The sequence below is a fragment of the Actinoplanes flavus genome, assembly GCF_017592555.1.
GTDB lineage: Bacteria > Actinomycetota > Actinomycetes > Mycobacteriales > Micromonosporaceae > Actinoplanes > Actinoplanes flavus.
Map to the genome: position 1 here is coordinate 269,242 of NZ_JAGFNS010000001.1, position 113,412 is coordinate 382,653.

Below are 113,412 nucleotides of genomic sequence, written 5' to 3' on the forward strand. Positions count from 1 at the left end.
TCGGCATGGTCAGGAAGTGCGAGAAGTAGACCAGGGAGACGACCACCTCCCACCACTGGACCACGCCCGGCTGCCAGAGGTGCGCCTGGAGCCACTCGGTCGGCACGACCCCGCCGAACAGCCACCTGTCGAACCCGACCAGCTCGGTCACGTGCGGCTCGAACAGCCGGTCGGCGTAGCCCCGGGACACGTTGTAGACCACCAGGAGCAGGCAGATCGGCAGCCAGTCGCGCAGGAACCGCAGGTGGGTGCGCCACGGCTCGTGGTTGCGCCAGGCGATGGTGGCCAGCCACAGCCAGCCGAAGGCGATCAGCGGGTCACTGGTCGGGACACCGACGAAATACACCCCGACGGCGAAGACCACCGCCCAGATCAGCATCCCCAGGGCCCGCCGCCTCCGGAGATCCGGTGGTGGCGGGGAGGTGGGGGTATCGGGCGGGGTCTCCAGCGTCGTCACGGGGACCAAGGGTAGAGCGGAGGGTTACCAGCCTGGTAATTCATCTTCGTCGAAGGGACCCACCACGGCCAGCGACATGGGCTGGGCGAGCAGGTCCGTGGCGACCGCGCCGACCTCCTCGACGGTGACCCCGTCCACCCGGGCCAGCAGCTCGTCGACGCCCATCAGGTCGCCGTGCAGCAGCTCCGACTTGGCCAGCCGGCTCATCCGGGAGCCGGTGTCCTCCAGGCCCAGCACGTACGAGCCCTTCGCCATGCCCTTGCCGCGGACCAGTTCCTCCGGGGTGATGCCGTGCGCCGCGACCCGGTCCAGCTCGGCACGGATCAGGTCGAGCACCTCCCGGGCCTTGGCCGGGGCGCAGCCCGCGTAGACGCCGACCAGGCCACTGTCGGCGTACTGGCCGGAGTAGGAGTAGACCGAGTAGGCAAGGCCGCGCTTCTCCCGGATCTCCTGGAAGAGACGGCTGGACATGCCGCCGCCGAGCACGTTGTTGAGCACACCGAGGGCGAACCGCCGCTCGTCGTGCCGGCCCACCCCGGGGCCGCCCAGCACGATGTGCGCCTGCTCGGTGTCGCGATGCAGGATGAGGTTGCGCGCCTTGCGTACGCGTACCCTCTTGTCGGCCGCACGCGGCTGAGCCGGCGCGCCCGGCCCGGTGTCCAGCGGGGTGCCCGCCAGGGCCTTGCGCACCAGCCGGACCACCGTCGCGTGGTCGAGGTTCCCGGCGGCGGCGATCACGATCTCCGGCGCCGTGTAGTGGCGCCGGTAGAACCGGTTGATCTGGTCCCGCGTCATCGGGCTGATCGAGTCCGGGGTGCCGGAGATCAGCCGGCCGAGCGGGTGGTCGCCGTAGATCGCCTCGGCGAAGACGTCGTGCACCTCGTCACCGGGCTCGTCCTCGTGCATGGCGATCTCCTCGAGGATCACGCCACGTTCGGTCTCCACGTCCGCCGGATCGAGGATCGAGTCGGCCACCGCGTCGGCCAGCACGTCCACCGCGAGCGGCAGATCGGCGTCGAGCACCCGCGCGTAGTAGCAGGTGTACTCCTTCGTGGTGAAGGCGTTGGTCTCGCCGCCGACCGCCTCGATCTGCGCGGAGATCTCCAGGGCGGTGCGCTTGTGGGTGCCCTTGAAGAGCAGGTGCTCCAGGAAGTGCGAGGCGCCGTGCAGGGCGGGCGTCTCGTCACGGGACCCGATCCCGACCCAGATGCCGAGCGCGGCGCTGCGGGTGGTCGGGATCGCCTCGGTGATGATGCGCAGGCCACTGGGCAGGACGGTCTTCTTGACCCCGTCCTGCAGGGTGCGGGTAGAGACGCGGGCCGGCCTAGTGGCCGGCCCGTGTCCGTCGTTCGCTGTCACCTAGTCGCGGCGCTCGCCGCGGTCGCCGGACGGGCGCGAACGGCGACGGCGGGGCTCGCCGCCACCCTCGCCGCGGGGCGCGCGGTCCTCACGCGGCGCCCGCTCGGGACGGCCACCCTCGGAACCCTCGGCGGCCGCCGGGGCCTCCTCGCCCTCCGGGCGCACCTTGTCCAGGTAGATCTTGCCGCGGGCGTCGATGTCCGCGATGGACACCTCGACCTTGTCGCCGACGTTGAGGAAGTCCTCGACCTTCTCGACGCGCTTGCCGTCGCCCACCTTGGAGATGTGCAGCAGGCCGTCACGGCCGGGCAGCAGCGAGATGAACGCGCCGAACGCGGCCGTCTTCACCACGGTGCCGAGGAACTTGTCGCCCACCTTCGGCAGGGTCGGGTTGGCGATCGCGTTGATCCGCTCGACCGCGGCCTCGGCGGCCGGGCCGTTGGTCGCGCCGACGTAGATGGTGCCGTCGTCCTCGATGGAGATGTCGGCGCCGGTCTCGTCCTGGATCGCGTTGATGGTCTGGCCCTTGGGGCCGATCACCATACCGATCTTGTCGACCGGGATCTTCACGGTGGTGACCCGCGGGGCGTGCTCGCTCATCGCGGCCGGGCCCTCGATCGCGGCGGTCATCACCGCGAGGATCGTGGCACGGGCCTCGTGCGCCTGCTGCAGAGCGCCGGCCAGCACGTCCGACGGGATGCCGTCGAGCTTGGTGTCCAGCTGCAGGGCGGTGACGAACTCGGACGTGCCGGCGACCTTGAAGTCCATGTCACCGAACGCGTCCTCGGCGCCCAGGATGTCGGTCAGTGCGACGTACTCGGTCTTGCCGTCGACCTCGTCCGAGATCAGGCCCATGGCGATGCCGGCGACCGGGGCCTTCAGCGGCACACCCGCGCTGAGCAGGGCCAGCGTCGAAGCGCAGACCGAACCCATCGAGGTGGAGCCGTTGGAGCCGAGGGCCTCGGAGACCTGGCGGATCGCGTACGGGAACTCCTCGCGCGACGGCAGCACCGGCACGAGGGCCCGCTCGGCCAGCGCGCCGTGACCGATCTCCCGGCGCTTCGGCGAGCCCACCCGGCCGGTCTCACCGGTCGAGTACGGCGGGAAGTTGTAGTTGTGCATGTAGCGCTTGGTCTTCTCGGGAGCGAGAGTGTCCAGCGACTGCTCCAGGCGCAGCATGTTCAGCGTGGTGACACCCAGGATCTGGGTCTCGCCGCGCTCGAACAGCGCCGAGCCGTGCACGCGGGGCAGCACGCCCGTGAGAGCGGTCAGCGGGCGGATGTCACGCGGGCCACGGCCGTCGATACGGACCTGCTCGCGCAGCACGCGCTGGCGCACCTCGGACTTGGTGACCGAGCGGAACGCCGCGCTGATCTCCTTCTCCCGGCCCTCGAACCGCTCGTCGAGCAGCTCGTGCGCCTTCGCCTTGACCAGGTCGAGGGACTCCTCGCGCTCCTGCTTGCCGGCGATCTTCAGCGCCTCGGCGACCTCGGCGCGAACCGCGTCGGAGACCGCGGAGTACACGTCGTCCTGGTAGTCCAGGAAGACCGGGAACTCGGCGACCGGCTTCGCGGCGATCGCGGCCAGCTCGCTCTGCGCGCGGCACAGCTCACGGATGGCCGGCTTGGCGGCCTCGAGACCGCTCGCCACGACCTCCTCGGTCGGCGCGGTGGCGCCGGCCGAGATCAGCTTGATCGCGTGCGGGGTGGCCTCGGCCTCGACCATCATGATCGCGACGTCGCCCTCGGCGGTGACGCGACCGGCCACGACCATGTCGAACGTGGCGCGCTCGAGCTCCTCGAGGGTCGGGAAGGCGACCCACTGGCCCTCGACGTGAGCGACCCGGGTCGAGCCGACCGGGCCGCTGAACGGCAGGCCGGAGAGCTTGGTCGACATCGAGGCCGCGTTCATGGCGACGACGTCGTACGGGTGGGCCGGGTCGAGCGCGAGGACGGTCTCGACGACCTGGACCTCGTTGCGGAGGCCCTTGGTGAACGACGGGCGCAGCGGCCGGTCGATCAGCCGGCAGGTGAGGATGGCGTCCTCGGACGGACGGCCCTCACGGCGGAAGAACGAACCCGGGATGCGGCCCGCGGCGTACATCCGCTCCTCGACGTCGACGGTCAGCGGGAAGAAGTCGAAGTGGTCCTTCGGCTGCTTGCTGGCGGTGGTCGCGGAGAGGACGGTGGTGTCGCCCAGCTGGACGATCACCGAGCCGGCGGCCTGCTGAGCGAGGCGGCCGGTGGAGAAGACGATCTCGCGGGTGCCGAACGATCCGTTGTCGATGACGGCGGTGCGGGATTCGTTGCCGAGAGCGTTGTTCTGCTCGGTCATGAAGAGTGGTACTCCTTCGTCGAGGACCCGGCGGTCAACAGCGCGTTTCAGTCGAGCCGGTCTTCGATCGAAGTGCCCAGGGACGTCACCTGGGAACCACTACCGAGGACCGGTGCTGACGGAGTGATCCGCGCGGGTCCGTGGGGTGGAAATCGAGGGAGCGACCAGCCGGCCGCTCCCTCGGGTCAAGCTATCGGCGCAGGCCGAGACGCTCGATGAGCGTCCGGTAGCGGGCGATGTCCTTCTTCTGAACGTAGTTCAGCAGGCGGCGGCGCTGACCGACCAGGAGCAGCAGGCCACGACGGCTGTGGTGGTCGTGCTTGTGCGCCTTGAGGTGCTCGGTCAGGTCGGCGATCCGCTTGGTCAGCATGGCGACCTGAACCTCGGGCGAACCGGTGTCGCCCTCCTTGGTCGCGTACTCACCCATGATCTTGTTCTTGGTCTCTTGATCGAGCGCCATGTTCTCCGGACTTCTGTGTTGCCGATTTCACGGTTACCCCGCGACCCGCGGCGTCGGGCAGGCAGGCGGGACCGGTGTCGGATATTCCAACGACGTTTCCACCCTACCAGGGGGTCAACTCAACAACATTCGGGTCTCTTCGACATCGGCCCGGATCTGCGCGATCAACGGCTCGATCCCGTCGTATTTGCGCTGCTCACGAAGGTGCGCCACGAAATCGAGGCTCACCCGCTCGCCGTACAGATCACCCTCGAAGTCGAGAACGTACGCCTCCACGCGGCGCTCCCGCCCGGAGAAGGTGGGATTGGTGCCGATCGAAACGCTGGCCGGCCGCCGGACGCCCGGCTCGCCGCCATGGGTGAGCCAGGCCGCGTAGATGCCGTCGGCGGGCACCGCGGCATACCGGTGGGCCATCAGGTTGGCGGTCGGGAAGCCCAGCTCGCGCCCGCGCTGGTCGCCGCGGACCACCACGCCGGCCAGGCGGTGCGGCCGGCCGAGCGCGGCCGCCGCGGCCCGCACGTCCCCGGCGTCGACACAACTGCGGATGTACGTCGAGGAGAACACCAGCCCGTCCTCGGAGACCAGCGGCGCGTCCTCCACGGTGAACCCGAACGTGCGGCCCAGCGACTCGAGCAACGCCGCGTCCCCGGCGGCCCGGTGCCCGAACCGGAAGTTGTCGCCGACCACCACGCCCGCGGTGTGCAGCGACTCGACCAGCACGTCGTGCACGAACGCGTTCGGCGAGAGCTGGGAGAAGGCCGGGGTGAACGGCACCACGCAGAGCGCGTCGACGCCGAGCGCCTCGATCAGCTCGGCCTTGCGGACCGGCTCGGTGAGCACGGCCGGGTGCGACCCGGGCCGCACCACCTCGGCCGGGTGCGGGTCGAACGTCATCACCACCGACTGGAGGCCGGCGTCGCGGGCCCGCTTCACGGCGTGCCCGATGATCGCCTGGTGGCCGCGGTGCACCCCGTCGAAGACCCCGATCGTCACGATCGAACGGCCCCACCCGGAGGGAACCGCCTCCAACCCCCGCCATCGCTGCATGGCCCTAGCGTATCGATCGTTCAGCAGTCCGGTGTGGCCCCTCCTCCCCGCCCGCATCGGTACGATAAATCGTGAAATGAGCCTGGAGTGGACCCGCGCCGTCCTCCTCGCCGCGGAAATCACCTTCGCGGTGTTGTTCCTGCGCGCGCTGCTCGCCTGGCGGCGCCGCCAGGATCCGTTGCGACGTGACGTGGCCCTGGTCTTCGCCCCGTTCATGGTGGCGCTCTGCGTGGACCTGCTGCGCCTCCTGCTCGGGCCCCTGCCCACGGCGGTGAACGCGCTCAACGCCGCGGTGCTGCTGGCCCAGCCGTACCTCACGTTGCGCCTGGCCGGGCGGCTGCGCTCGGTCCCCCGGCTGCTGACCGCCGCGATACTGGTGGGCTACGTCGTGGTCCTCGCCCTGGTCGCGACCGTGCCCCGCCCGCTGCCGCCGGGTGCCCGCATCGTGTTCGTCGTCTACTTCCTCGGGGCGGAACTGGTCGCCGCCGGGCTGCTCTACGGCGAGGCGCGTGGCCGCACCGGGGCGAACCGGGCACGGCTGATGATCGCAGCCGGCGCCACCGTCGTCTTCGGCCTGGTGATCGTGCTGCGGGTGGGCACCAGGGAATCGCCGCTGCGGGCGTTCGGCGTGGTGCTGGCGCTGGTCAGCGCGCTCGGCTACCTCATCGCCCTCCAGCCGCCCCGCCGGCTGCGGCGGCACTTCGCGGCGCTCGCCGCCCAATCGGTCACCGAGCGGCTGCTGCGGGCGCCGGCCGACTCGCCGGAACAGGTGTGGCAGACCTACGCCGAGATCATGCGGGTGCAGACCGGCGCCGACGCGGTCGCGGTCCTGCTGCACGCGGCGGACCGGGCGTACCACCGGATCGCCTACGCCGGCCCCGACCTGCCCGCCGCCGGGCCGCCGATCACCGGCACGCTGACCCGCAGCAACGTCCCGTTACGGGTCGGCGAACAGGCCCCGGCCCTGGTCGCCCACTTCGGCGCCGAACTGGCCGGCGACTACGTCCGGGTCCTGCCGATGCGGGTGCCGCCGGACGTCGAGGGCGTGGTCCTGCTGTTCAACCGGCACCGCAACCTGTTCAGCGAGGACGACCTCGGACTGCTCGCCGACCTGGGCGGACAGGCCGGGGTGCTGGCCGAACGGCAGGCGATCACCGCCGAGCTGAGCGCCTCGGTGGCCGCGCTCACCCGGGCCGGCCAGGCCAAGAGCGACTTCCTGGCGAACATGAGCCACGAACTGCGTACCCCGCTCAACGCGATCATCGGGTTCAGCGACCTGATGCGGATGGAGGAGCCGGACGGCGACCGCCGCCGGGTGCCCGCCGACTGGGTGGATCACGTCCACGGCAGCGGCCGCCACCTGCTCGGTCTGATCAACGACATCCTCGATCTCAGCAAGGTGGAGGCCGGCCGGCTGGAGTTGCGGCTCACCCCGGTACGGGTCGACACCGCCATCGAGGACCTGCTCACCGCGCTGACCCCGCTCTTCACCGGCAAACGGCTCACGGTCCGCACCGAACTGGCGCCGGTCACCGCGTACGCCGACCGGCTGCGGTTCCGCCAGATCGTCGAGAACCTGCTGTCCAACGCGGTGAAGTTCACCCCCGAGGAGGGCGTCGTCACGGTCACCGCGGGGCCCGCCGGCGACCGGGTGCGGGTCACCGTGGCCGACACCGGGGTCGGCATCGCCACCGACGACCTGGAACGCGTCTTCGAGGAGTTCCAGCAGGCCGGCGACCCGAACCAGCGGCACTCCGGCACCGGCCTGGGGCTGGCCCTGACCCGCCGGCTGGTCGCCGCCCACCACGGCGAGATCCTTCTCACCTCCGAGCCGGGCCAGGGCAGCGAGTTCGCCGTGGTCCTGCCCGCCGCGCCGGTGGCCGCCTCCTCGGCGGGCGCCGGCCCCGGACCGTACGTGCTGCTGATCGAGGACGACCCGCAGTCCGCCGAGCTGATGCGCACCCAGCTCGGCAACGCCGGCTACCGGGTCGAGGTGGCCGGCACCGGGGAGAGCGGCCTGGCGCTGGCCCGCGAGCACCGGCCGGACGCCGTGGTGCTGGACGTCACCCTGCCCGGCATCGACGGCTGGGAGGTGATCCGCCGGTTCAAGGCGGACGCGCGGCTCAACGCGATCCCGGTCTTCTTCGCCAGCATCCTCGACGAGGCGCCGGCCGGGCTGGCCCTCGGCGCGCACGACTACTTCGTCAAGCCGGTCGATCAGCCGGCCCTGCTCAGCGCCCTGGCGAACGCCATCGCGGCCCGCCCGGCGCCGCGCGTGCTGGTGGTCGACCACGACGACACGGTCCGGCAGGCGATCGAGGACGGCCTGCGGGCCGGCGGCGCCGACGTGGTCGCCTGCGCCGACGGGTGGGACGGGCTGGCCCGCAGCCGCAGTGAGAACTTCGACCTCATCGTCTGCGACATGCAGTCGCCGGAGGAGGACGGTTTCAGCCTGCTCGCCGCCATCGAGCAGGACCCGTCCGGCCGGCACACACCGGTGCTCGGTCTGAGCGCCGCCGCGCTGGCGTCCGGCGACACCACGCCGCTGATCGCCACGGCGATGGCCGGCAACGCGGTCGCCGAGGCGATGACCGGCAGCGGCTGGGAGGGCCTGCCCCCGCTGGTGCACGCCCCTGCTCCGGCCGGCCGTCGGCACTCGCGCGGCCACGTCGCGATCAAGCTGCGCGACGCCGTCCCACCATCCGGCTCCCAACCGTGAGGAATCATTCGTGAGCGCACCCCACCGCATCCTCCTGGTCGAGGACGAAGAGCTGAACCGCATGCTGGTCAAGGCGGTCCTCGCCCGGGCCGACATCGCCACGGTCCGCGAGGCCGAACTGGTCGACGCGGAGTCCCTGGCCGCCGCCCGGAGCCGTCTCGCCACCGGCCGGTTCGACCTGATCCTGCTGGACCTCAACCTGCCCGACGGCAACGGCCTCAGCCTGGCCCGCGAACTCGCCGGCCACAGCCCGCCCAAACCCCATGTGGTCGCGGTCACCGCGAGCGTCCTGCCCCAGGACCAGAAGGCCGCCCTCGACGCCGGCTGCGACGACTTCCTCGACAAGCCCTACGCCGCGGCCGACCTGGTCGCGACGGTCGCCCGCCATCTCCCCTCGTAAACCCCTTCATCGGTACGGGCTACACCGCCCCCAGCACACTCGGACCGCTCCGCCGGCTCCACGCGAGCGGCTGCCGGGTCGAGCCGGTGCCGCGCCCGCCGGGCGGAGATCGGTGGTCCCTCGGCGGAACGGTCCGGGTGCGGTCGGGGCGGCGTGGCCCGTACCGGAAAATAGGGGCCGCTCAGGCCGGGGCGAGGACGATCTCGGCGCGCGCCCGGCCCGCCCGCTCCCGGACGATGGCCAGGACCTCGCCGGACGGGTCGAAGACCGCGTAGGGCCCCTCGATGCCGGCCGCCGCGAGCGGGCCGCCGTGCCGGAGGACGCGGGTCTCCTCCTCGTCGGCGGTGCGCTGCGGGAAGGACCGGCGGGCCGCCTCGGCGAGCGTGAGGCCGATCACGTCGGGGGCGCGTTCCTCGAGTTCGGTGAGGGTGGCGGCGGCGTCCAGGGTCATGCCGCCGACGGCGGTCCGGCGCAGCGCGGTGAGGTGCCCGCCGACGCCGAGCGTGGCGCCGAGGTCGCGGGCGATGGCCCGGATGTAGGTGCCGGAGGAGCAGGTCACGTCGATGTCCACATCGATCACGTCACGCCCCTCGGGTCGCCGGACGTCGAGGACGTCGAGCCGGTGGACGGTGATCCGGCGGGCCGGGATCTCCACCGCCTCGCCCTCGCGGACCCGCTTGTACGCCCGCTGCCCATTGATCTTGATAGCGCTGACCGCGCTGGGCACCTGGTCGATCTCGCCGGTCTGGGCGGCCAGCCCGGCCCGGATGGCGTCGTCGGTGACCGCCGACGTGGAAGCGGTCGCGGTGACCTCACCCTCGGCGTCGTCGGTGACCGTGGACTCCCCCAGCCGGATCGTCGCGGCGTAGCTCTTCTCCGAACCGATCACATAGGTCAGCAGGCGGGTCGCCCGGTTCACCCCGATGATCAGGACACCGGTGGCCATCGGGTCCAGCGTGCCCCCGTGCCCCACCCTCCGGGTCTTCGCCAGCCGCCGGATCCGGGCGACGACGTCGTGCGACGTCATCCCGGCCGGCTTGTCCACCACGATCAGTCCGTCCGTGTTCACCCGACCACCCTATTTGCCGGCTCACCGGGTGACGCCGGTGACCACCCAGTACGGTGACCGCCACCGCCACATCAGCGAGACGAACCGGCCCAGGGTGAACAGCCCGAGCCCGGCCCAGACACCGCCCAGCCCCAGGTCGAACGCATACGCCAGCCAGATCGCCGGCAGGAAGCCGAGCAGCGCGGACAGCACCGTGACGGTCCGCAGGAAGGCCACGTCCCCGGCCCCGATGAACACCCCGTCGAGGGCGTAGACCACTCCGGCGAACGGCAGCAGCGCCACGAACCACGGCCAGATCACGGCGGCCTGCTCGTGGACCGCCGGGTCGTCGCTGAACCACCCGGGCACCACCGTGGCGCCGGCCGCCGCGAGTGCCGCGAAGGCCAGGGCGGACACTCCGCCGGCCAGGGTGACCCGGCGGGCCACGTCCCGGGCCTCGCGTTCGTCGCCGGCCCCGAGCGACGCCCCGACCAGCGACTGCGCGGCGATGGCGACCGCGTCCAGGGCGAGCGCCGCGAAGAACCAGAGTTGCAGCACGATCTGGTGGGCGCCGACCGCCGCCACGCCGAACCGGGCCGCCACCGCGGTCGCCGACAGGAAGCAGGCCTGGAACGCCGCGCCACGGATCAGCAGGTCACGGCCGAGCACCAGCTGGCTCACGATGATCGACGGCACCGGCCGCAGCGCCCGGGTCTCGCGGACCAGCGCGGCCAGGAAGAGGGCGCCGCCGAGGCTCTGCGCCGTGACGTTGGCGATGGCCGAGCCGGTCAGGCCGAGGCCAGCCGGATAGACCAGGACCGGGCAGAGGATCGCGGACAGCACGTTGGCGCCGAGGACGATCCACAGTGGGCGTCGGGTGTCCTGGACGCCGCGCATCCAGCCGTTCCCGGCGGCGGCCAGCAGCAGGCCGGGCGCACCCAGGGCGGCGATCCGCAGCCAGCCGGCGGCCGCCTCGGCGGTCTCCGGGTCACCGGCCAGCAGGCTGGTGAGCGGGCCGGCGCCGGCCAGGCCGAGCAGGGCCAGCAGGACGCCGGCGGCGAGGGCCATCCAGGAGGCCTGGACTCCTTCGGCGATGGCGGCGGACCGGTCTCCGGCGCCGAAGCGGCGGGCCGCGCGGCCGGTGGTCCCGTACGCCATGAGCGTGCCGAACCAGGCGGCCACCGACATGACCGTGCCGCCGATGGCGACGGCGGCCAGGGGGACGGCGCCGAGATGCCCGACGACCGCGGTGTCCACCAGGACGTAGAGCGGCTCGGCGGCCAGCACCACGAGGGCGGGCAGCGCCAGGCCGGCGATCCGGCGGGCGGTCGCGGTGCGCTGCGGAGGGGCGGGCGCATCGGCAGGCGGGCTCATGGTTCCCCATGATGCCCGCCTGAGGTAAGGGCCGCAACGCGGCTTTGTTGCTTACCCCTACCGACTCGCGACGGACCCCTACTGGCGCGTGTCCAGGGAGGTCTGGAGGGCGCGGCGGGCCTGCTCGCGGGAGTCGTCGGCGGGCTGGGGCTTCGGCTTGGCGGCCATGAGAGGGCAATCCTTCCAACGGGTGCGGGCGCGCCGTGAGACGGAGCGCCCCTGCGGTCGAGCGGAGCGTCACTCGCCGGCCCCGGGATCGCCGGAACCACTGGCACTGGTGACGCGGCCCGGGGCGGTGGACCCGGGTGGCTCGAGGCCTCGCGGAAGGCGGTGGTGGCAGCCGCGCGAAACCAAATCACCGTTCAGGCCCCAAACTAACGTTCAGTCACCTCTCCGCAGGCCTGGTTCCCGGGATCCGGGACGACGAAAGCGGGGGCCACCCTTTCGGGTGACCCCCGCTCAGCAGGGCGAACACTGCTCAGTTCAGGTATTCGTCCAAAAGCCGACGCACGGTGTCCACCACCTGGGCGGCCTCGCCGTACCCGGTGAAGCCGGCCGCCAAGCGGTGACCGCCGCCGCCCTGCGACACCGCCACGCCGCTCACGTCGACCGCGCCCTTGCTGCGCAGCGACACCGACCACTCGCCGGCCGCGACCTCCCGGACCACCACCGACACGTCCGCCTCGGCCACCGAGCGCACCGGGTCGATCAGGGTGTCCAGCACGTACGGCTGCTGCGCGTGCCGCTCCAGGTCGGCCAGCGTGGCATAGGTCCACACCATGCCCCGCCCGCCGGCCGCGCCCGGCTCGAGCACCGCCCGGCCGATCACCTCACCGGTCAGCTTCATGGCCCCGAAGGGCTTACTGTCGAAGATCCGCCGGGAGATCTCCCCCGGCCGGATCCCGGTGGCGATCAGCCGCGCGGCCAGCTCGTGAACCGCTACCGTGGTCATGTCGAACTTGAACGACCCGGTGTCGGTCGCCAGCGCCACGTAGAGGCACTCGGCGATCTCCGCGTCCAGCCGCACCCCGAGCCGGGCCAGCAGCTGCTCGGCCACCACCGAGGTGGCCGCGGCCGCCGGGTCGACCAGGCGCACCGTGCCGAAACCGGTGTTCGACGCGTGGTGGTCGAGCACCACGCTGACCGGCGCCGCGGTGAGACGGCCGGCCAGCCCGCCGAGACGGGACTCGCTGGCCACGTCGAAGACCGCCACCAGCCGGGGGTCCGTCCAGGCCTCCGCCTCCGGCACGAGCAGGGCCGAACCGGGCAGGGCGGAATAGGGGCCGGGAACGGCGAATTCCCCGGGGAACGTCGCCCGCACCCGGGTGTACCCCAGCCGGGTCAGACCGAGCCCGAAACCGAGCATGCTGCCGAGCGCGTCACCGTCCGGGTTCACGTGACAGATCAGCTGGATCTCGTCGTCGGCGCCGAGGGAGCGGACCGCCGCGACCGCGGCGGCCCACTGCTCGGGGGTGGGCCCGGACAGGGTCACCCGTGATCCTCGCGGGCGCCGACCCGCTCGGCCTCGTCGTCCTCGATCTCGTCGTCGTCACTCTTGTACGGGTCCGGGTCACCGGCGTACTTCGCTCCGGCGGCCAGCCGCTGCACCTCCTGGTCGCGGTGCTTCGCCTGAGCCAGGAGGTCGTCGATCTCCTTGACGTGGGTCTGCACGTTGTCCAGCACGAACGTCAGGCTCGGCGAGTGCCGCAGCCCGAGCGCGTGACCGACCCGGCTGCGCAGCATGCCCTTGGCGCTCTCCAGGGCCGCGGCGGTCGACGCCTGCTCCGTCGGATCGCCCAGGACCGTGTAGAAGACCGTCGCCTCACGCAGGTCGCCGGTGATCCGGGCATCCGTGACCGTCAGCATGCCGAGACGGGGATCCTTGATCTCCCGCACCAGCGAAGCCACCAGCTCCCGGACGCGCTCCGCGTGCCGGCGTGTCTTGGCTGGGTCCGACATTTCGCCCACCTCCGACTATGTATCCCGCGGGTCCGACAGCCCCCGCCCAACTGATGAAGCGTACCCAGGTCAATCGTCGTCGCCGTAGACCCGTCGTTTGACCGAGAGCAGCTCGATCTCGGGGCGGCCGGCCACCTGGTTCTCGCACGTGTCGATCACGGCACGGGCCTGCGCCGGGTCCGCCGCTACCACGGCTACCCCGAGCAGAGCCCGCGCATGCAGATCGTGGAAGCCCACCTCGGCGGCACTGACCTCGAATTTCTTCAGCATCGCCAGAATCGGGCGGACATAGGAGCGCTTCTGCTTCAGCGAGCGGGAGTCACCGGGCAGAAGCAGATCGAAGACTGCGGTCTCGGTATACATCAGCGAGCAGGGTACTCACGATCGGCCTGCTCAGCGCGGGTTTTTCCGCGCCACCACCACATCCCGCTCGATGCCCTGGTCCACCCGGTGCACCAGGGGCAGGTGCTCGACCAGCTCCAGCCCACCGGCCAGCAGGATGTCCTCGGCCAACTCCCGCTTGGCCACCTTGGTGTTCCAGGACAGGCCGATCGCGCCACCGGGGCGCAACAACGGCAGCCACTGCGGCACGGCCCGCTCCAGCAGATCCAGCGGGCGCCGGGACAGGCCGCCCTCGTCGTCGTAGCTGCCGTGCGCGATCCCGTACGGCAGATCGGCCACCAGCACGTCCGCCACGTTGCCGCGGATCAGGCCGTCCAGCGAAGTGGTGTCGGCGTTCAGCACGGTGACCTTCTGCACCGCGCCGGCCTTGTGATCATCCTTACTGGCCGCCATGGTCACCTCCAGGCGGCGTGCGGCCCGGCGGCCCTGCCGGCGCACCTGCACCAGCTCGGCGGTGTGCTTGAGCCGCTTGCGCTTCAGCCAGGTCTGCAGGAACAGCTTGTAGGCCTCGACGTCCTTGCCGTCGATCTCCACGCCGATGGCGTCGTAGCCGTACATCAGCGCCTGGTTCAGCGTGGTGCCACGGCCGCAGACCGGGTCGAGGACGGTCAGGCCGCCGTCCAGCATCCGGCCGGCCGAGCCGGAGGCCAGCACCGTGAGGTTCAGCACCAGCTTGGTGAACTGCTCGTTGGTCTTCCCCGCGTACTTCGGGATGGTGATCAGGTCGCTGTCGTAACGCGCCAGCGGCGCGAGCGCCAGGGGGCGCAACAGGCCGTCGTCCACCCGCTCGAAGAGGGCATGGGCGGAGGAGAGATTCGAGACGTACGCGATATCGCGCTCGCTGAGATCGGCGGAGAACGTCAGGTACTCCACCCCGCCCAGCACCGTCACGCCGATGTCGTCCAGCCCCGACGACAGCACCGGCCCGAACGCGGCCAGCTCCGCCTGGGACATGCGCGACGCCTGGTCGGCGTAGACGCGGTTGGCGGAGGGCGCGAGCAGCATGGCATAGCGGGACATCCCGCCATCCTCCCAGCCTCCGATGACCCCCACGAACGGGAGTACCCGCAAAACGCCGCCAGGCGTTTTGCCGCGGAGCGAAGCGGAACAGTCGAGCACGGCCGACGGCCCGGCGCAGAAACGCCGGGCCGTCGGGAGTCGCGGAGCTTACGCCCGCGGCTTCTCACGCATCTCGAAGGTCTCGATCACGTCGCCCACCTGCGGCGAACCGTAACCGCTCAGCGTCAGACCACACTCGAAGCCCTCGCGGACCTCGGTCGCGTCGTCCTTGAACCGCTTGAGCGAGCTGATCGTGACGTTGTCCGCCACCACGGTGCCCTCGCGGATGACGCGGGCCTTGGTGTTGCGGCGGATGAGACCGGACCGGACGATACAGCCGGCGATGAGACCGATCTTGGACGAGCGGAACACCTCGCGGATCTCCGCCGTGCCGAGCTCGACCTCCTCGTACTCCGGCTTGAGCAGGCCCTTGAGCTCGGCCTCGATCTCCTCGATGGCCTGGTAGATCACGCTGTAGTAGCGGATCTCCACGCCGGAGCGGTCGGCCAGTTCCTTGACCTTGTTCGACGCACGGACGTTGAAGCCGATGATCGTCGCACTCTGGTCGGAGGACGCGGACGCCAGGTTGACGTCGCTCTCGGTGATCGCACCGACGCCGCGGTGGATGACCTTGAGCTGCACCTCCTCCGGAATGTCGATCTTGAACAGCGCGTCCTCGAGAGCCTCGACCGAACCGGACCCGTCACCCTTGATGATCAGGGTGAGCGAAGCCTTCTCGCCCTCCTTGATCTCCTTGACGATCTCGTCGATCGTCTTCGGGCGGGTCGAGTTGGCGAAGGTCGCCGCACGACGGCGGGCCTGCCGCTGCTCGGCGATCTGCCGCACGGTGCGGTCGTCCTCAGCCGCGAGGAACGTGTCACCCGCGCTCGGCACCGAGGTCAGACCCAGGACCAGGACCGGACGCGCCGGACCCGCCTCGGCCACCTGCTGGCCGTTCTCGTCGAGCATGGCCCGGACGCGACCGTGCGCGCCACCGGCGACGATCGAGTCACCGGCCCGCAGCGTGCCCTTCTGCACCAGGACGGTGGCCACGGCGCCGCGACCCTTGTCCAGGTGGGCCTCGACCGCGACACCCTGGGCGGGGCCGTCGATCGGGGCGGTCAGCTCGAGCGCCGCGTCGGCGGTCAGCAGGACGGCCTCGAGGAGGTCGTCGATGCCGATGCCGGGCTTGGCCGCGACGTTGACGAACATCGTCTCGCCGCCGTACTCCTCGGCGAGCAGGCCGTAGTCGGTCAGCTGCTGCCGGACCTTGTCCGGGTTGGCGTCCGGCTTGTCGACCTTGTTCACCGCGACGACGATCGGCACGTCGGCCGCCTTCGCGTGGTTGAGCGCCTCGACCGTCTGCGGCATGACGCCGTCGTCGGCCGCGACCACCAGGATCACGATGTCGGTCACCTTGGCACCACGCGCACGCATGGCGGTGAACGCCTCGTGACCCGGGGTGTCGATGAAGGTGATCGCCCGCTCCTCCCCCTGGTGAGGGACGACGACCTGGTAGGCGCCGATGTGCTGGGTGATGCCACCCGCCTCGCCGGCGACCACGTTGGTCTTGCGGATCGCGTCGAGCAGCTTGGTCTTACCGTGGTCGACGTGGCCCATGACGGTCACCACCGGCGGACGGGTGACCAGACGGTCCTCCGCCACCTCGGCGTCGAGGTCGATGTCGAACTGTGCGAGCAGCTCGCGGTCCTCGTCCTCGGGGCTGACGATCTTCACGGCGAAGCCCAGGTGCTCGCCGAGCAGCAGCAGGGTGTCGTCGGACACCGACTGCGTGGCGGTCACCATCTCACCCAGGTTGAACATCTCCTGGACGAGCGAGCCCGGGTTGGCGTTGATCTTGTCGGCGAAGTCGGAGAGCGACGCGCCGCGCGAGAGCCGGATCTCCTGGCCGTTACCGCGCGGAGCACCGGAGCTCATCTGCGGAGCGGACAGGTTGTCGAACTCTTGACGCCGCTGCTTCTTCGACTTGCGGCCACGGGTCGGCCGGCCGCCGGGACGCCCGAAGGCACCCGCCGCACCGCCGCCACGGCCACGGCCACCGGCGCCACCGGGACGGCCGGGCGCACCCGCGCCGACCGGACCGCCGCCGCCACCGCCGGGACCACCCGGACGGAAGCCGCCACCGCCGCCGCCACCGCCGCCGGGACGGAAGCCGCCACCGGCGCCGCCGCCGCCACCGGGACGGAAACCGCCACCGGCACCGCCGCCGCCACCGCGGTAGCCACCGCCGCCGCCACCGGGGCCGCCACGGCCGCCGCCGGGACCACCCGGACGACCGGCGCCACCGGTGCCGGGACCACCCGGACGACCGGGACGCTGCGCGGGCATCGAGGCGGGGCTGGGCCGCGGCGGCATCGAGGCGGGGCTCGGCCGCGGCGGCATGCCCGCCGGGTTCGGACGCGGCATCGAGGCCGGCGACGGGCGCGTCGCGCCGCCACCGGAGACACCGAACGGGTTGTTACCCGGACCGCGCGCGGGCGGGCGCGGAGCGCCGCCGGCCGGGCCGGGACGAGGACCACCGGGGGCGCCGGGGGTCGCGGTACGGTTCGCGGCCGGCGACCCCGGACGCGGCGGGACACTGCCCGGGCCGGGACGCGGGCCACGCTGGCCACCGCCCTCGGACGGGCCGCCCTGACGGCGCTCGGCGTCCCGGGTACGGGCTGCCTGCGCGGCCTTGACCGCGGCCTCCTGCTCGGCCTTCAGCGCCGAGGCGCGGGCCTCGGCGGCCGCCACCTCGATGTCGTGCGCGCTGGCCGGCTTGGCGACCGGGCCGGGCGTCGGGCCCGGACGGCCGGCCGGCGGCTTGGGCCGCACGAACGGGCCGGGCGTGGGCGCCGGAGAGGTGGGCTGGTTGGTGGGCGCGCCACCGGGCGTCGGACCCGGACGGCGCGGCGGCTGCGGCCGCCCCATCGGCGGGCCCGGGCGCGGCGCCGCGGAGGCACCGGAGCCACCGGACGCGGCGGTGGGCGCCGGGGACGACGGGGACGCCGGAATGGCGCCACCCTGCTCAAGGGCGCCACGGAGCCGCCGGGCCACGGGGGCCTCGACGGTGCTGGACGCGGACTTAACGAACTCGCCCATTTCCTTCAACGTGGCGAGAACGGTCTTGCTGTCGACCCCGAGCTCCTTGGCGAGCTCGTGTACGCGGGCCTTGCCTGGCACTGCACTCCTCACTTCGAGGTCGTGCGAGCAGCACCCGCACAGACCTCACTCGTGCACTAGAAGCCTGTTCATTTCAGGGACTTCATCGTGTGCTCATCTGGGTCGTCCTACCTTGCTGGGTCGTGACGAAGCGACGACGCCTCGTCATCGGTGGATCCGGACGGCACGGAGACCGTACGGATGTGCTCCGCGAGCAGCTCTGGGTCAGCAAATCCAGTGAGACGCAACGCACGCCCGAAGGCGCGGCGCCGCTCTGCCTGCGAGAAGCAGGCCGGATCGGGATGCAGATGTGCTCCCCGCCCCGGCAGTCGGCGACTCGGATCGGGCAGAAGCCGAAGGTTTCCCTCCGATTCTGCCGCGACGAACCGCAGCAATGAAGCGGCCGGCGCGCGATTGCGGCAGCCGACGCAGGTTCGCGTCGGGCCGACCGAGGCCAAGTCTACCCCTCGATCGCGCCGACCGCGTATCCGGTCAGTTCCCCGCCTCGGCCGCATCACGGTCCGAGACTCCGGCCGGCTCGCTGTCCGGACGGATGTCGATGCGCCATCCGGTGAGACGGGCGGCGAGACGGGCGTTCTGTCCCTCCCGGCCGATGGCCAGGGAGAGCTGGAAATCGGGCACGGTCACCCGGGCCGTTCGGCTGGCCGCGTCGACCACCTCGACCCGCAGGGCCTTGGCCGGTGAGAGCGCGTTGCCGACGAACTGGGCCGGGTCGTCCGACCAGTCGATGATGTCGATCTTCTCGCCGTGCAGCTCGCTCATCACCGCGCGGACCCGCTGGCCCATCGGGCCGATACAGGCACCCTTCGCGTTGACGCCCGCGACGGTCGAGCGCACCGCGATCTTCGTACGGTGACCTGCCTCACGTGCGATGGCGGCGATCTCCACGGTCCCGTCGGCGATCTCCGGCACTTCGAGGGCGAACAGCTTCTTCACCAGGGCCGGGTGCGAGCGGGACAGGGTGATCTGCGGGCCGCGGAAGCCCTTGGCCACGTGCACCACGATGCAGCGGATCCGGGCGCCGTGCGGGTAGGTCTCCCCCGGCACCTGCTCGGACTGCGGCAGCACCGCCTCCAGCTTGCCGAGGTCCACCGTGACGATGTTCTTCTCGGCGCGGGCCGCGTCCGCCTGCACCACGCCGGTGACCAGGTCGCCGTCGCGTCCCGCGTACTCCCCGAAGTGCTGCTCGTCGGTGGCCTCCCGGAGACGCTGGAGGATCACCTGCTTGGCGGTCATCGCCGCGATCCGGCCGAAGTCGTGCGGGGTGTCGTCCCACTCCCGGACCAACGTGCCGTCCGCGTCCAGCTCCTGCGCCAGGACGGAGGCGACGCCGCTGCGGCGGTCGATCTCCACCCGGGCGTGGCTCTCCGCGCCCTCGGTGTGCCGGTAGGCGGTCAGCAGAGCGGTCTCGATGGCCGCCAGGATGGTCTCGAACGGGATCTCCCGCTCGCGCTCCAGGGCGCGCAGCGCCGCGAGGTCGATGTTCACTCCTCGCCCTCCCCTTCGTCGTCGTCTTCTTCGCCGTCCTCGTCACCGAAGTCGGCCTCGTCCATGCGCTTGAACTCGATCTGGACCCGGCCGGCCCCGAGATCGGCCCACGCCAGCTCCCGGGTGGTCCCGTCCACGTCCAGCGCCACACCCGTGTCGTCGACCGAGAGCACCCGGCCGGTGAGGTCGCCGACCGCCACCAGGCGGCCGATGTTGCGGCGCCAGTGCCGTGGCTGGGTCAGCGGCCGGTCCACGCCCGGGGAGCCGACCTCCAGTTGGTACTCCCCGGCGAGCACCTCGCCGCCGGACTCCTCGGCCTGGTCGAGCGCCTCGGAGATCTCCCGGGAGACCACCGCCACGTCGTCCAGCCCGATGCCGCCGTCGGTGTCGATCAGCACCCGCACCACGAACCGGCGGCCGGCCCGGGACAGGGTCAGGTCCTCCAGGTCGTAGCCGGCCTTGGCGACCACCGGCTCGATCACCTCGCGGATCCGGGCGCGGGCGGCGCTCAGATCGACACGGGGCAGGGACGGGGTACTACGTGTCTCCGGCTCCGGCCGGGAACGGCGGTTGCCGGGGCGCCCACCGGGCCGGGACCCGGCGCGACCACGCTGCGTCATCGGGCTCGACCTCTCGCTAGCTTTCTCGCAGGAACGACTATATGCCGCCGGGCCCGATGCGGCCCCGCGGCTGACGCTGAGCGTAACGCGCCGGTGGGCGGGTCGGAGCAGCGCCGCACCGAATGGTGTTGACTGGCCGGGTGCTATCGACTTCACGGCGGCTGCTCCTGGGGACGGCGCTGAGCTCCGCCGCCCTGGCCGGGTGCGGGCTCCTGGACTCCGAACCCGAGCCCGAACCGCAGCCGGACCCGCTGCAACCCCTGCTGAACGAGGCTCTGGCGCTGGCCGCGGCGTACGACCGGGCGATCCTCGCCGACGCCTCGCTGGCCGCCCGGCTGACCCCGCTGGCCGATGACCACCGGGCACACGCCGCCGAACTGACCCGGGTGATCGGCCCGGCCGCGCCCTCGGTCGCGCCGTCCTCCTCGGCCCCGGCCGGCCCGGCCGAAACCACGGCCACGCTGCGTAAGGCCGAGCAGGCCGCGCAGCGCACGGCGGTGGCGGCGTGCAAGACGGCCACCCCGGAACGGGCCGGGCTGACCGGATCGATCGCGGCCTGCCGGGCCACGCATGCCGAAGCGCTGCGCTGACGGGTTACTGTCCACGGCGTGACGGAACAACTCGCCGCCGCCCTCGCCGCCGAGGAGGCGGCCATCTATGCGTACGGCGTGATCGGGGTGCACCTGGACGACGCCGACGAGGTGTCCCGGGCCCGCGCCTGTGAACTGGAACACCGGCGCCGGCGCGACGAGCTGGTGGACCGGCTGGACAGGGTCCGGGCCAGCACCGCACCCGCGCCCCCGGCGTACCAGCTGCCCTTCGAGGTGACCGACCGGGAGAGCGCCCTGAGACTGGCGGTGCACGTGGAGGACGGCGTGGCCCAGTCCTGGCGCGCCCTGCTTCCGGTGACCGAGGGTGCCGACCGCGTCGACTCGCTGTCGTATTTGACCGACTCCGCAGTTCGTGCGACACGGTGGCGCCGGATCGCCGAGGTCACGCCGCTGACGATGCCCTTCCCCGGCAAACCGGGCTGAGGATCGGGCCACTCCGGAAACGTGAATGGCCGACAATGGGGGCGTGATCGACGAGCTCGACGCCTCCTCACCCCGCGGGTCGCTCGCGATCCGGTTGCGTGACGCCGTCCAGGAGCGATGGTCCGCCGAGGTGCAGGCGATCGGGCTGTCCGGCTCGATGGCGCACGGCGACGACACCGAGAGCAGCGACGTCAACGTCCTGGTGGTCACCTACCGCCCCCGGACCGGCCCCAGGCCGGCGCTGCGCAAGGTCGACGGCATCCCGGTCGACCTGCGGGTGGTCACCGCGGAGGAGGGGCTGGGGCAGGCCCGTCAGCTCACCCCGAGATGGCCGCTGCTGGCCGACGGCTACCTCACCACGTTCCCGCTCCACGACCCGCAGAACTGGTTCGCCGACCGGCGGGAGGCCCACCTGTCGCTGCTCGCCGAGGCCCGGCCGATGGAGTTCACCGGCCTGGCCCGGCAGGACTGGGCGGTCGCCAACGGCGCGCACACCCGGGCGGCGCGCCTGGCCCAGTGGTACGACACCGACGCCGCCCTGATCCTGATGGCCGAGGCCCGGCTGCACGCCGCCCTGGTCGCCGGTCTGCTCACCCGCACCCACTTCCGCAACACGGCGGACGCGGTCAAGCGCACCGGCGTGGCCGCGGCCGACATGCAGGAGCTGGGCGCGATCCTCAAATACCAGGCCGAGGAGCTGACCGCCCGCGGCCGCCCGGTGGACGGCCGGCTCGGCGCGCTCTTCGACTGAGGACGCCGGTCAGGGCAGGGTCAGGATCTCGTGACCGTCCTCGGTGACCACCAGCGTGTGCTCGAACTGGGCGGTCCACTTCCGGTCCTTCGTGACGACCGTCCAGCCGTCGCGCCAGATGTCGTACTCATGGGTGCCCAGGGTGATCATCGGCTCGACGGTGAACGTCATGCCCGGCTCCATCACCGTGGTGAGCTGCGGGTTGTCGTAGTGCGGGACGTACAGCCCGGAGTGGAACGCCTCACCGATGCCGTGGCCGGTGAAGTCACGGACCACGCCGTAGCCGAACCGCCGCGCGTACGCCTCGATGACCCGCCCGATGGCGTTGATCGGGCGGCCCGGGGCGACCGCCCGGATGCCCCGCATCATCGCCTCGTGGGTGCGCTCGACCAGCAGCCGCGCCTCCTCGCCGACGTCGCCCACGCAGAAGGTGGCGTCGGTGTCGCCGTGCACCCCGTCGAGGTACGCCGTGACGTCCACGTTGATGATGTCGCCGTCCTCCAGCACCGTGGAGTCCGGGATGCCGTGGCAGATCACCTCGTTCAGCGAGGTGCAGCAGGACTTCGGGAAGCCCTTGTAGCCCAGCGTCGACGGATAGGCGCCGTGGTCGAGCAGGAACTCGTGCACCACCCGGTCGATCTCGTCGGTCGTCACGCCCGGTTTGCAGTGCTCACCGGCCAGCTGCGTGGCCTGCGCCGCGATCCGGCCGGCGACCCGCATCTTCTCGATGATCTCGGGCGTCTGGACATGCGAGCCGCTCCACTCACGCGGGCGCTTCTTGCCCACGTACTCGGGGCGGACGATGTGCGCGGGGACCGACCGCCAGGGCGACTGCTTTCCCGGCACGAGAGGGGCACGTACGGTCATGACCACAGCCTAACCGGCCACCCCGGAGCCGATCGGACCTGTCCTTGCCGCCTCCGGGACCCTGTGAAATCGTATTCGGCGTGGATCAAGAGGGCCTGGACCCGAACTTCTCGGCGGTCGGTGAGGTGACCGGTGACCGGGTCGCCGTCACGGTGACCGGTGAGGTCGACATGGCCACCGCCGACGCGCTGTTCCGGGCCGCCACCCCGGACTCGGTCACCTCCGCCTCCCTCGACCTGCGGGCCGTGACCTTCTTCGACTCGGCGGCCATCCACACGCTGATCCGTCTGGCCGACCACTATCCGGGGGCCCTCGAGGTCTACCCCTCCGACCGGGTGCGCCGGGTGCTGGACATCTCCGGGCTCGGCGACCAGCCCTGGGTCAAGACGATGTGAGCGACGGGGTGAGCGGCCGCCGGAGCCGCACCTCGGTGCCGTCCACGCCACGATGCACCGACAGTTCGGTGAGGGCGCCGATCAGGGCCAGGCCACGGCCACGGAAGCCGGGGTCGGCGGCCGGCCGCCAGCCTCCGGTGTCGCGGACCGTCACGGTCACCGCGCCGTCGTCGAGCGACGCGGTCACGGTGATCACCGGTTCGGCCGGGTCGACCGGATGCTCGATGGCGTTCGCGGCCGCCTCGGAGACCGCCACCACCAGGTCGAAGGCGTCCGCCTCGGGCACCCGGTGTGCGGCCAGGAAGTCCTCCAGGCGCCGGCGCAGCACGGTCAGCCGGCCCGGTTCGGCGGGCAGCCGCAGCACGAACTCGCGCGGCTCGGTCACCTCCAGGGCGACCAGGGCGATGTCGTCGTGCCGGGTGTGCCGGGCCGCCTCGGCGAGCAGCGCGTCCAGCAGGTCGTCGATGTGGTCGGCCGGTTCGGCCGCGTCCACGGTCAGCTCGGCCATGCCGCTGTCGATGCCCTCCCGGCGGTCCTCGATCAGGCCGTCGGTGTAGAGCAGCAGGCGCGCGCCGGCGGTCAGCGACGTCTCCCGGGTGGGGTAGGTGACCGAGCCGAGCGCCCCGATCGGCGGGCCCAGCGCCGCGCCGTACAGGAAGGTGCCCGGCTCGCCCGGGGCGACCACCACCGGTGACGGGTGGCCGGCCGACGAGTAGCGCACCCGGCGGGTCCGCGGGTCGAAGCCGACACAGAGGACGGTCGCGAACTGCCGCCGGCCCAGCGTGTCGACCAGCCGGTTGAGCCGGGTCAGCGCGGTGCCGCAGTCGAAGCCCTCCAGCAGGTACGCCCGCAGCGCGTTACGCAGCTGCCCCATGCCGGCGGCCGCCTGCACGCCCTTGCCGACCACGTCGCCGATCACCAGGAACAGCTCGCCGTCGGGGCCGGGGATCACGTCGTACCAGTCGCCGCCGACCCGGGCCTCGCTGCTGCCCGGCACGTACCGGCCGGCCACCAGGGCGCCCGGCACCCGGGGCAGCGACTGCGGCAGCAGGCTGTGCTGGAGGGTCGAGGCGATCCGGTGCTCGGCCTCGTAGAGCCGCGCGTTGGCCAGCCGCAGCCCGACCAGCCGGGCCAGCTGGGTGAGCACGGCCGGCTCGGGGGACCCGTCCGGCCCGGCCCAGACCCGCAGCTCGCCCAGGGGCGGCCCGGCGGTGTCCGGCAGCGGCAGCACCACGTCCGCCGGCGCGCCCGCCGCGGCGCCGCCGTCGCGCTCGGCCCGGGCGCCCGGCGCGGTCAGCACCACCCGCCCGGCCGCGGTCATGGTGAGCACGTGCCGGGCCGCGACGTCGAGGACCTCGGCGGTGGTCGGCACCGCGTTGAGCGCGGCGGCCGCGTCGACCAGCCCGCGCAGCCGGCTGACGGTCCGCCGGCGCAGCTGGCCGAGTTCCAGGTTGGCCCGGACCCGGGCGATCAGCTCCCGGGTGGAGAACGGCTTGGCCAGGTAGTCGTCGGCGCCGGCGGCCAGCCCTTCGACGGCCGCCTCCTCGCCGGCGCGGGCGGACAGCACCACGATCGGCACGTCCCGGGTGCGCTCGTCGGCGCGCAGCCGGGCGATCAGGCCGAAGCCGTCCAGCCGGGGCATCATGACATCGGTCAGCACCAGGTCGAACTGGTCCCCGGCGGCCAGCTCCAGCGCGTCCGCGCCGTCCACCGCGGTGACCACCTCCCAGTACGGCCCGAGCAGTCGCGAGACGTGTTCGCGCAGGTCGGCGTTGTCGTCGACGAGCAGGATCCGGCCGCCCACGCCACGTCCCACCGGCTGCGGCGCCTCCGGGCCGTCCCCCGCCCACCAGGTCACCTCGTCCACCCAGAGCAGCGGCCCGGCCGTCTCGCCGGGCGCCGCCGGGTCGTCGGTGATCCGGTCCGGCGGCAGGTGGGCCGTGCCGAACGGGATCCGCACGGTGAACTCGCTGCCCACCCCGGCCTCGCTGGTCACGCCGACCGATCCGCCGTGCAGTTCGGCCAGCTCGCGGACCAGCGCCAGCCCGATGCCGGTGCCCTCGTGGCTGCGGGACCAGGCTCCGGTGACCCGGTGGAACCGGTCGAAGAGCAGCGGCCGCTGGTCGGCCGGGATGCCGACCCCGGAGTCCCGGACGGCGAGCACGGCGTGCCCGTCCACGGCCCGGACCCGGACCTCGACGCCGCCCTCGCGGGTGAACTTGACCGCGTTGGAGAGCAGATTGAAGACGATCTTCTCCCACAGCTCGTGGTCGACGTGGACCGGTTCGCCGAGCGGCGGCGCGTCGACGGTGAGCGTCAGCCCGGCCCGCTCGACGGCGGGCCGGAACGTGCCGGCCAGCCGGGCGGTGTGCCCGGCCAGGTCGGTCGGCCGGTAGACGGCCCGCATCCGCCCGGACTCCATCCGGGAGAAGTCGAGCACCGTGTTGACCAGCTTCAGGAGGCGCAGCCCGTTGCGGTGCACCGGGGTGAGCCGGTCACGTAGCGGCCCGTCCAGCGCCGGGTCGTCGAGCAGGTCCTCGATCGGGCCGAGGATCAACGTCAACGGGGTACGGAACTCGTGGCTCACGTTCGAGAAGAAGTTGGTCTTGGCCTGGTCCAGGGCGGCCAGCTCGGCGCCGCGGCGGCGCTCCTGCTCGTACGCCCGCGCGCTGGCCACCGCCCGGGAGATCTGCGCGGCGGCCAGGTCGAGGAAGTCCCGGTAGTCGCCGTCCAGCGCGAGGAACCGGCTCACCCCGACGACCAGCGCGCCGACCGTGTCCGCCGCCACGCCGATCGGCAGCACCAGCGCCTCCGCGGCGGCCGACGGGCCGGGCTCGGTGAGGTCGGCGAGCGGGACGAGGCCGGGGCGCCCGCTCTCCCGGACCGCCCGGATCGCCGGGTGCGGGTCCGGATCGTCCAGGATCAGCGCGGCGAACGGCACGTCGTCGCCGTTCTCGGTGAGGACCGCGGCGGCCTCGGCGGCGAGCGCCCCCTGGTCCGGCGAGTCGGCCAGGCGGCGGCCCAGGGCGCTGAGGGTCCGGACGCGCCGCTCACCGAGCACCCGGCCGGTGGTCTCGGTGACGATGCACATCACCCCGCCCGGTGTGCCGTCGTCGGCCCGGATCGGGTCGTACGAGATGTCGAAGTACGTCTCCTCGAGGAACCCGTACCGTTCCAGCATGAACGGGTGGTCGCGGGCGTAGAACGACTGGTCGTCGGCGAGCACCCCGTCGAACAGCTGGTGCAGCAGCTCCCACGCCTCGGCCCACAGCTCGCCGCCGGGACGGCCGAGGAACCCGGGGTGCTTGCCGCCCATGGTCACGGTGTAGGCGTCGTTGTAGAGGGCGACGTACTCCGGCCCCCAGAAGATGACCATCTGCGCCCGGGAGGCGAGCATCGTGGACACCGCGCCGACCAGCTCGGGCGGCCAGGTGGACGGGTGCCCGATCGGGCTGGTGGACCAGTCCAGGGCGGACATCCGGGCGCCCATCTCGCCGCCCCGCTCGAAGGCGTTGCGCAGCCGCCTCGGCAGGGCACCCATGCATGCCTCCCACGGATCACCGGACGCGGGCGGCACACCCGGTCCCGTGGCACGTTAACACCGGAGCGGCCGGTCCGCTCATCAGGCGGCGACGGCCCGTCCGCGTACCGCCGCCTCGACGAGTGCCTCGAAGGGCCGCAGGTCGTTGGTCCGCTCGGGGTGCCACTGCACGCCGAGCGCGAACGGCTGCCCGGGGTGTTCGACGATCTCGATGACCCGGTCGTCGGGGCACCAGCCGACCGGGAGGAAGGCGCCCGGATCGGCGACCGCCTGGTGGTGGAACGAGTTCACCGTGAGGCTGCGGCCGAACAGGCGGTGCGCGAGGGTCTCGTCCTCGATCACCACGTCGTGCCGGCCGTAGTCGGAGGCGTTGGCGGCCAGCGGGTCGGTGCCCGGGGCGGCCCGGTGCCGCTCGTGACCGACCAGGTCCGGCAGGTGCTGGTGCAGCGAGCCGCCGGTGGACACGGCCATCATCTGCATGCCGCGGCAGACGCCCAGCATCGGCAGGCCGGCGTCCAGCGCGGCGCCCATCAGCATCAGCTCGGATCGGTCGCGGACCTTGTCGACCTCGGTGGCCGGGTGCGGCGGGGCGCCCCAGTTCGCCGGGTCGATGTCGCCGCCGCCGCAGAACACGATGCCGTCCAGGGCCTCCAGCACGTCGGTGCCGGGATCGTCGGGGGTGATCAGGACGGCCCGGCCGCCGGTGGCGTGCACCGCCTTCACGTAGGTCATCGGCAGCATTCCGGCCATCAGGTCGTTCCGGCCGTACTGCACCTGCTCGGCGTAGGCGGTGAGGCCGATCAGCGGTCTGCGCATGTTCCGGTGCTCTCCTTCGTGGCCGCCGCCACCAGGGCGCCGAAGAGACGCCGGTCCCGGCCGGTCTCCGGATGCCACTGGACACCGAGGACGAAACTCCGGTCCGGATCCTCGACCGCCTCGGGCAGACCGTCGGGGGCCCAGCCGGTGACGGTCAGCGCTCCGGGGTCGGCGACCCCCTGATGGTGGAAGCAGTTGATGGTCGGGTCATCGCCCATCAGCGCGGCGATCCGGCTGCCCGGAGCGAACCGCGCGGACTGCGAGCCGTAGATCCCCGGGCCCGGGCGGTGCTTCTCGTGGCCCAGCACGTCCGGCAGATGCTGGTGCAGGCTGCCGCCGGCCGCCACGGTGAGCAGCTGCATGCCCCGGCAGACGCCGAGCAGCGGCAGGTCCCGGTCCAGAGCCGCGTGGAGCAGCGCCAGCTCGGCGGCGTCGCGTTCCGGGTGGGTGACGGTGGCCGGGTGCGGCTCCTGGCCGTACCGGTCCGGCTGCACGTCCGGGCCACCGGCCAGCACCAGGCCGTCGAGGCGGTCGAGCACGTCGGTGTCGAGGTCGTCGGGCGGCAGCAGCACCGCACGGCCACCGGCCAGCCGGATCGCCTCGACGTAGTCGTGCGGCACCAGCGCGGACTCGAGATCGACCCAGACGCCCCACGTCGCGGGCAGCACATAGGACGTTATGCCGATGATCGGACGCATCGCACCACCGTAGTCACAGGCGCGCGGCGCCGGTGAACCGGCGCCGCGTCACGGGCCCTCTGTCCCACCCCCACGGGGATCTGACCCGTACGGGCGGGGATTCGACCCCTCACACCTTTTTGAACTGGGTGTCTTGGGGCTTCCTTATCCACCGTAGCGGGTCGGTAAACCTCACAGCGGCGTTACGTACGCCCCGGTGATCCCGCCGTCGACGACGAACTGCGACGCCGTCATGAACGACGCGTCGTCGCTGGCCAGGAACGCCACCGCGGCGGCGATCTCGGTGGGCTCGGCGAACCGGCCCATCGGCACGTGCACCAGCCGCCGGGCGGCCCGCTCCGGGTCCTTGGCGAACAGCTCCATGAGCAGCGGCGTGGCCACCGGCCCGGGGCAGAGCGCGTTGATCCGGATGCCCTCGCGGGCGAACTGCACGCCCAGCTCGCGGGTCATCGCCAGCACGCCGCCCTTGCTGGCGGTGTAGGCGATCTGCGAGGTGGCCGCCCCTAGCAGGGCCACGAACGAGGCGGTGTTGATGATCGAGCCCTTGCCCTGCCGCTGCATGTGCGGGATCGCGTACTTGCAGCAGAGGAAGACGCTCGTGGTGTTCACCTTGAGCACGCGCTCCCAGGCGTCCAGGCCGGTCACCAGGATCGAGTCGTCGTCGGGCGGCGAGATGCCGGCGTTGTTGAAGGCGATGTCGACCCGGCCGTGCCGCTGCACCACCCCGTCGAAGAGCGCCTTGACCTGCTCCTCGTCGCTGACGTCACAGGCCACGAACTCGCCGCCGACCTCTTCGGCCGCCGCCTTGCCGGCCTTCTCCGAGATGTCGACGCAGACGACGAATGCCCCTTCGGCGGCGAACCGCCGGGCGGTGGCCAGCCCGATCCCACTTCCGGCGCCGGTGATCACGGCGACCCGGCTCAACAGACGTTCCACTCAGTCTCCCGTCGAGATGAACACGTTCTTCACATCCGTGAAGGACAGGGGTGCGTCCGGGCCCAGCTCACGCCCGAGACCGGACTGTTTCATGCCACCGAACGGGGTCCAGTAGCGCACCGAGGAGTTGCTGTTGACGCTCAGCGCGCCGGTCTCCACGGCCCGTGAGACCCGCAGCGCCCGGCCCACGTCCCGGGTCCAGAGCGAGCCGGACAGCCCGTACTCGGTGTCGTTGGCCAGCCGGATCGCCTCCTCCTCGTCCCGGAACGGCAACACGCTCACCACCGGGCCGAAGATCTCCTCGCGCCAGTGCCGGTCCGCGTTCGAGCGGGCCAGCAACACGGTCGGCGGAAACCACCATCCCTTCGCGTCCGGCGCGGTGCCGCGGAACGCGATGTCAGAGCCGTCGAGGTACGACGTGACGGCGGCCCGCTGTCCGGAGGAGATCAGTGGTCCCATCTCCGACGAGTCATCGGCGGGGTCGAGCACCCGGAAGTTCCGGACGGCCGGTTCGAGGAGCGCGAGGAACCTGTCGTACACCGATTCCTGAACCAGCAGCCGGGAGCGCGCGCAGCAGTCCTGCCCGGCGTTGTCGAAGACGGCGCCGGGCGCGGCGGCGGCCGCGGCGTCGAGATCGGCGTCCGCGAAGACGATGTTGGCGCTCTTGCCGCCGAGTTCCAGGGTGACCCGTTTCACCTGGTCGGCACAGCCCGCCATGATCGACTTGCCGACCTCGGTGGATCCGGTGAAGCAGACCTTGCGCACCGCCGGGTGGGTGACGAACCGCTGCCCGACCACACTGCCCCTACCCGGCAGCACCTGGAACACGTTCTCCGGGAGCCCGGCCTCCAGCGCCAGCTCGCCGAGCCGGATCGCGGTCAGCGGGGTCAGCTCGGCCGGCTTGAGCACCACCGTGTTGCCGGCCGCCAGCGCCGGCGCGAACCCCCAGCCGGCGATCGGCATCGGGAAGTTCCACGGCACGATGATCCCGACCACGCCGAGCGGCTCGTGGAACGTCACGTCGATGCCACCGGGCACCGGGATCTGCCGCCCGGCCAGCCGCTCCGGGGCGCCGGCGTAGTAGTTCAGCACGTCCCGGACGTTGCCCGCCTCCCAGCGCGCGTTGCCGATGGTGTGCCCGGCGTTGCGCACCTCCAGCCGCGCCAGCTCCTCGATGTGCTCCTCGACCACCGTCGCGAAGCGCCGCAGCAGCCGCGCCCGGTCCCCGGGCGAGACCCGGCGCCACTCACCGAAAGCGATCCGCGCGCGCTCGATCGCCGCGTCGGTCTCCGCAAGACCCAGCGACGGTACGGTCGTGAAGACCTCACCCGTCGAAGGATCGATCACCTCTGTAGTCCGCACGCCAAGATCCTCACACTCAGAGGCGCTCGAATCCACGGCGCAACTCCCAGTCCGTCACCGCGGCGTCGTAGGCCGCCAGTTCCACCCGTCCCATGTTCGCGTAGTGGGCCACGACGTCCGGGCCGAACGCGGTTTCCGCCACCCGGCTGTCCGCCCACAGCGCGGTCGCCTCCCGCAGGGTGCCGGGCACCCGGCCGGCCTCCGGGTCCTGATAGGCGTTGCCGGTGAACTCGTCCTCCAGCGACAGCTCGTTCTCGATGCCGTGCAGGGCCCCGGCCACCAGGGCGGCGATCGCCAGGTACGGGTTCACGTCCCCGCCCGGCACCCGGTTCTCCACCCGCATGCCCTGACCGTGCCCGGCGATCCGCAGCGCGCAGGTCCGGTTGTCGACGCCCCAGCGCAGCGCGGTCGGCGCGAACGACCCCGGCTGGTACCGCTTGTACGAGTTGATGTTCGGCGCGAAGAGCAGGCTGAACTCCCGCATCGTGGCGAGCAGGCCGGCCAGCACCCGCTGCCCGGTCTCGCTGAGATGGGCCGGGCCGTCGCCGAGCATCGCCGACCGCCCGTTCTCGTCGCGCAGCGAGAAGTGGATGTGGCAGGAGTTGCCCTCCCGCTCGTTGGGCTTGGCCATGAAGGTGAGCGCCATGCCCTCCTGGGCGGCGATCTCCTTGGCCCCGTTCTTGTAGACCACGTGATGGTCGGCCGCGGTCAGCGCGTCCGAGTAGCGGAAGGCGATCTCGTGCTGGCCGAGGTTGCACTCGCCCTTGGCGCTCTCCGGGGTCAGGCCGGCGCCGTACATGTCGTTGCGGATCCGGCGCAGCAGCGGCTCCACGCGGGCGGTGCCGAGCAGCGAGTAGTCCACGTTGTACTGGTTGGCGGGGATCAGGTCCCGGTAGTTCTTCTGCGACGCCTGCTCGTAGGAGTCCCGGTAGAGGACGAACTCCAGCTCGGTCCCGGCGTACGCGGACAGGCCGTGCGCCGCCAGCCGGTCGAGCTGGCGGCGCAGGATCTGCCGGGGTGAGGCCGGCACCGGCGCCCCGGACACGTCGTACAGGTCGGCCAGGACCAGCGCCGTGCCCGGGTGCCACGGGATCCGGCGCAGGGTGGAGAAGTCCGGCCGCATCACGAAGTCGCCGTAACCGGTGGACCAGGAGGACATGGCGTAGCCGTCGACGGTGTTCATGTCGACGTCGACCGCGAGCAGATAGTTGCATCCCTCACTGCCGCCGGACACCACCTCGTCCATGAAGTAGCGCGCATGCAGCCGTTTGCCCTGCAGGCGGCCCTGCATGTCGGTCAGTGCCAGCAGCACCGTGTCGATGCCGCCGTTGTCGACGGCGACGTCCAGCTCCTCGAGATCCATGCGAACAGTCCTATCAATGAGAATTATTCAGGACGGTGGAGACGTGGCCATTTCACTGATCCACAGCATCAGGCAAGGTAGGTCCTGAATAACCCTCAGTCCGTGGACTCGCCGTGGGCGGCCTTCTCCAGCAGGTTCTGCTTCGGTCCGGTGAACCACGTCCGGGCCCCGGCGAACCACCAGATCGCGGCCGCGCCGAGCACCACGGCCACCGCGACGATCGTGTAGTTGAACGTCTCGGCGGTGATCGGCGAGCCGGGCGGCAGTACGAAGAGGACACAGATGATCCCCACCCAGACGATCGCGATCCAGCCGACCGGGGCGCTCCACCTGCCGAGATTCCACGGGCCGGGCTGGAAGTCCGGGTTGAGCCGGCGCAGCAGGACCGGGCCGACATAGGCGATGTAGAGCCCGATCACCGCGATCGAGGTGGCCGCGTAGTAGGCGACCACGTTCCAGAGCGACGGCAGGACCAGGAGCGTGGAGAGGGCCACGCAGAGCCAGATGGAGTTGGTCGGCGTACCGGTGCGGGGGTTGACCCGCTTCCAGATCCGCGAACCGGGAAGCGCGTCGTCGCGGGCGAAGGCGTAGGACATCCGGGAGTTCGCGGTGACCGACGCCATCCCGCAGAACCACTGCGCGATCATGCAGATGAACAGCAGGAACGCGCCGAGGTCGTGGCCCGCCGCGTCGATGAAGATCTGCGCCGGGGGCAGGCCGAGCGGGGTGCCCAGCGAGCCCTCGTAGTCCTGGATGGACCAGGTGATCGCGACCAGCAGCACGAAGCCGGCGACGACCGACACCACCACGGACATCACGATGCCGCGCGGGGCGGCCCGGGCCGCGTCGTGGGTCTCCTCCGCGACGTGCGCCGAGGCGTCGTAGCCGGTGTACGTGTACTGCGCCATCAGCAGGCCGACCAGGACGGCGTAGACGCCCGCGCCGGCGAACGTGAAGCCGGTGGCGTTGTGCACCTCGAAGAACACCTCGGAGAGCGGCTTGTGCTGGTCCGGGACCACGGCGAGGACTCCGACGATCACCGCGACGCCGATCAGGTGCCACCAGGCGCTGACGTCGGAGAGGATCCGGACCAGGCTGACGCCGAAGGTGTTCAGCAGGCCGTGCACGGCGATGATGACCAGGAAGATCAGGAAGGTCTTGAGCGCCGTGACCTCCATGCCCAGGGTCAGGCTGAAGAAGGCCGCCGTGGTGATCGCCGCGCCGAAGTCGATGGCCGCGGTCACGGCCACCTCGCCGAGGAAGTTGAACCACCCGATGAACCAGGCCCAGGCGGCCTTGTTGCGTTTGGCCAGTGCGGCGGCCCACCAGTAGAGGGCGCCGGCGGTCGGGTACGCCGAGCACACCTCCGCCATCGCCAGCGCCACGAAGGTGACCATGACGCCGACGCCGAGCCAGCCCAGCGTGATGGCGGCCGGCCCGCCGGCCTTCATGGCGATGCCGTACGAGGTGATGGCGCCGGCCAGGATCGAGATGATCGAGAAGGAGACGGCGAAGTTCGAGAAGCCGGAGAGCCGGCGGTGGAGTTCCTGTTTGTATCCGAGTTGGGCGAGCCGTTCTTCGTCGGTGCTCACGTGAGTACCCCCTACCCGAAGGTGTGTGACCTGAGCCACTAATGCCGTGATGATCGCTCCGCCGTGTTACGGGCGTCAATGACAGGGGTTAATTGCGTTGCCGCGTGACCGGGCCGGTGCGAGCCTGAATGCGGGCGGTTCCTCGGCCGGGCCGCCCCCGCGGGACTCACCTCCCAGCGGCGGCGCGGGGCGCGGTCACCTCTCTCTTCGGCAAGCGCCCGCCCCGCGCCGCCGCTCTCCCGGAAAAGCGTTTCCCCAGCTCAGTCAGACCTTTGCCCCTAAAAAATCTACAGCGGCGAGTCTAGAAATCCGTCCGGCGCAGGCTTACATTCGATGAGTCGGCCACGGCCGGCAAGCAACTGGCACAGTCGCTGAGTTGAGGAGGAGGACGAGATACCGCAGCAACGCGTAATCAAGACGTCCCCGGCCCGACAAGAGGTGATCGCAGCCGATGCCCATCACTCCGGTCGACCGCTAGCGGCACGCAGCCGGTCGACCACATGCGCCGGCAGTGACCGGCACAAGAATTGAAAAGCCAGGGCCCCGGTTACCCGCCGGGGCCCTGGACTATGTGCCGACTTCGGGTACGAAGGGACCCATGGAGGACCGAGACGCGCCGGTGCACAGCATGGGCCGGGCCGCCGCCGCGATCGGCGTGACACCCGCGTTCCTGCGCAGCCTGGACGAGGCCGGGCTGATCGAGCCGGAGCGCTCGCACGGCGGGCACCGCCGCTACTCGCGCCACCAGCTCGACCTCGCCGCCCGGGTCCGCGTCCTGCTCGACGAGGGTTTCCTGCTCGCGGCCGCCTGCCGGATCGTCACGCTGGAGGACCGCCTCGAGGCCGCCCACCGCCGCATCCGTGAGCTGGGCGGCCGGGTCACGCCCGACCAGGACGCCACCATCCCCACCCAGACCCGGCGGTCGCCGCGTTCCCTGATCTGAGGGGCCCGTGCGACCCTCACCGCATGCCATCGGTGAACCCCGACGACTGGCGACGGCCCGGGCCGACCGCCCGCCAGCGCCGCACCGACGTGTGGACCGGCCTGGCCGTCGCCGCCGTCGCCCTGCTCAACCTCGTCATCGTCCGGAGCGCCGGATTCGCCGACTCCGAGCGCGCCGCGCCGCTGGCCGAACAGATCTGCTGGGTGCTGGCCATCACCCTGCCGCTGACCGTGCGCCGCCGCCACCCCGACGTGGTGGCCGTGGTGATCGCGGCGGCCTTCATCGGCGCCCAGGCCCGCGGATCCCAGGAACAGCAGGTCACCATCGGTGTGCTGTTCGCCTCGATCTACACCCTCGGCGCCTGGGGCCGGAACCGGGGCCGGTCCCGGCTGCTGCGACTGGTGATCATCGGCGCCATGTTCGCCTGGCTCGCCGCCGTCTTCGTCATCTTCGGCGGCGACTCGGTGGCCCCCGCGGTCAAGGCTTCGGCGGCGTTCAACACGTTCGTGGTGAACGCGGCCTTCTTCGCCTTCTGCTACCTGATGGGCGACGCCGTCTGGCGCGGCGTCCGGCACGGCTACGAGCTCGAGGAACAGACCGCCGAACTGCTGGCCGCGCACGCCGCGGCGGCCGAGCGGGCGGTCCTCGGCGAGCGGGTCCGGATCGCCCGGGAACTGCACGACGTGGTCGCCCACCACGTGTCGGTGATGGGCATCCAGGCGTCCGCCTGCCGCCGGGCCATGGACAAGGACCCGGCCCGCGCACGGACCGCGCTCACCGCCGTCGAGGAGGGCGCCCGGACCGCGGTCGAGGAGCTGCGGCGGATGCTCGGCGCGCTGCGGGCCTCCGGGGCGCCGGAGGCCGGCAGCCCGGCGGGCATCGACCGGCTGCCGGAGATCGCCGAGCGGGCCGAGGAGGCGGGACTGGCCGTCCGGTACGCCGTCTACGGTGATCCGGTGCCACTGCCCGAGTCGCTGTCCCAGGCCGCCTACCGGATCGTCCAGGAGGCGGTGACCAACACCCTCAAGCACGCCCACGCGAGCACGGTCGACGTACGGGTCCGCTATCTCAGCGGGCAGATCGAGCTGGACGTGACCGACGACGGGCGGGGCGGACCGGCCGACGGCGGCGGGCTGGGCGTGATCGGCATGCGCGAGCGGGTGGCGGTGCACGACGGCACCCTGGAGCACGGGCCACAGCCGAACGGCGGGTACCGGGTCCGGGCCCGGATCCCCTACCCGGCGAAGGCGGCGGCATGACCATCAGTGTGCTGCTGGCCGACGACCACCAGCTGGTCCGGACCGGGTTCCGGGTCATCCTCGAGATGGAGGACGACATCACCGTGGCCGGCGAGGCGGCGGACGGCGCCCAGGCCGTCGAACTGGCCCTGCGGCTGCGGCCGGACGTCGTACTGATGGATGTCGAGATGCCCGGGATGGACGGCCTGGAGGCGACCCGCCGGATCGCCGCCGCGGGAGGCCCGTCGGTGCTGATCCTGACCACCTTCGACCGCGACGACTACCTGTTCGCCGCGCTCCGGGCCGGGGCCAGCGGTTTCCTGCTCAAGAACGGCACGCCGGAGGCGCTCACCGAGGCGGTCCGGGTGGTCGCCGCCGGGGAGGCCCTGCTCGCCCCGGCCGTCACCCGCCGGGTCATCTCCACCTTCACCGCGCCGGTGGCCGCCGGCGTCCGGCTGGACCAGCTCACCCCGCGCGAGCACGAGGTGCTGGTCCTCCTGGCGGGCGGCGCCACCAACGCGGAGATCGCGATCGCCCTGCGGCTCGGCGAGACGACGGTGAAGACGCACGTAAGCCGGGTGCTCATGAAGCTCGGCGCGCGCGACCGCACGCAGGCCGTGGTGCTGGCGTACGAGCTCGGGGTGGTCCGGCCCGGCGGGTGAGGTCCTCCGCGAGGATGACGTACCCGAGCCGGACGACGGGACATCGACGCGGATCTAGCGTGGTTCCCATGACCACCGTCCTGAACGTCGATGCCGTGAACCGGTCCTTCGGCGAACGTCAGGTCCTCAAGGACGTCTCGTTCACCGTGGACTCCGGCCGGCTCACCGGCTTCGTCGGCGCGAACGGCGCCGGCAAGACCACCACGATGCGGATCGTCCTGGGCGTGCTCGCCGCCGACAGCGGCGCGGTGACCTGGCACGGCGCCGCGATCACCCGGGCGGACCGGCAGCGGTTCGGCTACATGCCGGAGGAGCGCGGCCTCTACCCGAAGATGACCGTGGCCGAGCAGATCGTCTACCTCGGACGGCTGCACGGGATCGCCGCCGCCGACGCCCGCCGGCGCACCACCGCCCTGCTGGACCGGCTGGAGCTGACCGAGCGGGCGAACGATCCGGTGGAGAAGCTGTCGCTGGGCAACCAGCAGCGCGCCCAGATCGCCGCCGCCCTGGTGCACGACCCGGAGCTGCTGGTGCTGGACGAGCCGTTCTCTGGGCTGGACCCGATCGCCATCGAGACGGTGCTCGCCGTGCTCCGCGAGCGGGCCCGCGCCGGCACCGCCGTGCTCTTCTCCAGCCATCAGCTCGAGCTGGTCGAGCGCCTCTGCGACGACCTGGTGATCATCGCCGACGGGACGATCCGGGCCGCCGGCTCCCGGTCCCGCCTGCGCGATCAGTACACCCTGCCCCGGTTCCGGATCGAGGTGGACTCCGACGCCGGCTGGCTGCGCGACGAGCCCGGGGTGACGCTGGTGGAGCTGGACGGCCGCCGTGCCGTCGTCGACCTCGATCCCGGCGCCGACGAGCAGCCGCTCCTGCGCGCCGCCCTGACCCGTGGCCCGGTCCGCGCCTTCGCGCCGGTCCGCCCCTCCCTCGCCGAGATCTTCCGAGAGGTGATCCAGTGACCACGTTCGAAGCCGCCAAACTGGTCGCGGGCCGGGAGATCCGGGTCAAGCTCCGCGACAAGACCTTCCTTTTCAGTACGGTCCTGCTGCTCTTCTTCACGGCGCTCGGCGTGGTCCTGCCGGTGCTGATCAACGGCGGCCCGGACAAGGTCGCCGTGGTCGGCGCCACCCACGTCGCCGCCCTGGAGCGGGCCGGCCTCGAGGTGGTCACCGTTCCGGACACGGCCGCCGCCGAACGGCTGGTCCGCGACGAGGAGGTGACGGCCGCCGTGGTCGACGGGCCGAAGGTGCTGGCCCTGGAGGAGGAGCCCGGCAACGTGGTGGCGGCGCTCAGCACCTCGCCCCCGGTGGAGTTCCTCAATCCGGACGCCCTCGACGAGGCGGCCCGCTTCCTGGTCCCGTTCGCCCTGGCCACGCTCTTCTTCTTCACCACGATCTCGTTCGGCGTGCAGATCGCGCAGAGCGTCACCGAGGAGAAGCAGACCCGGATCGTGGAGATCCTGGTCGCCAGCATCCCGGTCCGGGCGCTGCTCATCGGCAAGGTGGCCGCCATGACCGTGCTCGCCTTCGGCCAGCTCGCCCTGATCGCCGTGGTCGGGCTGGTCGGCATGCGGGTGGCCGACGTGGGCGGCCCGGTGATCGACGCGATCCTCCCGGCGATCGGCTGGTTCCTGCCGTTCTTCGTCATCGGCTTCCTGATGCTCGCGGCGCTCTGGGCGGGTGTCGGCGCGCTGGCCGCCCGTCAGGAGGATCTCGGCTCCACCACGGCCCCGCTCCAGCTCCTCGTGATGACCCCGTTCTTCCTGGTGCTGGCCTTCCAGTCGAACCCGGCGGCGATGACCGTGCTGTCCTACGTCCCGTTCTCCGCCCCGGTGGCCATGCCGGTCCGGCTGTTCACCGGCGAGGCCGCCACCTGGGAGCCGTTCGTGTCGCTGGCCCTGCTCCTGCTGACCAGCGCGCTCACCCTGCTGGCCGGGGCCCGGATCTACCAGGGGTCGCTGCTGCGCACCAACGGGCGCACCTCGTTCGCGACCGCGTGGCGCAATCCCACCCCGGTCGGCTGAGCCGGCCCGGCGGAGAAATCCCACAACCGTTCCGAGGTGGTGGACATCACGTGATCGTGAACGGCAGGATCGAGGTCATGTCGATGCGATGGGGCATGACCGTACCGTTCGGCGGTGTTCCGCTGGCCGACCACGCGCCCGTCTTCACAGCGCTGGCCGACGCGGGTTTCACCGACGCCTGGACGGCCGAGGTGGCCGGGAGCGACGGGTTCACCCCGCTGACCCTGGCCGCCGCGTGGGAGCCACGGCTGCGCCTGGGCACCGCCATCGCCCCGGTCTTCACCCGCGGGCCGGGCCTGCTCGCGATGACCGCCGCCGCGCTGGCCGAGGCCGCGCCGGGCCGGTTCCAGCTGGGCATCGGCGCGTCCTCGCCGGTCGTCGTCGGCGACTGGAACGCGGTGGAGTTCACGAAGCCGTTCGAGCGCAGCCGGGGCGTGCTCCGCTTCCTGCGCACCGCGCTCGCCGGGGAGCTGGCCGACGGCGAGTTCGGCGCCTTCCGGGTGCGCCGGTTCCGCCTGGAACGCCCGCCGGCCGTCCCGCCGCGGGTGCTGCTCGCCGCGCTGCGCCCCGGCATGCTGCGCCTGGCCGCGGCCGAGGCCGACGGCGTGATCCTGAACTGGCTGTCCGCGGGCGACGTCGCCACCGCGCTCGACGAGACCAAGGAGGCGCGGCCCGGCTTCGAGGTGGCCACCCGGATCTTCATGGTCCCCACCGAGGACGCCGCCTACGCCCGCGCCGTGGGCCGCCGCCTGATCACGTCGTACCTGACCGTCCCGGCGTACGCCGCCTTCCACCGCTGGCTGGGCCGCGAGGAGGTCCTCACCCCGATGTGGCGGGCGTGGGAGTCCGGCGACCGCAAGGGCGCGCTGGCCGCCCTCCCGGACTCGCTCGTCGACGACCTGATCGTGCACGGGTCGCCGGACGAATGCCGGGCCCGCGTGCAGGCGTACGCGGACGCCGGCGTCACCGTTCCGATCATGGCGCTGACCCCCACCCCGGAGCTGGAGCGCGGCGGGCTCCCGGCCCTCCTGGAGCTGATCACCGCCCTGGGCCGTAACTGACGGTCGGCTCTCCGGGCCGTCTCGACGCCCTTGAAACGACCCTGAGAATCGGCCGGACCACCGATCTCAGCCCGGCGGGCGCGGCAATGGCTGGACCCGGCAGACGCTCGCGCGGAGCCGGCGGGACGGGGTGTCCTCGGCGGGCGCGTTCCACCGCGTACCAGAAACGGGTTTACGAAAGGGCGCACCCGGAGCTTGCCGGATGCGCCCTTTCGTGGGGGTTCACTCGCTCTCGGCGAGGATGGCGTAGAGCTTGCGCCGGGTCTCGTTGAGCACCTCGAGCGCCTTCTGACGCTGCTCCGGGGTGCCGCTGAAACCGACCTGCTTGAGCGCGCCCATGATGCCGACCGCCGCGTCGCGGAAATCCTGCACCTGGGACATGGTGTCGGCGCCGATCTGGGCCCACGGCGGGTTCTGTGCCGCGGTCTCGGCCTCGGGCCGGCCGTCCTCGGTGAGCCGGTAGCTCTTGCGGCCGCCCTCGGCGGTCACCTCGATGAGGCCCTCGTCCTCCAGCAGCTGGAGGGTCGGGTAGACCGAACCGGGGCTCGGCCGCCAGATTCCCCCCGTGCGGGAATCGAGCTCCTGGATCATCTCGTAGCCGTGCATCGGGCGCTCCAGGAGCAGCGCGAGGATGGCGGGCCGGACGTTCTGCCGGGCGCCGCGACCACCACGCCGTGGCCCTGGCCTGCCGCCGAAGTCGGGCGGCGGGAAGCCGGGGCCACCGGGGCCGCCGAAGGGAAAACCGGGCGGGAAACCGAAGCCGCGCCGGCGCGCCTCGCCGATCCAGCCACCGTGTCCGTGTCCTCCGTGTGCGTGCCTCATGATCTTCTCCGTTCTGTCGTCGATAGTTAGACGATATATCGGCAATCTGTCGGCGGCAAGGGTTTCTGAGATCGCGGGGTTGCGGTACGTGTCAGCGGGCGCGCATCTGGCAATGTGATACCTGTGTTGACGGTGCCCATTCGCCAGCTCGGTGAGCCCGAGCGCGCGGCCGTCGAGCGGATCCTCGACGCCGACCCCTACGCGGGCGCCCAGATCGCTGAGCGGGTCGCGGCACACGGCCTGAACTGGTGGCGGTCGGACGGGCGGATCTACGGCTACGAGCCGGATCGCCACATCGAGTCGATCATCTGGTCCGGGGCGCACCTGGTGCCGGTGGGCGCGACGCCGCCCGCCACGGCCGCCTTCGCCGATCTGCTGGGCGCCGAGCCACGGGTCTGCTCGTCGATCATCGGCCGCTCGGAGGCGGTGCTCGATCTGTGGGACCGGCTCGGCGGCAACTGGGGGCCGGCCCGGGACGTCCGGCCGCATCAGCCGCTCCTGGTCACCGACCGGGATCCGATGGTCCGCGCCGACCCCTCGGTCCGGCTGGTCCGCGCCGTCGAGGTCGATCAGCTCTTCCCGGCCGCGGTGGCGATGTACACCGAGGAGGTCGGCGTCTCACCGTTGCAGGACGACGGCGGACGCGGCTACCGGCGGCGGATCGCGGAGCTGGTGAAGGCGAAGCGGGCGTATGCGAAGTTCGACGGCGATCTGGTGATCTTCAAAGCCGAACTGGCGATCGTCACCCGGCGGACGACGCAGGTCCAGGGCGTCTGGGTGCACCCGGACTACCGCGGCAGCGGCATCGCCACGGGCGCCATGGCGACCGTCGTGGCGGACGCCCTGCGCCGGGTCGCGCCGACGGTCAGTCTCTACGTCAACGACTACAACACGACGGCCCGCCGAGTCTACGCACGCTGTGGCTTCGTCTCGGCGGGCTCGTTCGCCACGGTTCTCTTCTAGCGATTCGCCGCCGACGACGAGAGGCCCGGCCTTTCGACGCCCGCGGGGTTGCGGGTGGCGGAAGAGCGGACCTCTCGTCGTCGGTTACCAGGCGAATCGCCGCGGAGCGAAGCGGAGCCAGTTGGCTCAGTGCACGGTCACCGTCGGGCCGGGGAGCAGGTCGCGCAGCTCCTCGGGCAGGTCGGCGCCCATCTCGTCGGCGAGGCGCAGCGCCTCCTCGACCAGGGTCTCCACGATGATCGACTCGGGCACGGTCTTGATGACCTTGCCCTTGACGAAGATCTGGCCCTTGCCGTTGCCGGACGCCACACCGAGGTCGGCCTCACGGGCCTCACCGGGACCGTTGACGACACAGCCCATGACGGCCACCCGCAGCGGCACCGGGAACCCGTCGAGAGCCGCGGTGACCTGCTCGGCGAGGGTGTAGACGTCGACCTGGGCCCGGCCGCAGGACGGGCAGGAGACGATCTCCAGGCCGCGCTCGCGCAGACCCAGCGACTCCAGGATCTGGTTGCCGACCTTGATCTCCTCGACCGGCGGGGCGGACAGCGAGACCCGGATGGTGTCGCCGATGCCCTCGGCCAGCAGGGCGCCGAACGCCACGGCCGACTTGATCGTGCCCTGGAACGCCGGGCCGGCCTCGGTCACGCCGAGGTGCAGCGGGTAGTCGCACTGCTCGGCGAGCTGCCGGTACGCCCGGATCATGACGACCGGGTCGTTGTGCTTCACCGAGATCTTGATGTCCCGGAAGCCGTGCTCCTCGAACAGCGAGCACTCCCAGAGCGCCGACTCGACCAGCGCCTCGGCGGTGGCCTTGCCGTACTTCTCCAGCAGCCGCTTGTCGAGCGAGCCGGCGTTGACGCCGATGCGGATCGGGATGCCGGCGTCGGAGGCCGCCTTCGCGATCTCCTTCACCTTGTCGTCGAACTGCCGGATGTTGCCCGGGTTCACCCGGACGGCGGCGCAGCCGGCGTCGATCGCGGCGAACACGTACTTCGGCTGGAAGTGGATGTCGGCGATCACCGGGAGCTGCGACTTCTTGGCGATCGCTGGCAGCGCCTCGACGTCGTCCTGGGACGGGACGGCGACCCGGACGATCTGGCAGCCGGACGCGGTGAGCTCGGCGATCTGCTGCAGCGTGGAGTTGACGTCCGACGTGAGGGTGGTGGTCATCGACTGGACGCTGACCGGGGCGCCGCCGCCGACCAGAACTCCCCCGACGTTGATCTGACGGCTCTGCCGACGGGGGGCCAACGGCGGCGGGGGTACGGCCGGCATGCCCAGACTGATGGAAGTCATTGGAAGTTGTTCACGACCTTCCGTGAGTCGCAGAGAGAGTGAGTTTCGGATCCATGGTCTCCACCGTCGTGAACAACTTTCATAGCACTCACTTGAAGATCGTGATCGGGTTGATGATGTCGGCGGTGACGGTCAGCAGGGTGAACGCACCACCGATCAGGATGACCGCGTACGTCACGGGCATCAACTTGTAGTAGTCCACCCGGCCCGGATCGGGCCGCCGGAAGCGTTTGTAGACCCACGAGCGGATCGCTTCGAACCAGGCGATGGCGATGTGCCCACCGTCGACCGGCAGCAGGGGCAGCAGGTTGAACAGCCCGATGAACACGTTCAGCGAGATGAAGACCTGCCAGAAGACCTCGGGCACACCCTTCTCGATGGCCTCGCCGCCGATCCGGCTGGCCCCGACCACACTGATCGGGGTGTCCGGGTCGCGCTCGTCGCCGGTGATCGAGTTCCACAGCGCGGGGATCTTCTCCGGGATCCGGGCCATCGCCTTGAGCGAGTTCTCCACCAGGTACCAGTTGAACTCACCGGAGGCGGGAATCGCGCTGAGGGGACTGTACTGGATCACCGTGGGCTGGTCGGGCTCCCAGTTCACCCCGGCGACCGGCACCTGGGAGACCGGGCCCTTCGGGTCGTCCAGCGGCGGCCGTTCGGCGCTGACCAGGGTGACCGTGGTGGTCTGGGTCCGGCCGTCCCGCACGTACTCGAACGGGGTCGGGCCGGCGGCCTGTGCCCGGATGGCGTCGGTGAGCTGCCCGTAGTTGGCCACCGCGGTCGTGCCGACCTTGGTGATCACGTCGCCGGTCCGCAGGCCGGCGGCGTGGGCCGGCGCCGCCACGGCGCTGCCCTGGCCGGGCACGCACTCGGTGCTGGTGTCCGACAGGGAGGTCCGGACGCAGTCGCCCACGTAGATCGTCGCGGAGGCGGCACGCTGCTCCGCCGCGGTGTTCGGCAGAGCGATGTTCGGCAGGCCGATGCTCCAGGCCATCACCCAGGCGCCGACCAGCGCGAGCATGAAGTGGGTGATCGAGCCGGCGGCCATCACGACGGTCCGCTTCCAGACCGGGAACCGCCACATGGCGCGGTGCTGGTCCTCCGGGGCGACGTCGTCGTCCTGCGGCGTCATCCCGACGATCTTGCAGAATCCGCCGAGCGGGATGAGCTTCAAACCGTATTCGGTCTCACCCCGGTGGAACGAGAAGATCGTCGGGCCGAACCCGACGAAGTACTTGGTGACCTTCATGCCGAAGCGCTTGCCCGTGATCATGTGACCCAGCTCGTGCAGGCTCACCGAGATCAGAATGGTCAGCGCGAAGGCCGCCGCACCCAGCCAGAACAGCATCAGGCTCCTTCAGCCACAGTCGCGATCGTCCGCTGTGCCTGGGCGCGGGCCCACGCCTCTGCGGCAAGCACGTCATCGACGGTACCCGGTTCCGCGAAGTCGGGGGCCGCCGCCAGCACCCGCTCAAGGGTGTCGACGATGCCCAAGAACGGTAGCCGACCGGAGACGAAAGCGGCCACACACTCCTCGTTCGCCGCGTTGTAGACGGCCGGCAGGCAGCGCCCGGCCCGGCCGGCCTGCTTGGCCAGCCGCACCGCCGGGAACGCCTCGTCGTCCAGCGGGCGCAGCTCCCAGTTGTGCGCGCTCGTCCAGTCGACCGCGGCCGCCGCGTGCGGCACCCGCTCCGGCCAGGCCAGGGCCAGGGCGATCGGCAGCCGCATGTCCGGCGGGCTGGCCTGGGCCAGTGTCGAGCCGTCGGTGAACTCGACCAGCGAGTGCAGGACCGACTGCGGGTGCACCATCACCTCGATGTCGTCGTACGCCACCCCGAACAGCTCGTGCGCCTCGATCACCTCGAGCGCCTTGTTCACCATGGTGGCCGAGTTGATCGTCACGACCGGGCCCATGTCCCAGGTGGGGTGCTTGAGCGCCTCCTCCGGGGTGACGTTCGTCAACTCGTCGCGCCGGCGGCCCCGGAACGCCCCGCCGCTGGCCGTCAGCACCAGCCGCCGCACCTCGGCCGCCGTCCCGCCGCGCAGGCACTGGGCGAGCGCCGAGTGCTCGGAGTCGACCGGGACGATCTGGCCCTCCTTGGCGACGCGGCGGACCAGCGGCCCACCGGCGACCAGGGACTCCTTGTTGGCGAGGGCGAGGATCCGGCCGCTCTCCAGCGCGGCCAGGGTGGGCGCCAGGCCGAGGCTGCCGACCACACCGTTGAGCACCACGTCGCACGGGTGCCTGGCCAGCTCGGTCATCGCGTCCGGACCGGCCACGATCTTGGGGAGTTTGAAGTCGCCGGTGGCCCAGCCCCGTTTCTGCGCCTCGGCGTAGAAGGCGAGCTGGAGATCCTGGGTGACCGAGGAGCGGGCCACGCCGACCACCTCGACACCCAGCTCCAGGGCCTGGGCGGCGAGCAGTTCGACGTTGCCGCCGCCGGCGCCGAGGGCCACCACCCGGAACCGGTCCGGGTTGCGCCGGACGATGTCGATGGCCTGGGTGCCGATGGACCCGGTGGAGCCGAGCAGTACGAGGTCACGCATACCACTCATCTTTCCGGACGGCCGCACCCCGGTTGCGATCAGGCCGGAACGGGGTATCGGACCAGCGTGCGATCGATGGCTCTCCCGCGCGGGAAGGATCTCGCGCTGCACTCGGCCGCGATCACCTTCTACTCCGGGATCGCGGTGGTTCCGGTCGCCCTGCTCGCGGTCTGGCTGACCGGGCTGGTGGTGGGCGCGGACCGGGTCCGCCGGCTGACCGGCCGGACCATCGAGGCGCTGCCGGACGACATCGGCGTACCGCACGCGCTCACCGCCCTCATCGACGCCGGGCTGGCGCTGACCCCGATGCTGGCGCTGGCCAGCCTGCTCCCGGCCACCCTGTACGGCGAGGGCCTGCGCCGCGCCTTCGCCTCGATCGCCCGCCCCGGCGAGAGACTGGTCGGCTGGCGGGGCCGGGTGCTCTGGCTGCCGCTGCTGGCCGCCGCCCCGGCCCTGCTGCTGGCCCTGCTCCTGGCCCTGCCCACGACGAGCGGCCTGTGGCTGCGGGGCGGCTGGTGGTCGGTGCTCGGCGTGGTGCTCTCGTTCCTGGCCGTCTGGCTGGTGCTGACCCCGGTGGTGATCTGGGTCTACCGCTATGTGGCGCCGGGTCGCCCGCCCTGGCTGCCCACCGTGCTGATCGGCTCGTTCACCGCGGCGAACCTCTCCGGTTTCCTGCACGGTTTCGTGCTCTTCTGCTCCCTTCCGCTGGACCTGGGCCTGCCGTTCGGCGGATTCACCGAGATCGGCGGGGTGGTCGCGGTCGGTCTCTGGCTGTACCTGTTCCACGTGATCGTGCTGACCGGGTTCGCGGCCACGCGCTCTGTCAAGGAGCGTTCGACCGAGGATGCCGCGCCGATCGGAAGGTAGCGTGGCAGCACATGACGCCCATTCCTGGCCGCGCCGACGTGGTGATCATCGGAGCCGGTCACAACGCCCTGGTCTCCGCCGTCCTGCTGGCCCGCGCCGGGCTCGACGTCGTCGTGCTCGAGGCGGCGAGCGTGCTCGGCGGCGCCACGCGTACCGAGCATCCCTTCGCCAAGGTTCCCGGTCTGGGCCAGTCGACCGGCTCCTACCTGCTCGGCCTCATGCCACCGGAGCTGCTGAGGACGCTGGACGTGGACATTCCGGTGCTGCGCCGGGATCCGCACTACTTCCTGCCGTCGCCCGGGCCGGCCGGCTCGCCGTACCTCCTCTTCGGCAGTGACGGCGCGGCCAACCGCGCGCAACTGACCCCCCGCGACGCCGCCGCCGACGAGGCGCTGGCCTGCGAGATCGGCGCGCGGCGCGCCGCGCTCCCGCCCCCCAGGCGGGCCGCGCCGGCGTCCGGCGAGGAGATCGCCGACCGCTACATCCGGCCGCAGCTCCAGAGCACCTTCCTCGATCTGGTACGCGGATCGGTGGTCGACTACCTGGCCCGTTTCGGGTTCGCCAGTGAGCTGCTGGTCGCCATGTACTCGGTGACCGACGGCCTGTCCGGTCTGAACGCCGGGCCGGACGATCCGGGCACCGGGCACAACTTCCTGGTCCACAACATGTGCCGGCTGCCCGGCTCGGACGGGACCTGGCTGATCGCCGAGGGCGGGATGGGCACGGTCTCCCGGGTCTTCGCCGACGCCGCGCGCGCCGCCGGGGCCCGTCTCTACACGGATGCCCGGGTGACGGCGGTCACCGTGGACGGCGGGGCGGCCAGCGGGGTGGTCCTGGCCGATGGGCGGTCGGTCGCGGCGAATGTCGTTCTGGGCGGCTGTGACCCGTACCAATTGATGGGTCTTGTCCCTGAAGGTGCTCTGCCGGCCTCGCTCACCGAGCGGATGGCCGCGGTCAAGCGGCCGGGCAGCACCCTCAAGGTCAATCTCGCGCTGCGTGACCTGCCGCGTTTCTCCTGCCTGCCGGAGGGTGCGCCGTCGCCGTTCGGGTCGACCATCCACCTGCTGCCGGGCGAGGCCTCGCCGATGACGAACCTGCGGCGGATGTGGGCCGATGTGCAGGCCGGGGTGCTGCCGGACGAGCCGACCATCGAGTGGTATCTGCACACCACCGTCGACCCGTCGCTGCGCGACGAGGCCGGGCATCACTCGTCGGCGCTCTTCGTGCAGTCGGTGCCCTTCGAGCCTGCCGGATCTTCGTGGGATCAAGAGCTTCCGGGGTACGTGGATCGCCTGCTCGCCCTCTGCGACCGGTACGCGCCGGGAACGTCGGACCTGGTGGCCGATGTGATGCCGCTGACCCCGCCCGGCATCGAGCAGCACTTCGGGATGACCGGCGGGCACATCCACCACGTCGACAACACGGTCGCCTTCGACCGGCGGATGCCCTACTTCACCGGGCTGGACGGGCTGTACCACGGCTCGGCGGGCGCACACCCGGCCGGCAGCGTGATCGGCGCGGCGGGCCACAACGCGGCCCGCCGCATCCTGCGTGATCTCGCCGTCTAGGCCTTCTTCTCGGCACGGATCTTGTGGCCGACGCCGGTGAGGCAGCGGCCACTCGGCAGGTCGAACTTCCAGCCGTGCAGCTGGCAGGTCAGCACGTTGCCCTCGACGATGCCGAACCGGGACAGGTCGGCTTTCAGGTGGGGGCAGCGGCGCTGCACGGTCCAGTCGCCGAACTCGATGTCCTCGGCGTCGACGGCCTTCTCGTGCTCGTCGTACCAGCCCTCGGCGTACTGGAGACGCTCCTCGGAGAGGCACTTGAAGAACGCGTAGACGAACTCGTTGTACTGGCCGATCCGGGCCGCCGAGAAGCGGCAGGACAGGAACAGCGAGTTCACCCAGTCACCCTCGTCGATGAAGATGAGGTGCTCGATCAGCTCGCGCTGGGTGCGGAAGCGGTAGCGGACCTTCTCGTCGGCGTACGCCCGGACCTGCTTGCCCGGGAAGTCCACCACGATCGACTCGACCTCGTCGCCGTCGTAGGAGACCAGATCGAAGCGGACCGGGCCGCCCACGCCCTTGGCCATGTAGATCGACTCCTCGAGCAGCGGCTCGATCCGCTTCTTCAGCTCGCCGAGGACGTCGATCTCCGGGTGCCGCCAGGACGCCTTCTCGGCCTCGATGATCGGCCGCTTGCGCTCCCGCATCTCCTCCAGGTGGGCCTTCTTGTTGGCGAAGAACTCGTCGACCGGCATCGGGTGCGTGGTCGTCTGCCTCGTGCCACCGTCGGTCAGCTCGGTCACACTGCCGGGCAGCTGGACGACCGCGTTGGTGCCGCCGACCTTCGCGTACTCGGACAGGAACACCGACTGGTCGGGGAAGATGTTGCCCTCGTCGCCGTGGATGTCGTTGAACTGCCACAGCTCGTCGTCGAGGAAGCACGGCGGACCGGCGATCGGGAAGACGAAGTCCGCCTTCAGGTCGTCGATGTAACGCCAGGTGCGGTCGAACTGCCGCTCCCGCTTCTGCTTGCCGAACGCGGTCTTCGCGTTCTCCGGCAGCTCGTAGACCATCGGATACCAGATCGCTCCGGAGAACTGGAGCATGTGCGCGTGCACGTGGCCCAGCTCGTTGAACCGCGTCAGGTCGGCGGGCCGGGCGTCGTTCTGGTTCAGCACACGGATGCCGTCGTACTCCACCCAGAGTGACGAGTCACCGATCGGGCCGTCGGTCGGGCTGATCAGCGCCTGGATCATCACCTTCAGGCCGCCGTCCAGCTCGTGCACCTCGTCGGACTTCGTCCGCAGGAAGCTGGTGAAACCCAGCGCCCGCAGCTCGTCCTCGAGCTGGCTGGTCGGGTACTCCGGCAGGAGAACGGTGGCCTTCTTGCTGATGAACCTCTTCAGGTGCTCCGCGTCGAAGTGGTCCCGGTGCAGGTGGGAGACGTACAGGTAGTCGACGTCGCCCAGGGTCTCCCAGTCCAGCTGGGAGTTGTCCGGGAACGGGAACCAGGAGGCGAAGTACGCCGGGTTCACCCACGGATCGCACAGAATGCTGCCGGCAGCGGTGTCGATCCGCATGCTCGCATGGCCGGTGCCCGTGATCCGCACTGAATCGCTCCTCTACTTGCGGCTTTCTGACCGCCTCGAAAGTACAGCCGGGTTGGTGGGTTCCGCCCACTGACCCCGTGACAGACTGTTTTCCGATTCACCATCGAACAGGAGGTCGCCACCGTGGCTGCGGAAGAACACCACGAGGAGGTCTACGCGCCCGACCAGCTGAAGCCCGGCAATCGCAAGCGGGCTCAGAAGGGCGCGATCATCTCGGCCGCCATCATGTTGCTCTTCTTCTGGGGAAACCAGCAGGGCAACACCGAAAAGGTCTGGCTCGCCGTGATCGCCGTGGGCCTGATCGCCATCATCATCGGCGACGCCGTCCTGCGCCGCAGCGGCCTCCGGCCGAACGACCAGTAGTCCCTCGCTGACGAAGAAAGAGGGGGCCGACGGCCCCCTCTTCTTTCGTTTCCGTGACTCAGCGGCGGCGCAGCAGGATGTCCTTCACCTCGCGCAGCGCGGCGTCGACCTCGGCCTCGAAGTAGCCGTTCGGCACCAGACCGAACTGCAGCATGTCGAGGTCGTTCTCGTTCACCGGCATCGGGCCGCGGCCGGTCATGGCCTGCAGGATGCCCTCGAACAGCCGGTCCACCTGCATCGGGTCGTAGCCGCTGCCGAACCGGCGGGGCTGGAACGTGCGGCGCAGCTGGTCCACCCGGTACAGCTCGCCACCCGGCTCGCCCAGCGGCGGGCCGAGCTGCGGCTGCTGCGGGCCGTAACCCCCGCCGTACGGCGGGCCGCTCATCGGCGCGCCCGGCATCGGCGAACCCGGCATGGCCATCGGCGAACCCGGCATCGGGGCGCCCGGCATCTGGCCGTAACCGCCGCGCGGGTCCCGGTCGGGCATCCGGATCTCGGCGGTCATGTCCGCCTTGCCGTGCCGGCCGGGCTCGAAACCGTCGTAGCCGCCCTGGTCGTAACCACCCTGGTCGTAGCCGGGCGGCGGGCCGGGCCGCTGCGGAGGCTGCTGCTGCGGAGGCTGCTGCTGGCCGTAACCGGTGGGCTCGTCGTACCGCCCGTACGGGTCGGGGCCGGGCGGAAGCTGCTGCTGCTGCCGCTGCGGCATCTGCGGGGGCATCATCCGGTCGTCACGCACCGGTGCGGGCAGCCGCTCGGTCGGCGGGGACGCCATCCGGGCCGCCGGGTTCATGGCCGGGCCGGGCTGCTGCTGCGGGCCGCCGAAACCGCCCTGACCGGGCATGCCCTGCGGCTGCATGCCGCCGCCCGGCGGGAAACCCTGGCCGGGAGGCGGGAAGCCCTGCCCCTGCGGCATGCCACCGGGGCCGCCGGGGCCACGGTCGAAACCGCCACGGTCGAAGCCCTGGCCGGGGCCACCGGGCCCGGGGCCCCCCGACGGGGGGCCGGAGGCGGAGGCGGCGGTCAGGCCGCTGCGCATGGAGTCGCGCATGGGATCCGGAGCGGGACGCCCGCCCCGCTCCTCGAACTCGGCGAGCTGCCGCTCCACCCGGTCGAGGTGCAGGTCGACCTGCCACTCGTCATAGCCACCGAAGCGCACCCGGAAGACGACGTCGTGCACCTCCTGCGCCGCCACCGGCGGGCCGACCTGCTCCCCGGCCAGGGTCGCCTCGACCCGGTCCAGGAAGGCGTCGACCTCGTCGACCTTGTAGCCACGCCGCAGCGCACGCCTTCGGAAACGCTGCCCCTGACTCGTCACAACGTCTCCCACTCCGCTCGCTGGGACCTACGCCCAGTCACTGTGCCACCTCCGCGTCGGCTGCGGCGCCCCCTGCGCTCGCGTGCGTCAGCTCGCCCGCGGCCAGTTGGCCGCATGCGCCGTCGATCTCCCGCCCCCGGGTGTCGCGAACGGTCGTCGCGACGCCGGCCTCACGAAGCCGGCGGACGAACTCGCGCTCGACCGGTTTGGGACTGGCATCCCACTTGCTGCCCGGTGTCGGGTTGAGCGGGATGAGATTCACATGGGCCAGCTTGCCGTTCAGAAGGCGGCCCAACAGGTCGGCACGCCAGGGCTGATCGTTTACGTCCCGGATCAGGGCGTACTCGATGGAAACCCGACGGCCGGTCTGCGCCGCGTAGTCGAACGCGGCATCGAGCACCTCGGCCACCTTCCAACGCTGGTTGACGGGCACAAGCTCATCGCGCAGATCATCATCGGGGGCATGCAGTGACAGCGCAAGAGTCACCGAGAGCTGTTCGGCGATCAACCGGCGCATTGCGGGCACCAAACCCACCGTGGACACGGTGATGTGCCGTTGTGACAGCCCGAGACCCTCCGGAGCGGGCGCGGTGAGGCGCCGCACCGCCTCGATGACCCGCGGATAGTTGGCCAGCGGCTCGCCCATCCCCATGAAGACCACCCGGGACAGGCGCGGCGGGGAACCGGTGACCGCGCCGGACGCCGCCACACCGGCCAGGTAGACCACCTGGTCCACGATCTCCGCCACCGACAGGTTGCGGGTCAGGCCCTGCTGGCCGGTCGCGCAGAACGGGCAGGCCATACCGCAGCCGGCCTGGCTCGACACACAGGCGGTCACCCGGTCGGGGTAACCCATCAGGACGCTCTCCACGAGGGCGCCGTCGTGCAGCTTCCACAGCGTCTTGCGGGTCGCGCCGTCGTCGCACGCCTGCTCCCGGATCGGGGTCAGCAGGGTGGGCAGCAGGTCCGCGGTGAGCCGCTCGCGGGCCGCGGCCGGCAGGTCGGTCATCTCGGAGACGTCCCGCACCAGGCGGCCGAAGTAGTGGGTGGAGAGCTGCTTGGCCCGGAACGCCGGCTCGCCGAGGCTCGTCACCGCGCTCTTGCGGCCGGCGAGGTCCAGGTCGGCGAGGTGGCGTGGGGGCATGCTCGGGCGGCGGCGGGTGCTCACCGCGTCGGGCTGGTCGGGGCTGATCGGGATGACCGGAAGAATCGTCATGGCGTATCCAGTCTCCCACGTCCGCGGAGTCTCTCGCCCATTGCTAGCTCGGGGCGATGATCGCGAAGAGCAGGTACGCGGTCGGAACGGCGAACAGGATCGAGTCCAGCCGGTCCATCAGGCCGCCGTGCCCGGGCAGCAGGTTGCTCATGTCCTTCACGCCGAGATCCCGCTTGAGCATGGACTCGGCCAGGTCGCCGAGCACCGCCACCACCGAGATGACCGCGCCGAACAGCAGGCCCCCGTAGACCGGCACGTCGAGCAGGAAGAAGAGCAGGGCGCCGCTGCCGATGGCGGCCGCCGTGACCGAACCGGCGAAGCCCTCCCACGACTTCTTCGGACTGATCTTCGGAGCCATCGGGTGCTTGCCGAGGAAGACGCCGGCGGCGTACCCACCGGTGTCCGAGAGCACCACGGCGACCAGGGTGCAGATCACCCGCAGCGGGCCGTCGTCCATCTGCACCAGCATGGCCGCGAAGGCCAGCAGGAACGGGCCGTAGACGGCGATCAGGAGGCTGGGGGTGAAGTCCCGGCGGACCGCGGCCACCCCGTCGGCGAGCCGCCACAGGACCGCGGCGCCGACCGTGGCCACCAGGCCCAGGGTCAGCGCGTCGACGCCCTCGAACCAGGCCAGGCCGATCATCACGGTGCTGCCGGCGATCAGCGGGATCAGCGGCGGGCGGGCGCCGGTGGTGGCCAGCGCGCGGGCCATCTCCCAGGCGCCGACGCCGGAGGCCACCACGAGGACGCCCAGCAGGGCGATCGGCTCGATCAGCAGGGACGCCAGGACGATCAGGCCCAGGCTGAGGCCGACCGCGATGGCGGCGGGCAGGTTACGCCCCGCGCGGCCGCCGCCCTGCGGCTTGCGGCCCTTCCCGGCACGGCGACGGCCCTTGCCGCCGCTCCTGGCGTTCTCCGCCGGCTGCGGGTTACCGGGCTCGATCATCGATTCCGTTCCGGGGTACGCGGGCGGCGCCGCCGCTGGTTGCAAAGACAATGCCGACCCCTACCTCATGCTCACTGAAACCGTGCAGAGCGTACTGCAAAGGTGACGGTTGAACAGGGTTCGAGGTGGCCGGGAATTTAACCATCCGTGAACCGAGACCGGCCGAACAGGCGGAAGCCCGGCGCACCTGACGGCGAGGCGGGCCGGGCTTCGTCCGGTGCTCAGACCTCGAGCAACTCGGCTTCCTTGTGCTTGAGGAGTTCGTCGATCGAGGCGACGTAGCGATGGGTCACGTCGTCGAGTTCCTTCTCCGCGCGACGGCCCTCGTCCTCGCCGGTGTCGCCGTCCTTGACCAGCTTGTCGATCTGGTCCTTGGCCTTGCGGCGGACGTTCCGGATGGCGACACGGCCGTCCTCGGCCTTGCCACGGGCCACCTTGATCATCTCTCGGCGGCGCTCCTCCGTCATCTGCGGGAGGTGGATGCGCAGCTGCGTACCCTCGTTGTTGGGGTTGACTCCCAGATCGGAGTCACGGATCGCCCGCTCGATCGGACCCAGCTGGGACGCGTCATAGGGCTTCACGATGACCATGCGCGGCTCCGGGACGCCGACGGACGCCATCTGCGTCACCGGCGTGGGCGCGCCGTAGTAGTCGACCAGGATCTTGGAGAACATCGCGGGAGTAGCCCGGCCGGTACGGATGGCGGCGAACTCCTCCTTGGCGTGCTCGACCGCGCTCTCCATCTTCTCCTCGGCCTCGAAGAGGGTTTCCTCGATCACCGGCTCTTCTCGCCTCCTTGCTGTCTTCGGTGGTGCGGGATGTGGGGACGGAGCGCGATCAGTCGGCGGTGATCAGGGTCCCGATCCGCTCGCCGGCACACGCGCGCACGATGGTGTCGTCGCCCTCGGCGCCGAAGACCAGCATCGGGAGCTTGTTCTCCTCGCAGAGGCTGAACGCGGCCTGGTCGGCCACCCGCAGCCCGCGCTGGAGGACGCCCTGGAAGGTGATGGTCTCCAGTTTCCGGGCGGTGGGGTCGATCCGGGGGTCGGCGGTGTAGACCCCGTCCACGCCGTTCTTGCTCATCAGCACCATGTCCGCGTGGATCTCCAGCGCGCGCTGGGCGGTCACCGTGTCGGTGGAGAAGTACGGCATGCCGGCGCCCGCGCCGAAGATCACGACCCGGCCCTTCTCCAGGTGACGGATCGCACGGAGAGGGAGGTACGGCTCGGCGACCTGGGCCATCGTGATGGCGGTCTGCACACGGGTCTCGATGCCCTCCTTCTCCAGGAAGTCCTGGAGGGCCAGGCAGTTCATCACCGTGCCGAGCATGCCCATGTAGTCCGCCCGGTTGCGGTCCATGCCGCGCTTCTGCAGCTCCGCGCCGCGGAAGAAGTTGCCGCCGCCGACCACCACGGCGACCTGGATGCCGCGCCGCGTCACGGTCGCGATCTGCTTCGCCAGCGACTGGACCACGTCGGGCTCGACCCCGACCGCGCCGCCGCCGAAGACTTCGCCGGAGAGTTTGAGCACGACCCGCCGTGGCCGCATGGGCGGCGGGTTCTCGTCAACCGTGGCGGACTGCTCGGTCACCATCGTCATGAGACCCGCCTTTCCTTCGCTATCTGCAGGAGACCTTATGCGACCGGGAGGCCGGGCGCTGAATCGCGTACCCGACCTCCCGTGCCACAGCGTTACTCGCCTTACTCCTGGCCGACCTCGTACCGGACGAAGCGGGTGACCTCGATGCCGGACTCGCTGACGACCTGCTTGACCGTCTTCTTGTTGTCGACGACCGAAGCCTGCTCGAGCAGGACGAAGTCCTTGAAGAAGGAGTTCACCCGACCCTCGATGATCTTGGGCAGAGCCTGCTCCGGCTTGCCCTCCTCACGAGCGGTCTGCTCGGCCACGCGGCGCTCGGTCTCGACGACCTCGGCCGGGACCTCCTCGCGGGTCAGGAACTTCGGGCGCATCGCGGCGATCTGCATGCCGACCGCGCGGGCGTCGTTGTCGGCCGCCTCGTCGCTCTTGCCGGTGTACTGCACCAGGACGCCGACCTGCGGCGGCAGGTCCTGCGCCTTGCGGTGCAGGTAGACCGCGACGGTGCCGTCGACGATCGTGAAGCGGTTGACCACGATCTTCTCGCCGATCTTGGCGGCGTAGTCCTGGACCAGGTCGGCGACGGTCTTGCCGTCCTCGATCGTGGCGGCCAGCAGCGCGGCGGCGTCAGCGATCTTGTTGGCCTCACCGAACTTGACGAGCCGGTCGCCCAGGGCCACGAAGTCCGGGGTCTTGGCGACGAAGTCGGTCTCGCAGTTCAGCTCGAGCAGCGCGCCGCCCGAGTGGCTGACGATGCCGTTCGCGGCGGTCCGGCCGGCCCGCTTGCCGACGTCCTTCGCACCCTTGATGCGGAGGAACTCGACAGCCTTGTCGAAGTCGCCCTCGGACTCCTCGAGCGCCTTCTTGCAGTCCATCATGCCGGCACCGGTGAGGTCGCGGAGCTTCTTGACGTCCGCGGCGGTGTAGTTAGCCATGACTCTTCTCTCGATGTCAGTCGGTCGAGTTACTCGGCGGGGACGGCGGCGGCCGGAGCGGCGGCGGCCGGCTCCTCGGCCTTCTTCTCGGCGCCCTCGTAGAGGTCCCGCTCCCACTCGGGCAGCGGCTCGCCGGCGGCGACGGTGCCCGCCTCGGGCTTCTCGTCGGCGTTGCCACCGCGGCCACGGCCGGAGCGGGCGATCAGGCCCTCGGCGACGGCGCTGGCGACGACCTTGGTCAGCAGCTCGGCGGAGCGGATCGCGTCGTCGTTGCCCGGGATCGGGAAGTCGACCTCGTCCGGGTCGCAGTTGGTGTCCAGCACCGCGATGACCGGGATGTTGAGCTTCCGGGCCTCGTCGACCGCGATGTGCTCCTTCTTGGTGTCCACGACCCAGATCGCCGACGGCACCTTGGTCATGTCACGCAGACCACCGAGGGTCTTGGTGAGCTTCTCCTTCTCGCGGGAGAGCTGGAGGGTCTCCTTCTTGGTGTAACCGGCGGCGGTGCCGCTCAGGTCACCCAGGGCCTCGAGCTCCTTCATCCGCTGAAGGCGCTTGTACACCGTCTGGAAGTTGGTCAGCATGCCACCGAGCCAGCGGTGGTTGACATACGGCTGGCCGACCCGGGTCGCCTGCTCGGCGATGGCCTCCTGCGCCTGCTTCTTGGTGCCGACGAAGAGGATGTGGCCACCCTCGGCGACGGTGTCCCGGATGAAGCTGTACGCCTTCTCGATGTAGTCGAGGGTCTGGCGCAGGTCGATGATGTAGATGCCGTTGCGCTCGGTGAAGATGAAGCGCTTCATCTTCGGGTTCCAGCGCCGGGTCTGGTGCCCGAAGTGGACACCGCTCTCCAGCAGCTGACGCATGGTCACGACGGCCATGGTTGGCACTCCCTGATCTTCCCTGGTTGTCACGCCCACCGGCGGTGGGCGTCCTGGCGCCCGGTCGGCGGCCACGGTCGGACCCGACGAGATCGGGACCAGGGAGGGCCGCCGCCGACGACCGTTACTCTGAGTGACTCAGATCACGGCGCGTTCGGAGGGCGCGCGAGGTCGACCGCGTGGGCGGTCGCCGCCGACAAGCATACGCCAAGCCCCGCGCCGGGCCGGTCCACCCTCTTGTCTTGGGTCGCTACCACGATCCGGCGGACGGTCGGCGGTCATCCACAGCGCCGCACGGCCCACAGGGCGCCGAGCGGGCCGCCGCGATCGGTGCCACCGTGCCGGGTCATGACGACTCAGCGACGGGCGGTCGGCGCGTACGGCGAACGACTGGCCGCCCGGCACCTCCAGGACAGCGGCCTGATCCTGCTGCAACGCAACTGGCGCTGCGCCGACGGCGAGGTCGACCTGATCCTGCGTGACGGCGACGACCTGGTCTTCTGCGAGGTGAAGACCCGCCGCACGGCGACCTTCGGTCCGCCGGCGGCCGCGGTGAGCCACCGCAAGGTGCGCAAGTTGCGCCAGTTGGCGGCTCGCTGGCTGACCGAGACGGGGGTACGGGGACAGCGCATCCGTTTCGACGTGGTGGAGGTCCTGCCGCAACCACGTGGCGCCACCCGCCTCGTACACATCAGGAGCGCCTTCTGATGAGCTACGCCCGGGTGCTCTGCGTCGGCCTCGCCGGGGTGGCCGGCCACCTCGTCGAAGTCGAGGCCGACCTGTCCGCCGGCCTGCCCGCGCTGGCCCTCACCGGTTTGCCCGACACCGCGCTCAACGAGGCCCGCGACCGGGTCCGGGCCGCCGTGGTGAACTCCGGACGGGACTGGCCCAACCGCCGGATCACGGTGAACCTGCTGCCCGCCGCCCTGCCCAAGCACGGCAGCGCCTTCGACCTGGCGATCGCCGCCGCGGTGCTGGCCGGCGCCGGTGAGCTGCCGCCGGCGCCGCTCGACCGGGTCGTGCTGCTCGGCGAGCTCGGCCTCGACGGCACGGTACGACCGGTGCGCGGCGTGCTGCCGATGGTGGCCGCGGCGGTCCGGGCCGGGATCACCCGCGTCATCGTGCCGGCCGGCAACGCGCGGGAGGCGACCGTCGTGCCGGGCGTCACCGTCCGGGCCGTCGACACCCTGCACCGCCTCGTCGAGTTCGCCCGCGGCGAGGCGGCGCTGCTCGATCCGCCGGACGCACCGGAGACGACCGAGCCGCCCGGCCCCGACCTGGCCGACGTGGCCGGCCAGGAGATCGGCCGGTACGCCCTGGAGATCGCCGCGGCCGGCGGCCATCACCTGGCCCTCTTCGGCCCGCCCGGCTCCGGCAAGACGATGCTCGCCGAGCGGCTCCCGTCCATCCTGCCGGAGCTCGACGACGACGCCGCCCTCGAGGTCACCGCTCTCCAGTCGATCGCCGGGGTGCTGCCGCCGGACGGGCGGCTGATCCGCCGTCCGCCGTTCCAGGCGCCACACCACAGCTCGTCACTCGCGGCCCTGGTCGGCGGCGGCTCCGGGCTGATCCGGCCGGGCGCGCTCAGCCTGGCCCACCGGGGCGTGCTCTTCCTCGACGAGGTGCCCGAGATGAGCCGCGGCACGCTCCAGGCGCTGCGGCAACCCCTGGAGAGCGGCCGGGTGGTGCTGTCCCGGGCCCGCGGCACCACCGAGTACCCGGCCCGGGCACAGCTGGTCGTCGCCGCGAACCCGTGCCCCTGCGCCAGCCCGGCCGGGGACCACGCCTGCCAGTGCACGCCCCTGGTCCGGCGCCGCTATCTGGGCAAGCTGTCCGGGCCGCTGCTCGACCGCATCGACATGAAGATCCACCTGCTGCCGGTGCGGGCCGCCCAGCTGACCGTCGCCACCGAACCCGCCGAGCCGTCCACCGCCGTCGCGGTCCGGGTGGCCCGAGCCCGTACGGCGGCCGCGGCCCGGTGGGCGACCGGCGGCTGGCGGGTCAACGCCGAGGTGCCCGGGCACCGGCTGCGGCGGCCGCCGTGGCGGTTGCCACCCCGGGACACGGCCGTCCTGCACGACGCCCTGGAGATCGGGGTGCTGTCGGCGCGCGGCTTCGACCGGTGCCTGCGGCTGGCCTGGACCATCGCCGACCTGGACGGGCGGGACCGGCCCGCGGTGGGGGACGTCTGTGAGGCGTACCAGCTGCGCATGGGTGAGCCCACCACCCGCGCCGCCGCGTGACGCCCGCTCCCGCCCGTCACCCTCGGCCCGCCGTTCGCCCCACCCGCTCCCCCACCTTCACCCACCGCCGCCGGCTGCTTCGACTCGGGGCGACCGCTTCACCGACCCGGTGCGGTGCGCCTGACCGCATCGGTGGCCTCCGTCGTACGTCCTTTTTGGAGTTTCTGATGAATTTCGCCACGACCCGTGCCGTAAGCCGTGCGGCGCTCGTCGCCGTGATCGCCGTTGTTCTCGTGATCGCCGCGGGATGCCCGTCATGAGCGGCTGCCCCGGCGCGGGCGAGCCGGCCGATCGGGCCGCCCGTGTCGCACTGACCTGGCTCGCCGAACCCGGCAACCGGACGGTGTGGACACTCGTCCAGCAGTCCGGCGCACCGGCCGCGCTGGACCGGCTGCTCGACGGTGACATCCCGGACACCCGCCTGCGTTCGGCGGTCACCGCCCGGCTCAGGTCCGGTGACCCACGCCGGATGGCGGAGATCGCTCTGCGCCGGGCGGACCGGCTCGGCGCCCGCCTCGTCGTACCCGCCGACGACGAGTGGCCCGCCCGGGTCGACGACCTGGCGGCTCTGGAACTCGACGCCGGCGGGCTCGTCAACCAGGACACCCGGCCGCCTCTCTGCTTCTGGGTGCGCGGCGCCGCGGCCCTCGGCGAGACCCTGGAACGGTCGGTGGCGATCGTCGGCGCCCGGGCCTCCACCGCGTACGGCAGGCACGTCACGACCGACATGGCGTACTCGATCTCCGGCGAGGGATGGACCGTCGTCTCCGGCGGCGCGTTCGGCATCGACACGGCCGCCCATCGCGGCGCGCTGGCCGCCGACGGCCGGACCATGGCGATCCTCGCCTGCGGCGTGGACCGGCCCTACCCGGTGGGGAACTCCGCGATGTTCGACCGGATCGTCGAGCAGGGCCTGCTGGTGAGCGAGTGGCCGATCGGCGCGGCACCGTTCCGGCACCGGTTCCTGATCCGGAACAGGGTGATCGCCGCGGTCACCGCCGGCACGGTCGTGGTCGAGGCGGCGGCCCGCAGCGGCGCGACCCAGACGATGAGCCGGGTGCTCGCCCTCGGCCGGCCCGCGATGGTGGTGCCGGGCCCGGTCACGTCGGCGATGTCGGTCGGTTGCCACGAGATCCTGCGCGGCCATCCGTACGCCCGGGTGGTGACCTCGGCCACGGACGTGCTCGAGGAGGTCGGCCGGATCGGCGAATACCTGGTGGATCCGCCGCGCGGCCCGGAGCACCGGCGCGACCGTCTCGACGAGGAGTCGGCCCTGATCCTGGAGTCCCTGCCGGCACGGGGAGCCTGCACCCCGGAGGAGCTGGCCGCCGGCGCGCGGCTGAGCCTGCGGACGGTGTTGCGGCGGCTCTCCCTGCTGGAGATGGCCGAATTGGTGGTCCGCACCGGGGACGGATTCGCGCTGCCACCCGGTCGGCGGCCCGTCCGTCACTCGGACGAGTGATCTCACCCCATGCGAACATTCGGACAATACGGACTTATAGGCCGCCACCAAGCGTGCATGAGATGCCGGACCATCGATGGCCTGCATCGATGGACATCACCGGCCCGCGGGCACGGCTGCGACCGGCCCGTCGAGCGCGCCGGCCACCGCCGGAACGGCGGCCGGCACACGAGCCGGTGAACGGGTCACGACACGTGACCGGACGGGTCAGTCGTCAGACTCGTCCAGGTCACGGCGGTGAACCTTCATCCAGGCCTCGACATCCTCGGTCAGCCAGACCTTGCCCTGCGCCAGGTCGGCGACCGGCTTCGGAAAGTCCGCGCGGCTGGTGATCTGGTACGCCCGCTGGCGACTGACACCACCCAGACGGATACGGATTTCGTGCGCGCCCATGAGTCGGATCGGCTTCACTCCCACGCGATCGACCGTAGGCGCGGGTCAATTAGTCAACAATCAACTTGTTATGGGACGGGTTGTCACCAGACAAGTAAGGTGAGCCGATGACTACTCGACGCGATTCAGCCGAGTTGGTGCCACACCACCCTCGCCATCGACGCGATTGGCGGACCCTGTGGCGTCGCTGCATATGCGGTCTCCCCGCACCCTGCATCGACCGCATCCCGCCGTCACCACCGCCGCCCTATCCGCCCCGGCCCCTCCTCATGGAGCCGGAGGTGCCACGGGGTGGGCCGCGCCTCTACCGGTCGAGGGCCGCCCGTCCCGGCGCGGGCACCCCGGCCGGGCCCCAGCCTCCCACGGAAGCCGCACCCGCACCCAGACCGCCCACCCGTCCGGGGGCCTCCTCCCCCAAGCCGCCCGCACACCCGGGAGCCTTCGGGCCCAAGCCATCCGCCCACCCGGGGCCGTCCGGACCTCCGGGTGCTTCCGGGCCCAAACCACCCGGCTTCTCCGGAGGCGGGCACAGGTCCGGTCCGCCTGCCCGCACCTCCGGAGAGTTCGACGCCGGGCGCGCCGGGCGTCTCACCCCGGCTCAGGAGCATCGGGCCGGGCAGGGTGGCCGTCCCACACTCCGGCGTCGACGTTCCGGCCGCTGACCACCGAAGGCCGGAGCCGAAACGCCTACGGCACGTCACCACACATCCCAACCACCGAAGGCCGACACCCCAGCTCGAATCCCCACGACACGTCACCACACACCCCGACCACCGAAGGCCGGAACCTCAGCTCGGATTCCTGCGACGCGTCACCACACACCCCGACCGCCGAAGGCAGCAGCCCGTCTCACGACTCGCGGTTTCCGGCCGAGCACACGCGCCGTCCGCAGTCACCCCACCCGAATACGAGGAGCGGGCCCTACAGCGCGGCGTGCCCCCGAACACGCTCCACGGTCCCGAATCACGGGACGGCTTGGCCGCCGTCACGGGAGGGCCCTTCCAGGAATAGGGCTCCAGTCGGCACCGCGAGGAGCTCATCACGCTGATCCGTGACTCCCCACCACCGCAGGTCCGAACCGGCGGCACGGATGGCTCATACAACGGCGACGAATGAACGGCCGGAGTTCGCCGCCCACCACGAACAGTTGATTCTTCCGGGGGAACGTTTGTCCACCGCACACGAGGCAGAACACCTGCACGACCGTCCTCATTGGCTTTGCCGCGTCTGCCGGCAGCCATGGCCCTGCGCCGAGGCGAAGAGACGGCTCCTGACCGAGTACACCGACTTCCCGTCACTGTTGAAGATCTACCTGTCGGCGCAGATGTACGACGCGCTCGACGACTTCACAGCCCAGGGCGGGTCCGCGCCACTGAACCTGTACGAACGCTTCATCTCCTGGGCGCGCGGCTAGCCACCTGCCCGCTTACGCGCGTCCGGACAGCCTCGCCCACCGGATCCGGGAAGGGGCGGGCCGGTTGCTTCCGCCAACTGCCTCAGGAGCACGGCGGCCGACTGCGCCCTGTCGCAGATCTTGGCCAGCTGGCCCCCAGCGCTGTCTCAACGGTGCCGAGACAGCGCTCACGACCAGCCGAAAGTGATCGGCTGGCTCTGAGGGCTGTCTCGACGGTGCCGAGACAGCGCCGACGGCCAGCCTGGACAAGATCGGTCGCAGCCGGGCAGATCCGCGAGGGCGGGTATCGCTTCGGGCTGGTGTGCTCGTGGGCGCGGGAAGCTTGACGAGACGGTCCGGCGGTAGGACGGTCAGGGTGATGCGGATCCGTGAGATGCACGAGCGACTGCCCCCGGGGCTGCGCGAGGCGGTGGACGAGTTCAGTCGGCACCTGGCGGTGGTGGAGGGCCGTTCGGAGCACACCGTGCGTGCCTACACCGGGGATGTCGTCTCGCTGCTCGACCACGCCGCCTACGAAGGCCGGTCCAGCGTCGCCGAACTGGACATCACGCTGCTGCGCGGGTGGCTCGCCGCCCGGATGGGGTCGGGTGCGGCTCGTACCTCGCAGGCCCGGCGTGCGGCGTCGGTCCGCGCCTTCACCGGCTGGGCCCATCGCACCGGGCGCACTCCCACCGACGTGGGCGCGCAGCTCGCGACCCCGCGCGCGCATCGCAACCTGCCGACGGTCCTTCGCGCCGATCAGGCCGCGACCCTGGTCACCGCCTCCCCCCGCAGCTACCGCAGCGCCACCGCCGAAAGCCGGAACAATGCCGGATGCCCGAGCGACGCCGAACGTGCGGACGGCGCGGGAAGTGGGCGCGGCGGGATCGGCGGTGGGAGTGTGCTCGAGGTTCGGGACCGGGCCGTACTGGAGTTGCTCTACGCGACCGGGATCCGGGTGAGTGAGCTCTGCAACCTCGACCGTTCCGACGTGGATCACGCCCGGCAGGTGGTGCGGGTCTTCGGGAAGGGCGCCAAGGAGCGCGCGGTGCCGTTCGGGCATCCGGCTCGCCGTGCGCTCGACGACTGGCTTCGCCGTGGGCGGCCCGAACTGGTGGCGAGGGGTAGCCGGGACGCTCTCTTCCTCGGGGTGAAGGGCGGCCGCCTGCAACCGACCGTGGTTCGGCGGATCGTGGCGGGCGCGGCCCGGGCGGCGGGGCTGCCGCACACTCGGCCGCACGATCTGCGGCATTCGGCGGCCACCCATCTGCTGGACGGGGGCGCTGATCTGCGGGCGGTGCAGGAGCTGCTGGGGCACAGTTCGCTGGCGAGCACCCAGATCTACACCCATGTGTCGACCGAGCGCCTGCGTACGGCCTTCAATCAGGCGCACCCGCGGGCCTGACATCGTACGATCCTCAGCATGACCGCCCCGGAGAAGCCGCGGCCCATTCCGGGCGCCCGTCTGCTCTTCTCGCTGGATCCGTCGGTGTCCCATGTGAATCACGGTTCGTTCGGCGCGCTGCCGATCAGCGTGCAGCGGGCCCAGCAGCGGCTCCGGGACGAGGTGGAGGCGAATCCGCTGCGCTTCTACGGTTCCGGGCTGATGGACCGGATCGTCCACACGCGACGTCATCTGGCGGCGTTTCTCGGCGCCGACCCGGACGGCAGCGCCCTGGTCCCGAACACGACGGCCGCCGTCTCGCTGATCCTGCAGTCGGTGGGGTTGCGGGCGGCCGACGAGGTGCTGCTGACCGATCACGCCTACGGGGCCGTGACGATGGCGGTCCGGCGGCAGTGCCGGCGGTCCGGGGCGACGGCGCGGACGGTGGCTGTTCCGCTCGGCGCCTCCGCCGTGGACGTCACGGCCCGGATCCGGGCGGCGCTGCGGCCGGGCCGGACGAGGCTGCTGGTGGTCGACCAGGTGGCGTCGGCGACGGCGGCTCTCTTCCCGGTGGGCGAGATCGTCGCCGCCGCCCGGGAGCACGACATCCCGGTGCTGGTGGACGCCGCCCACGTGCCGGGGATGCTGCCGGTGGACGTGTCCGCGATCGGCGCCGACTTCTGGGTCGGCAATCTGCACAAGTGGGGCTGGGCGCCCCGCGGCACCGCCCTGCTGACCGTGGCGCCGGCCTGGCGCCGCCGGATCGACCCGCTGGTGGTGTCGTGGGAGCACGACGAGGGGTTCCCGCTGTCGGTGGAGTTCCAGGGGACGATCGACTACACGTCGTGGCTGGCGGCCCCGGCCGGGATCTTCGCGCTGCGCACGCTGGGGCTGGAGGCGGTCCGGGAGCACAATGCGACGCTCGCGGCGTACGGTCAGCGGGTCGTCGGTGAGGCTCTCGGCCTCGCGCCCGCCGATCTGCCCGGCCCCGGCGGCCCGGGGGTGGCCATGCGGGTGGTGCCGCTGCCGGCCGGGCTGGCCAGCACCCCGCCGGAGGCTCTCGAGCTGCGGCTGCGGATCGCCGACAAGCTGGCCGCGGAGGTGGCGGTGAACGCGTGGGGCGGGCGCGGGCTGCTCCGGTTGAGCGCGCAGATCTACAACCGGCCGGAGGATTACCACCTTCTGGCGGATCGGCTGCCCGCGCTGATCAGGGAGATGCGGCGGTGAGCGGCAGAAGCCGGACCCGGCCGATGCCGAGCAGGGCGAGCGGGTCGAGGTAGGCCGGGCCGCGGCGCAGGCCCCAGTGCAGGCAGGCGGTCTGTGGGCAGCCGGGATGCCCGGCCTGGAGGGTGCCGATCGGCTGGCCGGCGGTGACCGGCTCGCCGACCGCGACCGTGGCGGTGACCGGTTCGTAGGTGGTCCGCAGGCCACCGGCGTGGGCGATGCTGATCACACCCCGGCCGGCGAGCGGGCCCGCGTGGACGACGATGCCGGCGCCCGCGGATCGCACCACCGCCCCGGCGGGGGCGCCCAGGTCGACGCCGCGGTGCCCGGCGAGCCAGGGTCGCGGTGGTGGATCGAAGCGCCGCAGCACCGTCGGCGACGTCACCGGCCAGGTGTAACCGGACGGGGCGGCGAGCAGCAGCAGGGACAGGAGTGCAACGAGTCCGGGCATGCCGGAGAGCCTGCCCGGTCAGCCGCCGGCGCGCGGCCGGCCCTGTGGACAGCCGCGAACTGTGGATGGAGCGTCAGCTGCCGAAGCCGGCGTCGTCGGGCAACGAGATGTCCGGCTTCTCCAGCTCTTCGACGTTGACATCCTTGAACGTCATCACGCGCACGTTCTTCACGAAGCGGGCCGGACGGTACATGTCCCACACCCAGGCGTCGTGCATCTCGACCTCGAAATACACCTCACCGTCGGAGTTGCGCACGTGCAGGTCCACCTGGTTGGCCAGGTAGAACCGGCGCTCCGTCTCCACCACGTAGGAGAACTGGCGGACGATGTCGCGGTACTCCCGGTAGAGCTGCAGCTCCATCTCGGTCTCGTACTTCTCGAGATCCTCTGCGCTCATCGTTCTTCGCCCTCCATGGCCTCATCTTCCCCCACTGACGGCGACGGCCGAGGCTGCTCGCCTGACGCCACGCCGACGGTACCCGCCGCGGCCTCCGGAAGCAGCAGCGGCTCGGTAACGGATACATCGTCGAACAAAGAAGGCGCCGATGACGAAACGGGACGCCGGGCCCGCGGTGGCCGGTTGCCGCGCCCCGAGGCGGCGGCCACGTTGACGTACGAGAACCGATGCTCCGGACACGGCCCGTGCCTGGTCAGCGCGGTGCTGTGCTCCTCGGTGATGTAGCCCTTGTGAACGGCGAAGCCGTAGTCCGGATACCTCTCGTCGAGCTCGACCATGAGCCGGTCCCGGGTGACCTTCGCCAGGACGCTGGCGGCCGCGACGCAGGCGGCGACCCGGTCGCCTTTCCACACCGCGAGACCGGGCACGCCGAGGCCGTCGACCGGGAAGCCGTCGGTCAGCACGTACTCCGGGCGGACGGTGAGCGACGCCAGCGCGCGGCGCATCGCCGCGAGATTGCAGACGTGCAGGCCGCGGGCGTCCACCTCGGTCGGCTGGATGATCATCACGGACCAGGCCAGGGCCTTCGCGACGACCTGGTCGTAGACGCGCTCCCGGGCCGCCGCCGTCAGCAGTTTGGAGTCGGCCAGGCCGGGGATCTCGCCGCGCCGGCCCTCGGGCAGGATCGCGGCGGCCGCGACCAGCGGGCCGGCGCAGGCGCCGCGGCCCGCCTCGTCGGCGCCGGCCACGTGCCGGAAGCCACGGCGCTGGAGCGCCTGCTCCAGCGCGTAGAGCCCGGCCTCGCGGCGGACCACGGTGCGTGGTGGGGCCAGCATCTAACAACGTCCATCCGGTACGGCGTCGGCGGCGTGCCGGCGCAGCAGGGCGGCCAGGTCGACCGGGTAGATCTGCTCGGCGCTCGCCTCGATCTCGGCGGCCGACCACCATCGATGCTCGGTGATGGTGAGCCGCTCGGCCTCCTCCATCCCGGCCGTGTCGACCTGCCAATCGGCCACCCGGACCAGGAAGAAGTCCTGCTCCTGACGGTACCGCCGACGGTCGTACGAGAACTCGGCGACCTCGTGATGGACCGGCTCACCCAGATCGGACGGGCCGATCCGCAGGCCGGTCTCCTCGAAGAGCTCGCGGCGGGCCGCGTCGGCGACCGTCTCGCCCGGTGTCAGGCCGCCGCCGGGCGTGAACCACCAGCGCTGCTCCTGGCGCGCCGGGTCGCCGCCGTGCAGCAGCAGGACCCGGCCGGCCGGATCGACCAGGAGAACCCGGCCGGCACGGCGGTCAATCACCTCGGTCACGCGACCAAGCCTATGCTCGGATGGTTACCTACCCGCGTCGGGGATCGAATCGAACTCCTCCGGCACGGTCAGCCAGGTCGCCCGGCTCGCCGGCCAGAAGATCGTGAAGGCGCGGCCGACCACCGAGTCGACCGGGATCGTCGCGTCCTGGATCTTGCCGGCCTCGTCGGCCGCGCCGCTCTGCTCGTAGTGCTCCAGCGAGTCGCCGGACGCCTCGCGGTGATCACCCATCACCCAGAGGCGGCCCTCCGGGACGGTGATGTCGAAATTCTGGTCGGCGACCTGGTTGCGGGTGCCGTCGGCCTCGACGTACACATAAGGCTCGTCGAGCGACTTGCCGTTGATGACGAGCCGCTGCTGCTGGTCGCAGCAGACCACGTTGTCGCCGGGCTGGCCGATGACGCGCTTGATGAAGTCCTCGCCGTCGGCGCCGGACTGCCAGGCGGTCGGCGCCTTGAAGACGATGATCTCGCCGCGGCGCGGGTCCCGGAAGTCGTAGACCAGCTTGTTGACGAGCACCCGGTCCCACAGCTCCAGGGTGTGCTGCATGGAGGGGGACGGGATGTAGAACGTCTGCAGCACGAACGCCCGGACCAGGAAGGCGACGAGGATCGCCACGCCAAGCAGGATGGGGAGCTCGCGCCAGAATGAGCCCTTGCGTTTTTCGGTCTGCTCGTCAATCACGCTCGGAGCCTACGTCGTCGAGTCACCAACGACATGCCGGAACGCGCGGATAGCGCCACCGCGAACAGAACTCCGAACACGTCCGTGGCCACCGCGGGGTGCTCCTCACGGGCCTTGACCGGGTGGGCGGCAGCCGCCGACGGGTACTGCTCGGCATACCGTTTCCACACGTCGGGCACGTTGAGGCTGGTGAACCGGTCGCTGGGCCAGACCACCACGAAGGCCCGGCCGATGATGTTCTCGATCGGCACGGTCCCCTGGCAGCGGGCGTCCTGGGAGACCGAGCGGTGGTCGCCCATCACGAACATCTCACCGGCCGGGACGGTCACCTCGGCGAACCGCCGGCTGGTGCACTGCCCGGGGATCGGCGGCTGGCTCAGATCGGAGTTGAAACCCTCCGCGATGTACACCTCGTCGATGCCGACGCCGTTGACGGTGATCCGGCCCTGCGCGTCGCAGCAGGCCACCTTGTCACCCGGAAGGCCGATCACCCGTTTGATGAAGTCGCGCTCGCCGGGACGGCTCACCCCGACCAGGTCGCCGATGGTCCGGCCGAGCTTGGCCAGGAACGTGTTGCTGACCGCCTCGGTGACCTCGGGCGCCCAGTCGTCGGTGCCGCGGAAGACGACGATCTCGCCGCGCAGCGGGTCGCGCATGTCGTAGACGACCTTGTTGACCAGGACCCGGTCCTGGATCGCCAGGGTGTTCTCCATCGACCCGGAGGGGATGTAGAAGGCCTGGACCAAGAAGGTCCGGATGAGAACGGCCAGGCAGAACGCCACGATCAGCAGGAGCGGCAGCTCCTGCCACAGTGGCATCTCCTTGCGCCGCATCGCGGCCCGCCGTCGTTGAGACGGCCGATAGCCTTCCATCGGATCCACGCTTCGCATCTCCCGCCGCCTACCGGCCGAACCGCCCCCGGATACAGCACTACCGCCCGAGTTTCCCGGCTTAGGGAAATTTACGAGCGGTAGGACTGAAAAGGTTCACCTACAGCGCGCCAGGCACAGCCGCAAGCGTAGTTCGCCCGCACCCGTTCCCGCCGCACCGCGTGAATCAGACGGTCTGCTTCTCCCGAAGCTCCTTGATCTTGGCCTTCTTGCCACGGAGCTCACGCAGGTAGTAGAGCTTGGCGCGGCGGACGTCACCACGGGTGATGACCTCGATCTTGTCGATCGCCGGGCTGTTGAGCGGGTAGGTCCGCTCGACGCCGACACCGAAGCTGATCTTGCGAACCTTGAAGGTCTCACGCAGACCGGCGCCCTGGCGGGCGATCACGACGCCCTGGAAGACCTGGACACGGGAGCGGTTGCCTTCGACGACCCGGGCGTGCACCTTGAGCGTGTCACCGGCCCGGAAGTCGGGAAGGTCGGTACGCCGCGACTGGGCGTCAAGAGCGTCCAGCGTGTTCATCGCTGCATCCTCGTCGTACTAGAAGCGCACCGGGAGTCGGTGCGCGGATGGGTGATTCTGACCCCCGGAGGGGTCCTCGTCAGCACCGCACGGCGTGCGGCGAAGACGGCAACCTCCCTACTCTGCCACACGCGGAGGCGGGATCTGAAATCCGGCCTCGGTGAGCGCCGCCCGGTCCTTCTTGTCCAGGTTATCCGGGGGGTAGGCGGCATACATGTCGGGCCGGCGGGACGCGGTACGCAGCAGGCTCTGGTCCCGCCGCCAGCGGGCGATCCGGCCGTGGTCGCCGGAACGGAGCACCTCCGGCACCTCGCGATCGCGCCAGGACTGCGGTTTGGTGTAGACCGGGGCCTCCAGCAGGCCGGCCGCGTGCGACTCCTCGGTGAGCGAGTCGGCGTTGCCGAGCACCCCGGGCAGCAGCCGGGTGACCGCCTCCATGATCACGATGACCGCGACCTCGCCGCCGAAGAGCACGTAGTCGCCGAGCGACACCTCGCGCACCGGCATCCGGGCCGCGGCGTCGTCGATCACCCGCTGGTCGATGCCCTCGTAGCGGCCGCACGCGAAGACCAGGTGGGGAAGCTCGGCCAGCTCGTGGGCGTCGGCCTGGGTGAACGGCCGGCCGACCGGGGACGGCACGATCAGCGTGGCGCCCGGCGAGGCGACCGCGTCCAGGGCCTGACCCCACGGCTCCGGCCGCATCACCATGCCGGGGCCACCGCCGTACGGGGTGTCGTCCACGGTCCGGTGCACGTCGGAGGTCCAGGTGCGCAGGTCGTGCACGGCGAGCTTCAGCGTCCCGGTGGTCCGCGCCTTGCCGATCAGCGAGAGTTCGAGCGGCGCGAAATAGTCCGGGAAGATCGAGATGATGTCGACCTTCACAGGAGAACCTTCACAGCGGGAGAGCCTTCACAGCGGGAGAGCCTTCACAGGTCGAGCAGGCCTTCCGGGAGGTCGACGACGACCCGGCCACCGGGCAGGTCCACGGTCGGGACGATCGCGGTGACGAACGGGATCAGAGCCGTCCCGCCGCCCTTCTTCGCGAGCACGATCAGATCCGAGGCCGGGGCGTGCTCGATCCGCTGCACGGTGCCGTGCTCGGTGCCGTCCAGGGACTCCACCCGCAGCCCGATGAGCTGGTGGTCGTGGAACTCCTCCGGGTCCTCCGGGGGCGCCAGGTCGGCACTGTCCACCTGGAGGAACACACCCTTGAGCGCCTCGGCGACGTTGCGGTCGTGAATGCCCTCGAAGACGGCGATCCCACGGCCCTGATGCCAGCGGATCGACTCGAGAGTGAGGTGCTTCGGGACTTCGAAACGAGCACCGGGAGCGGGAGCGGCCGCCGGGCCGGCGCCCACCCGGCGGTCCCGGGGGACCTCCGTGATGAACACCGACCCGGCGGTGAAGCGTTCCTCGGGCTCGTCGGTCCGCACGACCACCGAGACCTCGCCCCGGATGCCGTGCGGTTTACCGATCTGGCCGACGACGAGCAGCATCGATCAGTACGCGTCGACGATGTCGACCCGGATGCCACGACCGCCGATCGACCCGATCACCTGACGCAGGGCCTTGGCCGTCCGCCCGCCCCGCCCGATGACCGTTCCCAGGTCCTCGGGGTGCACGCGAACCTCGAGCCGCTTGCCACGGCGCGAGTCGACCAGCCGGACCCGGACGTCGTCCGGGTTGTCGACGATGCCCTTGACGAGGTGCTCCAGCGCGGGCCGGAGCGCCCCGTCAGCTCGCGTCGGCGCCGGCACCGGCCGGGTCCTCAGCGGTCTCGGCGACAGCCTCGCGGTTCGGCTCGGCGGCCTCGGCGGGCTTCGACGCCTTCTTCGCGGTGGCGGGCTTGTCGGCGACGCCGGCGGCGGCCTTCGACTCGGCGTCGAACACCTCGGCCTTGCTCTGCTTGCTCGGCGCGACCAGCAGCGGGGCCGGAGCGGGCAGGCCCTTGAACTTCTGCCAGTCGCCGGTCTTCTCCAGGATGCGCTGCACCGGCTCGGACGGCTGGGCGCCGACGGAGAGCCAGTACTGAACGCGGTCGGACTTGACCTCGATGACCGAGGGGTGTTCCTTCGGCTGGTAGATGCCGATGTACTCGATGGCGCGGCCGTCGCGCTTGGTGCGCGAGTCGGCGACGACGATGCGGTACTGCGGGTTGCGGATCTTGCCCATCCGCAGGAGCCGGATCTTAACGGCCACGGTGTTTTCGCTCCTGATGACTGCGTGGGTGAGCCGACCGGAACCCACGTGGGGATGTGGGACCGATGCCTCGTGGACTGGCTTGCGCTGTCAGGGGTTAGAGGGCGCCTGCAGCGTGCCGGATACCAACGAGCCATTCTGCCAGACGACCAGGGAAGGATCCCAATCGGGATGAGTTTTACGCCCGGGCCACGACCGGGCGGTCCCAGCCCTCCGGCAGTTCCTCAGGGGTCGGCCAGGACGGGTCGGGGCGGAAATCGGTCCAGGTGCCGTCGAACGGGAACTCGGCGGATTCGATCTTCTTGATCACTCGGTGGCCCTCGGCCCAGACCGCGGCCTCGTCGGGGACCCAGTAGAGGTCGGGGTGGGCCAGGCGCTCGGCGAAGTCGTCCTCGTCCTTCCAGCGCCAGGCGCCGCCCGGCCGGGCCACGATGTCGAGATCCTGGTCGATCACGTCGATCCCGGCGGCCACGCCGTCGTCCCAGCGGACGGCGGACTCCTCCAGGTTGACGTAGTACTCGGTGAAGTGGCCCTCGTCGTCGCGGAAGAACCAGACCGAGTGGTTCTCCCCCGGCGGGAAGAACCGCAGCACACCCGGGCCCTGCCAGCGGGCGATCCGGGGCGCCCGCTCGGCGGCCATCCAGTCGGCGAACGGGAGATCGCGCGGGAAGCGGCCGTCCAGCGTCGTCTCGACCGCGATCACCGAACCGCGGGCCACCCAGATGAGCAGCCCACGGTCGTCGTCCGAGACCACCCGGCCGGGATGCACGAAGGCGATCCGGCCGTGGTGGGTGTCCCGGTGCAGGATCAGCCGGCCCGGCGCGAAACCCATCAGTAGGAGCGGGCCAGGTAGGCGATCAGGTCCGGCTCCTCGTCCGACTCCGGCATCGAGCCGTCCTCACGGGTGAGGCAGCGGACCGTGACGGCCTTGCCGTTCGCCTCCTTCTCGCCGGCCTCGCCGACCGCCGACCACGGCACCCGGGCGAACCCGGTCTGCGCCGCCTCGATCGCCTCGGCGAGTGTCTTCACCTCGACGGTGCGCTCCACCCGGAACGCCAGCGCGTCGTCGAAGAGCCGCTGCTGGTCGGCCTTGAGGGCGGCGACGACCTCGTTGACCACCTCGGCCAGGGCGACCGGCGACTTGGTGCCGTCGATCCGGCGGGCCACCACGGCGTTGCCGTTGGCCAGGTCACGCGGGCCGACCTCGATCCGGATCGGGATGCCCTGGAGTTCGGCGTCCACCGCACGCCGGCCGAACGGGACGTCCGCGCGGTCGTCGAGCTTCACCCGTACACCCGCGGTCTTGAGGTCTGCCGTGAGCTGAGCCGCCGCCTCCGCGACGCCCTCGCCCGCCTTGACCACCATGATCTGGACCTGGATCGGCGCGAGCCGCGGCGGAAGCCGCAGGCCGTTGTCGTCGCCGTGCACCATGATCAGGCCGCCGACCATCCGGGTGGACGTGCCCCACGAGGTGGTCCAGGCGTGCTCGACGGTCCGCTCGGCCGACGAGTAGGTGATGTCGAACGCCTTCGCGAAGTTCTGCCCGAGCTCGTGCGAGGTGCCCATCTGGAGCGCCTTGCCGTCGCCCATCATGGCCTCGACGGTCATCGTGTTGGTGGCGCCGGCGAAGCGCTCGCCACGGGTCTTGCGGCCCGGGATGACCGGGATGGCCAGGAACTCCTCCATGAACGCCTGGTAGACGTTGCGGTGGATGTCCCGCGCGTGCTCCCGCGCGTCGGCCTCGGTGGCGTGCGCGGTGTGGCCCTCCTGCCAGAGGAACTCGGTGGTCCGCAGGAAGGTCCGCGGGCGCAGCTCCCACCGGACCACGTTGGCCCACTGGTTGAGCAGGAGAGGCAGATCACGGTACGAGTCGACCCACTTGGCCATGAACTCGCCGATCACGGTCTCGCTGGTGGGGCGCACGACCAGCGGCTCGGCGAGCTCCTTGCCACCGGCGTGGGTGACCACGGCCAGCTCCGGCGAGAAGCCCTCCACGTGGTCGGCCTCGCGGCGCAGGTAGTTCTCCGGGATGAAGAGCGGGAAGTACGCGTTCTGGACGCCCTGCTCCTTGATCCGGGCGTCCATGTCGGCCTGCATCCGCTCCCAGATCGCGTAGCCGACCGGACGGATCACCATCGTCCCGCGCACCGGGCCGTTGTCGGCGAGCTGCGCCTTGGCGATGAGGTCCTGGTACCAGCGGGGGAAGTCCTCCGCACGGGGAGTGAGCACGCGAGCCATGAGGAAGCATCGTAGTCCCGCCCGAACCGCAACCGGCCGGGTGGGCATCCCGTGTCCCTCATCGGAGAAGGACGGGTGACGGATGGACTTCGATGGCTTCTACCGGGACACCTCCCGGCGGCTGTTGCGATACGCGTACGGACTCACCGGTGATCCGGGCGAGGCTCAGGATCTGGTGCAGGAGGCGTACGCGCGGGCGTGGCAGCGCTGGCGCAGGGTGTCCGGGTACGACGACCCGGAGGCCTGGCTGCGGCTCGTGGTGAACCGGCTGTCCGCGGACCGCTGGCGCCGCCTCGGGGTCCGCCGGGCGCGGGCCGCCGCCGAACCACCGACGCCGCCGGTCAACCCGCCGTCGGAGGACGTCGTCCTGCTGGTCCGGGCGATGCGCGACCTGCCGGACAAGCAGCGACGGGCCCTGGCCCTGCACTACCTGCTGGACCGGTCGATCGCCGAGATCGCCGCCGAGTCGGGCGCCTCGCAGAACACCGTCAAGTCCTGGTTGTCCCGGGGCCGCGCCGCGCTGGCGGCCACCCTGGGTGACACCCGCGCCACCGTCACCCCGGAAGGAGCCCGCCGTGCCCGCTGACCTGGACGACCTGTTCACCGCCCTGGGCCGGCAGGCCGACACGCTTCCGCTGGCCGGCGCCGAGCGGGCCCGGGAACGCGGCCGGCAGCGCCGCACCCGCAACCGCGCCGCACTGGCCGGCCTGGCGGTGCTGCTGGTGCTCACCGGCGCCGGCCTGGCCGTCACCCGGGACCGGCACGCCGAGCCGATCCTCCCGGCCACCACCCCGGCCCGGGTCCGCGGCCTCGCCCCGGTCGGCGAGCCGCCGCGGCTCGCCGAGGGCCGGATGTGGAACAACGCCCGGATCTCCGGAAACCGGGTGATCGGTTTCTCCACGATCGAGGGCGGCGGCCACGAGACGGTCGCCGTGGACGCCTCGACCGGGGCCACCCTGTGGCGGCTGAGCAGCTCGGACAGCTACTTCCGTGGGGTGGCGGCCACCGCCGAGGCGGTCATCCTGCTGCGCGAGCTGAACGTGGCGAGCGGGGAGATCGACGCGCCGCAGGACCGGATCCTGTACTTCCACGACCCGGCCACCGGCACCGAACGGTGGAAGCTCGCCTACACCGACGACGACCGGCTGGTGCTGCACGAGGAGACCCTGGTCCGGTTGATCAACACGACCGGGGTGACCGAGGCGTACGACCTGGCCAGCGGGCGGCGGCTGTGGTCGGCACCGGGCGGCGCGGACCGTCCGGTGCTGATGAGCGGGATGGCGACCGAGGCCGACGGGCGCGAGTTCGGCAGCGGCAACGACGCGCTCTTCGATCCGTCCACGGAGAGGGCCTACCCGTACAGCGACAACCGTCTGGTGCAGTTGACCGGGAAGGGCCGGGTGGTGATCCGGGACATCCGCACCGGCAAGGTCCGGTCGAGGATCCAGAGCCGGGTGAGTTCGGCGGCCGCCGCACTCGCCTCGCCGCGTTGGGAGGGGGTCATGGAGATCACCGCGTACGAGGGGACCGTCTACCTCACCGAGACGATCGAGAACGGATTTCAGCTCGGAACCCCGACCCAGGTGTTCCCGCCGAGTCAGGGCACATGGAGCTGGACGCACTTCGTCCCCTGCGAACGCGAGCGGGTCTGCGTCCTCGAACAGCAGGGCGAGCGGGAGGCTCGCCTCGTCATGATCGACGCCGCGACCGGAACCGTGCTCCGGACCACCGGGGCGGTGCCCGGCAGCGGCGTCGCCTCGATGCGGGACGGCCGGATCATGATGAGTTTCGGCGGCAACGGCGGCACGGCCCTCTACGACCCGAACGGCCAGGCCATGTACTCCGACAACGGCTTCGGCGGCTTCCTCGACGACGGCAACGTGCTCACCCTCACCCAGGACGCCGGCGACCGGAAGTACACCGCCCGCGGCGTCTCCACCATCGACTACAAGAAGAGCAAGCTGGGCGTCCTCCCGGAGGTCTCCGGGAGGTGCGACTGGGACGAGACGGTGCTGACCTGCCCCGCCGGCCGGGAGCTGCGGATCTGGCGCTTCACCCGCTGATCATTTGATGACGGCCCCGCGCAGCACGATCCGGCGCGGGGCCCGCACCACACGCAGGTCGGCGCGCGGGTCGGCGTCGTAGACCACCAGGTCGGCGAGACCGCCCTCGACCAGGCCGGGGAAACCCAGCCACTCGCGCGCCCGCCAGGAGGCGGCGGCCAGCACGTCGACCGCCGGGATGCCGGCCTCGTGCAGGTAGAGCATCTCCTCGGCGGCCAGCCCGTGCCGGATGCCGCCGCCCGCGTCGGTGCCCACGTAGATCGGGACGCCGGCCTCGTGCGCGGCCAGCACCACCGACGGGAACCGGTCGCGCAGCGCGATCATGTGGTCGGCGTACCCGTCGAACTTGCCGCGCGCGCTGTCGGCGATCTTCCCGAACGTACGAATGTTGATCATCGTGGGCACCAGCGCGGTCTTCCGCCGGGCCATCTCGTCGATCAGGTCCAGCGTGAGCCCGGTGCCGTGCTCCACCGAGTCGACCCCGGCCCGGACCATGATCTCCACACCCTCCTCGGAGAAGGTGTGGACGGCGGCACGGGCGCCCGCGGCGTGCGCGGCCTCGACGGCGGCGGCCATGGTCGCGGCGTCCCAGCTCGGGGCGAGATCCCCCACCGAACGGTCGATCCAGTCGCCGACCAGCTTCACCCAGCCGGTCCCGGCCTTCGCCTGCTCGGTGACGGCGGCGGCGACCTCCGCACCGGCCACCTCGACGCCGATGTCGCGCAGATAGCGGCGAGGCGCGGCCACGTGCCGTCCGGCGCGGGCGAGGCGGGGCACGCCCGGTTCGTCGTCCAATTCGGGGTACGGGTACGGCGAGCCCGCGTCCCGAAGCGCCAGCACGCCCGCGTCCCGATCCTGATGGGCCAGCTCACGGGCCTGGCCGACGCTCTCGATCGGCTTGGCCCCGTAGGCGATCCCGAGGTGGCAGTGCGCGTCGACGAGCCCCGGCACGACGAACCCGCCGTCACTGATCGTCTCGGCACCGGCCACCGGCTCGAAGGTGACCCTGTCCCCCACCAGCCACAGATCCCGGACCTCACCGTCCGGCAGAACCGTCCCACGCACATGAAACGCCATGCCTAAGTCCTACCGGATCAAGCATCGTCCTGTGCAGCGAGGTATTTATCACGCAGCGCCGTGAAGGCCGCGAGATTGATCTTGATTGGGAAAGGCTTCTCGGTCTCGAAGGCCTCGCTGGTGCTGGTGACGATCTCGTAGTCGCCCCTGTCGCTGATCCGAGACTCGGTCAGCACCACGCCGTGATCGAAGGTGACCGGGTCGACGACCAGGTAAGCGCCGATGCCGGCCATGGCGTAGACACGCGCCTTGGCATGCATGTCACGCCAGTGCGAACTGGGCGAAATGATCTCGACAGCGAGGATCGCCCGGTCGATGGGTGCGGGAGTCCTCAGGATGACGCTGTCGTGCACCACCACCACATCCGGCCGAGGCTCATTGCGGCGATCGACCTCCATCGAGTAGTCGGTCACGACGCTGTAGCCCTCAGGACAACCCTGCTCCAGAGCGGTTGCGATCTTGTTTCCAAGGATCTGATGTAGGCCGGTAGGGGACGGCAAGATCAGCCTTCCGTCGATCAACTCATAGTTGAGATCCGGCGGAAGGCTGGCCAGGTCGTCGACGGTCCAGTCCTGCTTGTCAGGTAACTGAAGGGCAGCGGTCACGAGCTCCTCCTCACGTGGATCGCCGCCCATGCTACTTGCCCCCTGACACCTAGCGCAATACAGCCTGACGAGTGACTAGGTCAGCGATCGTCGTCCTTCGGGGGCTTGCTGAGCTTGTTGAAGTCGAGCTTCGGCAGCTTGAAGCCGGGCGGCATCCCCTGCCCACCACCGAGCGCGCCCGGGTCCAGCCCCGGCGGCAGCTGCGGCATCCCGCCCGGGAACCCGGCGGGCATGCCGCCGGGACGACCGCCGACCCGCGGCCGGTTGCCGCCCTTCGTGCCCTTGCGCTTGTTCTTCGAGCTCTTCGTGGCGCTGCGCCGGGAACCGGGCAGGCCCATCATCCCGGTCATCTGCTTCATCATCTTCTGCGCCTCGGCGAAGCGGTTCAGCAGCTGGTTGACGTCCATCACGGTGACGCCGGAGCCGTTCGCGATACGCAACCGGCGGGAGCCGTTGATGATCTTCGGGTTGCTGCGCTCGCCGGGCGTCATCGAGCGGATGATCGCGGTGACCCGGTCGAAGTGGCTGTCGTCGAGCTCGTCGAGCTGGCCCTTGAGCTGGCCCATCCCGGGCATCATGCCGAGGATGTTGGCGATCGGGCCCATCCGGCGGACCGCGATCAGCTGGTCCAGGAAGTCCTCCAGCGTGAACTGCTCGCCACCGAGCAGCTTGCTGGCCATCTTCTCCTTCTGGTCCTCGTCGAAGGCCTGCTCGGCCTGCTCGATGAGGGTCAGCAGGTCGCCCATGTCGAGGATCCGCCCGGCCATCCGGTCGGGGTGGAAGACGTCGAAGTCCTCCAGCTTCTCACCGGTGGAGGCGAACAGGATGGGCTGGCCGGTGACGTGCCGGACGGAGAGCGCGGCGCCACCGCGGGCGTCACCGTCGAGCTTGGAGAGGACCACACCGGTGATGCCGACGCCGTCGCGGAACGCCTCCGCGGTGCGCACGGCGTCCTGGCCGACCATCGCGTCGATGACGAAGATGACCTCGTCCGGGTCGACCGCGGAGCGGATGTCGGCGGCCTGCCGCATCATCTCGGCGTCGATGCCGAGGCGGCCGGCGGTGTCGACGATGACGATGTCCTTGGCGGTGCGCTTGGCGTGCTCGATCGAGTCACGCGCGACCTGCACCGGGTCGCCGACGCCGTTGCCCGGCTGCGGGGCGTAGACGTCCACCCCGGCCCGCTGGCCGAGCACCTGGAGCTGGTTGACCGCGTTAGGGCGCTGGAGGTCACAGGCGACCAGCAGCGGCTGGTGGCCCTGCCCCTTCAGCCAGCGGGACAGCTTGCCGGCCAGCGTGGTCTTACCGGAGCCCTGGAGACCGGCCAGCATGATCACGGTCGGCGGCTGCTTGGCGAACTGCAGCCGCCGGCTCTCGCCGCCGAGGACCTGGATCAGCTCCTCGTTGACGATCTTGATGATCTGCTGGGCCGGGTTGAGGGCCTGGGAGACCTCGGCGCCGCGCGCCCGCTCCTTCAGGTTGGCGATGAACGCCTTGACCACCGGGAGCGCGACATCCGCCTCCAGCAGCGCGAGACGGATCTCGCGGGCGGTGGCATCGATGTCGGCATCGGTGAGCCGGCCCTTGCCGCGGAGCTTGCCGAAGATCCCGGAGAGGCGGTCACTCAAGGTGTCAAACACGATGCGACTTCCCGTTGGTCGTAACTGTTGGCGTCGACCGCAAGCCTAGCCGGACCGTCCCGGGGTCACCGGTTCCGCATCCGGTACGTCCGCGCAGCCGCCTCGATCCGCCGCTGCGTCCGGGTGCCGGGAGCCAGGCCCTTCTTCACCTTCGCGTAGAGAAGAGCACCGCCGCCGAGCACGAGAGCGCCCACGATCAGGTAGAAGAGCACCGGGCCGAGGATCGCGCTGGCCACCCAGCCCACCACGACCACTCCGGCGATCAGTGCCACCAGATATCCGACTGCCTTGCCCATCACGGCCTCCCGCCGTCGTCGCGTCGTCGCCGCTTTCCACCATGGCCTGTCCACGCAACCACCCGCATCGGCCGAGACCCCGATCCGTTCCCCTAAGGGTGGGGCTTCCGCGTTTCCCCCCGATACAGGGACGAAGCCGGGTATACCGCAGATAACAGGTGCAACTCCTGATATAGACCGCAACTTCCGTCTCGGCGTCGCCGTTATGTCGTCGAACGTGCGGCGAAAGGACTACGGCGTGGCCCTGCGACAGATCCTGCGGCTGACCCCCTGGTCGGTTCGACAGCGGATCTTCGAGACGGTCGAGACACGCGTCCTGCCCCGCGTCGCCCCCGAACGGCGCCTCCGGATCGCCCGGACCCTGATGCCGCTGGGACCCGGCCGGCGGCCCGCCGACGCCACCGCGCTGCGGGTCCGCACCCCGGCCGGCCGGCTGACCGCCCGCGTCGACCCGGCCGCCGCCCCGGCCGACGTACGCCGCCGCAACCTGGACCGGGTCGTCCAGGCCCTGGACCGGGCCGGGATCGACTGGTTCCGGGTGCCGGTCCGGGCCGCCGTCCGGACCACGGTGGCGGTCCGCCACACCGACCGGGAACGGACCCTGCGCCTGCTCGCCGAACTCGTCACCGGGGATCACGGAACACTGCGGACGGTTCGCCCGGCCGGCCGGCGCGGACGGCGCGAAGCCGAGGTGGTGTCGGTGTCCTGGCCGGTCACCGACCCCGGCGGCAGTCTGGTGCTGGGACCCGAACTGGGCTGTGAGGTCGAGTTCTGGCGGGTGACGAAGGACCGGCTGATCGCGCCGCGGCGCAATCCGGTGGCCGACGAGATCCCGGTGGACGAGCCGGAGACGATCGCCGCCGAACCGGTCTTCGGGTCGTTCGCGGCCCGGGACGACACCACGGCGTACCGGACCCGGCGGGTGTTCACCGCGGTCGACCCGGAGCGCATCGACTTCCCGATCGACGTGGTCTACACCTGGGTGGACGGCGGCGACCCGGAGTGGCAGCGGCGCAAGGCCCGGGCCCTGGAACGGAACCCGTGGGTCGGCGGCGTCAGCGCGCAGGCCGCCAACGACTCCCGGTACGTCAGCCGCGACGAGCTGCGCTACTCCCTGCGTTCCCTGCACTGCTTCGCCCCCTGGGTGCACCGGGTCTTCCTGGTCACCGACGATCAGACGCCGTCCTGGCTGGACCGGGCGCACCCGCGGCTCACCCTGGTGAACCACCGGGAGATCTTCGGCGACACCGGGACCCTGCCGACCTTCAACTCGCAGGCCATCGAGTCGCGGCTGCACCGGATCCCGGGGCTGGCCGAACACTTCCTCTACCTCAACGACGACGTGATCCTGGGCCGCCCGGTCGGCCCCGAGCTGTTCTTCACCGCGGGCGGGCTGGCCAAGTTCTTCGCGTCGGCGGCCCGGGTGGACACCGCGCCGCGCGGGCCCGCCGACCGGCCCGCCGACTCGGCCGCCAAGAACAACCGGCGGCTCATCCAGGAGACCTTCGGCCGGATGCTGACCCGCAAGATGATGCACACGCCGCACCCGTCGCGGCGCAGCGTCATCGAGGAGATCGAGGAACGGTTCGCCGAGCACGTGAACGCCACGGCCGGGCACCAGTTCCGGCATCCGGACGACATCTCGCTGCTCTCGTCGCTCCAGCAGTACTACGCGTACCTGACCGGCCGGGCCGCGCCGGGCCGGATCCGCTACCTCTACACCGACCTCGCCCAGCCGGCCACGCCGCTGCGGCTGGCCAAGCTGCTGCGCTCCCGGGACCTCGACGCGTTCTGCCTCAACGACGTGGACGTGCACAGCGCCGCGGTCGCCGACCAGGAGGCGCTGGTCACCGAGTTCCTTCCCGCCTACCTGCCGTTCGTCTCGCCGTTCGAGTCGCAGCACCGGGTCCTCCGGGCGATCGCGGCGCCGCGGCGGCCGAACACCGACCGGCCGGTCCCGCCCGACGTGGCGCTGCCGCCCGTCGCCTGACCAAACTTCGAAGGAGACCTCCTTGAGTTACGACGTCGTCATCCTCGGACTCGGGTACGTCGGGCTGCCGCTGGCGCAGCAGGCGATCCGGGCCGGCATGTCGGTGCTCGGCTTCGACGTCGACGAGAACGTCGTCCGGAGCCTGGCCGAGGGCCGCTCCCACGTGGACGATCTGAGCGACACCGACGTGGCGAAGATGCTGGCCGGCGGCTTCCTGCCGACCACCGACGAGACCCTGATCGGGCAGGCCCGGACCGCGGTGATCTGCGTGCCCACGCCGCTCGCCGAAGGCGACGGGCCGGACCTGCGGGCGGTCCTCGGGGCCACCTCGGCGATCGGCCGCAACCTGCGGCCCGGCATGCTCGTGGTGCTGGAGTCCACCACCTATCCCGGGACCACCGACGACGAGGTGCGCCCCCGGCTGGAGAAGCTGTCCGGGCTGACCGCGGGCATCGACTTCCACCTGGCGTTCTCGCCGGAGCGGATCGACCCGGGCAACGAGGTCTACGGGGCGCACAACACGCCGAAGGTGGTCGGCGGCTACACCCCGGCGTGCACCGACCGGGCCGAGGCGTTCTACGGCCGGTTCGTGGAGACCGTGGTGCGGACCCGGTCGACCCGGGAGGCGGAGACCGCCAAGCTGCTGGAGAACACCTACCGGCACGTCAACATCGCACTGGTCAACGAGATGGCGCGGTTCTGCTACGAGCTGGACATCGACCTGTGGGACGTGATCCGCGCGGCGGCCACGAAACCGTTCGGGTTCCAGGCGTTCTATCCGGGGCCGGGCGTGGGCGGCCACTGCATCCCGATCGACCCGAACTACCTCTCGCACAACGTGCGCAGCAAGCTCGGCTACCCGTTCCGGTTCGTGGAGCTGGCCCAGGAGATCAACACGACCATGCCGGCCTATGTGGCCCGGCGCGCCCAGAACCTGCTCAACGCCGACGGCCAGGCGGTCCGCGGGGCGACCGTGCTGCTGCTCGGCATCACCTACAAGGCCGACATCGCCGATCAGCGGGAGTCGCCGGCCGCCCCGCTGGCCCGGCAGCTGGCCGCGCTCGGCGCGACGGTCGCCTACCACGATCCGCACGTGACGACCTGGGACCTGGACGGCGTGCCGGTCTCCCGCACCGACGACCTGTCCGGCGCGACCGCCTCCGCCGACCTGGTGATCCTGGTCCAGAACCACCGCGAATACGACCCGGACGAACTGGCCCGCACCGCGAAACGCTTCTTCGACACCCGAGGCGTGACCACCACCCGCGAAGCACACCGCCTCTGAGCCGTCCCCCGATCCGGCGCCAGGCCGTCTCTCGTCCCCATCCGGCGCCGGGCCGTCCGATCCTCAAACCCTTCCCCGGTACGGGATGGAACGTCCCCAACCACATTCCGCGCCGTCTCGTGGCGCGCCGCGAGGTCCGTGCGCGGTCCCGCCCGCGAGGCGCCGCCGGGCGGAGATCGGTGGTCCGGCTGGTTGTCAGGCTGTCTCGACGGCGTTGAGCCAGGCTGACAGCCAGCCGAAAAGATCAAGCCACCCCACGGCCGTGGCCGGGCACGTCGACGAGGTCGACCCGGGTGAGCCGGGTGAAGGCGCGGTTGAAGAGCCCGTGACCGGATCCGGCTGCCGAGGCCCTGTCCGGCCCGGTTGCTGGAGATCGGAGTCGATCACCACGACGGCGTCGTGTTCGAGGCCGGCCGGCAGCGCCGCCTCCTCGCCGAAGTCGCGGGTCAGCCGCAGCCCGTGGACCAGCGGGTGACGGGCGATCCGGGACCACGAGTCGTCGTCGACCAGGACCAGCTCGTAGTGGGCACCTCGGCGAGCCGGGCCACGAACCGGTCGGCGACCGCGCCCTCGTTGTAGATCGGCGCGACCACCGAGATCAGCGGGCTCATCGGGTCCGCTCACAGAACGGGACGCCGGCCAGGGCGCGGGCCGCCGTGTCGAGCGATTGCCGATAGGTCCGTTGCAGATATGGTTTGTTGCGGTTGGCGGTGAGCACCTCGTCCACCAGCGCGCAACGCCGGGCGTCACCGGCCGGGCCCCGCTCGAACGCGGCCATGGCCGCGGCGATCCGGTTGTCGAGCTGCGCGGCCGGCTGGACCGCGACGCCTTCGGCGTACGCCCGGTTGGCGGTGGCCGAGACCGCCCCCAGCAGCGCGAGGGCGGCCAGCGCCCCGACGGTCGCCCGCCGCCCGGCGAGCACCAGCAGCGCCACCACCAGCAGCATCCCACCGGGGACGGTCAGCGCCGTGTCCCGCCAGCCCTGCTCCCACAGTTGGCGGCCGCTCATCGCGACGCGCACCGCGACGCTCAGCGTGGCCGGCAGCGCGCCGCAGACCATGACCACCACGCTGAGCGCGGCGAGACCCAGGAGCGGGCGTGCGGCCGGGGCGCCCGCTTTCGGCAGAACCGAGAGGGTACGCGCGGCGAGCACCCCGAGCAGCAGCAGCGCCACCACCGGCACCACACCGCGCAGCCAGTCCCCCGGTGTCGCGGCGGTGGCCGCCCGCCATTGCAGCGGCGGCAGCCAGGCCACCATCCGGACCGGCAGCAGCAGCACCGACCGCTCGTCCAGGGCCAGGTCCGACCCCGGGTAGCAGCCGCCCCGCGCGCAGAGCCCGCGGATGATCCAGCGGACCGTCCCGAAGGCCGGCAGGAATCCGGCCCACAGCAGGCCGGCGAACCGTACCCCGGCCGAGGTGAGCAGTTCCCGCCCGCTGAGGCCGAGCACGAACCGGCCGCGGATCAGCACGGCGGCCGTGGCCAGCGGCACGGCGAAGTAGGCGGGCTCGTTGAACATCGCGAGAGCGGCCCCGGCGGTCACCGCGAGCACACCGTTCCACCAGCGCAGCCGGTCCAGCCGGCAGGCCGCCGCGGCGACCGTGAGGACCAGGGCCGCGCTGGTCAGGTAGAGGCCGCCGAAGAGGAGCGTGGTGCTGTCCGGTCCGGACGCCACGAACCCGGCGGCGACGGCGTAGGGCAGCAGCAGCGCCACCCGCGAGGGGGTGCCGTCGAACAGCCGTCCCCGGGTCAGCACGCTCTCCGCGAACAGCACCGCGGCCAGGGTCAGCAGGACGGCCGCGCCGATCGAGACGGCCCGCAGCGTCACCGTGGCCGGCAGGCCGAGCTCCTGCATGCCGGTGAAGGCGAGCAGGTCGAGCGACTTCTCCAGCATCCGCCCGAGCGGCCGGAAGTCGCCGAGCCGCAGGTAGGCGTCCCTGCTCGCGATGGTGTGCGACACGATCGCGGCCGGGTCGTGGCGGAACATGCCGCCGTACCAGTAGACGTTGAACCGGTGGTCCCGGGCCGGCGCGACGGCCAGCAGCGGGGCCAGCACCACGACCGGCGCCAGCACGCAGCGCCGGGCCACGTGTCCCCAGAGAAGGGGTGGCGGGGAGACCGGCGGCGCCGCGGCGGGCGGCGCCGGGATCACGGTGGTGGGGGCGGTCATGTCTGCCGCAACGAGCCCGGCGCCGACGGGGTCGTGTCGTCCAGCAGTTCGGTCAGCGCCGGGGGCCGCTCCGGGTCGACGAAGACCACGTGGGTGGCGGTGTGCTCGGCGTACAGGCGGGACAGGCGGCCGGCGAGCACCTCGTCCCAGGCCCGGTCCGGCCGGTGCCGCTCCCAGGTCCACCGGTCCGGCAGGTACTCCAGGATCAGGCCGGAGTTGCGCAGCAGCGAGAACTCCGGGTTGTCGGTGAGCACCACGGCGCGGTGGTCGGGTTGGACGGTCAGCCGCCGCAGCAACGTCTGGGTGAACTCGCGCAGCGCCGGCAGCTCCAGGCCCATCGCCACGTACAGGCGGGCCGACTGGGGGCGTTTGCCGGTACGGGTGCGGCGGGCCGGCTTGCCCGGGCGGCCGCGCATCCGGCCGACCAGCCGCCGGATCAGCCGCGGCGGTCCCTGCAACGGGTCCCGGGCGAAGGAGACCAGGGTGCGGCCCAGCCGGTAGGAGCCGCTGCCGCGCAGCCGCAGGGCCCGGTCGCGTTCCCGGTCGCGTTCCCCGGCCAGGCCGGCGCAGCGGGTCCGCCAGGCGTCCCGCTCCTGTTCGACGGTACGCAGCCGGACCACGAGCGCCTGCATCTCCTCGCCACTGTCGGTCACCGTGCATCCTCCGGTCGATCGATGAAGTCCGCCAGCCATCCGGCGGCGTCGGCGGCGCCGCCCCGGGGGGCCACCTCGGCGCAGCGGCGGCTCAGCGCCTCCCGGACCTCGGCGCGCACCGCCTGGGCCAGGACCCGGTCCAGGTCCGGACCGTCCGGGTCCTCGATGATCAGCGCGGCGCCGGCGGCCGCCGCGAACCGGGCCCGGCTCACCTGATCGTCCAGACCGGTCTCCCGGTTGGGCAGGAAGACCGCCGGGATGCCGAAGGCGATCAGCTCATGGAACGAGTTGTACCCCGAGGCGCTCACCACCAGGTCGAATCCGCGCAGGTACCGGCTCATCGGGTAGAGCTTCACGATCTGCGCCCCCTCCACCGGCGGCATCGGCTCGGTGGCGATCGCCGACTCGGCCAGCACCAGCTGGAAGCCGGCGGCGCGCAGGTGCCGGGCGATCCGGGCGATCGGCGACGCGATGTCGTTGATGTTGCCGGCGCCGAGCTGGAGCAGGGCGGCCGGCCGGTCCGGTTCGATGCCGAGGGCCTGCCGGGCGTCCTCCGGCTCGGCCAGCTCGTCCGGCTCCAGGTAGGTGATCGGGCCGACCAGCCGCACCCCGGCCCGGTCGGCGACGGTCGGGCCCTCGTCGGCGGCGGCCGCGAACTCGCCCGGCTCCAGGACGTGGTCGAAGGCGTCCCGCCGCTCGATCCACTCGGTGCCGGTGTCGCGCCGCCACATCGGGCGGCGCACCCACACCCAGGTGATCCCGGGGTGGGCGCGGGCCGCCGCGACGATGCCGTCGTGCGGCACGCTGTCCACCGCCACGACGGCCGGGCGGTGCAGCTCGATCAGGTACTCGAGACGGCTGCGCAGCAGTTCGGCCCAGTCGTCACGGGGCAGGCCGAGCGTCTTCCGGGACGGGATGTACTCGGTGAGGAACCCCTCCCGGTGGGCCACCAGGGCGCCGTGCGACTGGGTGGCGATCACCACCGGGGTGCCGTCGGGCAGCCGCCGGCCGATCGCCATCAGCCGGGACAGGTGACCGAGGCCGACCCCGTTGTCGCTGACCAGCAGCACCGCCGCCGGTGGCGGGGGCGGCGGCGGGGCCAGCGCCAGGGGTGGCGGGGCGCCCGGGCGGACGCCGCGGTCGGCCAGCCGGGCCAGGTGTGACGGGTAGCCGAACCGGGTCTCGACGAACTCGCGGGCCCGCAGCGCCACGGCACGGTAGCGGCCGGGGTCGGCGTACAGGGAGCGGACCAGCGGGACCACCCCCTCAGGGGTGGTGTAGAGCGCCGCGTCGCCGAACAGCGGCCGGAAGTGCTCACCGATGACCACCGGTACGCCGGCCGCCATCGCCTCCATGATGGTCCGCCCGAACGCCTCGATCAGGTCGGGGTCGTGGAAGTAGACGAAGAAGTCGATCCCGCGCAGGAACGTGGCCGGCTCCTGGGTGCCGAACTCGATGATCTCCCAGTTCGCCGGGGTGCGGCCGAGCTTCTCCACGGCCAGCTCGCCGCCGCCGAGGATGCGGACCCGGATGCCCGGCGTGTCCGGGTAGGCCTGGAGCAGCTCCGGCACGGTCCGCGGCCACTTCACCGGGTCGGGCCGCCCGTGCCGGCCGATCACCGGGACCGCGCCGACCGGGCCGGGCCGGTCGGTCCACCACTCGGACCCGTCGATGATCTCGTGCCAGTCGGTGGCGGTGAGGGGCGCGCCCGGGTCGGCCCGGAGCACCTCGGCGCGCACCAGCGGGCTGATCGGCGCCCACTCGATGCCAGCCCCGAAGTAGCCCTCGACCCGCTGCCGGACGGCCGCGAAGTCGTAGTAGCGGGCCGGGTCCTCGGCGTCGCCGGGCGCCTGGTTGAGCACCATCACGGCGCGCCCGGCACGGATCGGTGGAACGGTCTTCACGTCCTCGGTGAAGATCCGGGGCTGCCGGACCACCAGCAACCGTGCGGCGATCTCCTCGCCCTCGGCCGCCAGGTACACCGACCCGTCCTTGATCAGCTCGGTGAGCAGCGGATGGAACGGCCCGTTCCGTTTGAGGTGCGGCGACCTCACGTGCACCAGCACCGTGGTGAGCCCGGCCCGGGCCTGGGCGCGGATCTCCGCGGCGATGCTGGTCGAGGTGCCGCCCGGGTATCGGAAGTCCGAGAGGATCGCCACGTCGTGGACGGTCGCGGTCATGGTCGGGTCAACGAACCGTCCAGGCCCGGCGTCACGCTCCCCGGCCCCGGTGCGTTGATCCTGCCGACAGTTGAGGGGGGTCCTTGCGCAGGCAGCACACGACACCGGACGCGTACGGCAGGGAACTGCTGGAACGCACTTGGCGGCAACTGACCGCGGTGGCGCCGACGGGGCCCGCCACGGCCGCCCTGCACACTCGGTCGGCGGCGGCCCGGACACTAATGGCGTACGCCGCCGCCCGCCGCTCCGCCGACGAACTCGTCGCCGCGGCGCGGGACGGACGGCTGTTCCAGGACGCCGACCCGTGGACGCTCGGCGAGCTGGCCCGGGTGGTGGCCTGCCAGAACCTGTACCCCGGCGACCGGGCCGACGGGCTGGCCCTGTTCGACTCGCTGCTGCGCACCTTCGGGCCGGCCGGGGTGGCGCCCCCGCATCAGGGGCTGCACGCCCAGATCGCGTTCGCGGCCGGCGACCCGGTCCGCGTCGCGAAGCTGCTCGCCGACTATCCGGAGGTGCCCGCGCCGGTCCGTGAGGCGCTGGTGGTCGACCTGGCCACCAAGGACGAGTGGCCGGGCCGGTTCGCCGGGCTGCTGCCCGCCCCGGGGCTGTCGCTGGACGGAACCGCGGCGACCTCCTTCGACCGGATCCGGTCCGGGACGGTGACCCGCACCGGGTCGGCGCACCGGATCACCACGATCGTCACGACGTACCGGCCGGGACCGGAACTGATCACGGCGGTCCGGTCCCTGGTGGCACAGAGCTGGACCAACCACGAGATCCTGGTCGTCGACGACGGGTCCGGAGACGCGTACGGGGCGGTGCTGGCCCGGGCGGCGCAGCTGGACCCCCGGGTACGGATCATCCGGTTGCCCGTCAACGGTGGCACCTACCAGGCCCGCAACGCCGGCCTCGACCACGCGAGCGGTGAGTTCGTCACCTTCCAGGACTCCGACGACTGGTCCCACCCGCTGCGGCTGGAACGTCAGGTCACCCCGCTGCTCGCAGCGGACGGGCCGGTGGCGACCACCTCGGCGGCCATCCGGGTGACCGAGGACCTGGTGGTGACCCGGCCGGGGTTCGCCGAGTTCCGGTCGTACAACCTGTCGTCGCTGATGATCCGCCGGGAGGCCGCCCTGGACCGGCTCGGCTACCTCGACCCGGTACGCAAGGGCGCCGACGCCGAGTACGTGGAACGCGCCCGCGCCGTCTTCGGCCGCCCCGCCGTACGGCACCTGGGCGCCGAGCCGCTGGCCCTGATCCGGCTCGGCGCCGGGTCGCTGTCCGGTTCCGACATCGGGCCGGGCTGGATGATCCCGGCGCGGCACGCGTACCTCTCCGCCTTCCAGGCCTGGCACACCCGGGTCGCCGCCGGGAAGGAGCCGGCGGTCCGGCCGCGGGCTCCGCGGCACCGGACGTTCGCCGTGCCCCGCGGTCTGGCCGGGGACGCGGCGGACCGGCGGTCCACCTTCGACGTGATCCTGGCCGGTGACTGGCGGACCCGCGGTGATCTGGCCTGGCCGGTCGCCGAGCGGGTACGGGCGGTGCTCCGGCCCGGCCGCACGGTCGCCGTGCTGCACCTCGACGAGCTGACCGGCGTCGCCGGCCGCCCGGCCCGGATCGATCCCGCCCTGCAACAGATGATCAACGCCGGGGAGGTGGACCAGGTGGTGCTCGCCGACGAGGTGCACGCCCGGTTGATCCTGGTGCACGGCCCGGCCGGGCTCGGGTTCGCGCCCGGCACCCCGTCCGGGGTCCGCGGCGACCTGGTGGTCATCGAGTCCGACCCGGCGTGGGCGCCGGCCGCCGCGCACTGTGCCGCCGAGGCCCGCCGGCTGTTCGGCGTCGAACCGCTGTGGGCGCCCACCGGACCGACGTCCCGCTCCGGCCTGACCGCCGGCCCGTTCGGCGCCCGGCTCACCGCCGCCGACCTGCCCGGCACCGTCGACCTGCGCCGCTGGCAGCTGCACCGGCCCGGCCCGCGCGCCGACCGCCCGGTGATCGGCCGGATCTGCGCGGACGGCCCGGCGGAATGGCAGCGGCTGCGCGGCATCCTGCCCCGGTCCGCGGGCGTCGACGTCCGGATGCTGGACCTCAACCGTCCGGCCCAGAAGCCGGACCGCGGCTGGCTGGTCTACCGCCCGGCCGACCTGGACACCCGCGGCTTCCTCCACCAGCTCGACTTCTACCTGCACCTGCCGACGGACGACGACCCGGCCGACCCGGCCTGCCCCGAGGTGCTGATCGCCATGGCGGCCGGCTGCGTACCGGTCGTGCCGCACCGGTTCGGCCCGGACTTCGGCCCGGCGGCCGTCTACGCCACCGACGAGGACGTCCCGGCCGTGATCACCCGCCTGCACGGCGACCGGGCCGCCCTGCTCGCCCAGAGCGAGCGGGCCCTGGCCTTCGCCGAGTCCCATCACGCCCACGCCCGCTACGGGGACGCGGTCACCGCGCTGCTCAAACTCTGAGAGCCGGCCGAAGCAACCGGGTGGTGACGGGAAGGCACCCGAGCGGGCATCGAGACGGGGCGGCGGCAGCCGATGAGAACGGGGCAGGGCCGGAACCCCCTCCCGGCCCGCGCGGTGCCCCCGCACCGCGCGCGTGCCCCCGCCCATCACCCCCGGGCGGGGGCACGCCCTTTCTCACACTCGCGGCAGGTGCGGGTCCATCAACGGAGCGACGACCTTGGCGTACGCCTCCGTCAGGTGATGACTGTCCCGGTAGACCAGGGTGTTCCCGACCACGAGCGGGCACTTCTCGGCGCACAGCCACGGCACCGGGTCGACCACCGGGATCCGGGCGGCGACCGCGGTGGCGCGCTGGATCTCCCGCCATCGTGGATCGAGCAGCACGTCGCCGCGCGGGGCGGCGCAGCGGAAGATGGCGGTCGACCGGGTGCTCAGGCAGTCGTCCGGCGCCGGCTTGAAGATCGGCGTGTCGGTCAGCATCGTCACGTGCCGGGAGCTGCGTTTCAGGGCGGCCAGGGTGCGTACCCAGCCGCTCTGCCAGACGGCGTCCGGGGTGGCCGACGGTTCGGCCAGCAGCTGCCGGTAGTTGACGCTGGACGAGACCACCACGAGCCCGGGCCGCAGTCGCGCGATCCGGGCCAGCGCCTCCCGCCGCCAGTCGTCGCACTCCAGGTAGCGGCGCTGGGCCCGGCGCTCGTTGACGGCGATCTCGGCCGGGCTGCACGAGCTGCGGGTGAAGTTGTAGAGCCGCCAGCCGTGCCGCTGGGCGAGCGCCTCCATGGTGGGGAACCACTGGAGGGCGTGCGAGTCGCCGAACAGCACCACCACCCGGTCGGAGGCGCGGTCGCCGTAGGCGCAGTCGCTCGTCGGCCGGAACGGTCCGGACAGCCCGACGTGGCAGCCGTCGCGTTGCGGGGCGAGCGACTGCCGGGCCGCGGCCGCGAAGGTGGGTTTCAGGTTGCGCGGCAGGTCGGTGGCGGTCTGCCCGGCGGCGATCAGCCGGCTCAGGGTGATCGACGGGTCCCCGGCGGCGGCGACCGCCCGCCGCACGTCGGGGGCGTCGCCCCGGGTGGGGACGGGCGGCGGGTGGGCCATGCCGGCGGCGGCGATCGCGGCGGCCGCGGCGGACAGGCCGAGCCCGAGGAACAGGCCACGTCGGGGGCGTACGGTCCACAGGCGGTGGTGGCGCACCGGGTTCTCCAGCAGGTGGTGGCTCGCGACGGCGAGTCCCAGCGCGACGGTGACGGCGGCGGTCCTCGCGGCGAGGCCGGCCGGCGCGATCAGCAGCAGCGGCCAGTGCCACAGGTACCAGCCGTAGGACATCCGGCCGAGCCAGCGCATCGGCGCCGTCTCCAGCAGCCGGTTGCCGTTCGCCGCGATGACGGCGACGGTGCCGGCGACCGCGAGCCCGGGGAAGGTGTGGCTCTCGTCGGCGGTGACCGCCCCGAGCAGGACGGCCGCGAGCCCGGCCCAGCCCAGCCACGGCAGCTGCCGCCGGATCGCCAGGTAGCTGAGGATCGCGCCGGCGCCGAGTTCCCAGGCTCGCCCCTGCGTACCGAAATATCCGGTCTGTTGCAGGCTCCAGGCGAGCGAGGCGACCGTGCCGGCGGTGAGCACCGCCAGCGCCCACCGGCCCCGGGCCAGCAGGATGAGCAGCGGCCAGACCAGGTAGAACTGCTCCTCCACGGCCAGTGACCAGAAGTGCTGGAACGGCGACGGCGCCGGGTCCCCGAAGTAGTCGGTCTCGGCGCCGGCGAGCCGCAGGTTCATCGTGTAGGTGGCGGCGGCCAGCGCGTCGTGGGCGAACGAGGCGAACCGGGTGGGCGGCGCCCAGAACCAGGCGCCGGCCAGGCTCACCAGGATCACCAGGGTGGCCACCGGCAGCAGACGGACGGCCCGGCGCGCGTAGAACCGCACCAGATCGACCCGCCCGGTCGACGCCATCTCCCGGCGCAGCAGCGTGGTGATCAGGAACCCGGAGACGACGAAGAAGACGTCGACGCCGAGGAACCCGCCGGCCATCCCGGGCACGCCCACGTGGGCCAGGACGACGAGCAGCACCGCGACGGCGCGCAGCCCCTCGATGTCGCCCCGGTACGCCGGATGCGCCGCGGCGGGCGACGGACGGCTCCGGCGCCCGGGCAGCGTGATGGTCATGGTCAGCCGCGGGTGGTGGCCATCGCCGGCGGCCGGGCGAACGCCAGTACCGCGTGCCGGCCGAGCAGCTCGCCCTCCCGGGTCAGCCCCTCGTACCGCTGCGTCCAGGCGGCCAGTGCGGCCTGCTCGTCGGGCCGCCCGGCGTCGTCGAAGACCACGGTGGCCCGGTCGGCGAGCCGCTTCTCGATCATGTGCAGGGCCGGGTAGCGGGCGTCCGCGCCGATCGCCTCGGGCGGGCCGTCGATCAGCACGAAGTCGATGTCGTGCAGGTCGGCCAGCGCCTCCGGGTCGTACCAGGGGTAGTCGCGGCCCTCGATGTTGACCGGGGCGAGCGGCGCCTCCCGCACCTGGGCGACCTTGGTGAGCCCGTGGGCGGCCAGCGCCTGCCGGGTCCGGTTCGCGTACCCCGGCTCGTGGTCCAGCGAGACCAGCTTGCCACCGGACTTCTCCAGCACGTAGGCGATCCACACCGTCGAGGTGCCGCTGCCCAGTTCCAGGACCAGGCGCGGTTTGCGGGTCCGGATCAGGTGGAGCAGCTCCAGCAGGCCGGTGGGGTTGAGCGCGAATCCACCGGACGACGGCATCGGCGCACGCGGGGTGAAACCCTGGAACAGCTGGACGGTCGCCTCGAACTCGCGGGGCAGCGACCGCAGCTCGGCGGAGCCGGCCTTGTGGTCGGTGAGCTTCCGGACCAGGGCGATCGCCTCGGCCAGCTCCAGGTGCCGGTCGCCGGCGGTGAGCCGTTCCCGCTCCACGGCGGCGACCAGGCGGCGCTGCATCTCCTCGACCGTGGTGCGCAGGGCCTGCTGGGCGGCGACGCCGGCCTTCTGCACCTTGGCGAGACGCCGGTACACCAGCAGCAGCCCGGCCACGATCACGGCGCCGAGCAGCGCGATCAGGGCGACGGCGATCTTGTCGTACCCGGTGAGCGCGGTGGCCACGGCCCCGGCGCAGAGGGCGCCGGCGGACACCGGCACCGCGACCTGCGGACTGGTCAAACGTGGCAGCCGGCGACGTGTTCGGCTCAGGGTGCTCATGCTGACAACTCCTCCTGGGTGCACTTCCCCCGGGGTAACGGGGCGGATCGTGGCCTCGTTACGCCCTCGGCCGGCGCGCTCGGGAGCAGAGCGCCGAGCCGCTCGGCCAGAAGCCCGGGGCGGTGGTCGCGTTCGACGGCGGTCCGGGCCCGCCGGCTCTGCGCGGTGTAGCCGGCCGGATCGGACTGGTAGCGGCGCACCAGGGCCGGCACGTCGGCCGGGGCGCAGGGCACCGCGGCGTCGCCGAACGCGGTCGCGAGACGCGGCGGCACCAGCACCACGCAGCCGGTGGCGGCCGCCTCCAGGGCCGGCCGGGACACCAGCTCGACCGCCTCGTCCGGCGGGAAGTGCAGGTAGAAGTCGAGCTGCGCGGCGAAGGTGCGGGGGTCCAGGTCGTCCGCCTCGTAGGCCAGCCACGACGGGGGCAGGGCGGACGGCCGCAGCGGGCTCTCCGGCAGCCGGAGCCGGACGTCGGCCCCGGCGCAGCGGCGCGGCACGTCCAGCGCCGCGCCCAGGTCGCCGGGCCACTCGCCGGCGTCGCACAGGTCGGTGCCGATGACGGCCGGGCCGTGCGGGTCGGGCAGCGGGCGGGCCACGTCGTGCGGCTCGACGACGGCCGGCAGGTCGAAGGCGGTCAGCTCCACGCCGTCCAGCAGCGCGCGTACGCCCGGGTCCTGCGGGCACCAGAGGGGTTCGGCGCCGAAGAGCCGGGTGGCCGCCGCACCTGCCGCGTCGACGGTGTACCGGCGGTCGGCGCCGTCCCGGCGGGCCGGCGCCCGGTCGGCCACCACGAGCACCCGGCCGGGCCGGATCCGGCAGCCGTCCTCCGGCGCGAACTGGAGCACTTCCGGCTGCCGGACCAGCACCATCTCCGCCTCGACCGGGTCGGTCTCCAGCACCTGGTCCAGTCGACCGGCGTTGATCAGGCGCTGCACCCCGGGGCTGAGGCCGCGACGCCGCCGGTGCACCGAGCGCAGCGCCTCCAGGTGCAGGATCGCGACGGTGCGGCCGGCCTCGCGCAGGGCGGCGATCTCGGCGAGCGCGGACCGCTGGACCCCGGCCAGGAACCGCCAGTCGGCGGCCACCACGACGTCGTACCGGCGGGTCGCCGTGCCGCCGCTGAGGTGGGCCGGCGCCACGAACGGCCGGTCGGCGCCGGACCGGGCCCGGTGCAACGGACCCTCCGAGGCGTGCCAGCACCGGTACGCCGACATGTACGCGGCCCGCGCCGGGTGCATCCAGTAGGCCCGGATCTCGGCGCGCGACAGGGAGCCCTCGGAGAGCCGGACCAGGGCCAGCGTCCGCCTGACCCGGCGGACCGCCCGCTTGCCGAAGGCCGTCTGGATCCGCTCCAGGAACTCCGAGTCGGCGGCCTTGCGCACCTCGTCGAACCAGCCGATCCGCCCGATCACCGGTTCCCGGCGGAACAGCAGCGACGACACGTTGACCCGGCCGCGGCGGATCCCCGGGCGGGTCATCACCAGCTGGTCGGTGACGCTGATCTCCTCCGAGGTGGAGGCCACCACGGCCGGATCGTCGAGCAGCGGCCGCAGTTGCAGTTCGATCCGGCGCGGATGCGACCAGTCGTCGGAGTCCTGGAAGGTGACGAAGTCGCCGCGGGCCACCTCCAGCGCGGCGTTACGGGCCGCGTAGGTGCCCCGGTTCTCCGGCAGCCGGATCAGCCGTACCCGGGGGTCCAGGTCCTCGGCGGCGGCGAGGACGGCGTCGTGCTCCGGCGGCGACGCGTCGTCCACCACGATGATCTCCAGGTCCGGCCAGGACTGGGCGGCGATCGACCGGACCGCGGTGAGCAGGCCCGGTCCGGGCCGGTAGGCGGTCACCACGACGGTGACCCGTTCACCGCCGGTCTCCGCGGGCTGCCCGGCCGATCCGGCGAGCCGGTCGAACGGGGTCCGCTCGGGGGCGGCCGCCAGCACCGGCGGCGGGTCCGGGAAGAGCCGGCCGAACCGGGCCAGCCAGACCTCCTCCGGGGCGGATCCGCCGGCGTACGGGTTGGCCAGGTCGATCTCCAGGGCCTCCCGGGCCGGGGCCGGGATCCGCCGGTACGCCCCGAGCAGCTCCCGGGCCTTCTCCGGGCCCTGCCAGACGTAGGCCAGCTGGGCGTGCAGGGCCTGGTGCTCGGGCGGGAGGGCGGTCCGCAGCAGCCCGTAGAGGGCCAGTGCGTCGTCCCGGTCGCCGGGCAGCTCCTCCTGGAAGGCGATGGTCTGGGCCAGCCCGGCGAGCCGTGCCGGGTCGGCCCGGCGCCGCAGCCGGCGCGCGTCACCCGCCCGGGCCGCCTCCAGCGCCTCCTCGAGGGTCACCCCGGCCGCGCGGGCGAGGACCCGGCGGGCCGCCACCGAACGGGTGCGCATCGCCGAGTTCGGCAGCGACACCTCCGCCCCGGCGCCCGCCAGGGCCACGTGATCGTCCAGCAATGCGACCGGCTGCGCGTCAGCCATCGGCTCTCCGTCCGTACCCGGTGATGATCCGCTCGGATCAACGCCGGGTGACCGCCCGGGTGACGCTAAACCGCTGCCAGGACGGCCGCCGCCACCCGGTCCCGGTCGGCCGGGGACCAGGTGCCGACCAGGTAGAACGCGTCCACCACGTCGGTGCCGAGAGTGGAGATCCGGGCGGCCCGGATCTCCGCGCCGGCCTCGTCGAGGGCGTGCGTCACCCGGTACAGCAGGCCGGGCGAGTCGGCGGCGCGCAGCTCCAGCACGACCGCGTCGGTGGCCACGTCACGCTGCCAGACCACCCGGGGCGAGGCGGTGCCGCCGCGCGCGCTCATCGCGCGGGCGCGGACCCGCTGGGTCACCGAGACGTCGCCGGCGCCGACACGGCGCAGATCGGCCGCGAGAGCAACCGGATCGTACGGCGACCCGTACCGCGGTTGGGTGTAGAACTCGACGATGGCCCGCCCGTTCACCGTGACGGTGTTGGCGCCCACCACGTCGAGCCGGTGCATGGCCAGGCAGGCGGCCACCCCGGCGAGCAGTCCGCGCCGGTCGGCGGCGGCCACCGCGACCCGGTCGCCGTCCAGGTGCACCACCGGCAGCGTCCCGTCGAGCAGTTCCGGGTCGGGTTCCGGCGGCTCCGGGAGGGCGCCGGTGTCGAGGGCGGTGTGCACCTTGCCGACCAGCTCGGCCATCAGCCGGCCCTTCCAGTCGGACCAGGCGGCCGGACCGGTGGCCCGCGAGTCGGCCCGGGCCAGCGCGTGCAGCAGGTCGACGGTGGCCGGGTCGCCGATCGCCTCGGCGACCGTGGAGATGGTCTTCGGGTCGCTCAGGTCGCGGCGGGTGGCCACGTCGGGCAGCAGCAGGTGCAGCCGGACCATCTTCTCGACGCATGCCACGTCGGCGGGCGGCAGGCCGATCCGGGTGGCGATCTCGGCGGCGATCGGTGCGCCCACGATGCTGTGGTCGCCGGGCAGCCCCTTGCCGACGTCGTGCAGCAACCCGCCGATCAGCAGCAGGTCGGGCCGGTCCACCTCGCGGGTGTAGGCGGTCGCCTCGTAGGCGGTCTGCACCAGGTGCCGGTCGAGGGTGTACCGGTGGATCGGGTGGTGTTGCGGGAGGCTGCGCATCCGGGCCCACTCGGGCAGCCAGGTGTCGATCAGGCCGTACCGGTCGCAGGCCTCCCAGGTGGGCAGCAGGCCGGGGCCGGAGCCGAGCAGCGAGACCAGCGCGGCGCGGGCGGCGGGCGGCCACGGGGTGGGCAGCGGCGGGCAGAACGAGGCGAGCCACTCGCTGGTGGCCCGGGCGATGGGCAGGCGCACGATGGCGGCCGCGGCGGCCACCCGCAGCGACAGGCTGGGGTCGGGCACCGGCCCGATGGCGGTCCGGGCGAGGACCAGCTCACCGTCCTGTTCGACGACGTCCCGGGCGACCGGGCGGCGGGACGGTGGACCGGACGGGCCGCTTCGGCGGCGGCCGCCGCGCAGCCGGTCGATGGCGCGCCAGGCGTCGTCGACGGCGTGCGCGATGGTCCGGGCGTCACCGGACACCCGGCGCAGCAGCGTGTCGGTGTCCTCGATGTCGAGCAGGTCGGCAACGGCCTTGCGTTCCTGGGCGACGAGCCGGTCCACCCGGCGGCCGACCGCCAGGTGCAGGGCGTCGCGGGTGTCGAGCAGGCGCAGCGTGGCGGCGCGCACGGCGGGCCGCATGGTGTCGGCGATCCCGGCCCGGCCGACGCCGCGCAGCAGGGTGACGTCGCGCAGCCCGCCGCAGGCCTCCTTGAGGTCGCCCTCGAGCAGGAAGGCCAGCTCGCCGTGGCTGGTCCAGCGGGCGGTGGTGAGTTCCTTGAGCTGCGGCACGAGGCGTACCGCGGTCCGCCGCCACTGGTCCGAGGCGGCCGTGATCAGTTCTTCGGAGAGCGCCGGGTCGCCGGCCACGTGCCGGGCGTCGAGCAGCCCGAGGGCCACCTTCACGTCGTCGTGGGCGACGGAGAGCGCCTCGGGGAGGGTCCGCACCGAGTGGTCCAGGCCGAGGCGGGCGTCCCAGATCGGGTACCAGAGGGCGGAGGCGATCCGGTCGATGCCGGCCGCGCCGCGGTGCAGCAGCACCAGGTCGAGGTCGCTGTAGGGCGCGCAGTCGCGCCGGCCGAGCCCGCCGACCGCGAGGAGGCTGACCCCGGGCAGGTGGGACGGGAAGAGCTGCCGGAGCCAGACGTCGAGCGCCGCCGCCCCCCCGGGCCGGGGGGGGGGGGCCCGGGGGTGGGGGTGTTTTTTGGGGGGCCGGGACGCGCGGCCGTCCCCTGCCGCCGCGCGCCGCCGCCCGCTCGTCGCGGGCGGCGGCGCCGATGTGTTCCTTGAGTTTGTCGAGCGAGCCGCCTGCGGCCGGGCGCGCCGGAGGGGCCGGCGGCTCGCTCAACGGGTTCGTCATCGGCTCAGAGGGCGTCGAGGCCGCGCTCGCCGGTACGGACCCGGACCACCTCGTCGACCGAGGTGACCCAGACCTTGCCGTCGCCGATCTTGCCGGTCCGCGAGGCGGTGACGATGGCGTCGACGATCTTCTCGACGTCGATCTCGTCGGTCAGCACCTCGACCTTGATCTTGGGCAGGAACTCGACGGTGTACTCGGCGCCCCGGTACACCTCGGTGTGGCCCTTCTGCCGGCCATATCCCTGTACCTCGCTCACGGTGAGCCCGGCGACGCCCAGGGCGTGCAGAGCCTCCTTCACCGCGTCGAGCTGGTACGGCTTGATGACCGCGGTCACCAGCTTCATGCTCAGTCCTTCCATCGGTGCAGCCATCGGGGGAATTTAGCCGGAAACCTTCTGGCTGACGGAAGCCTTGCCGTCAGCGTCCACGGTCTCCTTCTGGCCGATGCCGGCGAGAGCGAACGCGCCGCCGTTGCCGGAGCCCGCGGCCGGGGTGAACTCGTAGCCGGTCTCGCCGTGTGCGGCGATATCGATGCCGCCGACCTCGGACTCCTCGCTGACCCGCAGGAGCTTGACGGCCTTGAGGGCCAGGGCGAGGACCAGCGCGACCGCGAAGGAGTAGACCGTGACCAGGGCGCTCGCCTCGAACTGGCGGAGCAGCTGGGTGGCGCCGCCGCCGTAGAAGAGACCGTTGCTGGCGTTGAGGATCTTCTCGTCGGTGATGCCGGCGTTGACGGCGTCGGTGGCGAAGAAGCCGATCGCCAGGGAGCCGATCCAGCCGCCGACGAAGTGGACGCCGACCACGTCGAGCGAGTCGTCGTAGCCGAACCGGTACTTGAGGCCGACCGCGAGGGCGCAGACCGCACCGGCGACCAGACCGATGAGCACGGCCGGCAGCGGGGCGACGAAGCCACAGGCCGGGGTGATGGCGACCAGACCGGCGACCGCGCCGGAGGAGGCGCCGACCAGGGTCGGCTTGCGGTCCCGGATCCACTCGACGGCGACCCAGCCGAGGAGCGCGGCGGCGGTGGCGACCTGGGTGTTGATGAAGGCGATGACGGTGGTGCCGTCGACGGTCAGCTCGGAGCCGGCGTTGAAGCCGAACCAGCCGAACCACAGCAGGCCGGCGCCGAGGGCCACGAACGGCACGTTGTGCGGCCGCATGTTCTCCTTCGGCCACCCGATGCGCTTGCCGAGCACCAGCACCAGGGCCAGGGCCGCGGCACCGGCGTTGATGTGCACCGCGGTGCCACCGGCGAAGTCGAGGGCACGGATCGTGGTGCCGATGAAGCCGCCGCCCCAGACCATGTGGGCGACCGGGATGTAGACCAGGGTGAACCAGCCGAGCGCGAAGAGGACCCAGCCGCCGAACTTCATGCGGTCCGAGACCGCGCCGCTGATCAGCGCGACGGTGATGACGGCGAACATCATCTGGAAGACCAGGAAGGCGTACGTCGGGATGCCGGTGTTGGCCCCGAAGAACAGCCACTCCTCGCTGATCTTGGCAACATCGGTACCGAGGTAGTCGAAGTTGCCGATGATGTTCTGGAGGCCCGCGCTCTCGTTGACACCGAAGGCGAGGGTGAAGCCGTAGACGACCCACAGGACGCTGACGAGCCCGATCGCGGAGAAGCTCATCATCATCATGTTCAGGACGCCCTTGGACCGGTTGAGGCCACCGTAGAACAGCGCCAGACCCGGTGTCATGAGCAAAACGAGCGCAGACGACAGGAGCAACCAGGCGGTATTGCCGGTGTTGATCTCCACGCTGCCTCCTCTCGGAATAAGGTGTCCTCTCACACCGGACCTGGGGCGGCGTCGCCTGTCGGCCGGTTCGGCGGGAAGCCTTCCGGTCGGCTGTTTCGAGCACGGTCTACACGCGATTTCCAGAACGTCACGCGTTGTTTCCGACGTGTGAAGAAAAGCTCACAGTCGATATGATCAAGCCCCGTGAGCTGCGACGATATCGCCGTTTTTCGCCCGGGTCGAGGCACTTCCCGCGGGCTCAGCGCAACGCGTACTCGAGGATGTGGCGCTCGTAATCGAGGAGGCGGAGATCGCGCATCGGGCGGCGCAGATGGCCCTTGTGCACGATCCGTACGAACGCCGGATCACCGGCCGCGGCCATCCGCCGGATCCCCTCGACGTGGTCGACGATCCGTTTCCGTATGGTCCGCACCAGCCGGTGCCGGTCCCGCGGGATCAGCCCGTACGCGTCCGCGAACAACCGCAGCCGCCGCGGCCGGTTGGGCCGCTTCCACCCGAGGGTGTACGAGTCCCGGTCGCTGAACAGGGGCACCCAGGTCCACGCCGCGTAGGCCACGTCGTAGAGCCGGGACCCGGGCGAGGCCAGGTCGAAGTCGATCAGCGCGAGCGTCCCGTCCGGCCGCCACACCACGTTGTGCGGGGCGGCGTCGTGGTGGCAGATCACCTCGGTGTCCGGCGGGGGCGGCCCGAACGAGCGCCAGACCGCGCCGGGCGGGGGGACGAAACCGTACTGCGCGTCGTGGAACATCCGGAGCATGGTGGCGACGGTGACCAGCGCCTCCTCGGTCACCCAGTGGGGCGCCAGCGGGTATTCCCCGCACTCGCCGTCCAGGTAGGAGAGGACCTCCCGGCCCTTCTCGTCCATCCCGAGGGCCCGCGGCGAGCCGGTGAACCCGACCCGTTCCAGGTGATGCAGCAGGCCGTGCACGGCCGGCGTCCACGGCCCCGCGTTCCGCCGGACGGTGTCACCGATCCGGGAGACCGTGCTGACGTTGCCACCGTGCAGCGGTATCTCGCGCACCGGCTCATGCGTCACTCACGGCCTCCCAGGTTCAGATGACACAACGGTGAGCCTACGCGTCCCCACCAAGGAGGGCCTCGACGAACGCGGCGGGCTCGAACGGCGCCAGATCGTCCGGACCCTCGCCCAGACCCACCAGCTTGACCGGGATGCCGAGTTTCCGCTGCACGGCGATGACGATGCCACCCTTGGCGGTGCCGTCGAGTTTGGTGAGCACCACGCCCGTGACATCCACCACCTCGGTGAAGACCCGGGCCTGCTCGAGACCGTTCTGCCCGGTGGTGGCGTCCAGCACGAGCAGGGTCTCGTCGACCGGGCCGTGCTTCTCCACCACCCGCTTGACCTTGCCCAGCTCGTCCATCAGGCCGACCTTGTTCTGCAGGCGGCCCGCGGTGTCGATCAGCACGGTGTCCACGTTCGTGTCGATACCCCGCTTCACGGCGTCGAACGCCACGCTGGCCGGATCTCCCCCTTCCGGGCCGCGGACGGTCTCGGCGCCGACCCGCTCACCCCAGGTCTGGATCTGGTCGGCGGCGGCCGCCCGGAACGTGTCGGCCGCGCCGAACAGCACGGTACGGCCGTCGGCGATCAGCACCCGGCCGATCTTGCCGCAGGTGGTGGTCTTGCCGGCCCCGTTCACGCCGACGACCAGCATCACGGCGGGCCGGCCGTCGTGCGGGGTGGTCTTGAGGCTGCGGTCCAGCTCCGGCTCGAGGGCCGCGACGAGCTCCTCGGCGAGCTGGTCGCGCACCTCGGAGACGGTCCGGGTGCCGAGGATCCGGACCCGCTCCCGGAGCCGCTCGACGATCACCTGGGTGGCCTCGACCCCCACGTCCGCGGTGATCAGGCTCTCCTCGATCTCGTCCCAGTCGTCGTCCTCCAGGTGGTCCCGGGAGAGCACGCTGAGCAGGCCCCGGCCGAGCACCGTCTGGGAGCGGGCCAGGCGGGCGCGCAGCCGGACCAGACGGCCGACCGAGGGCTCCGGCGTCTCCAGAGCCGGTTTCTCGACGACCGGCTCCTCCACGACCACCGGCGCCGGGGGTTCGATGAGCGGCGGGATCTCCTCCTCGACCGGCGGCACCGTGGGCGCGACGGGCGGGCGCTCCAGGGTGGTGGTCTTGCCCGGTGCGGGCGGCGGCGGGAGCTCCCGGCGGCGCATCCTCGGCACCACCAGCCCGACCGCGCCCACGACCAGGACCACGAGAAGGATCACTGCGGCGACCACGTATTCCATGCCCGAATCCTGACAGATGAGCCGTCCGGCCGTGGGAGAGGTCACGGCACTGGCGGTTCCGGGCCGTCCTGCCGGAGGATGGGTCGCCCCCTTCGACAGCGTGGAGGACCCCCATGCGGCACGCCCCCGGACCGCTCCGGTGACCGCTCAGCTTCTCATCGGCCCGGTGCTGCGCCGGGTCGTCGACGACCGCGCCACCCTGTGGCTGGAGACCAGCGAGCCCGCCCGGGTGCGGGTCGAGGTGGAGAGCGCGGGCGCCGGCTCGGCGCACACCTTCTCGGCGTACGGGCATCATTACGCGCTCGTGGTGGTGGACGGCCTGTCCCCGGATTCCGCGAATCCGTACCGGTTGTTCCTCGACGACCGGCAGGTCTGGCCGGAGGCCGGCGCGGAGCACCCGCCGCCGGTCATCCGCACCCGAGCCGCCGACGACCGTGAGCAGCCGGTGAGCCTGGTCTTCGGCTCGTGCCGGGAGGCCACCCCGTCGGCGAGCAGCCGCCGGTTGCCCCCGGACGCGCTGGACGCCTACGCCCGTCGTCTGATGGCCGACCCCTCGCAGCACCCCGACCTGCTGGTCCTGCTCGGCGACCAGGTGTACGCCGACGAGACCTCGGCCCGGGTACGCCGTTTCCTGCGCCGCCGTCGCCGCGACGGGCACGCGGGCCCGGAGAACCAGGTGGTCTCCTTCGAGGAGTACACGAAGCTGTACCTGGAATCCTGGCGTGACCCGGAGGTGCGCTGGCTGTTCAGCACCGTGCCGAGCGTGATGATCTTCGACGACCACGAGCTGATCGACGACTGGAACACCTCGGCGTCCTGGCGTGCCGACATGGCCCGGGAGCCGTGGTGGCGGGAGCGGATCGCCGGCGGCCTCGCCTCGTACTGGATCTACCAGCACCTGGGCAACCTGAGCCCGGACGAGCTGGCCGCCGACCCGCTGTTCCAGAAGGTCTGCGCCGCCGGGGACGCCACCGAGCTGCTGCGCGAGTTCGGCCGGCGGGTGGACGAGCCGGAGTCGGCGGAGAACACCGACGTGCCGTACCAGTGGAGTTTCGCCCTCGACCTGGGCCGGACCCGGCTCGTGGTGCTGGACAACCGGTGCAACCGGGTGCTGACCCCGGGCGCCCGGGCGATGCTGCCGCCCGCCGAGTGGAACTGGTTCCTGAACCGCGCCCACGGCGACTACGACCACCTGGTGATCGGTTCGTCGCTGCCGTGGCTCATGCCGCCGGCCATCCACTACCTGGAGGCGTGGAACGAACGGCTCGCCGAGTCGCACCGGCCCCGGGTGGCCGCGTTCGGCGAGAAGGTCCGGCGAGCCTTCGACCTGGAGCACTGGGCCGCGTTCGGCAAGTCGTTCGCGGCGCTGGGCGAGCTGTTCCGGCGGCTCGGCGAGGGCGCCCCGGCCACCGAGGGGCACCGGGTCGGCGCCGGCGAGGTGTACGCGGCGCCCGCGTCGATCAGCGTCCTCTCCGGCGACGTCCACCATTCCTACGTGGCCCGCGCCGACTTCGGTCACCCCATGACCACGCCGGTGTACCAGCTCACCTGCTCGCCGATCCACAACGAGGTGCCGCTGCCGATGCGCCCGCTGATGCGGATCGCCTGGTCGCGTGCGGTGGCGCAGGTGGCCCGCGGCCTGGCTCGCACCCTGTCGGTGCACAAGCCGGCGCTGCGCTGGAAGCGGCTGGCCGGCCCGTACTTCGGCAACGCGGTCGGCACCCTCCGTCTGGACGGCGCGACCGCGACCGCCCGCATCGAGGGCACCACGAAGGACGGCGGGCTGGTCGAGGTGGCGGCCGCCGTCTACCACCCCTGACCGGTCACTCCGGCAGGTCGAGGACCTTACGCAGATAGGGGACGTGCTCGGGCCCGGCCCAGCGGTAACCGGACAGCCCGGCCGAGCGCGCCCCCCGGATCACCCGGTCGTCGTCGTCGACGAAGAGCACGTGCTTGGGCAGCTCGCCGATCGCCTGGCAGGCCTGCTCGAAGTACTCCGGGGCCGGCTTGTGGACCTTCAGCTCCCACGAGCTGAGCACCAGGTCCACCTCGGCGGTGAGCCCGAGCGCGTCCAGGTCGCCGCGGAGCCGGTCGGTGGCGTTGGTGGCGATCGCCACCTTGCGGCCGCCGGCCCGCACCTCCCGTACGAAGGCGAGCGCCTCCGGGTCCACCTCGCCCCGGTACGCCTGCCAGGCCGCGACCGCCGCCGCGGCCTGGTCCCCGGGCAGCGGCAGCCGGTCGGCGACCAGTTTCATCCACTCGGCGTCGGTGATCTCCCCGGCCATCGCGGGCCGGTAGATGTCCCACGACATCGCCGTCTCCAGCAGTGCGGCGGGTTTCAGCCCGTGCTCGACCTCGACGGCGATCATCGGGGCCGGATCCCAGCGGCGCAGCACGCCGTCCAGGTCGATCAACAGGGCCCGGGCGCGGTCGCGCATGCTGTTCCTTACTCCTCCGGGTCGCGGTTGAGCCGCTGGCTGATCACCTGGGTGACGCCGGCGCGCATCGTGACGCCGTACAGGGCGTCCGCGACCTCCATCGTCCGTTTCTGGTGCGTGATGATGAGCAGCTGGCTCTTCTCGCGAAGCTGCTGGAAGAGGGTAATCAACCGGCCCAGGTTGACGTCGTCGAGGGCCGCCTCCACCTCGTCCATGATGTAGAAGGGCGAGGGCCGGGCCCGGAAGATGGCGCACAGCATGGCCACCGCGGTCAGCGAACGCTCGCCACCGGAGAGCAGCGACAGCCGCTTGATCTTCTTGCCCGGCGGCCGGGCCTCCACCTCGACGCCGGTGGTGAGCATGTCCTCCGGGTCGGTGAGGATGAGCCGGCCCTCACCACCGGGGAAGAGCACCTGGAAGACGGTCTGGAACTCCCGGGCGGTGTCCTCGAAGGCCGACGTGAAGACCTCCAGGATCCGGTCGTCCACGTCCTTCACGACGGTGAGCAGGTCCCGCCGGGTGGCCTTGAGGTCCTCCAGCTGGTCGGAGAGGAACTTGTACCGCTCCTCCAGGGCCGCGAACTCCTCCAGCGCCAGCGGGTTGACCTTGCCGAGCAGGGTGAGGTCCCGTTCCGCCTTGTTGGCCCGCTTCTCCTGGGTGGGCCGGTGGAACGGCACCGGCTCGGGCGCCGGCTCGCCGTCCTTCTCGGCCTGCGCCACGTCGGCCTGGGTCGGCGGCACCAGCTGGTCCGGGCCGTACTCGCTGATCAGCGTCTCGACGTCGAGCGAGAAGTCCTCGGCGGCCTTGGCCTCCAGCTGGTCGATGCGCATCCGCTGCTCGGCGCGGGCCATCTCGTCCCGGTGCACCTCGCTGGTGAGCCGTTCCAGCTCGGCGACCAGGCGCTTGGCCGTCGCGCGTACCTCCTGGAGCTCCGCCTCCCGGCTGGTCCGCGCCTGCGCGAGCTGGTCGCGGTGCTCGGCCGCGGCGACCACGGAGACCGCGACCCGTTCCAGCGCGGCGGCCGCGCCGAGCGCGACGGCGCGGGCGATCTCGGCGCCTCTCGCGCGCGCGGCCCGCCGCGCGGCGGCCCGTTCCCGGGCCTGCCGCTCCGCGTTGGCCTGGCGCATCAGCGAGTCGGCTCGGCCCGCGATGGAGGAGACCCTCTCCTCAGCGGTACGGACGGCGAGCCGCACCTCCATCTCGTTCTGCCGGGACTGCGGCACGAGGGCGGCCAGCCGGTCGCGTTCCTCGGTGGACGGCTCCTCGTCGAGCGGGGTGTCCTCGGCCAGCCGTAGCCGCTCCTCCAACTCGGCCACCCGCATCAGGTCGGTCTCCCGGGCGGCCTGCGCCTTCTGGAGGGACGCGCCGAGCCGTTCGGTCTCCGCCTTGGCGGACCGGGCGGCGGCGCCCAGCTCGGCGAGCCGGCGGGCGGCCGCGTTGCGCTCGCCCTCGGCGGCCCGCTTCTCCTGCGCGGCCACGCCGACCGCCTGCTTGAGCTCGGCCACCTCGGCCCGGGCCTCGCCCAGCCGCTCCTTGATCTCGGCGATGCCCTGCTCGGCGGCGGCCCGCCGGGCCTTGGCCTCGTCGACCGCGGCCTGCACCTCGATGTAGCTGGTGGCCTTCGCCGAACCGCCGGCCGCCGCGTAGGCGCTCAGCACGTCGCCCTCCGGCGTCACGGCACGCAGTTCGGCGTTCGCCGCGATCAGGCTCGCCGCGGCGGCCAGGTCGGGGACCAGCACCACGTCGCGCAGCGCCCGGTTGAGCGCGGGCCGGATCTGCTCCGGGCAGTCGATCACCTCGGGCGCCCAGACGGCGCCCTCCGGCAGCTGCGGCCGCAGGCTCGCGAGCGAACCCCGCATGCCCGGCCCGGCGGATCCGGCGACGACCAGGTCGGCCCGGCCCGCGTCGGCGATCTTGAGGGTACGCATGGCCTCGATCGCCTCGTCCACGCCGGCCAGGGCGACCGCGTCGGCCAACCCGCCCAGCGCGGCGGCGAGCGCCACCTCGTGACCCGGCCGGACCGTCAGCATCGAGGCGAGGCTGCCCAGCAGTCCCGGCACCTGGCCGGCCCGGGCCAGCAGCGCCCCGGCGCCGTCCTTGCGCTTGAGGCCCATGGCCAGGGCTTCCTCGCGCGCCTTCCAGCTGGCCGCGTCCTTCTCGGCGGCCCGCTCGGCGTCGTTCAGCTCGCGGACCACGGCCGCGGCCCGGTCGTGCGCGGCCACCGCCTCGTCGTGCCGCGCGTCCAGCTCGGCGTTGTCCCGGTCGGCCTCCGTCGACTCGGCGGAGACCAGGTCGACCTCGGCCTGGGCGGCCTCGGCCCGCATCATCGCGTCGTCGTGCGCGGCGGCGAGCCGCTCGATCTCCTCGGCCGCGCTGCTGGTACGGGCACGGGCAGCGTTCACGTTGCCGGTGAGCTTGGCCAGGCCCTCGCGCCGGTCGGCGATCGCCTTGGCGGCGGTCCGCAGCTCGCCCTCCGCGGCGGCCAGCTGGCGTTCCAGGTCCTGCCGGTGCTCCACCGCCTCGGCCAGGCGCATCTGGTCCTCGGTGAGCGCCTCGCGGAGCTCCTCCTCCTGCTCGCGGACCCGCTCGGCCTCGGCCTCCAGCATCTCCGGGTCGCGGCCGGGACGCTCGTCGTCGGGGGTGGCCGCCAGGTGCCGCAGCCGCTCGGTGGCCAGCTGCTCGGTGGACCGGAACCGCTCCTGGAGGGTGGACAGCTTGTACCAGGTGTCCTGCGCCGCCGCCAGCTGCGGAGCGTCCTCGGCGTGTGCCAGTTCCAGGTCGGCCAGCCAGCGCTGGACCTCGCGGTTCTCCTCCTCGACCTGGCCGCGGCGCTCCCGCATCGCCGACTCGTCGGCGATCTCCTTGTCCAGCGTGGTGCGCAGCGTGTGCAGGTCGTCGGCGAGCAGGCGCAGCCGGGCGTCGCGCAGGTCGGCCTGGATGCCGGCCGCCCGCCGGGCCACCTCGGCCTGCTTGCCGAGGGGCTTCAGCTGCCGCCGCAGCTCGGTGGTCAGGTCACCCAGGCGGTTCAGGTTGACCCCCATGGCGTCCAGCTTGCGGATCGCCTTTTCCTTGCGCTTGCGATGCTTCAGTACGCCGGCCGCCTCCTCGATGAAGGCGCGGCGGTCCTCGGGCTTGGCGTGCAGCATGGCGTCGAGCCGGCCCTGCCCGACGATGATGTGCATCTCCCGGCCGATGCCGGAGTCACTGAGCAGTTCCTGGATGTCGAGCAGCCGGCAGGAGTTGCCGTTGATCTCGTACTCGCTCGCCCCGTCCCGGAACATCCGGCGGGTGATCGACACCTCGGTGTACTCGATCGGCAGAGCGCCGTCGTTGTTGTCGATCGTGAGGGTCACCTCGGCGCGGCCCAGCGGCGCCCGGCCGGCCGTGCCGGCGAAGATGACGTCCTCCATCTTGCCGCCGCGCAGCGCCTTGGCGCCCTGCTCGCCGAGAACCCAGGCGATGGCGTCGACGACGTTGGACTTGCCGGAGCCGTTCGGCCCCACCACACAGGTGATGCCGGGCTCCAGCCGCAACGTGGTGGCGGAGGCGAAGGACTTGAAGCCCTTGACCGTCAGGCTCTTGAGGTGCACGGATCTCCGAGAAGGGTCGGCCGGGTAGGTCTGCTGGGAGGCAGGCTACCCGCCGGTGCTGTCCAGCAGCGGAATCACGTGGGTAAAAAGCTGCGCGCCGCCACGGGAGTGGAGGCGCGCTTTTTCTTCTGTGCGTCTGGTGTGCGAGGGGATGGTGACGCCGGCCGGCTACCCCGCAGTGCCCACCGGCATCAGGACGGAGCTCAGGTCAGGGCGGGCTCGGTCAGCCGCGCGAAATCGTCTGCCTCCACCGCCGCCGCGGCGAGACGATCATTCTCCGCCCTGAGGCGGGTGACCTCGAACTCCAGGGCCTGCACCCTGGAACGCAGTCGGGTGACCTCGTCGAGGAGGCGCCGGTCGGGCGCCGCACCTACGTGGCCAAAGAGGGCCTTCGCCATCGTGACTCCTTGTGACGCGCTGCGTCTCGATTTGTGATGCGTTGCCGGATAAGCCGGCCAACGTGGCGCCCAGCGTGCTGACTCAGTACGCAGTAACCAACTCAGTGCGAACTGAACGCACCACATGCTCACGGGCACGCGTGAACACAGAATCCCGCCAAGAACTCAGCGAGGCTCTAGATGGTGCAAGGACCCAAGCCACGAATGATCCGGGGCATGAGTGGGCGCGACTGGCGACAACTCCATAGTCCGCCGATACCCACTCTCCGTCAAGCCGAGGCTGAGCCGGGGGCGTGCCGGAGTCGGGTGAATCACGCCACCACAGCGTTCCAGCAGGGATTATGCCCACTCGGAGGGCATCTCGACCCCATCCGGCACCACCGTTTTCGGCCAGATCCGACGGTCCGGCCCCGGGGTCGGGACGGGGTGCCCGAAGGGGTTCGTGAGCCGGCCGCGCGGCCATCGTGGCGGCACGGACGGGTGGAGATCGACGGACGGTACGGGCGCGAGCGCGGGAAGTAGGCGCGCACGTCATGGCCTTTCGGGTAAAACCGGGCAAAGCTGGCCGACAAACCCGTATAAATGGGACGTAATTGTGTCGCCTAGCCGACATGCTCCGGTGACTTCTGCGGTTTGTGTCGTTGCCTCCAGCGTGAATCCGACCCCGTCACGCGAGCGCATCTGTCTGCTCACCGGCGGCGGGTACCCGTACCGGCGGGACGCCCTCGGCGGATGGTGCCGGACCCTCGTCGAAGGGCTGCGCCGGTTCCGCTTCGAGTTGCTGACCGTCACGGACCGTGAACCACCGTCCGCGCCGGCGTACCCGCTTCCGTTCAACGTCGCCTCGGCGCGCGCCATCGCGCTCGGCCGCGACCCGGCACGTGCCGGCCGCCGGCGCGGCGCCGCGCCGGACGACGCCGCCGAAACCGCCGCCCTGCTCTGCCGGGGCCTGTTCGGCGACGCCACCCCGGTCGCCGCCCTGTTCGGCGACGGCCTGCGCCGCGTCGCCCGGCTCTGCCCGCCCACCGAGGACTCCCGGCGCGCCGACCCGCTGTCGTCGCTGCCGCTCACCGAGGCGCTGCTCGAGGCATGGCGGCAGCGCCAGGCCGACGCCTCGGACGGGCAACCGCCGATGCCCCGGCTCAGCGTTCGCGACGCCCGCACCGCGGCCACCCTGATCCGGCACGCCATGCGGGCGCTGGCCGTCCCGCTGCCGGAGGTGGGGCTGGTGCACTGCGTGGGCGGGACCACGCCGCTGCTCACCGCGCTGGCCGGGCGCTGGCGGACCGGGATCCCGCTGCTGCTCACCGAGGCGCGCACCGCGGTGCACCGGCAACGGCCCGCCGAGGAGCGGCTCTCCCCCGGGGTACGCACCGTGCTGCGCCGGTTCCGCACGTCGGTCGCCCGCACCGGGTACGCCGAGGCGGAACTGATCGCGCCGCTCTCCACCTATCACCACGGCTGGGCGCTGGAACACGGCGCACAGCCGAACCGGCTCGTCCAGGTGCCGGCCGGGGTCGACCCGCGGGAGTATCCCGGAGCCGCCGAACCCGCCGGGACACCGACCGTGGTGTGGGCCGGCAGCGGTGGGCCGGACAGTGGGCTGTCCTGTGTGCTGGAGGCGTTCACCGAGGTGGCGGCGGCCGTACCGGGGGCGGTGCTGCACCTGGTCGGGATCACCGCGGCCCACGAGGAGCAGTGCGCCGACCAGATCGAGCGCACCGGGCTCGGCCGGGCCGTACGGCTGCACCCACTGCCCGCCGATCCGCGCGACCGGTACACCGTCGGGCAGGTGGTGGCGCACGTTCCGGGGCCGGCGGATCCGCCGTACCGGCTGGTCGAGGCCATGATGTCCGGCCGTGCGGTGGTCGGCGTCGACATCGGGCCGGCCGGCGAGACCCTCGGCGACACCGGTCTGCTGGTGCCGCCCGGTGACCCGTCCGAGCTGGCCATCGCCATCGTCGGGTTGCTCCGGTCCCCGGACCGCCGCCGGGCGCTCGGCGAGGCCGCCCGGCAGCGTGCCCTCACCCACTTCACCGTCGACCGGGTGGTGCGGGTGTACGGCGCCCTCTACACCGACCTGGCCGCGCCACCCCCGGCGCCGGCCTTCGAACTGGCACTCACCGTTCCCGCGCCCCGGATCACCACGCCGGCGACCGTGCGCTGGCTAACTCGGGAGAAGGTATGAGGATCAACCCCCCGCGCGGCACGGGCGGGACGACGACGACGCGTTCCGTACGGGTCCGCAACCGCCGTCGGCTGAACGCCGCCACCGACCCCCGGTACGTCGCCGGGAACCAGCCGGAGCTGACGCCACCACGGCGTCGCACCGGCCGCCACGCGGCCGGTGACCCGGAGGTGGAGACCGCCACCGGGCCGGAGACGCCGGAGGTGGAATCCCCGGCTCCGGCCTGGGACCCCTGGGCGGCGGCCGAGAACAAGCTTCCGGCCGCGAGCATCACCGACCCGTTGGAGGGTTCGGGGATCGTGGACGGGCGGGCCTTCTGGGCCGGGGCCCCCGCGGCCGCCGTTCCGCCGGGTGCTCCCGCCGGAACGGGCGCAAGCCGCTGGAGCGGCCTCACGGAGCCACCCGTCACTCCCCCGGACCAGAGCGGCCTCCGTGCCCCGGCCGTCGGCGCCGCCCCGGATCGGACCGGCACGAGCGGAACCACCGCCCCGGAATGGGCCGACGCCAACGGGCACACCGCCCGGGAATGGGCCGACGCCGACGGGACCACCGCCCGGGAATGGGCCGGCACGAGCGGGACCACCGCCGAGGAATGGGCCGACGCCGACGGGACCACCGCCCAAGAGTGGGCCGACACGAGCGGGACCGCACCGGAATGGGCCGCGACCAGCGGGCACACCGCCCGGGAATGGGCCGGCGCCGACGGGACCACCGCCCCGGAATGGGTCGACGCCGACGGGCACACCGCCCCAGAGTGGGCCGACACCGACGGGCACACCGCCCCAAAGTGGGCCGCCACGAGCGGGACCGCCTCGGAATGGGCCGCGCCCAACGGGCACACCGCCCGGGAATGGGCCGGCGCCGGTGGGCACACCGCACCGGAATGGGCCGACAGCAGCGCGAACGCCGCACCGGAATGGGCCGACAGCAGCGTGAACGCCGCACCGGAATGGGCCGGCGCCAGCGGGCGCACCGCACCGGAGTGGACCGACACCGGCACGAACGCCGTCGAGGTCTGGGGCGGGGCGCCGGAGAGCGGCTTCGCCGGAGGTCGGGATACCGCGGCCGGCGACCACCTGACCGGCTCCTGGGTCTGGCCCGCGGGCGCGCTCACCGGCACGCCCGACGCCTGGGCCACCGGGACCGGTGCGGTCGAGGGGTTGCCGGTACGGGGGTGGGAGAGCGACGGACTCCGGGACGAGCCGGCCGGGAGTGTCTCCCTCCATGGCGAGGCGGGCGCGCGGGACGCGTACCCGGAAAGGAGTGAGCGCGAGAACCGGCCGGCCGGACGGCGGCGCTCGGAGCGGGCGACGCGTACCCGGCGCGCTCCCGGCGGGTTTCTGAGCGCCGCGCTGGTCCGGTGCGGCCTGTATCTCGGGCCGCTCAGCGTGGCCGTCGCCGGGGCGGAGTCGCTGGGACGGGTGGCCTGGCCGGTTTCGGCGGTGACGCTGCTGCTCGGATGGACCGCCGCGCAGGGGCTGGCCGCCATGGGGGTCAGCGTGGCCCGCCGGGGCGGCCCGGCCGCCGCGGCACGGATGGTGGCCTCCGGTTTCGCCGGGGTCATCGGACTCTGGTTCGCGCTCGTGTGGGTCGCGCCGGACGTGCTGCTCGGACCGGACCGGGCGCTGGCCGCCACGGTCGGGCTGGGCGGGCTGATCAGCCTCGGCTGTGTCACCGCGGCGCTCGTCACCCGGGCCGAGGGCGCCGTGGCCGCCTGGTTCACGCCGTGCTGGCTGCTCGCCGCCGCGACCATGGCCGATGCCGCCGGGCTGGACCGGATCGCCGCCGTACCGGTGGAGACGCTGCTTCCGGCGGCGATCGTGGCGGTGACGGTGCGCGCCTTCCGGCCGGCCATGCTCGGGCGGGTCACCCGGCCCGCCCGGCTCACCCCGGCCGAACGGCGGCGCGGTGTCGCCTACCTGGTGATCGGGGCCGCTCAAGCGATCAGTGTGGTGCTGCTCTGGCGGGGCGGGCCGGCCGTCATGCCGGTGCCGGCGGTGCTGCCGTTGCTGGTGGCGGTGCCCGTGCTGGAGGGGTTGATCGGCTGGCACACCGCCCGGCTCGACGCGGGGCTGGACTCGGCCGAGACGCCGGAGGAGTTCGACCGCCACGTTCGCAACGTCACCGCGATCACCCTGGCCGGGCTGGTGCCGCCACTGGCCGCCGGATGTGGGCTGCTGCTGGCCGCGTACCGGCTGCCGTTCGGGTTCGCCGGAGTGCCGGGCGCCAGTGACGCGGTGCTGGCGCTGGCCGCCGGCACCCTGCTCGGCGGGGTGTTCGCGGTCACCTTCCTGCTGGCGGCCCGGTCCCGGCACGCGATCGCCGCCGTCCTGGCCGCCTTCCCGCCGATCGCCGCCGCGGTGCTGGCCCTGTCCGCCCCGCCGGAGGGGATGCTGCCCGCCGCCGTCGCCGTACTCGCCGCGACGCACCTCGCCGGCCTGCTCATCGTCGCCCTGACCGCCGCCGACCTTCGGAGGACGCCGTGAAGACCCTCTTTCCCCCGTACGCCCACCCGTCACCCTGCCTGGAACTCGACGCCGACACCTGGATCGTCCGGGAACAACCCGGCGACCGGCGGACCCTGCACCAGTCGCTGGGCCGGATCGACCTGGACTGGGGCAGCCGTTCCCTGGCCGACGTGCTCACCGACGTGGACGCCTGGCGGGCCGACGGGGTGGAAGGGCTGTTCCTGGACCGGGCGCCGGCCGGGTCGGGCGGGGTCGGGCCGGTCGCGCTGACCGTCCGCCTGGCCGCCCGGCGCGGGCTGCACCGGGTGGTGCTGAACCCCGGGGTGCCGACCCATCCGCTCTACCGGGACCTCGGGGTGCGGATCTGCACGTTCGAGGGGCCGTGGTCGGCCTACCAGAGCTGGGACGGCGACGGGGTGCGGCCCGGGGACGGGCACATCGTCCACGGGGTGCCGGCCCCGCTGCTCACCGCCGCCCGGCGCCTGATGGGCCGCCGGGGCGCCGGCTTCGGCCTGGCCACCGACGCGACCCCGCGCCTGAACGCGGCAACCGCCTCCCGAACCGCCGGCTGAGCGCGCCCGCGCCAGTGCGCCGGCCGCGCCCCACTCGCGAGTCGAGCGCGCCCCACCCGCCCCCGCTCGCGAGCTGAGCGCGGCCACCCGTGCGCTGAGCGCGAGCTGAGCGCGGCCACCCGCTCCCGCCCGCGAGTCGAGCGCGGCCACCCGCTCCCGCCCGCGAGTCGAGCGCGGCCACCCGCTCCCGCCCGCGAGTCGAGCGCGGCCACCCGCCCCCGCCCGCGAGTCGAGCGCGCGGCCACCCGTGCGCTGAGCGCGCCCCCACCCGTGCGCTGAGCACGCTCCCCGCGGGCCCACCTCATCCCACCCGTGGGGGGGGGGGGGGCGGGCCCCCCCCCCCGGGGGGGGGGGGGGGGGGTGGTGCGCCCCCCGGGGGGG

Annotated in this window: 97 protein-coding genes and 3 pseudogenes (1 of these 100 only partly in view); 31 read left to right on the forward strand and 69 right to left on the reverse strand. The window is 72.0% G+C overall.

The genetic code is table 11. From position 1 onward, the window contains the following. From J5X75_RS01250 to J5X75_RS01270, 5 genes are all read right to left on the reverse strand, one after another. Positions 1–379 carry the beginning of a phosphatase PAP2 family protein gene (locus tag J5X75_RS01250; RefSeq protein WP_208465672.1) on the reverse strand. The gene continues 500 nt to the left of window position 1, outside the view, so the window shows 379 of its 879 coding nt (coding positions 1–379); the start codon lies at positions 377–379; its stop codon lies off the left edge, out of view. A gap of 102 nt (positions 380–481) precedes the next feature. Next, entirely contained in the window at positions 482–1,816 is a 1,335-nt protein-coding gene (locus J5X75_RS01255) for a M16 family metallopeptidase (RefSeq protein ID WP_208465278.1), read from the reverse strand. After that, complete coding sequence (locus J5X75_RS01260; RefSeq protein ID WP_208465280.1) at positions 1,817–4,150, reverse strand: polyribonucleotide nucleotidyltransferase; 2,334 nt, start codon at positions 4,148–4,150, stop codon at positions 1,817–1,819. It abuts the gene before it with no gap. Between the two features lie 190 nt (positions 4,151–4,340). Beyond that, positions 4,341–4,610, reverse strand: a complete 270-nt coding sequence (rpsO, locus tag J5X75_RS01265; RefSeq protein WP_183216391.1) for a 30S ribosomal protein S15 — start codon at positions 4,608–4,610, stop codon at positions 4,341–4,343. A gap of 114 nt (positions 4,611–4,724) precedes the next feature. Next, positions 4,725–5,657: a bifunctional riboflavin kinase/FAD synthetase gene (locus J5X75_RS01270; RefSeq protein WP_208465281.1), complete on the reverse strand. Its 933-nt coding sequence runs from the start codon at positions 5,655–5,657 to the stop codon at positions 4,725–4,727. Between the two features lie 76 nt (positions 5,658–5,733). Here J5X75_RS01270 and J5X75_RS01275 point away from each other — a divergent pair, with 76 nt between their 5' ends. Next, on the forward strand, positions 5,734–8,376 hold the full coding sequence (locus J5X75_RS01275) for an ATP-binding response regulator (RefSeq protein WP_208465282.1): 2,643 nt from the start codon (positions 5,734–5,736) through the stop codon (positions 8,374–8,376). A 10-nt stretch (positions 8,377–8,386) separates the two neighbouring features. Next, the gene (locus tag J5X75_RS01280; protein WP_307797879.1) at positions 8,387–8,776 is read left to right on the forward strand and encodes a response regulator; all 390 of its coding nucleotides are present in this window, start codon (positions 8,387–8,389) and stop codon (positions 8,774–8,776) included. Positions 8,777–8,957: 181 nt separating this feature from the next. Here the strand turns inward: J5X75_RS01280 and truB are convergent, their stop codons facing one another. The 11 genes and pseudogenes from truB to rimP form a co-directional block, all read right to left on the reverse strand. Continuing rightward, the gene (gene truB, locus J5X75_RS01285; protein ID WP_208465283.1) at positions 8,958–9,845 is read right to left on the reverse strand and encodes a tRNA pseudouridine(55) synthase TruB; all 888 of its coding nucleotides are present in this window, start codon (positions 9,843–9,845) and stop codon (positions 8,958–8,960) included. A gap of 21 nt (positions 9,846–9,866) precedes the next feature. Beyond that, positions 9,867–11,198, reverse strand: coding sequence for an MATE family efflux transporter (locus J5X75_RS01290; protein ID WP_208465284.1), 1,332 nt, complete (start codon positions 11,196–11,198; stop codon positions 9,867–9,869). Between the two features lie 478 nt (positions 11,199–11,676). Beyond that, entirely contained in the window at positions 11,677–12,690 is a 1,014-nt protein-coding gene (locus J5X75_RS01295; RefSeq protein WP_208465285.1) for a DHH family phosphoesterase, read from the reverse strand. Then, a complete protein-coding gene (rbfA, locus tag J5X75_RS01300) occupies positions 12,687–13,157 on the reverse strand; it encodes a 30S ribosome-binding factor RbfA (protein ID WP_208465286.1) in 471 nt (156 codons plus the stop codon). Before rbfA ends, J5X75_RS01295 begins: the two co-directional genes overlap by 4 nt. A gap of 69 nt (positions 13,158–13,226) precedes the next feature. Next, positions 13,227–13,520 (reverse strand): DUF503 domain-containing protein, encoded by a 294-nt coding sequence (locus J5X75_RS01305; protein WP_208465287.1) that lies wholly within the window; start codon positions 13,518–13,520, stop codon positions 13,227–13,229. A 30-nt stretch (positions 13,521–13,550) separates the two neighbouring features. Continuing rightward, on the reverse strand, positions 13,551–14,579 hold the full coding sequence (locus J5X75_RS01310) for a TRM11 family SAM-dependent methyltransferase (protein WP_208465289.1): 1,029 nt from the start codon (positions 14,577–14,579) through the stop codon (positions 13,551–13,553). 147 nt (positions 14,580–14,726) lie between these two features. Then, on the reverse strand, positions 14,727–17,549 hold the full coding sequence (gene infB / locus J5X75_RS01315; RefSeq protein WP_443607008.1) for a translation initiation factor IF-2: 2,823 nt from the start codon (positions 17,547–17,549) through the stop codon (positions 14,727–14,729). Between the two features lie 101 nt (positions 17,550–17,650). After that, positions 17,651–17,801 (reverse strand): annotated as a pseudogene (locus J5X75_RS46535) (translation initiation factor IF-2 N-terminal domain-containing protein); the annotation flags it as partial. 107 nt (positions 17,802–17,908) lie between these two features. Beyond that, positions 17,909–18,295 carry a YlxR family protein gene (locus J5X75_RS01320; RefSeq protein WP_238487194.1) on the reverse strand — a complete coding sequence of 129 codons (387 nt, stop codon included), beginning with the start codon at positions 18,293–18,295 and terminating at the stop codon, positions 17,909–17,911. Further along, the gene (gene nusA / locus J5X75_RS01325; protein ID WP_208465291.1) at positions 18,273–19,289 is read right to left on the reverse strand and encodes a transcription termination factor NusA; all 1,017 of its coding nucleotides are present in this window, start codon (positions 19,287–19,289) and stop codon (positions 18,273–18,275) included. The genes J5X75_RS01320 and nusA overlap by 23 nt, the downstream gene beginning before the upstream one ends. Then, the gene (rimP, locus tag J5X75_RS01330; protein WP_208465292.1) at positions 19,286–19,909 is read right to left on the reverse strand and encodes a ribosome maturation factor RimP; all 624 of its coding nucleotides are present in this window, start codon (positions 19,907–19,909) and stop codon (positions 19,286–19,288) included. Before rimP ends, nusA begins: the two co-directional genes overlap by 4 nt. A 122-nt stretch (positions 19,910–20,031) precedes the next feature. Here rimP and J5X75_RS01335 point away from each other — a divergent pair, with 122 nt between their 5' ends. From J5X75_RS01335 to J5X75_RS01345, 3 genes are read left to right on the forward strand one after another with little or no spacing between them, the layout of a single operon-like run. After that, entirely contained in the window at positions 20,032–20,499 is a 468-nt protein-coding gene (locus J5X75_RS01335; RefSeq protein ID WP_208465293.1) for a hypothetical protein, read from the forward strand. A gap of 18 nt (positions 20,500–20,517) precedes the next feature. Beyond that, on the forward strand, positions 20,518–20,943 hold the full coding sequence (locus J5X75_RS01340) for a ferritin-like domain-containing protein (RefSeq protein ID WP_208465294.1): 426 nt from the start codon (positions 20,518–20,520) through the stop codon (positions 20,941–20,943). A 43-nt stretch (positions 20,944–20,986) separates the two neighbouring features. Beyond that, on the forward strand, positions 20,987–21,694 hold the full coding sequence (locus J5X75_RS01345) for a nucleotidyltransferase domain-containing protein (protein WP_307797881.1): 708 nt from the start codon (positions 20,987–20,989) through the stop codon (positions 21,692–21,694). A gap of 9 nt (positions 21,695–21,703) precedes the next feature. Here J5X75_RS01345 and map read toward each other — a convergent pair whose 3' ends face one another. Then, entirely contained in the window at positions 21,704–22,561 is an 858-nt protein-coding gene (map, locus tag J5X75_RS01350) for a type I methionyl aminopeptidase (protein ID WP_208465296.1), read from the reverse strand. 80 nt (positions 22,562–22,641) lie between these two features. On the opposite strand from map, the gene J5X75_RS01355 reads away from it, so the two are divergent. Beyond that, the gene (locus J5X75_RS01355) at positions 22,642–22,956 is read left to right on the forward strand and encodes an STAS domain-containing protein (RefSeq protein ID WP_208465297.1); all 315 of its coding nucleotides are present in this window, start codon (positions 22,642–22,644) and stop codon (positions 22,954–22,956) included. Here J5X75_RS01355 and J5X75_RS01360 read toward each other — a convergent pair. From J5X75_RS01360 to J5X75_RS01390, 7 genes are all read right to left on the reverse strand, one after another. Then, a complete protein-coding gene (locus tag J5X75_RS01360) occupies positions 22,943–26,497 on the reverse strand; it encodes a SpoIIE family protein phosphatase (RefSeq protein ID WP_208465299.1) in 3,555 nt (1,184 codons plus the stop codon). The genes J5X75_RS01355 and J5X75_RS01360 overlap by 14 nt on opposite strands. Before the next feature lie 81 nt (positions 26,498–26,578). Then, positions 26,579–27,313, reverse strand: coding sequence for a gamma-glutamyl-gamma-aminobutyrate hydrolase family protein (locus J5X75_RS01365; RefSeq protein ID WP_208465300.1), 735 nt, complete (start codon positions 27,311–27,313; stop codon positions 26,579–26,581). Then, a complete protein-coding gene (locus J5X75_RS01370; protein WP_208465301.1) occupies positions 27,298–28,011 on the reverse strand; it encodes a gamma-glutamyl-gamma-aminobutyrate hydrolase family protein in 714 nt (237 codons plus the stop codon). Before J5X75_RS01370 ends, J5X75_RS01365 begins: the two co-directional genes overlap by 16 nt. Positions 28,012–28,182: 171 nt before the next feature. Beyond that, positions 28,183–28,947: a 3-oxoacyl-ACP reductase gene (locus tag J5X75_RS01375; RefSeq protein WP_208465302.1), complete on the reverse strand. Its 765-nt coding sequence runs from the start codon at positions 28,945–28,947 to the stop codon at positions 28,183–28,185. Further along, positions 28,948–30,309 carry an aldehyde dehydrogenase family protein gene (locus tag J5X75_RS01380; protein WP_208465303.1) on the reverse strand — a complete coding sequence of 454 codons (1,362 nt, stop codon included), beginning with the start codon at positions 30,307–30,309 and terminating at the stop codon, positions 28,948–28,950. A gap of 16 nt (positions 30,310–30,325) precedes the next feature. Further along, a complete protein-coding gene (locus tag J5X75_RS01385) occupies positions 30,326–31,672 on the reverse strand; it encodes a glutamine synthetase family protein (RefSeq protein WP_208465304.1) in 1,347 nt (448 codons plus the stop codon). A gap of 95 nt (positions 31,673–31,767) precedes the next feature. Then, positions 31,768–33,264: an amino acid permease gene (locus tag J5X75_RS01390; RefSeq protein WP_208465305.1), complete on the reverse strand. Its 1,497-nt coding sequence runs from the start codon at positions 33,262–33,264 to the stop codon at positions 31,768–31,770. A 598-nt stretch (positions 33,265–33,862) separates the two neighbouring features. Here J5X75_RS01390 and J5X75_RS01395 point away from each other — a divergent pair. The 6 genes from J5X75_RS01395 to J5X75_RS01420 all read left to right on the forward strand — a co-directional run bounded on the left by J5X75_RS01395 (position 33,863) and on the right by J5X75_RS01420 (position 39,194). Further along, positions 33,863–34,207 (forward strand): MerR family transcriptional regulator, encoded by a 345-nt coding sequence (locus tag J5X75_RS01395; protein WP_208465306.1) that lies wholly within the window; start codon positions 33,863–33,865, stop codon positions 34,205–34,207. 23 nt (positions 34,208–34,230) lie between these two features. Next, positions 34,231–35,466, forward strand: a complete 1,236-nt coding sequence (locus tag J5X75_RS01400) for a sensor histidine kinase (protein ID WP_208465308.1) — start codon at positions 34,231–34,233, stop codon at positions 35,464–35,466. Further along, positions 35,463–36,107 (forward strand): response regulator, encoded by a 645-nt coding sequence (locus tag J5X75_RS01405; protein WP_208465309.1) that lies wholly within the window; start codon positions 35,463–35,465, stop codon positions 36,105–36,107. The genes J5X75_RS01400 and J5X75_RS01405 overlap by 4 nt, the downstream gene beginning before the upstream one ends. A 68-nt stretch (positions 36,108–36,175) precedes the next feature. After that, positions 36,176–37,069 (forward strand): ABC transporter ATP-binding protein, encoded by an 894-nt coding sequence (locus J5X75_RS01410; RefSeq protein WP_208465310.1) that lies wholly within the window; start codon positions 36,176–36,178, stop codon positions 37,067–37,069. Further along, positions 37,066–38,133, forward strand: a complete 1,068-nt coding sequence (locus J5X75_RS01415) for an ABC transporter permease (protein ID WP_208465311.1) — start codon at positions 37,066–37,068, stop codon at positions 38,131–38,133. The genes J5X75_RS01410 and J5X75_RS01415 overlap by 4 nt, the downstream gene beginning before the upstream one ends. 77 nt (positions 38,134–38,210) lie before the next feature. Continuing rightward, entirely contained in the window at positions 38,211–39,194 is a 984-nt protein-coding gene (locus J5X75_RS01420; protein WP_238487111.1) for an LLM class F420-dependent oxidoreductase, read from the forward strand. Between the two features lie 222 nt (positions 39,195–39,416). Here the strand turns inward: J5X75_RS01420 and J5X75_RS01425 are convergent, their stop codons facing one another. Next, positions 39,417–40,016 carry a PadR family transcriptional regulator gene (locus tag J5X75_RS01425; RefSeq protein WP_208465312.1) on the reverse strand — a complete coding sequence of 200 codons (600 nt, stop codon included), beginning with the start codon at positions 40,014–40,016 and terminating at the stop codon, positions 39,417–39,419. Positions 40,017–40,139: 123 nt separating this feature from the next. Here J5X75_RS01425 and J5X75_RS01430 point away from each other — a divergent pair, with 123 nt between their 5' ends. After that, positions 40,140–40,979, forward strand: coding sequence for a GNAT family N-acetyltransferase (locus J5X75_RS01430; RefSeq protein ID WP_208465313.1), 840 nt, complete (start codon positions 40,140–40,142; stop codon positions 40,977–40,979). A 126-nt stretch (positions 40,980–41,105) separates the two neighbouring features. On the opposite strand, the gene ispG is transcribed toward J5X75_RS01430, so the two are convergent. The 3 genes from ispG to dxr all read right to left on the reverse strand — a co-directional run bounded on the left by ispG (position 41,106) and on the right by dxr (position 44,834). After that, positions 41,106–42,278 carry a flavodoxin-dependent (E)-4-hydroxy-3-methylbut-2-enyl-diphosphate synthase gene (ispG, locus tag J5X75_RS01435; protein WP_183216450.1) on the reverse strand — a complete coding sequence of 391 codons (1,173 nt, stop codon included), beginning with the start codon at positions 42,276–42,278 and terminating at the stop codon, positions 41,106–41,108. Positions 42,279–42,366: 88 nt separating this feature from the next. Then, complete coding sequence (locus tag J5X75_RS01440) at positions 42,367–43,626, reverse strand: M50 family metallopeptidase (protein ID WP_208465314.1); 1,260 nt, start codon at positions 43,624–43,626, stop codon at positions 42,367–42,369. Further along, the gene (gene dxr / locus J5X75_RS01445; protein WP_208465315.1) at positions 43,626–44,834 is read right to left on the reverse strand and encodes a 1-deoxy-D-xylulose-5-phosphate reductoisomerase; all 1,209 of its coding nucleotides are present in this window, start codon (positions 44,832–44,834) and stop codon (positions 43,626–43,628) included. The genes J5X75_RS01440 and dxr overlap by 1 nt, the downstream gene beginning before the upstream one ends. A 66-nt stretch (positions 44,835–44,900) precedes the next feature. Between dxr and J5X75_RS01450 the strand changes: the two genes are divergently transcribed. Then, the gene (locus J5X75_RS01450; protein WP_208465316.1) at positions 44,901–45,692 is read left to right on the forward strand and encodes a YhjD/YihY/BrkB family envelope integrity protein; all 792 of its coding nucleotides are present in this window, start codon (positions 44,901–44,903) and stop codon (positions 45,690–45,692) included. A gap of 11 nt (positions 45,693–45,703) precedes the next feature. After that, positions 45,704–47,260, forward strand: coding sequence for a phytoene desaturase family protein (locus J5X75_RS01455; protein WP_208465318.1), 1,557 nt, complete (start codon positions 45,704–45,706; stop codon positions 47,258–47,260). Here J5X75_RS01455 and J5X75_RS01460 read toward each other — a convergent pair. Further along, complete coding sequence (locus J5X75_RS01460) at positions 47,257–48,807, reverse strand: Rieske 2Fe-2S domain-containing protein (protein WP_208465319.1); 1,551 nt, start codon at positions 48,805–48,807, stop codon at positions 47,257–47,259. The genes J5X75_RS01455 and J5X75_RS01460 overlap by 4 nt on opposite strands. Before the next feature lie 123 nt (positions 48,808–48,930). Between J5X75_RS01460 and J5X75_RS01465 the strand changes: the two genes are divergently transcribed. Next, positions 48,931–49,170 (forward strand): DUF2631 domain-containing protein, encoded by a 240-nt coding sequence (locus tag J5X75_RS01465; protein WP_208465320.1) that lies wholly within the window; start codon positions 48,931–48,933, stop codon positions 49,168–49,170. 58 nt (positions 49,171–49,228) lie between these two features. Here the strand turns inward: J5X75_RS01465 and J5X75_RS01470 are convergent, their stop codons facing one another. From J5X75_RS01470 to rpsB, 7 genes and pseudogenes are all read right to left on the reverse strand, one after another. After that, positions 49,229–50,485, reverse strand: a complete 1,257-nt coding sequence (locus J5X75_RS01470) for a DivIVA domain-containing protein (RefSeq protein WP_208465322.1) — start codon at positions 50,483–50,485, stop codon at positions 49,229–49,231. A gap of 37 nt (positions 50,486–50,522) precedes the next feature. Then, on the reverse strand, positions 50,523–51,701 hold the full coding sequence (rlmN, locus tag J5X75_RS01475; protein WP_208465323.1) for a dual-specificity RNA methyltransferase RlmN: 1,179 nt from the start codon (positions 51,699–51,701) through the stop codon (positions 50,523–50,525). 43 nt (positions 51,702–51,744) lie between these two features. Continuing rightward, positions 51,745–52,677: pseudogene (locus J5X75_RS01480) on the reverse strand (phosphatidate cytidylyltransferase); the annotation flags it as partial. 191 nt (positions 52,678–52,868) lie between these two features. Then, positions 52,869–53,426, reverse strand: coding sequence for a ribosome recycling factor (frr, locus tag J5X75_RS01485; protein ID WP_208465325.1), 558 nt, complete (start codon positions 53,424–53,426; stop codon positions 52,869–52,871). Positions 53,427–53,484: 58 nt separating this feature from the next. Further along, on the reverse strand, positions 53,485–54,240 hold the full coding sequence (gene pyrH / locus J5X75_RS01490; RefSeq protein ID WP_188126782.1) for a UMP kinase: 756 nt from the start codon (positions 54,238–54,240) through the stop codon (positions 53,485–53,487). Between the two features lie 107 nt (positions 54,241–54,347). Continuing rightward, entirely contained in the window at positions 54,348–55,178 is an 831-nt protein-coding gene (gene tsf, locus J5X75_RS01495; protein WP_208465326.1) for a translation elongation factor Ts, read from the reverse strand. A 29-nt stretch (positions 55,179–55,207) separates the two neighbouring features. Next, positions 55,208–56,059 (reverse strand): 30S ribosomal protein S2, encoded by an 852-nt coding sequence (gene rpsB / locus J5X75_RS01500; RefSeq protein ID WP_208465328.1) that lies wholly within the window; start codon positions 56,057–56,059, stop codon positions 55,208–55,210. Positions 56,060–56,407: 348 nt separating this feature from the next. On the opposite strand from rpsB, the gene J5X75_RS01505 reads away from it, so the two are divergent. The 3 genes from J5X75_RS01505 (at position 56,408) to dprA (ending at position 59,764) form a co-directional block, all read left to right on the forward strand. Further along, positions 56,408–56,767: a YraN family protein gene (locus J5X75_RS01505; protein ID WP_208465330.1), complete on the forward strand. Its 360-nt coding sequence runs from the start codon at positions 56,408–56,410 to the stop codon at positions 56,765–56,767. Next, positions 56,767–58,302, forward strand: coding sequence for a YifB family Mg chelatase-like AAA ATPase (locus J5X75_RS01510; RefSeq protein WP_208465331.1), 1,536 nt, complete (start codon positions 56,767–56,769; stop codon positions 58,300–58,302). The genes J5X75_RS01505 and J5X75_RS01510 overlap by 1 nt, the downstream gene beginning before the upstream one ends. Before the next feature lie 256 nt (positions 58,303–58,558). Further along, positions 58,559–59,764: a DNA-processing protein DprA gene (gene dprA / locus J5X75_RS01515; RefSeq protein ID WP_238487113.1), complete on the forward strand. Its 1,206-nt coding sequence runs from the start codon at positions 58,559–58,561 to the stop codon at positions 59,762–59,764. Between the two features lie 207 nt (positions 59,765–59,971). On the opposite strand, the gene J5X75_RS01520 is transcribed toward dprA, so the two are convergent. After that, positions 59,972–60,157, reverse strand: coding sequence for an AlpA family phage regulatory protein (locus tag J5X75_RS01520; protein WP_208465675.1), 186 nt, complete (start codon positions 60,155–60,157; stop codon positions 59,972–59,974). 1,168 nt (positions 60,158–61,325) lie between these two features. On the opposite strand from J5X75_RS01520, the gene J5X75_RS01525 reads away from it, so the two are divergent. From J5X75_RS01525 to J5X75_RS01535, 3 genes are all read left to right on the forward strand, one after another. Beyond that, a complete protein-coding gene (locus J5X75_RS01525; protein ID WP_208465335.1) occupies positions 61,326–61,571 on the forward strand; it encodes a hypothetical protein in 246 nt (81 codons plus the stop codon). A 358-nt stretch (positions 61,572–61,929) separates the two neighbouring features. Further along, positions 61,930–62,955: a tyrosine recombinase XerC gene (locus J5X75_RS01530; RefSeq protein WP_208465336.1), complete on the forward strand. Its 1,026-nt coding sequence runs from the start codon at positions 61,930–61,932 to the stop codon at positions 62,953–62,955. 18 nt (positions 62,956–62,973) lie between these two features. Continuing rightward, a complete protein-coding gene (locus J5X75_RS01535; protein WP_208465337.1) occupies positions 62,974–64,161 on the forward strand; it encodes an aminotransferase class V-fold PLP-dependent enzyme in 1,188 nt (395 codons plus the stop codon). On the opposite strand, the gene J5X75_RS01540 is transcribed toward J5X75_RS01535, so the two are convergent. The 13 genes from J5X75_RS01540 to proS form a co-directional block, all read right to left on the reverse strand. After that, positions 64,142–64,609, reverse strand: a complete 468-nt coding sequence (locus J5X75_RS01540; protein WP_208465338.1) for a murein hydrolase activator EnvC family protein — start codon at positions 64,607–64,609, stop codon at positions 64,142–64,144. The genes J5X75_RS01535 and J5X75_RS01540 overlap by 20 nt on opposite strands. 73 nt (positions 64,610–64,682) lie before the next feature. Further along, the gene (locus tag J5X75_RS01545) at positions 64,683–65,006 is read right to left on the reverse strand and encodes a DUF2469 domain-containing protein (RefSeq protein WP_020517955.1); all 324 of its coding nucleotides are present in this window, start codon (positions 65,004–65,006) and stop codon (positions 64,683–64,685) included. After that, positions 65,003–65,842, reverse strand: coding sequence for a ribonuclease HII (locus J5X75_RS01550; RefSeq protein ID WP_188119453.1), 840 nt, complete (start codon positions 65,840–65,842; stop codon positions 65,003–65,005). The genes J5X75_RS01545 and J5X75_RS01550 overlap by 4 nt, the downstream gene beginning before the upstream one ends. After that, positions 65,843–66,319, reverse strand: a complete 477-nt coding sequence (locus J5X75_RS01555) for an NUDIX hydrolase (protein WP_307797882.1) — start codon at positions 66,317–66,319, stop codon at positions 65,843–65,845. It abuts the gene before it with no gap. Between the two features lie 24 nt (positions 66,320–66,343). Further along, positions 66,344–67,003, reverse strand: a complete 660-nt coding sequence (lepB, locus tag J5X75_RS01560; protein ID WP_208465339.1) for a signal peptidase I — start codon at positions 67,001–67,003, stop codon at positions 66,344–66,346. Further along, entirely contained in the window at positions 67,000–67,893 is an 894-nt protein-coding gene (gene lepB, locus J5X75_RS01565; RefSeq protein WP_208465340.1) for a signal peptidase I, read from the reverse strand. Before lepB (J5X75_RS01565) ends, lepB (J5X75_RS01560) begins: the two co-directional genes overlap by 4 nt. A 166-nt stretch (positions 67,894–68,059) precedes the next feature. Beyond that, positions 68,060–68,416 carry a 50S ribosomal protein L19 gene (gene rplS / locus J5X75_RS01570; protein ID WP_204294867.1) on the reverse strand — a complete coding sequence of 119 codons (357 nt, stop codon included), beginning with the start codon at positions 68,414–68,416 and terminating at the stop codon, positions 68,060–68,062. Between the two features lie 117 nt (positions 68,417–68,533). After that, positions 68,534–69,298 carry a tRNA (guanosine(37)-N1)-methyltransferase TrmD gene (trmD, locus tag J5X75_RS01575; protein WP_208465341.1) on the reverse strand — a complete coding sequence of 255 codons (765 nt, stop codon included), beginning with the start codon at positions 69,296–69,298 and terminating at the stop codon, positions 68,534–68,536. A gap of 44 nt (positions 69,299–69,342) precedes the next feature. Further along, positions 69,343–69,909 (reverse strand): ribosome maturation factor RimM, encoded by a 567-nt coding sequence (gene rimM / locus J5X75_RS01580; RefSeq protein ID WP_208465677.1) that lies wholly within the window; start codon positions 69,907–69,909, stop codon positions 69,343–69,345. Positions 69,910–69,915: 6 nt separating this feature from the next. Further along, positions 69,916–70,173 (reverse strand): RNA-binding protein, encoded by a 258-nt coding sequence (locus J5X75_RS01585; RefSeq protein ID WP_014447131.1) that lies wholly within the window; start codon positions 70,171–70,173, stop codon positions 69,916–69,918. After that, a complete protein-coding gene (rpsP, locus tag J5X75_RS01590) occupies positions 70,151–70,615 on the reverse strand; it encodes a 30S ribosomal protein S16 (protein ID WP_208465342.1) in 465 nt (154 codons plus the stop codon). The genes J5X75_RS01585 and rpsP overlap by 23 nt, the downstream gene beginning before the upstream one ends. A 178-nt stretch (positions 70,616–70,793) precedes the next feature. Beyond that, on the reverse strand, positions 70,794–71,447 hold the full coding sequence (locus J5X75_RS01595) for a ribonuclease FAU-1 family protein (protein ID WP_208465343.1): 654 nt from the start codon (positions 71,445–71,447) through the stop codon (positions 70,794–70,796). Next, positions 71,447–72,853, reverse strand: coding sequence for a proline--tRNA ligase (proS, locus tag J5X75_RS01600; protein ID WP_188119460.1), 1,407 nt, complete (start codon positions 72,851–72,853; stop codon positions 71,447–71,449). The genes J5X75_RS01595 and proS overlap by 1 nt, the downstream gene beginning before the upstream one ends. Before the next feature lie 82 nt (positions 72,854–72,935). On the opposite strand from proS, the gene J5X75_RS01605 reads away from it, so the two are divergent. Together J5X75_RS01605 and J5X75_RS01610 are read left to right on the forward strand one after the other, a co-directional pair. Then, positions 72,936–73,439 (forward strand): SigE family RNA polymerase sigma factor, encoded by a 504-nt coding sequence (locus J5X75_RS01605; protein WP_208465345.1) that lies wholly within the window; start codon positions 72,936–72,938, stop codon positions 73,437–73,439. Further along, positions 73,429–74,916 carry an outer membrane protein assembly factor BamB family protein gene (locus J5X75_RS01610; RefSeq protein ID WP_208465346.1) on the forward strand — a complete coding sequence of 496 codons (1,488 nt, stop codon included), beginning with the start codon at positions 73,429–73,431 and terminating at the stop codon, positions 74,914–74,916. Before J5X75_RS01605 ends, J5X75_RS01610 begins: the two co-directional genes overlap by 11 nt. Here J5X75_RS01610 and J5X75_RS01615 read toward each other — a convergent pair whose 3' ends face one another. The 4 genes from J5X75_RS01615 to J5X75_RS01630 all read right to left on the reverse strand — a co-directional run bounded on the left by J5X75_RS01615 (position 74,917) and on the right by J5X75_RS01630 (position 78,534). After that, entirely contained in the window at positions 74,917–75,993 is a 1,077-nt protein-coding gene (locus J5X75_RS01615) for an amidohydrolase family protein (RefSeq protein ID WP_208465348.1), read from the reverse strand. Between the two features lie 17 nt (positions 75,994–76,010). Then, entirely contained in the window at positions 76,011–76,598 is a 588-nt protein-coding gene (locus J5X75_RS01620) for a Uma2 family endonuclease (RefSeq protein ID WP_307797883.1), read from the reverse strand. Between the two features lie 80 nt (positions 76,599–76,678). Then, positions 76,679–78,238, reverse strand: a complete 1,560-nt coding sequence (gene ffh, locus J5X75_RS01625) for a signal recognition particle protein (RefSeq protein ID WP_208465350.1) — start codon at positions 78,236–78,238, stop codon at positions 76,679–76,681. Positions 78,239–78,303: 65 nt separating this feature from the next. Continuing rightward, positions 78,304–78,534, reverse strand: a complete 231-nt coding sequence (locus J5X75_RS01630; protein ID WP_208465351.1) for a hypothetical protein — start codon at positions 78,532–78,534, stop codon at positions 78,304–78,306. Between the two features lie 238 nt (positions 78,535–78,772). Between J5X75_RS01630 and J5X75_RS01635 the strand changes: the two genes are divergently transcribed. After that, entirely contained in the window at positions 78,773–80,524 is a 1,752-nt protein-coding gene (locus tag J5X75_RS01635) for a stealth family protein (RefSeq protein WP_307797884.1), read from the forward strand. A 22-nt stretch (positions 80,525–80,546) separates the two neighbouring features. Beyond that, a complete protein-coding gene (locus J5X75_RS01640; protein WP_208465353.1) occupies positions 80,547–81,809 on the forward strand; it encodes a nucleotide sugar dehydrogenase in 1,263 nt (420 codons plus the stop codon). Between the two features lie 446 nt (positions 81,810–82,255). On the opposite strand, the gene J5X75_RS01645 is transcribed toward J5X75_RS01640, so the two are convergent. Genes J5X75_RS01645 through J5X75_RS01660 form a run of 4 tightly spaced genes read right to left on the reverse strand, consistent with a single transcriptional unit; the run spans position 82,256 to position 86,812 of the window. After that, positions 82,256–82,420, reverse strand: coding sequence for a glycosyltransferase (locus J5X75_RS01645; protein ID WP_208465354.1), 165 nt, complete (start codon positions 82,418–82,420; stop codon positions 82,256–82,258). Then, positions 82,417–83,979, reverse strand: coding sequence for a hypothetical protein (locus tag J5X75_RS01650; RefSeq protein WP_208465355.1), 1,563 nt, complete (start codon positions 83,977–83,979; stop codon positions 82,417–82,419). Before J5X75_RS01650 ends, J5X75_RS01645 begins: the two co-directional genes overlap by 4 nt. Beyond that, positions 83,976–84,632 carry a hypothetical protein gene (locus tag J5X75_RS01655; protein WP_238487114.1) on the reverse strand — a complete coding sequence of 219 codons (657 nt, stop codon included), beginning with the start codon at positions 84,630–84,632 and terminating at the stop codon, positions 83,976–83,978. The genes J5X75_RS01650 and J5X75_RS01655 overlap by 4 nt, the downstream gene beginning before the upstream one ends. Beyond that, positions 84,629–86,812 carry a glycosyltransferase gene (locus J5X75_RS01660; RefSeq protein WP_208465359.1) on the reverse strand — a complete coding sequence of 728 codons (2,184 nt, stop codon included), beginning with the start codon at positions 86,810–86,812 and terminating at the stop codon, positions 84,629–84,631. The genes J5X75_RS01655 and J5X75_RS01660 overlap by 4 nt, the downstream gene beginning before the upstream one ends. An 83-nt stretch (positions 86,813–86,895) precedes the next feature. Between J5X75_RS01660 and J5X75_RS01665 the strand changes: the two genes are divergently transcribed. Then, entirely contained in the window at positions 86,896–89,280 is a 2,385-nt protein-coding gene (locus tag J5X75_RS01665) for a glycosyltransferase family A protein (protein ID WP_208465361.1), read from the forward strand. Between the two features lie 174 nt (positions 89,281–89,454). Here the strand turns inward: J5X75_RS01665 and J5X75_RS01670 are convergent, their stop codons facing one another. From J5X75_RS01670 to ftsY, 8 genes and pseudogenes are all read right to left on the reverse strand, one after another. Then, positions 89,455–91,437, reverse strand: a complete 1,983-nt coding sequence (locus J5X75_RS01670; RefSeq protein ID WP_208465363.1) for an acyltransferase family protein — start codon at positions 91,435–91,437, stop codon at positions 89,455–89,457. Between the two features lie 2 nt (positions 91,438–91,439). Beyond that, positions 91,440–92,474: an O-methyltransferase gene (locus tag J5X75_RS01675; RefSeq protein WP_208465365.1), complete on the reverse strand. Its 1,035-nt coding sequence runs from the start codon at positions 92,472–92,474 to the stop codon at positions 91,440–91,442. After that, entirely contained in the window at positions 92,471–94,933 is a 2,463-nt protein-coding gene (locus J5X75_RS01680) for a glycosyltransferase family 2 protein (protein ID WP_208465367.1), read from the reverse strand. Before J5X75_RS01680 ends, J5X75_RS01675 begins: the two co-directional genes overlap by 4 nt. A 65-nt stretch (positions 94,934–94,998) precedes the next feature. Then, positions 94,999–97,170: pseudogene (locus J5X75_RS01685) on the reverse strand ([protein-PII] uridylyltransferase); the annotation flags it as partial. A 191-nt stretch (positions 97,171–97,361) separates the two neighbouring features. Beyond that, on the reverse strand, positions 97,362–97,700 hold the full coding sequence (locus tag J5X75_RS01690; RefSeq protein WP_183216535.1) for a P-II family nitrogen regulator: 339 nt from the start codon (positions 97,698–97,700) through the stop codon (positions 97,362–97,364). 36 nt (positions 97,701–97,736) lie between these two features. Then, positions 97,737–99,122 carry an ammonium transporter gene (locus tag J5X75_RS01695; RefSeq protein ID WP_307797885.1) on the reverse strand — a complete coding sequence of 462 codons (1,386 nt, stop codon included), beginning with the start codon at positions 99,120–99,122 and terminating at the stop codon, positions 97,737–97,739. Between the two features lie 238 nt (positions 99,123–99,360). Then, positions 99,361–100,158, reverse strand: a complete 798-nt coding sequence (locus J5X75_RS01700) for an aminoglycoside phosphotransferase family protein (RefSeq protein ID WP_208465368.1) — start codon at positions 100,156–100,158, stop codon at positions 99,361–99,363. 37 nt (positions 100,159–100,195) lie between these two features. After that, positions 100,196–101,377 (reverse strand): signal recognition particle-docking protein FtsY, encoded by a 1,182-nt coding sequence (gene ftsY / locus J5X75_RS01705; RefSeq protein WP_208465369.1) that lies wholly within the window; start codon positions 101,375–101,377, stop codon positions 100,196–100,198. Positions 101,378–101,516: 139 nt separating this feature from the next. On the opposite strand from ftsY, the gene J5X75_RS01710 reads away from it, so the two are divergent. After that, entirely contained in the window at positions 101,517–103,196 is a 1,680-nt protein-coding gene (locus tag J5X75_RS01710) for an alkaline phosphatase D family protein (RefSeq protein WP_208465370.1), read from the forward strand. A gap of 4 nt (positions 103,197–103,200) precedes the next feature. On the opposite strand, the gene J5X75_RS01715 is transcribed toward J5X75_RS01710, so the two are convergent. From J5X75_RS01715 to J5X75_RS01725, 3 genes are all read right to left on the reverse strand, one after another. Then, a complete protein-coding gene (locus J5X75_RS01715) occupies positions 103,201–103,815 on the reverse strand; it encodes an HAD family hydrolase (RefSeq protein ID WP_208465371.1) in 615 nt (204 codons plus the stop codon). Positions 103,816–103,823: 8 nt separating this feature from the next. Beyond that, a complete protein-coding gene (smc, locus tag J5X75_RS01720) occupies positions 103,824–107,405 on the reverse strand; it encodes a chromosome segregation protein SMC (RefSeq protein WP_208465372.1) in 3,582 nt (1,193 codons plus the stop codon). Positions 107,406–107,608: 203 nt separating this feature from the next. Beyond that, the gene (locus J5X75_RS01725) at positions 107,609–107,803 is read right to left on the reverse strand and encodes a hypothetical protein (protein WP_183216550.1); all 195 of its coding nucleotides are present in this window, start codon (positions 107,801–107,803) and stop codon (positions 107,609–107,611) included. Positions 107,804–108,455: 652 nt separating this feature from the next. Between J5X75_RS01725 and J5X75_RS01730 the strand changes: the two genes are divergently transcribed. Genes J5X75_RS01730 through J5X75_RS01740 form a run of 3 tightly spaced genes read left to right on the forward strand, consistent with a single transcriptional unit; the run spans position 108,456 to position 113,031 of the window. Then, positions 108,456–109,991, forward strand: a complete 1,536-nt coding sequence (locus J5X75_RS01730) for a DUF3492 domain-containing protein (protein WP_208465373.1) — start codon at positions 108,456–108,458, stop codon at positions 109,989–109,991. Beyond that, entirely contained in the window at positions 109,988–112,477 is a 2,490-nt protein-coding gene (locus tag J5X75_RS43850; RefSeq protein WP_238487115.1) for a hypothetical protein, read from the forward strand. Before J5X75_RS01730 ends, J5X75_RS43850 begins: the two co-directional genes overlap by 4 nt. Further along, positions 112,474–113,031 (forward strand): spherulation-specific family 4 protein, encoded by a 558-nt coding sequence (locus tag J5X75_RS01740; protein ID WP_208465375.1) that lies wholly within the window; start codon positions 112,474–112,476, stop codon positions 113,029–113,031. Before J5X75_RS43850 ends, J5X75_RS01740 begins: the two co-directional genes overlap by 4 nt. Positions 113,032–113,412 lie beyond the last annotated feature (381 nt).

Excerpts from the sequence above, each read along its gene's own strand:
- J5X75_RS01595 (WP_208465343.1), bottom strand. The coding sequence starts at position 71,447 with ATGGGTTTCGCGCCGGGCCGGCTGATCCTGCACCGGGACACCCACCAC.
- J5X75_RS01530 (WP_208465336.1), top strand. The coding sequence starts at position 61,930 with ATGCGGATCCGTGAGATGCACGAGCGACTGCCCCCGGGGCTGCGCGAG.
- J5X75_RS43850 (WP_238487115.1), top strand. The coding sequence starts at position 109,988 with ATGAGGATCAACCCCCCGCGCGGCACGGGCGGGACGACGACGACGCGT.
- lepB (WP_208465340.1), bottom strand. The coding sequence starts at position 67,893 with ATGCGAAGCGTGGATCCGATGGAAGGCTATCGGCCGTCTCAACGACGG.
- dxr (WP_208465315.1), bottom strand. The coding sequence starts at position 44,834 with ATGAGTGGTATGCGTGACCTCGTACTGCTCGGCTCCACCGGGTCCATC.
- J5X75_RS01360 (WP_208465299.1), bottom strand. The coding sequence starts at position 26,497 with ATGGGTGCCCTGCCGAGGCGGCTGCGCAACGCCTTCGAGCGGGGCGGC.
- rplS (WP_204294867.1), bottom strand. The coding sequence starts at position 68,416 with ATGAACACGCTGGACGCTCTTGACGCCCAGTCGCGGCGTACCGACCTT.
- J5X75_RS01630 (WP_208465351.1), bottom strand. The coding sequence starts at position 78,534 with ATGGGCAAGGCAGTCGGATATCTGGTGGCACTGATCGCCGGAGTGGTC.
- J5X75_RS01425 (WP_208465312.1), bottom strand. The coding sequence starts at position 40,016 with ATGAGGCACGCACACGGAGGACACGGACACGGTGGCTGGATCGGCGAG.
- J5X75_RS01290 (WP_208465284.1), bottom strand. The coding sequence starts at position 11,198 with ATGAGCCCGCCTGCCGATGCGCCCGCCCCTCCGCAGCGCACCGCGACC.
- J5X75_RS01725 (WP_183216550.1), bottom strand. The coding sequence starts at position 107,803 with ATGGCGAAGGCCCTCTTTGGCCACGTAGGTGCGGCGCCCGACCGGCGC.
- J5X75_RS01395 (WP_208465306.1), top strand. The coding sequence starts at position 33,863 with ATGGAGGACCGAGACGCGCCGGTGCACAGCATGGGCCGGGCCGCCGCC.
- ftsY (WP_208465369.1), bottom strand. The coding sequence starts at position 101,377 with ATGGAATACGTGGTCGCCGCAGTGATCCTTCTCGTGGTCCTGGTCGTG.
- rimP (WP_208465292.1), bottom strand. The coding sequence starts at position 19,909 with ATGACGCAGCGTGGTCGCGCCGGGTCCCGGCCCGGTGGGCGCCCCGGC.
- J5X75_RS01400 (WP_208465308.1), top strand. The coding sequence starts at position 34,231 with ATGCCATCGGTGAACCCCGACGACTGGCGACGGCCCGGGCCGACCGCC.
- J5X75_RS01550 (WP_188119453.1), bottom strand. The coding sequence starts at position 65,842 with ATGCTGGCCCCACCACGCACCGTGGTCCGCCGCGAGGCCGGGCTCTAC.
- ispG (WP_183216450.1), bottom strand. The coding sequence starts at position 42,278 with ATGACTTCCATCAGTCTGGGCATGCCGGCCGTACCCCCGCCGCCGTTG.
- J5X75_RS01510 (WP_208465331.1), top strand. The coding sequence starts at position 56,767 with ATGAGCTACGCCCGGGTGCTCTGCGTCGGCCTCGCCGGGGTGGCCGGC.
- J5X75_RS01450 (WP_208465316.1), top strand. The coding sequence starts at position 44,901 with ATGGCTCTCCCGCGCGGGAAGGATCTCGCGCTGCACTCGGCCGCGATC.
- J5X75_RS01320 (WP_238487194.1), bottom strand. The coding sequence starts at position 18,295 with ATGCGGCCGAGGCGGGGAACTGACCGGATACGCGGTCGGCGCGATCGA.
- J5X75_RS01305 (WP_208465287.1), bottom strand. The coding sequence starts at position 13,520 with ATGTATACCGAGACCGCAGTCTTCGATCTGCTTCTGCCCGGTGACTCC.
- map (WP_208465296.1), bottom strand. The coding sequence starts at position 22,561 with ATGACCGTACGTGCCCCTCTCGTGCCGGGAAAGCAGTCGCCCTGGCGG.
- rpsB (WP_208465328.1), bottom strand. The coding sequence starts at position 56,059 with ATGGCCGTCGTGACCATGCGTCAGCTGCTGGAGAGCGGTGTCCACTTC.
- dprA (WP_238487113.1), top strand. The coding sequence starts at position 58,559 with ATGAGCGGCTGCCCCGGCGCGGGCGAGCCGGCCGATCGGGCCGCCCGT.
- J5X75_RS01260 (WP_208465280.1), bottom strand. The coding sequence starts at position 4,150 with ATGACCGAGCAGAACAACGCTCTCGGCAACGAATCCCGCACCGCCGTC.
- rpsO (WP_183216391.1), bottom strand. The coding sequence starts at position 4,610 with ATGGCGCTCGATCAAGAGACCAAGAACAAGATCATGGGTGAGTACGCG.
- J5X75_RS01690 (WP_183216535.1), bottom strand. The coding sequence starts at position 97,700 with ATGAAGCTGGTGACCGCGGTCATCAAGCCGTACCAGCTCGACGCGGTG.
- J5X75_RS01645 (WP_208465354.1), bottom strand. The coding sequence starts at position 82,420 with ATGAGCCCGCTGATCTCGGTGGTCGCGCCGATCTACAACGAGGGCGCG.
- tsf (WP_208465326.1), bottom strand. The coding sequence starts at position 55,178 with ATGGCTAACTACACCGCCGCGGACGTCAAGAAGCTCCGCGACCTCACC.
- J5X75_RS01670 (WP_208465363.1), bottom strand. The coding sequence starts at position 91,437 with ATGACCATCACGCTGCCCGGGCGCCGGAGCCGTCCGTCGCCCGCCGCG.
- J5X75_RS01650 (WP_208465355.1), bottom strand. The coding sequence starts at position 83,979 with ATGACCGCCCCCACCACCGTGATCCCGGCGCCGCCCGCCGCGGCGCCG.
- proS (WP_188119460.1), bottom strand. The coding sequence starts at position 72,853 with ATGGCTCGCGTGCTCACTCCCCGTGCGGAGGACTTCCCCCGCTGGTAC.
- J5X75_RS01535 (WP_208465337.1), top strand. The coding sequence starts at position 62,974 with ATGACCGCCCCGGAGAAGCCGCGGCCCATTCCGGGCGCCCGTCTGCTC.
- J5X75_RS01420 (WP_238487111.1), top strand. The coding sequence starts at position 38,211 with ATGTCGATGCGATGGGGCATGACCGTACCGTTCGGCGGTGTTCCGCTG.
- J5X75_RS01405 (WP_208465309.1), top strand. The coding sequence starts at position 35,463 with ATGACCATCAGTGTGCTGCTGGCCGACGACCACCAGCTGGTCCGGACC.
- J5X75_RS01675 (WP_208465365.1), bottom strand. The coding sequence starts at position 92,474 with ATGAGCACCCTGAGCCGAACACGTCGCCGGCTGCCACGTTTGACCAGT.
- J5X75_RS01440 (WP_208465314.1), bottom strand. The coding sequence starts at position 43,626 with ATGCTGTTCTGGCTGGGTGCGGCGGCCTTCGCGCTGACCATTCTGATC.
- J5X75_RS01520 (WP_208465675.1), bottom strand. The coding sequence starts at position 60,157 with ATGGGCGCGCACGAAATCCGTATCCGTCTGGGTGGTGTCAGTCGCCAG.
- J5X75_RS01455 (WP_208465318.1), top strand. The coding sequence starts at position 45,704 with ATGACGCCCATTCCTGGCCGCGCCGACGTGGTGATCATCGGAGCCGGT.
- J5X75_RS01385 (WP_208465304.1), bottom strand. The coding sequence starts at position 31,672 with ATGGATCTCGAGGAGCTGGACGTCGCCGTCGACAACGGCGGCATCGAC.
- J5X75_RS01615 (WP_208465348.1), bottom strand. The coding sequence starts at position 75,993 with ATGGCGTTTCATGTGCGTGGGACGGTTCTGCCGGACGGTGAGGTCCGG.
- pyrH (WP_188126782.1), bottom strand. The coding sequence starts at position 54,240 with ATGGTGACCGAGCAGTCCGCCACGGTTGACGAGAACCCGCCGCCCATG.
- J5X75_RS01505 (WP_208465330.1), top strand. The coding sequence starts at position 56,408 with ATGACGACTCAGCGACGGGCGGTCGGCGCGTACGGCGAACGACTGGCC.
- J5X75_RS01310 (WP_208465289.1), bottom strand. The coding sequence starts at position 14,579 with ATGTCCCGCTATGCCATGCTGCTCGCGCCCTCCGCCAACCGCGTCTAC.
- rbfA (WP_208465286.1), bottom strand. The coding sequence starts at position 13,157 with ATGTCGGACCCAGCCAAGACACGCCGGCACGCGGAGCGCGTCCGGGAG.
- J5X75_RS01365 (WP_208465300.1), bottom strand. The coding sequence starts at position 27,313 with ATGCGCAGACCGCTGATCGGCCTCACCGCCTACGCCGAGCAGGTGCAG.
- J5X75_RS01410 (WP_208465310.1), top strand. The coding sequence starts at position 36,176 with ATGACCACCGTCCTGAACGTCGATGCCGTGAACCGGTCCTTCGGCGAA.
- J5X75_RS01540 (WP_208465338.1), bottom strand. The coding sequence starts at position 64,609 with ATGCCCGGACTCGTTGCACTCCTGTCCCTGCTGCTGCTCGCCGCCCCG.
- J5X75_RS01605 (WP_208465345.1), top strand. The coding sequence starts at position 72,936 with ATGGACTTCGATGGCTTCTACCGGGACACCTCCCGGCGGCTGTTGCGA.
- J5X75_RS01545 (WP_020517955.1), bottom strand. The coding sequence starts at position 65,006 with ATGAGCGCAGAGGATCTCGAGAAGTACGAGACCGAGATGGAGCTGCAG.
- J5X75_RS01715 (WP_208465371.1), bottom strand. The coding sequence starts at position 103,815 with ATGCGCGACCGCGCCCGGGCCCTGTTGATCGACCTGGACGGCGTGCTG.
- J5X75_RS01680 (WP_208465367.1), bottom strand. The coding sequence starts at position 94,933 with ATGGCTGACGCGCAGCCGGTCGCATTGCTGGACGATCACGTGGCCCTG.
- J5X75_RS01270 (WP_208465281.1), bottom strand. The coding sequence starts at position 5,657 with ATGCAGCGATGGCGGGGGTTGGAGGCGGTTCCCTCCGGGTGGGGCCGT.
- J5X75_RS01370 (WP_208465301.1), bottom strand. The coding sequence starts at position 28,011 with ATGCGTCCGATCATCGGCATAACGTCCTATGTGCTGCCCGCGACGTGG.
- J5X75_RS01335 (WP_208465293.1), top strand. The coding sequence starts at position 20,032 with ATGGTGTTGACTGGCCGGGTGCTATCGACTTCACGGCGGCTGCTCCTG.
- J5X75_RS01275 (WP_208465282.1), top strand. The coding sequence starts at position 5,734 with ATGAGCCTGGAGTGGACCCGCGCCGTCCTCCTCGCCGCGGAAATCACC.
- J5X75_RS01660 (WP_208465359.1), bottom strand. The coding sequence starts at position 86,812 with ATGACCGCGACCGTCCACGACGTGGCGATCCTCTCGGACTTCCGATAC.
- rlmN (WP_208465323.1), bottom strand. The coding sequence starts at position 51,701 with ATGACGATTCTTCCGGTCATCCCGATCAGCCCCGACCAGCCCGACGCG.
- infB (WP_443607008.1), bottom strand. The coding sequence starts at position 17,549 with ATGGGGCGGCCGCAGCCGCCGCGCCGTCCGGGTCCGACGCCCGGTGGC.